114 protein-coding genes, 1 tRNA gene, 1 other RNA gene and 5 pseudogenes (2 of these 121 only partly in view) are annotated in these 111,941 nt (G+C 57.2%); 72 read left to right on the top strand and 49 right to left on the bottom strand.

Annotation, left to right across the window (positions count from 1 at the left end):
• Together A6070_RS13455 and corA are read right to left on the bottom strand one after the other, a co-directional pair.
• On the bottom strand, positions 1–1,803 hold the 5' portion of the coding sequence (locus A6070_RS13455) for an ATP-binding protein (protein WP_072286249.1). Its footprint begins 546 nt before the window's first position; 1,803 of the gene's 2,349 nt are visible here — the first part of the coding sequence; the start codon lies at positions 1,801–1,803; the stop codon falls past the left edge of the window.
• Positions 1,800–2,903: a magnesium/cobalt transporter CorA gene (gene corA / locus A6070_RS13450; protein WP_235605468.1), complete on the bottom strand. Its 1,104-nt coding sequence runs from the start codon at positions 2,901–2,903 to the stop codon at positions 1,800–1,802. Before corA ends, A6070_RS13455 begins: the two co-directional genes overlap by 4 nt.
• 180 nt (positions 2,904–3,083) lie before the next feature.
• Between corA and A6070_RS13445 the strand changes: the two genes are divergently transcribed.
• Positions 3,084–4,031, top strand: a complete 948-nt coding sequence (locus A6070_RS13445) for a YbgA family protein (protein WP_072286248.1) — start codon at positions 3,084–3,086, stop codon at positions 4,029–4,031.
• Positions 4,032–4,071: 40 nt separating this feature from the next.
• Here A6070_RS13445 and A6070_RS13440 read toward each other — a convergent pair whose 3' ends face one another.
• The 6 genes and pseudogenes from A6070_RS13440 to A6070_RS13415 form a co-directional block, all read right to left on the bottom strand.
• A complete protein-coding gene (locus A6070_RS13440) occupies positions 4,072–4,506 on the bottom strand; it encodes a NifB/NifX family molybdenum-iron cluster-binding protein (protein WP_072286247.1) in 435 nt (144 codons plus the stop codon).
• Between the two features lie 17 nt (positions 4,507–4,523).
• Positions 4,524–6,344 carry an ATP-binding protein gene (locus tag A6070_RS16190; RefSeq protein WP_072286246.1) on the bottom strand — a complete coding sequence of 607 codons (1,821 nt, stop codon included), beginning with the start codon at positions 6,342–6,344 and terminating at the stop codon, positions 4,524–4,526.
• A 73-nt stretch (positions 6,345–6,417) separates the two neighbouring features.
• Entirely contained in the window at positions 6,418–7,371 is a 954-nt protein-coding gene (locus A6070_RS15835; protein WP_072286245.1) for a radical SAM protein, read from the bottom strand.
• Complete coding sequence (locus A6070_RS13425) at positions 7,368–7,718, bottom strand: NifB/NifX family molybdenum-iron cluster-binding protein (protein ID WP_072286244.1); 351 nt, start codon at positions 7,716–7,718, stop codon at positions 7,368–7,370. Before A6070_RS13425 ends, A6070_RS15835 begins: the two co-directional genes overlap by 4 nt.
• Before the next feature lie 184 nt (positions 7,719–7,902).
• A pseudogene (locus tag A6070_RS13420) lies at positions 7,903–9,275 on the bottom strand (sigma-54 interaction domain-containing protein).
• Between the two features lie 53 nt (positions 9,276–9,328).
• Complete coding sequence (locus A6070_RS13415; protein WP_158513982.1) at positions 9,329–9,736, bottom strand: response regulator; 408 nt, start codon at positions 9,734–9,736, stop codon at positions 9,329–9,331.
• A gap of 355 nt (positions 9,737–10,091) precedes the next feature.
• Here A6070_RS13415 and A6070_RS13410 point away from each other — a divergent pair, with 355 nt between their 5' ends.
• The 5 genes from A6070_RS13410 to A6070_RS15645 all read left to right on the top strand — a co-directional run bounded on the left by A6070_RS13410 (position 10,092) and on the right by A6070_RS15645 (position 15,903).
• Positions 10,092–11,972 carry a PAS domain S-box protein gene (locus A6070_RS13410; RefSeq protein WP_072286243.1) on the top strand — a complete coding sequence of 627 codons (1,881 nt, stop codon included), beginning with the start codon at positions 10,092–10,094 and terminating at the stop codon, positions 11,970–11,972.
• 20 nt (positions 11,973–11,992) lie between these two features.
• A complete protein-coding gene (locus A6070_RS13405) occupies positions 11,993–13,294 on the top strand; it encodes a diguanylate cyclase domain-containing protein (protein ID WP_072286242.1) in 1,302 nt (433 codons plus the stop codon).
• A gap of 280 nt (positions 13,295–13,574) precedes the next feature.
• Positions 13,575–13,946 (top strand): hypothetical protein, encoded by a 372-nt coding sequence (locus A6070_RS13400; RefSeq protein WP_072286241.1) that lies wholly within the window; start codon positions 13,575–13,577, stop codon positions 13,944–13,946.
• Positions 13,947–14,026: 80 nt separating this feature from the next.
• Positions 14,027–15,610, top strand: a complete 1,584-nt coding sequence (gene modF / locus A6070_RS13395; RefSeq protein WP_083558499.1) for a molybdate ABC transporter ATP-binding protein ModF — start codon at positions 14,027–14,029, stop codon at positions 15,608–15,610.
• A 131-nt stretch (positions 15,611–15,741) separates the two neighbouring features.
• Positions 15,742–15,903: a hypothetical protein gene (locus A6070_RS15645; protein ID WP_158513981.1), complete on the top strand. Its 162-nt coding sequence runs from the start codon at positions 15,742–15,744 to the stop codon at positions 15,901–15,903.
• 107 nt (positions 15,904–16,010) lie between these two features.
• Here the strand turns inward: A6070_RS15645 and A6070_RS13390 are convergent, their stop codons facing one another.
• Both A6070_RS13390 and A6070_RS13385 read right to left on the bottom strand, forming a co-directional pair.
• Complete coding sequence (locus tag A6070_RS13390; protein WP_072286240.1) at positions 16,011–18,065, bottom strand: molybdopterin-containing oxidoreductase family protein; 2,055 nt, start codon at positions 18,063–18,065, stop codon at positions 16,011–16,013.
• Positions 18,066–18,097: 32 nt separating this feature from the next.
• Entirely contained in the window at positions 18,098–19,036 is a 939-nt protein-coding gene (locus A6070_RS13385) for a class I SAM-dependent methyltransferase (protein WP_072286239.1), read from the bottom strand.
• Positions 19,037–19,209: 173 nt separating this feature from the next.
• On the opposite strand from A6070_RS13385, the gene gluQRS reads away from it, so the two are divergent.
• Complete coding sequence (gene gluQRS / locus A6070_RS13380) at positions 19,210–20,127, top strand: tRNA glutamyl-Q(34) synthetase GluQRS (protein ID WP_072286238.1); 918 nt, start codon at positions 19,210–19,212, stop codon at positions 20,125–20,127.
• A gap of 49 nt (positions 20,128–20,176) precedes the next feature.
• On the opposite strand, the gene A6070_RS13375 is transcribed toward gluQRS, so the two are convergent.
• Positions 20,177–20,995, bottom strand: a complete 819-nt coding sequence (locus A6070_RS13375; protein WP_072286237.1) for a hypothetical protein — start codon at positions 20,993–20,995, stop codon at positions 20,177–20,179.
• Between the two features lie 324 nt (positions 20,996–21,319).
• Here A6070_RS13375 and A6070_RS13370 point away from each other — a divergent pair, with 324 nt between their 5' ends.
• From A6070_RS13370 to A6070_RS13235, 28 genes and pseudogenes are all read left to right on the top strand, one after another.
• Positions 21,320–22,126, top strand: a complete 807-nt coding sequence (locus tag A6070_RS13370; RefSeq protein WP_072286236.1) for a hypothetical protein — start codon at positions 21,320–21,322, stop codon at positions 22,124–22,126.
• A gap of 444 nt (positions 22,127–22,570) precedes the next feature.
• Positions 22,571–23,818: a transcription termination factor Rho gene (rho, locus tag A6070_RS13360; RefSeq protein WP_072286234.1), complete on the top strand. Its 1,248-nt coding sequence runs from the start codon at positions 22,571–22,573 to the stop codon at positions 23,816–23,818.
• Positions 23,819–23,943: 125 nt separating this feature from the next.
• Positions 23,944–24,153: a 50S ribosomal protein L31 gene (gene rpmE / locus A6070_RS13355; protein ID WP_072286233.1), complete on the top strand. Its 210-nt coding sequence runs from the start codon at positions 23,944–23,946 to the stop codon at positions 24,151–24,153.
• A gap of 146 nt (positions 24,154–24,299) precedes the next feature.
• A complete protein-coding gene (thyX, locus tag A6070_RS13350; RefSeq protein ID WP_072288014.1) occupies positions 24,300–24,986 on the top strand; it encodes an FAD-dependent thymidylate synthase in 687 nt (228 codons plus the stop codon).
• A gap of 41 nt (positions 24,987–25,027) precedes the next feature.
• Complete coding sequence (prfA, locus tag A6070_RS13345) at positions 25,028–26,095, top strand: peptide chain release factor 1 (RefSeq protein WP_072286232.1); 1,068 nt, start codon at positions 25,028–25,030, stop codon at positions 26,093–26,095.
• A 2-nt stretch (positions 26,096–26,097) separates the two neighbouring features.
• Entirely contained in the window at positions 26,098–26,952 is an 855-nt protein-coding gene (prmC, locus tag A6070_RS13340; RefSeq protein WP_083558497.1) for a peptide chain release factor N(5)-glutamine methyltransferase, read from the top strand.
• Between the two features lie 81 nt (positions 26,953–27,033).
• The gene (gene murA / locus A6070_RS13335) at positions 27,034–28,287 is read left to right on the top strand and encodes a UDP-N-acetylglucosamine 1-carboxyvinyltransferase (protein ID WP_072286230.1); all 1,254 of its coding nucleotides are present in this window, start codon (positions 27,034–27,036) and stop codon (positions 28,285–28,287) included.
• Positions 28,288–28,438: 151 nt separating this feature from the next.
• Positions 28,439–29,098 (top strand): ATP phosphoribosyltransferase, encoded by a 660-nt coding sequence (gene hisG / locus A6070_RS13330; RefSeq protein WP_072286229.1) that lies wholly within the window; start codon positions 28,439–28,441, stop codon positions 29,096–29,098.
• A gap of 13 nt (positions 29,099–29,111) precedes the next feature.
• A pseudogene (hisD, locus tag A6070_RS13325) lies at positions 29,112–30,403 on the top strand (histidinol dehydrogenase).
• A 65-nt stretch (positions 30,404–30,468) separates the two neighbouring features.
• Complete coding sequence (gene hisB / locus A6070_RS13320; RefSeq protein WP_072286228.1) at positions 30,469–31,056, top strand: imidazoleglycerol-phosphate dehydratase HisB; 588 nt, start codon at positions 30,469–30,471, stop codon at positions 31,054–31,056.
• A gap of 3 nt (positions 31,057–31,059) precedes the next feature.
• Positions 31,060–31,679, top strand: a pseudogene (hisH, locus tag A6070_RS16775) (imidazole glycerol phosphate synthase subunit HisH).
• Entirely contained in the window at positions 31,679–32,410 is a 732-nt protein-coding gene (gene hisA / locus A6070_RS13310) for a 1-(5-phosphoribosyl)-5-[(5-phosphoribosylamino)methylideneamino]imidazole-4-carboxamide isomerase (protein ID WP_072286226.1), read from the top strand. The pseudogene hisH and the gene hisA overlap by 1 nt, the downstream one beginning before the upstream one ends.
• Positions 32,411–32,650: 240 nt before the next feature.
• The gene (gene hisF, locus A6070_RS13305; protein WP_072286225.1) at positions 32,651–33,418 is read left to right on the top strand and encodes an imidazole glycerol phosphate synthase subunit HisF; all 768 of its coding nucleotides are present in this window, start codon (positions 32,651–32,653) and stop codon (positions 33,416–33,418) included.
• A gap of 28 nt (positions 33,419–33,446) precedes the next feature.
• Positions 33,447–34,088: a phosphoribosyl-ATP diphosphatase gene (locus A6070_RS16580; protein ID WP_072286224.1), complete on the top strand. Its 642-nt coding sequence runs from the start codon at positions 33,447–33,449 to the stop codon at positions 34,086–34,088.
• Between the two features lie 96 nt (positions 34,089–34,184).
• On the top strand, positions 34,185–34,634 hold the full coding sequence (locus A6070_RS13295; protein ID WP_072286223.1) for a GatB/YqeY domain-containing protein: 450 nt from the start codon (positions 34,185–34,187) through the stop codon (positions 34,632–34,634).
• A gap of 19 nt (positions 34,635–34,653) precedes the next feature.
• Positions 34,654–35,154 carry a CvpA family protein gene (locus tag A6070_RS13290; RefSeq protein WP_072286222.1) on the top strand — a complete coding sequence of 167 codons (501 nt, stop codon included), beginning with the start codon at positions 34,654–34,656 and terminating at the stop codon, positions 35,152–35,154.
• A gap of 25 nt (positions 35,155–35,179) precedes the next feature.
• Positions 35,180–37,546, top strand: a complete 2,367-nt coding sequence (locus tag A6070_RS13285) for an endonuclease MutS2 (RefSeq protein WP_072286221.1) — start codon at positions 35,180–35,182, stop codon at positions 37,544–37,546.
• Positions 37,543–38,109 carry a CHC2 zinc finger domain-containing protein gene (locus tag A6070_RS16170; protein ID WP_236718886.1) on the top strand — a complete coding sequence of 189 codons (567 nt, stop codon included), beginning with the start codon at positions 37,543–37,545 and terminating at the stop codon, positions 38,107–38,109. Before A6070_RS13285 ends, A6070_RS16170 begins: the two co-directional genes overlap by 4 nt.
• Positions 38,022–39,356: a DNA primase gene (locus A6070_RS13280; RefSeq protein ID WP_236718885.1), complete on the top strand. Its 1,335-nt coding sequence runs from the start codon at positions 38,022–38,024 to the stop codon at positions 39,354–39,356. The genes A6070_RS16170 and A6070_RS13280 overlap by 88 nt, the downstream gene beginning before the upstream one ends.
• Before the next feature lie 71 nt (positions 39,357–39,427).
• Positions 39,428–41,191 (top strand): RNA polymerase sigma factor RpoD, encoded by a 1,764-nt coding sequence (gene rpoD, locus A6070_RS13275; protein WP_072286219.1) that lies wholly within the window; start codon positions 39,428–39,430, stop codon positions 41,189–41,191.
• A gap of 38 nt (positions 41,192–41,229) precedes the next feature.
• Positions 41,230–41,305 (top strand) — tRNA-Ile (locus tag A6070_RS13270).
• Between the two features lie 107 nt (positions 41,306–41,412).
• On the top strand, positions 41,413–42,651 hold the full coding sequence (locus A6070_RS13265; RefSeq protein WP_145926368.1) for a Nif3-like dinuclear metal center hexameric protein: 1,239 nt from the start codon (positions 41,413–41,415) through the stop codon (positions 42,649–42,651).
• Positions 42,602–43,315 (top strand): zinc ribbon domain-containing protein, encoded by a 714-nt coding sequence (locus A6070_RS13260; protein WP_072286218.1) that lies wholly within the window; start codon positions 42,602–42,604, stop codon positions 43,313–43,315. The genes A6070_RS13265 and A6070_RS13260 overlap by 50 nt, the downstream gene beginning before the upstream one ends.
• Positions 43,316–43,334: 19 nt before the next feature.
• An RNA gene (gene rnpB / locus A6070_RS13255) (RNase P RNA component class A) lies at positions 43,335–43,728 on the top strand.
• Positions 43,729–43,812: 84 nt separating this feature from the next.
• A complete protein-coding gene (locus tag A6070_RS13250) occupies positions 43,813–44,097 on the top strand; it encodes a hypothetical protein (RefSeq protein ID WP_072502105.1) in 285 nt (94 codons plus the stop codon).
• 104 nt (positions 44,098–44,201) lie between these two features.
• A complete protein-coding gene (locus A6070_RS13245; protein ID WP_072502104.1) occupies positions 44,202–44,381 on the top strand; it encodes a hypothetical protein in 180 nt (59 codons plus the stop codon).
• Positions 44,382–44,408: 27 nt separating this feature from the next.
• Positions 44,409–45,437 carry an LOG family protein gene (locus tag A6070_RS13240; RefSeq protein ID WP_072286216.1) on the top strand — a complete coding sequence of 343 codons (1,029 nt, stop codon included), beginning with the start codon at positions 44,409–44,411 and terminating at the stop codon, positions 45,435–45,437.
• A 35-nt stretch (positions 45,438–45,472) separates the two neighbouring features.
• Positions 45,473–45,964, top strand: coding sequence for an NUDIX domain-containing protein (locus A6070_RS13235; RefSeq protein WP_072286215.1), 492 nt, complete (start codon positions 45,473–45,475; stop codon positions 45,962–45,964).
• A gap of 52 nt (positions 45,965–46,016) precedes the next feature.
• Here the strand turns inward: A6070_RS13235 and A6070_RS13230 are convergent, their stop codons facing one another.
• A complete protein-coding gene (locus tag A6070_RS13230) occupies positions 46,017–46,991 on the bottom strand; it encodes an arsenic resistance protein (protein WP_072286214.1) in 975 nt (324 codons plus the stop codon).
• Positions 46,992–47,241: 250 nt separating this feature from the next.
• Between A6070_RS13230 and rpsA the strand changes: the two genes are divergently transcribed.
• Positions 47,242–48,456, top strand: coding sequence for a 30S ribosomal protein S1 (gene rpsA / locus A6070_RS13225; RefSeq protein WP_072286213.1), 1,215 nt, complete (start codon positions 47,242–47,244; stop codon positions 48,454–48,456).
• Positions 48,457–48,537: 81 nt separating this feature from the next.
• Here rpsA and A6070_RS13220 read toward each other — a convergent pair whose 3' ends face one another.
• The 4 genes from A6070_RS13220 to purB all read right to left on the bottom strand — a co-directional run bounded on the left by A6070_RS13220 (position 48,538) and on the right by purB (position 51,766).
• Positions 48,538–49,002 carry an FKBP-type peptidyl-prolyl cis-trans isomerase gene (locus A6070_RS13220; protein WP_072286212.1) on the bottom strand — a complete coding sequence of 155 codons (465 nt, stop codon included), beginning with the start codon at positions 49,000–49,002 and terminating at the stop codon, positions 48,538–48,540.
• Positions 49,003–49,149: 147 nt separating this feature from the next.
• A complete protein-coding gene (locus A6070_RS13215; RefSeq protein ID WP_072286211.1) occupies positions 49,150–49,365 on the bottom strand; it encodes a DUF1653 domain-containing protein in 216 nt (71 codons plus the stop codon).
• A 68-nt stretch (positions 49,366–49,433) separates the two neighbouring features.
• Complete coding sequence (locus tag A6070_RS13210; RefSeq protein ID WP_072286210.1) at positions 49,434–50,255, bottom strand: CvfB family protein; 822 nt, start codon at positions 50,253–50,255, stop codon at positions 49,434–49,436.
• A 155-nt stretch (positions 50,256–50,410) separates the two neighbouring features.
• Entirely contained in the window at positions 50,411–51,766 is a 1,356-nt protein-coding gene (gene purB / locus A6070_RS13205; protein ID WP_072286209.1) for an adenylosuccinate lyase, read from the bottom strand.
• A 129-nt stretch (positions 51,767–51,895) separates the two neighbouring features.
• Between purB and A6070_RS13200 the strand changes: the two genes are divergently transcribed.
• The 4 genes from A6070_RS13200 to A6070_RS13185 all read left to right on the top strand — a co-directional run bounded on the left by A6070_RS13200 (position 51,896) and on the right by A6070_RS13185 (position 54,328).
• Positions 51,896–52,285 carry a phage integrase N-terminal SAM-like domain-containing protein gene (locus A6070_RS13200; RefSeq protein ID WP_072286208.1) on the top strand — a complete coding sequence of 130 codons (390 nt, stop codon included), beginning with the start codon at positions 51,896–51,898 and terminating at the stop codon, positions 52,283–52,285.
• Between the two features lie 476 nt (positions 52,286–52,761).
• Positions 52,762–53,223: a hypothetical protein gene (locus tag A6070_RS13195; RefSeq protein ID WP_145926367.1), complete on the top strand. Its 462-nt coding sequence runs from the start codon at positions 52,762–52,764 to the stop codon at positions 53,221–53,223.
• Between the two features lie 224 nt (positions 53,224–53,447).
• A complete protein-coding gene (locus tag A6070_RS13190) occupies positions 53,448–53,846 on the top strand; it encodes a hypothetical protein (protein ID WP_072286206.1) in 399 nt (132 codons plus the stop codon).
• 161 nt (positions 53,847–54,007) lie between these two features.
• The gene (locus A6070_RS13185; RefSeq protein WP_072286205.1) at positions 54,008–54,328 is read left to right on the top strand and encodes a hypothetical protein; all 321 of its coding nucleotides are present in this window, start codon (positions 54,008–54,010) and stop codon (positions 54,326–54,328) included.
• Positions 54,329–54,527: 199 nt separating this feature from the next.
• Here A6070_RS13185 and A6070_RS13180 read toward each other — a convergent pair whose 3' ends face one another.
• Both A6070_RS13180 and A6070_RS13175 read right to left on the bottom strand, forming a co-directional pair.
• Positions 54,528–54,803 carry a BrnA antitoxin family protein gene (locus A6070_RS13180; RefSeq protein WP_072286204.1) on the bottom strand — a complete coding sequence of 92 codons (276 nt, stop codon included), beginning with the start codon at positions 54,801–54,803 and terminating at the stop codon, positions 54,528–54,530.
• Complete coding sequence (locus A6070_RS13175) at positions 54,772–55,089, bottom strand: BrnT family toxin (protein WP_072286203.1); 318 nt, start codon at positions 55,087–55,089, stop codon at positions 54,772–54,774. Before A6070_RS13175 ends, A6070_RS13180 begins: the two co-directional genes overlap by 32 nt.
• A 260-nt stretch (positions 55,090–55,349) precedes the next feature.
• Here A6070_RS13175 and A6070_RS13170 point away from each other — a divergent pair, with 260 nt between their 5' ends.
• From A6070_RS13170 to A6070_RS13125, 10 genes and pseudogenes are all read left to right on the top strand, one after another.
• Positions 55,350–56,126, top strand: a complete 777-nt coding sequence (locus tag A6070_RS13170) for a transposase (RefSeq protein ID WP_072286202.1) — start codon at positions 55,350–55,352, stop codon at positions 56,124–56,126.
• A gap of 271 nt (positions 56,127–56,397) precedes the next feature.
• Positions 56,398–57,051, top strand: coding sequence for a formyl transferase (locus A6070_RS13165; RefSeq protein ID WP_145926366.1), 654 nt, complete (start codon positions 56,398–56,400; stop codon positions 57,049–57,051).
• A gap of 331 nt (positions 57,052–57,382) precedes the next feature.
• Positions 57,383–58,173, top strand: a pseudogene (locus tag A6070_RS13160) (transposase).
• Between the two features lie 109 nt (positions 58,174–58,282).
• Positions 58,283–59,374, top strand: a complete 1,092-nt coding sequence (locus A6070_RS13155) for a hypothetical protein (RefSeq protein WP_072286200.1) — start codon at positions 58,283–58,285, stop codon at positions 59,372–59,374.
• Positions 59,371–60,516, top strand: a complete 1,146-nt coding sequence (locus A6070_RS13150) for a UDP-galactopyranose/dTDP-fucopyranose mutase family protein (protein ID WP_072286199.1) — start codon at positions 59,371–59,373, stop codon at positions 60,514–60,516. The genes A6070_RS13155 and A6070_RS13150 overlap by 4 nt, the downstream gene beginning before the upstream one ends.
• Positions 60,517–60,808: 292 nt before the next feature.
• Positions 60,809–62,701 (top strand): asparagine synthase (glutamine-hydrolyzing), encoded by a 1,893-nt coding sequence (gene asnB / locus A6070_RS13145; RefSeq protein ID WP_072286198.1) that lies wholly within the window; start codon positions 60,809–60,811, stop codon positions 62,699–62,701.
• A 323-nt stretch (positions 62,702–63,024) separates the two neighbouring features.
• A complete protein-coding gene (locus A6070_RS13140; protein WP_083558496.1) occupies positions 63,025–64,122 on the top strand; it encodes an integron integrase in 1,098 nt (365 codons plus the stop codon).
• 180 nt (positions 64,123–64,302) lie between these two features.
• Positions 64,303–64,653 carry a n-acetylglutamate synthase gene (locus A6070_RS13135; RefSeq protein WP_072286196.1) on the top strand — a complete coding sequence of 117 codons (351 nt, stop codon included), beginning with the start codon at positions 64,303–64,305 and terminating at the stop codon, positions 64,651–64,653.
• 154 nt (positions 64,654–64,807) lie between these two features.
• Positions 64,808–65,098, top strand: coding sequence for a type II toxin-antitoxin system RelE/ParE family toxin (locus A6070_RS13130; RefSeq protein ID WP_072286195.1), 291 nt, complete (start codon positions 64,808–64,810; stop codon positions 65,096–65,098).
• Positions 65,099–65,106: 8 nt separating this feature from the next.
• Positions 65,107–65,457 carry an addiction module antidote protein gene (locus tag A6070_RS13125; protein WP_072286194.1) on the top strand — a complete coding sequence of 117 codons (351 nt, stop codon included), beginning with the start codon at positions 65,107–65,109 and terminating at the stop codon, positions 65,455–65,457.
• A gap of 27 nt (positions 65,458–65,484) precedes the next feature.
• On the opposite strand, the gene A6070_RS13120 is transcribed toward A6070_RS13125, so the two are convergent.
• From A6070_RS13120 to A6070_RS13105, 4 genes are all read right to left on the bottom strand, one after another.
• Positions 65,485–65,739: a Txe/YoeB family addiction module toxin gene (locus tag A6070_RS13120; protein ID WP_072286193.1), complete on the bottom strand. Its 255-nt coding sequence runs from the start codon at positions 65,737–65,739 to the stop codon at positions 65,485–65,487.
• The gene (locus A6070_RS13115) at positions 65,736–65,987 is read right to left on the bottom strand and encodes a type II toxin-antitoxin system Phd/YefM family antitoxin (RefSeq protein WP_072286192.1); all 252 of its coding nucleotides are present in this window, start codon (positions 65,985–65,987) and stop codon (positions 65,736–65,738) included. The genes A6070_RS13120 and A6070_RS13115 overlap by 4 nt, the downstream gene beginning before the upstream one ends.
• 170 nt (positions 65,988–66,157) lie before the next feature.
• Entirely contained in the window at positions 66,158–66,412 is a 255-nt protein-coding gene (locus A6070_RS13110) for a Txe/YoeB family addiction module toxin (RefSeq protein ID WP_072286193.1), read from the bottom strand.
• Positions 66,409–66,660, bottom strand: coding sequence for a type II toxin-antitoxin system Phd/YefM family antitoxin (locus A6070_RS13105; RefSeq protein ID WP_072286192.1), 252 nt, complete (start codon positions 66,658–66,660; stop codon positions 66,409–66,411). The genes A6070_RS13110 and A6070_RS13105 overlap by 4 nt, the downstream gene beginning before the upstream one ends.
• 179 nt (positions 66,661–66,839) lie before the next feature.
• On the opposite strand from A6070_RS13105, the gene A6070_RS13100 reads away from it, so the two are divergent.
• The 3 genes from A6070_RS13100 (at position 66,840) to A6070_RS13090 (ending at position 68,659) form a co-directional block, all read left to right on the top strand.
• Positions 66,840–67,400 (top strand): hypothetical protein, encoded by a 561-nt coding sequence (locus A6070_RS13100; RefSeq protein WP_072286191.1) that lies wholly within the window; start codon positions 66,840–66,842, stop codon positions 67,398–67,400.
• A gap of 140 nt (positions 67,401–67,540) precedes the next feature.
• Entirely contained in the window at positions 67,541–68,164 is a 624-nt protein-coding gene (locus tag A6070_RS13095; protein ID WP_072286190.1) for a DUF1294 domain-containing protein, read from the top strand.
• 126 nt (positions 68,165–68,290) lie between these two features.
• Positions 68,291–68,659 carry a hypothetical protein gene (locus A6070_RS13090; RefSeq protein ID WP_072286189.1) on the top strand — a complete coding sequence of 123 codons (369 nt, stop codon included), beginning with the start codon at positions 68,291–68,293 and terminating at the stop codon, positions 68,657–68,659.
• A gap of 90 nt (positions 68,660–68,749) precedes the next feature.
• Here A6070_RS13090 and A6070_RS13085 read toward each other — a convergent pair whose 3' ends face one another.
• The gene (locus A6070_RS13085; protein ID WP_072286188.1) at positions 68,750–70,114 is read right to left on the bottom strand and encodes an ISNCY family transposase; all 1,365 of its coding nucleotides are present in this window, start codon (positions 70,112–70,114) and stop codon (positions 68,750–68,752) included.
• 344 nt (positions 70,115–70,458) lie between these two features.
• Between A6070_RS13085 and A6070_RS13080 the strand changes: the two genes are divergently transcribed.
• Positions 70,459–70,941: a hypothetical protein gene (locus A6070_RS13080; protein WP_072286187.1), complete on the top strand. Its 483-nt coding sequence runs from the start codon at positions 70,459–70,461 to the stop codon at positions 70,939–70,941.
• 102 nt (positions 70,942–71,043) lie between these two features.
• Here the strand turns inward: A6070_RS13080 and A6070_RS16770 are convergent.
• Positions 71,044–71,226, bottom strand: a pseudogene (locus A6070_RS16770) (Txe/YoeB family addiction module toxin); the annotation flags it as partial.
• Positions 71,227–71,242: 16 nt separating this feature from the next.
• A complete protein-coding gene (locus A6070_RS13070) occupies positions 71,243–71,494 on the bottom strand; it encodes a type II toxin-antitoxin system Phd/YefM family antitoxin (RefSeq protein ID WP_072286186.1) in 252 nt (83 codons plus the stop codon).
• 166 nt (positions 71,495–71,660) lie between these two features.
• Here A6070_RS13070 and A6070_RS13065 point away from each other — a divergent pair, with 166 nt between their 5' ends.
• The 9 genes from A6070_RS13065 (at position 71,661) to A6070_RS13025 (ending at position 78,973) form a co-directional block, all read left to right on the top strand.
• Positions 71,661–72,254, top strand: coding sequence for an HD domain-containing protein (locus tag A6070_RS13065; RefSeq protein WP_072286185.1), 594 nt, complete (start codon positions 71,661–71,663; stop codon positions 72,252–72,254).
• A 74-nt stretch (positions 72,255–72,328) separates the two neighbouring features.
• Positions 72,329–73,093 (top strand): DNA alkylation repair protein, encoded by a 765-nt coding sequence (locus A6070_RS13060; RefSeq protein ID WP_072286184.1) that lies wholly within the window; start codon positions 72,329–72,331, stop codon positions 73,091–73,093.
• Between the two features lie 62 nt (positions 73,094–73,155).
• Positions 73,156–73,848 (top strand): outer membrane protein, encoded by a 693-nt coding sequence (locus tag A6070_RS13055; protein WP_072286183.1) that lies wholly within the window; start codon positions 73,156–73,158, stop codon positions 73,846–73,848.
• A 236-nt stretch (positions 73,849–74,084) separates the two neighbouring features.
• Positions 74,085–74,894 (top strand): HAD hydrolase-like protein, encoded by an 810-nt coding sequence (locus A6070_RS13050; protein WP_072286182.1) that lies wholly within the window; start codon positions 74,085–74,087, stop codon positions 74,892–74,894.
• A gap of 173 nt (positions 74,895–75,067) precedes the next feature.
• The gene (locus A6070_RS13045) at positions 75,068–75,793 is read left to right on the top strand and encodes an SIMPL domain-containing protein (RefSeq protein WP_072286181.1); all 726 of its coding nucleotides are present in this window, start codon (positions 75,068–75,070) and stop codon (positions 75,791–75,793) included.
• A gap of 96 nt (positions 75,794–75,889) precedes the next feature.
• Positions 75,890–76,504: a LysE family translocator gene (locus A6070_RS13040; protein ID WP_072286180.1), complete on the top strand. Its 615-nt coding sequence runs from the start codon at positions 75,890–75,892 to the stop codon at positions 76,502–76,504.
• A gap of 198 nt (positions 76,505–76,702) precedes the next feature.
• Positions 76,703–77,254: a hypothetical protein gene (locus A6070_RS13035; RefSeq protein WP_072286179.1), complete on the top strand. Its 552-nt coding sequence runs from the start codon at positions 76,703–76,705 to the stop codon at positions 77,252–77,254.
• A 41-nt stretch (positions 77,255–77,295) separates the two neighbouring features.
• Positions 77,296–78,153 carry an MBL fold metallo-hydrolase gene (locus A6070_RS13030; protein ID WP_072286178.1) on the top strand — a complete coding sequence of 286 codons (858 nt, stop codon included), beginning with the start codon at positions 77,296–77,298 and terminating at the stop codon, positions 78,151–78,153.
• A 328-nt stretch (positions 78,154–78,481) separates the two neighbouring features.
• Complete coding sequence (locus tag A6070_RS13025; RefSeq protein WP_072286177.1) at positions 78,482–78,973, top strand: C-GCAxxG-C-C family protein; 492 nt, start codon at positions 78,482–78,484, stop codon at positions 78,971–78,973.
• A 201-nt stretch (positions 78,974–79,174) separates the two neighbouring features.
• Here A6070_RS13025 and A6070_RS13020 read toward each other — a convergent pair whose 3' ends face one another.
• Both A6070_RS13020 and A6070_RS13015 read right to left on the bottom strand, forming a co-directional pair.
• A complete protein-coding gene (locus A6070_RS13020) occupies positions 79,175–79,627 on the bottom strand; it encodes a desulfoferrodoxin (protein WP_072286176.1) in 453 nt (150 codons plus the stop codon).
• A 296-nt stretch (positions 79,628–79,923) separates the two neighbouring features.
• Positions 79,924–80,505 (bottom strand): DUF937 domain-containing protein, encoded by a 582-nt coding sequence (locus A6070_RS13015; RefSeq protein WP_072286175.1) that lies wholly within the window; start codon positions 80,503–80,505, stop codon positions 79,924–79,926.
• Positions 80,506–80,812: 307 nt separating this feature from the next.
• Between A6070_RS13015 and A6070_RS13010 the strand changes: the two genes are divergently transcribed.
• Both A6070_RS13010 and A6070_RS13005 read left to right on the top strand, forming a co-directional pair.
• A complete protein-coding gene (locus tag A6070_RS13010; RefSeq protein WP_072286174.1) occupies positions 80,813–81,670 on the top strand; it encodes a hypothetical protein in 858 nt (285 codons plus the stop codon).
• Positions 81,671–81,678: 8 nt separating this feature from the next.
• Entirely contained in the window at positions 81,679–82,515 is an 837-nt protein-coding gene (locus A6070_RS13005; protein ID WP_145926365.1) for a class I SAM-dependent methyltransferase, read from the top strand.
• Positions 82,516–82,613: 98 nt separating this feature from the next.
• On the opposite strand, the gene nadE is transcribed toward A6070_RS13005, so the two are convergent.
• The 9 genes from nadE to A6070_RS12960 form a co-directional block, all read right to left on the bottom strand.
• Complete coding sequence (gene nadE, locus A6070_RS13000) at positions 82,614–83,618, bottom strand: NAD(+) synthase (RefSeq protein WP_072286172.1); 1,005 nt, start codon at positions 83,616–83,618, stop codon at positions 82,614–82,616.
• Positions 83,619–83,774: 156 nt separating this feature from the next.
• On the bottom strand, positions 83,775–84,245 hold the full coding sequence (locus A6070_RS12995; protein ID WP_072286171.1) for an HAD family hydrolase: 471 nt from the start codon (positions 84,243–84,245) through the stop codon (positions 83,775–83,777).
• Positions 84,246–84,337: 92 nt separating this feature from the next.
• Positions 84,338–85,036, bottom strand: coding sequence for a phosphate ABC transporter ATP-binding protein (locus A6070_RS12990; RefSeq protein WP_072288012.1), 699 nt, complete (start codon positions 85,034–85,036; stop codon positions 84,338–84,340).
• Positions 85,037–85,050: 14 nt separating this feature from the next.
• Positions 85,051–85,935: a phosphate ABC transporter permease PstA gene (gene pstA / locus A6070_RS12985; protein ID WP_072286170.1), complete on the bottom strand. Its 885-nt coding sequence runs from the start codon at positions 85,933–85,935 to the stop codon at positions 85,051–85,053.
• Positions 85,932–86,792, bottom strand: coding sequence for a phosphate ABC transporter permease subunit PstC (gene pstC, locus A6070_RS12980; RefSeq protein WP_072286169.1), 861 nt, complete (start codon positions 86,790–86,792; stop codon positions 85,932–85,934). Before pstC ends, pstA begins: the two co-directional genes overlap by 4 nt.
• Positions 86,789–87,622, bottom strand: a complete 834-nt coding sequence (locus tag A6070_RS12975) for a phosphate ABC transporter substrate-binding protein (RefSeq protein WP_072286168.1) — start codon at positions 87,620–87,622, stop codon at positions 86,789–86,791. Before A6070_RS12975 ends, pstC begins: the two co-directional genes overlap by 4 nt.
• Before the next feature lie 145 nt (positions 87,623–87,767).
• Positions 87,768–88,349: a nucleotidyl transferase family protein gene (locus A6070_RS12970; RefSeq protein ID WP_072286167.1), complete on the bottom strand. Its 582-nt coding sequence runs from the start codon at positions 88,347–88,349 to the stop codon at positions 87,768–87,770.
• Positions 88,350–88,442: 93 nt separating this feature from the next.
• On the bottom strand, positions 88,443–89,744 hold the full coding sequence (gene apgM, locus A6070_RS12965; RefSeq protein WP_072286166.1) for an alkaline phosphatase family protein: 1,302 nt from the start codon (positions 89,742–89,744) through the stop codon (positions 88,443–88,445).
• A 77-nt stretch (positions 89,745–89,821) separates the two neighbouring features.
• Positions 89,822–90,640, bottom strand: a complete 819-nt coding sequence (locus tag A6070_RS12960; RefSeq protein ID WP_072286165.1) for a sugar phosphate isomerase/epimerase family protein — start codon at positions 90,638–90,640, stop codon at positions 89,822–89,824.
• 160 nt (positions 90,641–90,800) lie between these two features.
• Between A6070_RS12960 and hisF (A6070_RS12955) the strand changes: the two genes are divergently transcribed.
• Positions 90,801–91,562: an imidazole glycerol phosphate synthase subunit HisF gene (gene hisF / locus A6070_RS12955; protein ID WP_072286164.1), complete on the top strand. Its 762-nt coding sequence runs from the start codon at positions 90,801–90,803 to the stop codon at positions 91,560–91,562.
• 5 nt (positions 91,563–91,567) lie between these two features.
• Here hisF (A6070_RS12955) and A6070_RS12950 read toward each other — a convergent pair whose 3' ends face one another.
• Entirely contained in the window at positions 91,568–92,446 is an 879-nt protein-coding gene (locus tag A6070_RS12950) for a 4Fe-4S ferredoxin (protein WP_235605463.1), read from the bottom strand.
• A gap of 262 nt (positions 92,447–92,708) precedes the next feature.
• On the opposite strand from A6070_RS12950, the gene A6070_RS12945 reads away from it, so the two are divergent.
• Positions 92,709–93,482 carry a class I SAM-dependent methyltransferase gene (locus A6070_RS12945; RefSeq protein WP_072286163.1) on the top strand — a complete coding sequence of 258 codons (774 nt, stop codon included), beginning with the start codon at positions 92,709–92,711 and terminating at the stop codon, positions 93,480–93,482.
• 67 nt (positions 93,483–93,549) lie between these two features.
• Positions 93,550–93,792 carry a DUF6868 family protein gene (locus tag A6070_RS12940; RefSeq protein ID WP_072286162.1) on the top strand — a complete coding sequence of 81 codons (243 nt, stop codon included), beginning with the start codon at positions 93,550–93,552 and terminating at the stop codon, positions 93,790–93,792.
• Positions 93,793–93,883: 91 nt separating this feature from the next.
• On the opposite strand, the gene A6070_RS12935 is transcribed toward A6070_RS12940, so the two are convergent.
• Entirely contained in the window at positions 93,884–95,518 is a 1,635-nt protein-coding gene (locus tag A6070_RS12935; protein WP_072286161.1) for an ABC-F family ATP-binding cassette domain-containing protein, read from the bottom strand.
• Positions 95,519–95,715: 197 nt separating this feature from the next.
• On the opposite strand from A6070_RS12935, the gene A6070_RS12930 reads away from it, so the two are divergent.
• Positions 95,716–96,171 carry a YaiI/YqxD family protein gene (locus tag A6070_RS12930; protein WP_072286160.1) on the top strand — a complete coding sequence of 152 codons (456 nt, stop codon included), beginning with the start codon at positions 95,716–95,718 and terminating at the stop codon, positions 96,169–96,171.
• A gap of 69 nt (positions 96,172–96,240) precedes the next feature.
• Complete coding sequence (locus tag A6070_RS15640; RefSeq protein ID WP_158513980.1) at positions 96,241–96,417, top strand: hypothetical protein; 177 nt, start codon at positions 96,241–96,243, stop codon at positions 96,415–96,417.
• Between the two features lie 34 nt (positions 96,418–96,451).
• Here A6070_RS15640 and A6070_RS12925 read toward each other — a convergent pair whose 3' ends face one another.
• The 8 genes from A6070_RS12925 to A6070_RS12890 all read right to left on the bottom strand — a co-directional run bounded on the left by A6070_RS12925 (position 96,452) and on the right by A6070_RS12890 (position 108,289).
• Positions 96,452–98,650 carry an APC family permease gene (locus A6070_RS12925; protein WP_158513979.1) on the bottom strand — a complete coding sequence of 733 codons (2,199 nt, stop codon included), beginning with the start codon at positions 98,648–98,650 and terminating at the stop codon, positions 96,452–96,454.
• Between the two features lie 220 nt (positions 98,651–98,870).
• The gene (locus A6070_RS12920) at positions 98,871–101,057 is read right to left on the bottom strand and encodes a heavy metal translocating P-type ATPase (protein ID WP_158513978.1); all 2,187 of its coding nucleotides are present in this window, start codon (positions 101,055–101,057) and stop codon (positions 98,871–98,873) included.
• Between the two features lie 136 nt (positions 101,058–101,193).
• Positions 101,194–103,272 (bottom strand): transglycosylase domain-containing protein, encoded by a 2,079-nt coding sequence (locus A6070_RS12915; protein WP_083558847.1) that lies wholly within the window; start codon positions 103,270–103,272, stop codon positions 101,194–101,196.
• Positions 103,273–103,514: 242 nt separating this feature from the next.
• Entirely contained in the window at positions 103,515–104,753 is a 1,239-nt protein-coding gene (locus A6070_RS12910; RefSeq protein ID WP_083558489.1) for a Mur ligase family protein, read from the bottom strand.
• 207 nt (positions 104,754–104,960) lie between these two features.
• On the bottom strand, positions 104,961–105,176 hold the full coding sequence (locus tag A6070_RS12905) for a hypothetical protein (RefSeq protein WP_072286157.1): 216 nt from the start codon (positions 105,174–105,176) through the stop codon (positions 104,961–104,963).
• Positions 105,177–105,204: 28 nt separating this feature from the next.
• Positions 105,205–106,368 (bottom strand): vWA domain-containing protein, encoded by a 1,164-nt coding sequence (locus tag A6070_RS12900; RefSeq protein WP_072286156.1) that lies wholly within the window; start codon positions 106,366–106,368, stop codon positions 105,205–105,207.
• 14 nt (positions 106,369–106,382) lie between these two features.
• Positions 106,383–107,381: an AAA family ATPase gene (locus A6070_RS12895; protein WP_072286155.1), complete on the bottom strand. Its 999-nt coding sequence runs from the start codon at positions 107,379–107,381 to the stop codon at positions 106,383–106,385.
• Positions 107,382–107,872: 491 nt separating this feature from the next.
• Entirely contained in the window at positions 107,873–108,289 is a 417-nt protein-coding gene (locus tag A6070_RS12890) for a PadR family transcriptional regulator (RefSeq protein ID WP_072286154.1), read from the bottom strand.
• 341 nt (positions 108,290–108,630) lie between these two features.
• Here A6070_RS12890 and asnS point away from each other — a divergent pair, with 341 nt between their 5' ends.
• Complete coding sequence (asnS, locus tag A6070_RS12885) at positions 108,631–110,037, top strand: asparagine--tRNA ligase (protein ID WP_327191996.1); 1,407 nt, start codon at positions 108,631–108,633, stop codon at positions 110,035–110,037.
• A 35-nt stretch (positions 110,038–110,072) separates the two neighbouring features.
• The gene (locus A6070_RS12880) at positions 110,073–110,255 is read left to right on the top strand and encodes a DUF4177 domain-containing protein (protein ID WP_072286153.1); all 183 of its coding nucleotides are present in this window, start codon (positions 110,073–110,075) and stop codon (positions 110,253–110,255) included.
• A 4-nt stretch (positions 110,256–110,259) separates the two neighbouring features.
• On the opposite strand, the gene A6070_RS15635 is transcribed toward A6070_RS12880, so the two are convergent.
• The 3 genes from A6070_RS15635 to A6070_RS12870 all read right to left on the bottom strand — a co-directional run.
• On the bottom strand, positions 110,260–110,436 hold the full coding sequence (locus tag A6070_RS15635) for a hypothetical protein (RefSeq protein ID WP_158513977.1): 177 nt from the start codon (positions 110,434–110,436) through the stop codon (positions 110,260–110,262).
• A gap of 112 nt (positions 110,437–110,548) precedes the next feature.
• Positions 110,549–111,514, bottom strand: coding sequence for a tryptophan--tRNA ligase (gene trpS / locus A6070_RS12875; RefSeq protein ID WP_072286152.1), 966 nt, complete (start codon positions 111,512–111,514; stop codon positions 110,549–110,551).
• A gap of 305 nt (positions 111,515–111,819) precedes the next feature.
• Positions 111,820–111,941, bottom strand: the 3' portion of a protein-coding gene (locus A6070_RS12870) for a hypothetical protein (protein WP_072286151.1). The gene runs 97 nt beyond the window's last position; only the last 122 of its 219 coding nucleotides appear in the window; its start codon lies beyond the right edge, outside the window — the gene reads right to left on this strand; the stop codon is at positions 111,820–111,822.

The raw sequence follows: 111,941 nt of genomic DNA, 5'->3' as shown, positions 1-111,941 counted from the left end.
CTGGTGGGTAAAATAACGGTCGATGTCAATCAGGTGCTTCATGCGCTGCCACGGATATTTGCGGCTGGTTGCCACCCACAGCAGGCGATGTCTGCTGGTCAGAACCAGCCGCAAAAAAGCGCGGCCCACCTCCAGGCCACCTACGGTTCTCAGTACCAGGTGGTGGAGCTCTTCCACAATGATGACGCTGCGCGGCATGGTTTGAAGATGCTTTTCAACATCGGCCAGCCCACTCGGCGCATGCGGCAGCGCAAACCGCTCCTGGCACCACTCCAGAAACGGGCCTTCATCGGTCAGTCGCTTCTCAAGATTGAGGCGCAGCACCGGAACCTGGTTGCCGAGCTCGCTTTGGAAGCAGTTGACCAACGAGGTTTTGCCGCTGCCATCGGGACCGGTGACGGCGATGCTGCACAAAAGGCCCTCCTGCCAGCGCTGAAAAAGCTCCCGCAGCGTATCGAGATCCTTGTTTTTGCCAACCATGAACTCACGGTTTTTCAACGCTCCGCATGTGAACAGACGCCGGCACACCGGCGGCAGTTTTTCCGCCTTTTTGAGGATGGCTTCGGGAGTTGGCATGTCGGCGATGCTGCGTGCCACGGCTTCCGTTTTGGCATTGCGCACATCGCCTCCCGGCCACAGTCGTCGCACACCCTGCCACAAAAACTCCATGGATAGGAAGGCCTGCTGCAGCGGTTCCCGCAGGCTTTCGCGCCACTGTGTGCATTGGCGTCGCAGATGGCGCAAAGCGCGCAGCCGTTTCAGCCTTAACCGTTCTTTCCAGCCGAGGATGCGTTGCAGATCCTTGGAGATCAGGGTGAGCATTTTGCCGCATTCCTGCCTCAGATCCTCCAGCGACTGGCGGGATAGTTCCTGGAGCGGTTCGGCGATAGTCGCCAGTTGCTGCTCGGTGCGGCTGATCGTTTCCGTGACCAGTTGGCTGGTATCGGCCAGTTTTTTGCGGAGCGCGGCGTGATCCGCATCATCCTTTCGGGCTTCGGTGGCCAGACGGCTGCATTCTTCCGCGGCTGTTTCCAGGTTGAAGCGCAAGCCGCGCCACATATCGGCGCAGTTGCGGCTTATCTGCTCATGTCGCTGCGCATAGGCGTCGCCCGCCGGTCGGTCTTCAGCGTGCAGGATGACCGGGCGGTGGCGATTGACCGCATCCTGCAGCGAGGGCTGCAGAATCTGGTAGCGGCGTTTCAGACGCATCCGCAACTGGCTGTATACTATCCTGACGATCGGCCGCAGTTTCCCGGAGCAGGCTTTTTCGACGATCCCCGGCCCTTCGATCTGCCAGATGCTGCAACCTTTCAGATGGCTGTGCTGGTGACGGTCCCGGATCAGAACCAGTTCCTCGGGTTGGTTGCGCATGATCTGGTTCAGGGCATCCGTGACGCTCTGAACCGCCTGTTTCCAGTAACGGTTCTGGGGGCGCACCTGATTCAGGCTGCGTTCCTGACGAACCCGCACGCGGTCATACAACCATAAGATGCGCGCCTCGATGGTCCGGGCCAGGCGCACCAGGGCTTCTCCGTCGGGAGGCTCGTTGGCCAGGGTTTCTTCAAAGGCCTTGCCGAGTAATTCGGCACTGCTGCGCAGGTGCCCGCTTACCTCGGCAAGATCCCTGGCGAGGATTTCATCGGCGGCGGCCAGCTCGGCAAGGTGTTGATCGATGGCCTTGTCAAACCCCGCGGTCAACTCCCCCAGCAGCGCCTCGAGTTGCGGCTGCTGGTCCACGACACTGAAAAAACGGTCGCGGCCGGCCAACTGATCCAGATATGCCCGACATGCGGATGGGTTCACAGCCAATGTTTCCTTCTGAAGAATTTGAACATGCCGCAGGCCAGAGTCAGCATCAGCAGCCATAGCAACGGATAGCTCCATCGCCAGTGCAGTTCCGGCATGTATTCGAAGTTCATGCCGTAGATGCCGGCGATGAAGGTCAGCGGTATAAAAATGGTGGCAATGATGGTCAGCACCTTCATGACTTCATTCATGCGGTTGCTGATGTTTGACATGTACAGATCGAGCAATCCCGACAGGACATCCCGCAAGGTTTCCACCGTGTCGATGATCTGCACAGAGTGATCGTAAACGTCACGCAGGAACACGCCGGTCGCGGGCGCGATGAGCGACGATTCTTCCCGTTGCAGGCCGGATATCAGCTCCCGCAGGGGCCATACCGCTTTGCGCAGCAGAATCATTTCGCGCTTGAAATGATGAATGCGTGACTGGATGTCGGGTGTGGGGCGGTCCATGATGATTTCTTCGAGATGTTCGATCTCTTCGCCGAGGCTTTCCATGATGAAGTAATAGCTGTCGACGATGGCGTCGATAAGCACATAAGCGAGATAGTCCGCGCCCATGGTGCGCAGGCGTCCCTTGTTGCCGCGCAGTCGCTGCCGCACTCCGTCGAATACGTCCCCCTGCTGCTCCTGGAAGGACAGCACATGGTTGCGGCTGAGAATCAGGCAGACCTGCTCGGTGTTTACACTGGCGGTAACCGGGTCGTAATGGGGCATTTTCAGCACCAAGAACAGATAGTCGTCGAAAGCCTCCATCTTGGGTCGGTGCGTGGTGTTGACGATGTCCTCCAGAACCAGCGGGTGCAGGCCGAAGTCGGCGCCGAGCTGTTCGAGGATGCCCAGCTGGTGAATGCCGTCGAGGTTGACCCAGGTTACGCCAGGGCCGTCGCGGTATGGCCGGCATTCGGCGACCGAGGCAAGGGATCGTTCTTCCAGATGCGCAGGGCCGTAGTTGAGCAGGCCGATCCGTACCGGTTCGGTGCGCTGGCGGCCGATATGCACCATGGTCCCCGGCGCCCGGCCGGCTTTGTGCGAGGTTTTATGCAACAGTTTTTTCAGCACCACCGGTGCTGGCTGACGTCGCTTCCGAAACCGCATGGATCCTCCTTTCGCAATGCTTGGCGCGGACCGCCTTTCTGATAGAATCTATCGTATTACACGGCGTTTCGCATCCATTAATTTCAGGCGGGATGCTCACAATGACGGTCAGGGGAGAACGGACCGGATCCTGAGTACCGGAACAATGCGGGGTCGGGATTATCAGGGAGAGGTGTGCGAATGGAAAAAATCCGTCTCGGTATCAGTGCCTGCCTGCTCGGGCAGAAGGTCCGCTATGACGGCGGGCATCAACTCGACCGTTTTCTGCGGGATACCCTGGGAAAATTCGTGGAGTACGTGCCGGTTTGCCCGGAGGTGGAAACGGGCCTGCCTATTCCCCGGGAAGCCCTGCGGCTGGTCGGAGAGGCCCAACATCCGCAGCTGGTGTTTTCCAAAAGCGGGGAGGATGTCACCGAGCGCATGACGGTCTGGGCCAGTCAGCGCCTGGCGGCCCTGGAAGCCGAGGATCTGTGCGGATTTGTTTTCAAGTCCCGGTCGCCGAGCAGCGGCATGGCGCGGGTCAAGGTCTACGACGCCAACGGCGTGCCGAGCCATAACGGCGTCGGCCTGTTCGCGCGCCTGTTCATGGAACATTTCCCGCTGCTGCCGGTGGAGGAGGATGGCAGGCTGCACGATCCGCGCCTGCGGGAAAATTTCATCGAAGCCATTTTCACCTTCCGGCGCTGGCGTGACTTTCTGGCTGGTGGGCCCGATGCGGCGGGGCTGGTGGATTTTCATGCCCGGCACAAATTGTTGCTCATGTCCCACAGCGTGGAATTGGCGCGGCAGATGGGCCGCTTGACGGCTCGCGCCGGTCAGCTTCCCGAGGCGGAACTGGTTGGCGACTATCAGCAGCTGCTGTTGCGTACGGTGCGTACGCCGGCCACCCCCGCCAAGCACTGCAATGTGCTGCAGCATGCCCTGGGATATTTCAAACGGCAGCTCTCCGGCGACGAAAAGCAGGAGATGCTGCAGCTTGTCGAGCAGTACCGGCACGGCAGCGTACCGCTGGCCGTGCCGCTTACCCTGCTCAACCATTATGTGCGTAAATATCAGCCGCCGTGGCTTGACGAGCAGGTGTACCTGCATCCCCACCCGGTGGAGCTGCACCTGCGCGGCGGGTTGTGACCCGGCGGCCGCCTGTTCAGAGCCTGCACGACAGCGAGGATCAGCGATTCCTTCCGCCGCCACCGCCGCGACCGCCACCCATGCCGCCGCCGCGACCGCCGCCACCACCGCCACCCATGCCGAAATGGCTGGCAACGTTGGGCGCATCGGCCCGCGACAGGCGCCCGGACTTATAGGCCTGTACCGCTTCACGGGCCGTTCCGCTCACGCCGGTGATAACCTGAATGCCGGCGGCTTCGAAGGTGCGGAAGGCGTTGGGACCGCAATTGCCGGTCAGCACCGCGACCACGCCGCGCTCCGCCATCAGCTGTGCGGACTGGATGCCGGCGCCGCCGCCCAGTTCGAGGTTGGGGTTGGGCATCGATTCGCAGGTAAGGCTGTCCGCGTCGATGATCAGAAAATACGGGGCGCGGCCGAACCGTGGGTCGACCGCATCGTCGAGGGTTTGCCCTTGCGAGGTTACCGCGATTTTCATAAAGCGTCTCCTTTGCTTTACAGCTCCTGTTTGAGGTGGTTCCAGATCTGTTGCATGGCTTCAAAGGCCGGACCCCGGCCATATTCGATAACGGTCTTGCCGGCCAGCAGGGCGTCGTTGACCTGTCGGTCGAAGGGGATGCGGGCAATGACTCTGGCGTTGCGTTGCTGCGCGATTTCCTCGATGCGCTGTGCCTGGCCGGCGTGCAGATCCGCCTTGTTGATAACGATCAGCGCGGCAATTTTGAAGTGTTCGGCCAGTTCCAGAACCCGCTCCATATCATGCACGCCGGAGACGGTCGGTTCCGTGACGATCAGGATGCGATCCGCGCCGCTGAGGGAAGCGATTACCGGGCAGCCGGTGCCGGGCGGTCCATCGCCCAGAATGTAATCGTGGCCACCGGCTCTGGCCAGTTCGGCGGCGGTGCGGCGCACCCGCGTGACAAGCCGGCCCGAGTTTTCCTCGGCAATGCCCAGGCGCGCGTGGGCCAGCGGGCCGAAGGGGGTCTCCGAAACATACCAGGTACCGACCACGTTGGGCGCCAGCTTTACCGCCGCGACCGGACAGACCATCTGGCACAGAGCGCAGCCCTCGCAGCCCAGCGTGTCGACCTGAAACACCAGCCCCTGTGCCGAATCGGTTTTTTCCACCGGATGAATGGCGGCGAAGTGGCAGGCTTCGGCGCATTTTCCGCAGCCGATGCAGAGTTGCGCATCGATGACTGCCTTGTCGCCGCCCTCGAATTCGTGGGCCTGGCGGACGGTTGGTTGCAGCAGCAGGTGCAGATCGGCGGCGTCCACGTCGTTGTCCGCCAGCACTTTGTTCTCGACCAGCATGGCCAGCGAGGATACCACCGTGGTCTTGCCCGATCCGCCCTTGCCGCTGATGACGGTGATTTCCTTGAAATTGCTCGTCGAGGGCATTTCAGCGGGGATTTCGCTTGAGGGGCTTACCTCCAGAGGTTCATCCGCGGGCGGCGGGGGTGGCGTGTTTCCGGCGAGGGAGGCGATGGCCGCGTAAATGGACAGCAGATTGCCACGCACTTCCGGGAAGGCATCCACCAGGCTGCCGCCGCCGGCATAGGTTTCGGCATAGGCCCGGTTGAAGGGGATGCGACCCAGCACCGGGACGCCGACCTGTTTTGCGTATTCGCCGATGAGGGCATCGGTGCCATCCGACCGGTTGATGACGATGCCGGTCGGGAGGCCCTTGCGCAGGGCCAGCTGCACGGCCAGTTTAAGATCGTTCAGGCCGAAGGGGGTCGGTTCCGTGACCAGCACCGCGACATCCGCGCCGCTGAGGGTCTCGACCACCGGGCAGGAGGTCCCCGGCGACGCGTCCAGAATGGTGATGGCCCCGGGGCGAACAAGGGTTTTCAGGCGGCGGATGACCGCCGGTGCCATCGCTTCGCCGATGTTGAGGATACCATGGGCAAAAGCATAAGGCTTATGGTCGGGGGCCGCTTCGATGCGGCCGATTTCGATCGGCTGCTCGGTAAATGCGCTGACCGGGCAGACCCACGCGCACACGCCGCAGGCGTGGCACAGTTCGTTGAACAGCAGCACCTTCTGGTTGATAAAGGCCAGGGCGTTGAAACGGCAGGCCTGGGCGCAGCGGCCGCAGCCGATACACAAAGACTCGTTCCATACCGGCTTGTTGGCCTGCACCGGGCTGCGCTGGCTGAAATCGGGGCGCACGAACAGGTGATCGTTGGGTTCCTCGACATCGCAGTCGAGCAATTGGACGTCGGCGCCTTTTTGCGCCAGGGCCTGGGCGAGATTGACGGAAAAGGTGGTCTTTCCGGTACCCCCTTTTCCGCTGGCTACGGCAATAATCATCGGTAAATCCTCCAAATAACTTTTTAAGGGGCGAGTTAATTTCGCGAAAAGTCCGTCCCGTCCATGGTGCTGGCTACGGCCGGGCGTGGCTGGATCCTGCTTCGCTTGCCCGGTAATACACTTCAGCCCCGCGCGTTTCGGGCTGGACTCTGGCGTCACGGACCAGCCGGCCAAGGTATTTGGCCACCTCGTTGTCGTGCAGGCCGAAGGTTTGGGCAATCTGCGCGGCGGTGCAGGGCCGGCGAAGAAGCATGGCGTGAATGCTTTCCAGATTGATTTCGAATTTCTTATCGGCGCTGCCATCGAATTCGGCGATCACTTCCGCCCGCGGCTCGAACAGAAGGGACAGGTCCTCCAGTTGTTTGCGGGACAGTGGCATGGCAAAATCCTCAGCCGGAGGCCGCACCGCGGTGTTGAGCTGGATACGGTCCGGCGCGATGGTGGCGGCCAGCGCGGCGATCTTGCGCAGGTCGGCGGGGATCGCGTTCATGCCGCCGACCAGAAAGACTTCGAGCCACAACTGCCCTTTGAATTCGCTGCGAAAACTTTGCAGGCCGCTCAGCAGATCCGCAAAGCGCAATGTGGGGTGGGGGCGGTTGATCCAGCCGAAGGACGCCTGATTCCAGGCGCTGAGAGAAGCCTTGACCACATCGGCTTGTGCCGCTGCCTGCCGGACCTCGGGCAGATGCAGCAAGGTGCCGTTGGTCAGCAAAGCCGACGGAATGTCACTATGCTCGCGAAGGTATTGCAGCACCGTGCCGAAGTCCCTGTGCAGGGTCGGTTCTCCGGATCCCGCCAGGCTGATGTAGTCGGCGCTCTGGCCGCTGGCCAGCCAGTCCTGCAATTCCGCCAGAACCTGATCTGTCGGTACATATTCGCGGCGATCCAGGGTGGTGCGGGGCGTGCGGCCCAACTGGCAGAAAACGCAGTTGAGCGAACACGTTTTAAGGGGCGTCAGGTCGACGCCAAGGGAGCGTCCGAAACGGCGCGAGGGAACGGGGCCGAACAGATAGCGGTAGTTTTTCATGTTGTCTTCCCTGCCTGGTGGTGGTCGTCGGTGTGCGTGTGAAGAGCCAGGCGATCATCCAGGAAAGCTGCCAGGGCCGCTTCCGCCCGACCGGTGATGTCGGATAAAACCCGGATACCGTAAGCCTGCAGCAGGATGGCCTGCGGCCGGGAGATGGCGCCGCAGATCAGCACCTCCACTCCCAGTTCGGCCAGCCTGGCGGCCCGGAAATGGGGCAACTCCGGTGGTATCGGACAAGTGTTCATACTTACGACGGTGTGTTGGGCGGTATCCGCTATCAACAGGCTGCGTGCCGCCTCGAACAGCGGTGAAACCCTTTTTTTCCAGATGGTCACGGCGATTTTCATCAGGATTGCCCTCCGTTATTCTTATATAGCAAATGTAATGCCAGGCACAAAACCAGCGAGCGGCGCCTAAAAACAACCGTGAAAACAGATTCTTATGAATGTAGGACGTAGTCGGCAAAAAAGGTAGGGTTGCAATGATGCAATGTTTATTGCCGGGAGGGTCGCTTATATGCGACTCTTGGCCTTAAATGCGGTGGCGACCGTCGGTGTTCGGCAAGGTGAGACCGAGGCGGCGGATTTTTCGGAACAGGGTGCTTTTGTGCATGCCCAGTTCCCGGGCGGCGGCCAGCCGGTTGAAATCGTGGCGCTTCAGGGCGGTGAGAATCATCTGCGCCTCCGTGGCGCGACAGGCGTCGTCGAGGCTGTTGTGAGACGGCGGCGGCGCAATTGTCCGGCGCACTGCTTCGGGCAAAAAACCGGGTTCGATCAGGCCGTCGCCGCACAGCACAAAGGCGTGCTCAATGAAGTTTTCCAGTTCGCGGATATTGCCGGGAAACGGGTAGTTCATGAGCAGGGCCAGGGCATCCTGGCGGATGCCGCCAACCTGTTTGTTGCGCAGCAGGTTGAGGCGCTCGATAAAGACCTCGACCAGCAGCGGAATATCTTCCCTGCGCTGGCGCAGGGGGGCAGGTCGAGGCGCATCACGTTGATGCGATAGAAAAGATCCCGACGGAAAGCGCCCTGTTCCGCCATCTCGGCCAGGTTGCGATTGGTGGCGGCCAGTACCCGCACGTTGACCGGTATCGGCCCGGTGCTACCGAGGGGCTGGATCTGTCGTTCCTGCAGCACCCGTAGCAGACGTACCTGAAATGCCGGGCTGATATCGCCGATCTCGTCGAGAAGCAGGGTGCCGCCTTCGGCGGTGGCGAACAGGCCCGGTTTGTTCCGGGTGGCATGGGTAAAGGCTCCGGCCTTGTAGCCGAACAGTTCCGATTCCAAAAGCGTGTCGGGAAGGGCGCCGCAGTTGACGGCGACGAAGGGCCGCTTTCGCCGCGGACTCAGATCGTGCAGTGCGCGGGCCAGCAGTTCCTTGCCGGTGCCGGTTTCGCCCTGGATCAGTACGGTGCAGTCGCTTTGTGCCACCTGCGGCAGCAGGGTGAAGATTTTGTGCATGAGGGGGCTGTGGCTGATGATGTCGCCGACACGCCGCCGATCATCGAGTTCCTGCCGCAACTGCTCCACCTGACTCATGTCTCGGAAGGTTTCCACTCCGCCCACCACGGTACCCTGTGCATCCTTGAGCAGGGAGGTTACCACCACCAGTGGAACGCGGCGTTGTTGACGGTTAACGATATAGGTCGAGGAGTCGACAAAGGACTTTCCCCGTTTCATGGTGCGGCGCAGAGCGCAGTCCGCCTCGCACATGTTGGAACGGAAAACCTCCCAGCAATATTTGCCGATGGCGTCCTGGCGGCAGATGCCGGTGATTTTTTCAGCGGCGCGGTTGAAGGAGGTTATGCGCCACTTGTGGTCCACGGTAAACACGCCATCTGAAATGCTCTCAAGGATGATGTCGGTAACATGGCCGTCGAGTTGCGGCGTGGCATTGCTTGACATGGTTTCGAAACCTGTAATAAAGGTGGGTTGCTACGCGCGATCGCCGGGGGCCTTTACGGTCGCGAGCATCCGTTGCAGGGCGGGGGTGGCAGGACGGCCCCATCGATGGCGGCTTTCAGATCCGCGGGCTTGACCGGTTTGGTGAAGATCGCCACCGGATCGAGTGCTCTGGCGCTGTCATACAGCAGGCCGCAGGAATAGCCGGTGATGAAGATGATGTCCCGATGTCCGGCCTGCATCATCTTGCGGGCCGTTTCGATGCCGTTCAGGCTGCCGGCAAGGCTGATGTCCATCAGTACCACATCGACGGGGTCGAGGGCCAGGCTCGCGAGGGCTTTTTCCCCGGTGGCAACCGGGGGGCTGATCTGATATCCCATGGCCTGCAGGGCACTGGCCAGGGCCAGTGCCGTAATGGCTTCGTCCTCCACAAGCAGTATTCTGATTTCCGCTGGCTGTTTCATGGTCTCGTCTGAACCCTGGCAGTTATCCTGAATCTCTGGATGGCTGCGACCCAAAGTCTGATGCTGCTCTCCCAGTATACACGTTTCCGGGGTCGGCATACAAATATGCCTGCCGAGATGAGCCGCATCGAACCTGGATTCAACATCGGTCCCTCGGCATGACAGGGGGTTTTCTAGAACGGTTTTCTATTGATTCCGTATACAGGAATAAAATAGACTGACTCTGTATCCTTTGAACATGAGGTATGACTCGAGAAAAAACGAATATTGATTAGTTGGAAATATTTCATCCCAGGTGAATCTGCCCGTCCCTGTCAATCCTAGAAGGCATGCCGCGCTGCCATACGGAGTTTGCATGAGGACCTTCCTGGTCATCGAAGGAGCCGGACACGATCCGGAAATCTTTCGGAAACTTCTTGAAGAACATGGTTACAAGGTAAGCGGAACGACAGAGAGCGCCTGGCAGGTTGAACAGGCCCTCTACGCTTCGGAAAAACGGTATCGCCATTTTTTTGAAAATGCGCCTCTTGGCATTTTCCGTGCCACCCACGAAATGCAGTTGCTGGCCGTTAACCCCGCTTTGGTCCAGATGTTCAAATATGATTCGCAGGATCAAATGATCGCGGATATCAACCGGCATGGTTTTCGGCAAACGCTGTGTGTCGGAGAAGATCCCGGAAAAGAGGTGCTTGCACAGGTGCGACAATCTTCCAGTTGGCAGCAGTTCGAAGGCCGCTACCGATGCCGCGACGGCAGTTTTATCGATTGTAGCGTACGCCTCTGCAAGGTCGATGACTGCCCGGATCAGATTGAGGGATTCATCGAAGATATCACCGAGCGCAGGCAGGCCGACGAAGCGCTGCGTTTTACCCAGTACGTCGTGGACCATACCACCGACCAGGCTTTCTGGATAACCGAGGACGCCAGGGTTTTCTATGCCAACGAGGCAGCCTGTCGCGCCCTTGGCTACAGCCGCGAAGAGCTTGTCGGCATGTCCATTTTCGATTTCGATCCGGCCTATCCCGCCGAGGAATTTTTTCGGCGCTGGAAGCAGGTGCGTACCCTGGGATCCTATACCATCGAATCCGTCCATCGCGCCAGGGACGGCAGGTCCTACCCTGTCGAGGTTCGCGTCAATCATGTCGAGTTTGGCGGCAGGGAGTACCATTGCGTATTCATCACGGACATCACCGAACGCAAGGCAGCCGAACAGAGTCTGCGCCAGAGCAGGGAACGTCTGCGGCAGGTGATGAAAATGCTGCCCATCGCGGCTTACACCACCGACGCGCAGGGACGCATCACTTTTTACAACCGTTGTGCCGCCGAACTGTGGGGGCGGCGGCCCGATCCCGACCGGGACCGCTGGAGTGGTGCCTATCGTCTGCGTTATCCCGATGGCAGCCCCATGGTTTGCGCCGAGAGCCCCATGGCCATGACGCTGGAAAAGGGGCGCCGGTTTCAAGGCCAGGAGATGCTTGTCGACCGGGAACAGGGTGGCACGTCGCACGTGATCGCCTACCCCGAACCTTTGTACGATAGTGCCGGCAATCTGATCGGAGCGGTCAACCTGCTGGTCGACATCACCGAACGCAAAACCGCCGAGCAACGCCTCAAGGCCTCACTGGAGGAAAAGGAGGTGCTCCTCAAGGAAATCCATCACCGGGTCAAAAACAACCTCCAGGTGGTCTCGAGTCTGCTGTATCTGCAGTCCCAGAAGATCGAGGATCCGGAGGTCAGGGCGTTGTTTGCCGAAAGCCAGAACCGCATCTGTTCCATGGCCCTGGCCCATGAACAGCTCTATCAGTCCAAAAGCCTGGCCGATATCAGCCTGCGGGAGTATGTGCACAGTCTGGTATCTCACATGCGTCAGGTGAATATGTTGCCCGAGTCACGCATCGAGTGTGAAGTTCTCGTAGCGGATGTGACCGTCGATATCGAAAAAGTCGTGCCCTGCGGTCTGCTGATTGCCGAACTGTTCTCCAATGCCATCAAACATGCGTTCCCCGATGGCCGCCGCGGCATGGTGAGGATCGAAATCAGTTCCCGGCAGCGGGATGTGAAGTTGTCCGTTGCGGATGACGGCGTGGGTCTGCCCGCGGGCTTCGACTACCGCCATACCCAGACTCTGGGATTGCAGCTGGTGTGCGCGCTGGTGGCGCAGCTCGATGGGGATATCTCCCTGGTTGACGGCGCCGGAACCCGTTTTGACATCATTTTCCCCGTCGGGAGTCCCTGATTCCGAAGGAGCCTGTCACGGTGCAAGCCAAACTGTTGATTGTTGAAGATGAAGCCTTGATCGCGCTGGAAATCAGGGCCCGCCTGCTGCGCATGGGATATGCGGTATGCGGCATTGTCGCCTGTGCCGGGGAAGCACTGCAGTCCGTAGCCAAATGCAAGCCCGATCTGGTGCTCATGGATATCTGCCTCAAGGGTGTGGTAAACGGCATCGAGGTAGCCGCTGACATCCGCGAAAAATACGGAATCCCGGTGATTTACCTCACTTCTCACGCCGATGAGGATACTCTGGCGCGCGCCAAAAACACCGCCCCTTACGGTTTTTTGCGCAAGCCTTTCCAGGAACAGGATCTTCGCATCAGCGTCGAGCTGGCTCTGCACAGGTATGCTTTGGACTGCCAGGCGCGGGAAAGCGAAGATAAATTTCGGCTGATTGCCGAGAATATCGACGACGTTTTCTGGCTCAGCACCCCTGATTTTGAAAAACTGGTGTATGTCAGCCCGGCGTATGAAAAGATCTGGGGTCGCAGGCGGGAGGATCTGCATCAGGATCCTTTGTCATTCATGGAGGGGGTCCACCAGGACGATCGCGACATGGTGCGGGCGTTGTTTGGCCAGCCGCCCGCCGAAAGCCTGCAACTGGAATATCGTGTCGTGCGTCCCGACGGTTCCTTGTCGTGGGTACGGGATCGCAGGTTCCCCGTGCTGGATTCCCGGGGGCAGTCTTATCGTCTGGCCGGCGTGGTGACCGATGTCAGTGCGCAGAAACAGGCGCAGACGCAATTGCTTGTGCTGAATCGGCAACTGCAGGAGCAGGCGACTCATGATCCTTTGACCGGCCTGCCCAACCGTCGCCTGCTGGTTGACCGGCTGGAGCAGGCTCTGGCCCTGGCCCGACGTACCGACGGCCATCTCGCCATGCTGTTCATCGATCTCGACGGCTTCAAGGAGATTAACGACCGCTTCGGCCATGTCACCGGTGACCGGGTCCTGGAAGCCATCGGCAAGCGTCTGCACGATCTGCTGCGTTCCACCGACACCGCCGCCCGAATCGGTGGCGACGAGTTCGGCATCCTGCTGGCGAATATCAACGACGACGGGGATGCCGCGCTGGTGGCCCGCAAGATCCTCGACGGGTTGTCGGCACCCCTGGTTCTGCGGGATCGGGAGATCCGGCTTGGCGCCTCCGTTGGCATCTGCCTCTATCCGCAACACGCACGGTCGGCGGACGAACTTATCAGCCGTGCCGATGCCGCCATGTATCAGGTCAAACATGCCGGCAAGGGCGCCTATGCTTTTTATCGCCAACAGACTTTTCCCTGAGAAGTGTTCTTTACGGATCCGGGCCAATATGGCCGGGAAGCTTTTTTTACTGAAAAATTGCGGCATACTTGATTCTGTCTCTGGGTGTGTTGTTTTTACCGTAAATGGGAAGGCCCAGCCGCCGCACCGGCGCCGTGATCGAAAAAAGGGTGCGTCGCGCGGCCCGCAACCCCGGATTCATCGATCTTGAAGCAATCGCTGATTTAATGCGTTGATCGTCCCGGAGGTCCCTATGTGTGCGGGATTTTCCTTGGCGTGACGCTGTGACAGGTGGCAGACAATGCGCGAGAAAAGACATCCAGGCGGGGCCGCGGCTCTGCGGCTGACTCCTCTCAATCGTCTGGCCAGCCTCAAGCTCAAGGCCGCCGGGGTCAGTGAACACCCTGTGGTGCTGCCGGTGTTTCAGCTCATGTCCTGGGGGCTGGCCGATTGTGCGTGTCTGGTTCACGAAGAAACCGCCGATGAACTGGTGCAGCTGGTTTGGCAGCCCGACCAGCGCGCCGCCCTCGATTACCTGCTGGCCAATGTGCCCGGCGGCGCCACGGCTTTTCAGCGCCGGTTGCTGCGCATGCCGCCGCGGGCTGCCGCCCGGGCTCTGCTCGGTGCCTTTGATCTGCGTTTGCGGTCCGATCCCCGCAATCCCTTCCCCTGAACCTCGTATGTTGGCACAAACATAGCCGGTTATAATTCTGGCTTGCGCGCCATCCGGCGGGATCCGGATTATCCGTGACCATGGCACCTTTTTTGGATACCATCACCGCCAGAGCAGTGGGGAGAGGCCTTGCGTTTTGCGGGCGGCACAATAACCTTTTTGGGGAGTGGCAGGTGGCGGAAATTTATCTTGACGGGGTTACGGCACGCATCGGCAAGCATGCCCGGCTGCAGGATATCCATCTTCGCATCGGCAACGGTCAGCATTGGGCCGTGGTGGGTGCCAACGGTTCAGGGAAGTCGGCGCTGGGCAGGCTGTTGTGCGGTGAAATGGAGGTTCTCCGTGGAACCTTGCACCTCGCCGGGAAATCGGTGTGTGTCGCGTTTGAAACGGTCGACGAAATTCTTGGAATCGAGCGATACAAAGACGACACCGATTTTCTGGACCGGATAGACCAGGGTACTCCGGTGCGGGATTTTATCCTGGAGGGTCGGCCCGAAGCCGCACGGAGACTCGAAGAGCTTGTCGGGCAGCTCGGCCTGGACGGGTTGCTTGACCGTGGCATCCGCTACCTGTCCACAGGCGAAATGCGCAAGGTGTTGATCTGCCGGGCACTGTTGCAGGAGCCGGAGCTGCTGGTGCTTGACGAGCCGTTCGACGGTCTGGATAGCGCTTCCCGTGAGGTTCTGCGCGGGCTGATCACCGCCCTGACGCAACGGGGGCTTTGCATTGTGCTGCTGTTGAACCGTTTCAGTGAAATTCTCCCCTGCCTGACCCATGTGGCCTATATCCGCGACTGCCGTCTTTTCGCTTGCGGCACCCGGGAGCAGATGCTTGCATCCGGAGCGCTGCGGCGGTTGCATGCTTTTCACTACAGCTTGCCGGATCAGCTGCCGCGAGGCGACAAAAAGCAGGACTCCGACTCCTGGCCCGGGCGGGGACCGCTGATCGAAATGAAACAGGTGATGGTCCGCTATGATGGCAGATATGTCCTGAACGGTCTTGACTGGACGGTGCTGCCCGGTCAGCACTGGCAGATTTCCGGGCCCAACGGCTCGGGAAAATCGACCCTTCTGAGCCTGATTTCCGGCGACAATCCCCAGGCTTATGCCAATGACATCCGCCTGTTCGGGCGCCAACGGGGCACGGGGGAGAGCATCTGGGACATCAAGCGGCAAATCGGTCTGGTGTCCACCGCTTTCCAGGAAAGTTACCGGGTCGGGGTTACGGTCGAACTGGCCGTTGTTTCCGGGTTTTTCGACAGTATCGGGGTATATGGGCGCTACTCGCGCACGCAGCGGGACATCGCGCTGCAGTGGCTGGAGATCCTGCAGATGGCGGACAAGCGCCACGTGCCGCTGCGCGCTCTGTCCTATGGCGAGCAGCGCCTGGTCCTGCTGGCCCGTGCCATGGTCAAGATGCCGGTCCTGCTGATTCTGGACGAGCCTTGCCAGGGGCTGGACGAAGTCAACCGGGAGATGGTGCTGAAGCTGGTCGATCACCTCGGCGCGGGCGGGCATACCCAGCTTCTTTATGTGACCCACCATCCGGAAGATCGTATTCCCTGCATCCGGCACCGCATGGAGATGGTGGCGGCCGTTGGCGGCGGCTTTACAGCGCGGTTGAGCGAAGCGCCGGCCGGTCCCGTGCCGGGAAAAGCATGATTCGGGCCGATGGCCGTTTTTTCCGGGCCGCCGCTTGCCGTTCGGCAAATCCCGGGCACACTTCTTTTAGGGATCGGGCCGGTTAGCTTGGCGCTTGTTGTGCTGCTGCTTAAAAAGGGGGGACAATGTTCATGGAATCCATACGCGCATTGTTGGGTGACAGCCTGTACGAGTGGTCGCTGCAGATGGGGCATTTGCTGCAGAACCTCTGGAATTCACTGCTGGCATGGCAGATTCTGTGTCTGGTGCTGTTTGTCTGCCTGATCACTACCCGGGGCCGTCGGCCCCGGTAATCGTTACGGAACCAGGGCTTGGCAAAGCGGCTGTGCGATTCACGCAAGGCCGCCGGCATGGCACCGCTCAGGTGAATATCCGGCGGCCTTGGTGCATGCCTCGGGATTTATCCCTGCGTTTTTTCCACCCTGCACAAAAAACCGCGGTTCGATGGCGTGGCGGTAACGGGGTTGCGGCAGGAATCGTCGGTCAGGTTGTTGATGCCGTGCCGTGGATCGACTTCACCCCATCCCCAGCCGATGCAAATGGACCCGACATGCACCCGGTCGCAGAGGCGGGCCTTCATGTAAAGGCTGCCCCTGGGGGTTGTTACCCGCAGCGGGTCGCCGTTGCCGATACCGAGCCGGCAGGCGTCGTCGGGATGCAGGTCGACCACGCCTTCGTTTTCCTGGCGGCGCAGGGAGGGGATATGGTGAAACTGGGAATGGGTGTAACGACTGCTGCGCTCGCCGCTGATAGCAATGAAAGGGTATTCCCGGTGCTGATCGGCAAAGGCCAGGGCCGGGCCGAACCCGTTTTCAAAAGGGGTTGCCGGTTGGCCATGGCGCGCCAGCCGCGGGGAGTGAAATTCGACCTTGCCGGTGGGCGTTGCGAATCCGTTGCGACGGTACTTTTCGAAAGCGACAGGCTCCGTGCGGATGCCCTGCGGATGGCGGCGCAATTGCGCGGTGGTGATGCCCGCCGGTTCCAGCTGGCAGTCGATGGCCTGGTCGACGCTGTGCCAGGGGAATAATCTGTCCAGGTTAAGCCTGCGGCCGAGCTCGAACACGATTTTCCAGTCGGGCCAGCTGTCGCCGACAGGGTCGATCACCTGGTCCTGCAGGCATATCAGATTATGACGCAGGGCGGCCCGGTTGAGCTGGGTTTTTTCAAAGCATCCGCAGGCGGGCAAAACGACATCGGCCAGACGCGTGGTCTGCGTAGGGAACAGATCAATGACCACCAGACAGTCGAGTTTTTGCAACGCCTGGCGCACCCGGCGGGTGTCCGTCATGGTGACGGCCGGGTTGCCGGACTGCACGATGAGCATGCGGATCGGATAGGGCCGTTCTTCGAGGATGGCATCGATCAGGGCGGATTGCGCATGCAGCCCCCAATTGGGGTGGAAACTGCTGAACAGGGGATAGCCGCAGGTGATCGCCGGTAGCTGCGCGGGCAGCTGATCCTGGAGTTGGAGGTTGCGTGCCGGCACCGGCTGAGGCAGCAGGTCCCCGCCGGGGCGGTCGAGGTTGCCGGTCAGGGCGCGCAGCATGCAGACGGCGCGGGTGGCGTCAAAAACCTGCAGCTGCATATCCAGGCCGTTGCCATCGACGATGCAGGCGGGCGCGGTGGTGGCGTACAAGCGCGCGGCAGCGCGGATGGCGGCCGGCTCCAGCCAGGTATCCGCGGCGACAGTTTCGGCGGTGAAAGGCCGTGCGGCACGGCGCAGTTCCTCGAACCCGGTGCACCATTGCGTCACGAAGGCGCGATCATACAGCCCCTCTTCGATGATGGTGCTGATCATGGACATGGCCAGCAGACCGTCGTGGCCGGGCTTGATCTGCAGCCAGATATCGGCCATCTCCGCCAGTGGGGTGCGCAGCGGATCGACAACGATCAGGCGTGCACCCTGCCGTCTTGCCTGCTGAATGGCTTCGAAGGCCGGCGGGCAGGTGTTGCGGTCGTTTTTCCCCCAGATCAGAACGCAGCGCGCATCCTTTGTCTGGGGGATGGTCATGGCGCCGTAGGTGAAATGGTGGGCCATTTCCCTGGCGACATGGCAGACGGACCCGTTGCCGATGATATTGGGTGAACCGAAGGCCTGCATCAGGCGACTGGCATAATCCCAGGGCGCTCCCCAGTCGGCGGCCATGCCGCGCAGCCAGGCCACGGATTGGGGGCCATGACGCTGCCGGATTTTTTCCATCTGCGAGGTGACGGCGCCAAGGGCCTGGTCCCAGTCCGCTTCGCACTGCTGTCCCTTACGGTTCCGGATCAAGGGGACGGTGAGCCGCTCGGGGGCATAGGTGATTTCCACTGCCGCCAGCAGTTTGGGGCAGGAAAGTTGCTGATCGGGGGGCGCGAGTGATTTGCGCTTGACGGCGATGAGCCGGCCGTTTTCCACCTCGGCTTCCACCGGACAACAGGCCGAGCACAGGCGGCAGATGGTATCCTTTTTCATGGCGCGCTCCTTTTCGCAGGCAGGCGTTTCGGTCAGCGCCGGGCCTTGATATAGCAGCTGCGGATCAGCTCGAAATGATTGGCATGGGTACGGATTTTCCACCAGACATGTCCCCGGTTTTCCATGGACCAGCTTTTCCGCAGACCCGGCAGTTCGCCGCGCAGCAATGCTTCGATATTGTCCAGGCCCCGACCGGCAAAGGGCTGGCTGGTTTTGCCCCCCAGCCAGTGACGTTCCTCGGCGGTTTCCAGGGACCAGGAAAAGGGATCCGAAACCAGCACCTGTGCCCCCGTCGAGAGGGCTACGCGGTCCATCTCGGCCAGATGCCGCAGCGGACAGGGCAGCTTGTCGACCAGATTCAGGGAAGCCAGGCAGGAAAAAGTACTCGACCGGAACGGCAGGGCCTGGGCGTCAGCCACCAGAAATTCGACATTGTGGCCATGCCAGGCCGCAGGCAGCCGCAGGGTGGTTTCCCGGACCAGCTGCCCTTCCTCAGGCAGCAGTACCGTCCGTCCTCGTCGAATCAGCAGTTCCCGGGCGGTGCGGATAAAAGATTCGGATTTGTCGATGCCGATGACGAAATCGAACCGGTCGTGGATTTCGAAGGCAAACCTGCCGACGGCCGAACCAATGTCCAGGGCCAGGCCCTGGCCCGGCGCCATCAGTCCGGCCCAGCGGTGGTAGGCGTCGGAGGCTTCGCTGTCGCCGAGCAGGTCGCCGTAATGGCTCCAGAGGTAAGAGGCCAGTGCCCGGGGCGATTCATAACCGGTGCCGGCCTGTTTTGGCGAGGTTGCCGGTGGTTCGAGGTATGCCAGTCCGTCACGGATCGGATAGGCGTGACCGCAGGCTGGGCAGATCAGGTCGCCCTGCAGGATATCTCCCCCGCATTCCTGACGAATCTCCGGGGTGAGGGCGACTTCGGCCGGCCGGCAGGCAGGACAGATCAGAACCTTCAGCAATGGCTTTTTCATGGTTGATGCCTTCGCGAAAAAGATGGAGCAGCATAGCGGCAGACACCACAAAGCACCTGCACCAAATTCCCCTGTGTATAAAAAATACCACAAATTTCCATCATGCCTGTCGCCGGTTGCCATGCCGGCCCTCTTGACAGCTGCACGGGCCTGCCGGCATTATTTTCAACATTATGAACGAGCTGCATATATCCCATCGCACAGCCGCAACCACCGGGGTCGTCGGGCGTTTTGCACCCAGCCCCACGGGCGCGCTGCATTTTGGTTCACTGGTGACGGCGGTAGGCAGCTACTGCTTCGCCAGGCAGGCCGGAGGCCGCTGGCTGGTGCGCATGGAGGACCTGGACGGACCGCGACTGGTACCGGGGGCCGCGGACGAAATACTGCGGACCCTGGAGAGACTGGGGTTGGAGTGGGACGGTGAAATCCTGTTTCAGAGCCGTCGCGTCGAGCGCTACGAGGCTGTTTTGGACCAGTTGCGTCGAAGCGGCCATCTGTTTGCCTGTGCCTGCTCCCGCAAAGAGGTGCTGGCCAGCGCGCCCCATCGCGGCGAGGAGGGGCCGGTCTACGCCGGTACCTGTCGGGATGGCCTGCCGCCAGGGCGTCCGGCGAGAGCCTGGCGCCTGCGCGTGCCGCATTGCACGGTCGGCTTTCACGACTGCCTGAACGGCGAGTACCGGCAGTGCCTGGCGGAGGATGTCGGTGATTTTGTGTTGCGCCGGGCCGATGGCCTGTTTGCCTATCAGCTGGCGGTGGTGGTGGACGATGCCGAAAGCGGCGTTACCCAGGTGGTGCGCGGAGCCGACCTGCTCAGCAGTACGCCCCGGCAGATCTATCTGCACCATTGTCTCGGATTTGCCGTGCCCTGCTATGCGCATCTGCCGCTGGCGCTGGCGCCGGATGGCGAAAAGCTCAGCAAACGCCACGGTGCCGTGAGCCTCGACCGCGACGGCGGCGGAAATTTGATCTGCCAGGCGCTGAGGTTCCTGGGGCAAAATGTGCCGGAGGGTTTGCAAGGCGCTCAGCCTGCGGAGGTGCTGAGCTGGGCGGTGCGGCATTTCGATCGTGCGAAGGTGCCGAGGAGCAGGTAATGAATGCTGCAGAGGCCGGAGCCTGCAGTGGCTCCGGCCTCTGCAGGGATTACCAGTTGGCCGGCAGGTCGAAATAAGTGGTCAGGCCGGTGCGCAGGCTCCAGTTCTCGCTTTTGCTGATGTAGCCGACGGAGCCGCCCAGGTCCCAGGTAAAGCGTCCCAGGCGGGCCTGAATGCCGGCGCGCAGGGCACCGCGGCTGTTGAGCGAATAGGAGCCTTCCATGCCCTCGACGGACACCAGGGCGTCGAGTCGGTCTTCCAGTACCGGGATTCTTACGCCGACGCCATATTTGATCATGTCGTGCTGGCTGCTGCTGCCCGAATGCGGATTGCCGAGAATCGCCAGTCCGGTGTTGACGAACAGGCTGAACAAGGGATAATTGCGCGTGAACAGCGCTTCGATAAAGACATCCGCGTCATCGGTGCCGAAGTCGTTTTTGTCGTCGGCATTGGGCAACTTGGTGGCCAGGCGCAGGGCGATGGCCGGCAGGCGCAGCGATTCCTGCCAGATGCGGACTTTAAGACCCATCGTCAGGTCGCCGCTGCCCCATTTGTCGCCCTGGCCGTCTTCACGCAGATGCAGGTAGCTGTACAGCAGTTGGGCTTCGACGCGTTCAGCGAGACCCAGGGTAAGAGTCAGGGACGGGACCTCGAAAACCCTGCGGTCGCGGTCTTCGCTCTGGAACAGATTGTGCGTGCCGTCGGCGTAGGAGAGGCCGACGCGAAGCTCGGCCCGGTTTTTGGGGAGCAACTGGCCGTCCTGCAGGCCGGTGGGTTCAAGACTGGCGGCCAGGCAGGGGCCGGAAACCATCAGCAGGCAGATACAGGCAAACAAATGTTTGCGGACAAGGGCCAAAAAGGCTTTCATGGGAGAATCCCTCCTTTGAAATTAAAAAAACCTAAATAGATGAGCAATGTAAAGGAATTTAACCCCTTCGCGAGGGTCTGTCAACAATCCCTTGACTGGAGCGCTTTTCTCTGCTCCGATGCCGCCGTGAACAAGGCAAGGCATGGTTCTTGCGGTGGCATCATGTGTTGACCTGGTCGGTGCGATCGCCTGTTTTTCCCTGGTTGGTCTGGACGGCGCTGCGCGCCGTCCGGCAGGTGCGCCGGTGGGTGGGGGAAGAGTCGTTTTTAGATGAAAAACCTATGACGAAAGGCAGGAAAGCTGCTTTTCAGGGAGGAAGGATTTATGGGGCGCACGGGATGGATGATGATACTGTTTCTGCTGACGACGATGGTATCGGTCGGCTGCTCCAGCGGCGTTTACAATGTTCCCAAGGACCAGTACCGATCTCTGGTCAAGACGCTCGGGGTTTTGCCGCTGATTGTGGATGACGGATCGTCGATCCGCCATCCCGAGGCAGCGCAGGTTATCGAGGCGCTGCGGCGGGCCAACGCCGGCAAAGAGGTGGCGCTGGTTGAACTGTTGCGCGAGAAAAAGGCCTACTTCGATGTGCGTGCGGTGCCGGGGCAGCCGGATGAACTGTTGCGCAGCATCGCCGTGTCACGCAAGGCCATGGCCGACAAGGATGGCGGTTATGTTTATCGTTTCCGCCCCGATGCGGTTGCTGAGTTGGCCCGGAGCGCGGCGGTCGATGCCCTGCTGGTGGTCGTTTTCAACGGTGCCCCGAGGCAGGAACGGCGTTGGGATCGCACCCGAATCAATTACCTGGATGCCGTCTATGATAGTATTCTGGTATCCGCGGCGGTGGTGCTGCCCACCGGGGAGATCGTCTGGGAATCCCGCAGTCCGGTCGGAGAACCCTTTTTGAACCTGCAATATCCGGATTTCGACGAGGCCTATTATAACCAGACCGATCAGGTGGCGAAAAAATATATCACGGTGCCGGGCCTGGAGCGGGCCCTGACCACACCGGACAAGAGTTGGCTCGGAAAGAGCCAGTTGCCGGTTCCCTATCACGCATTGTTCAAAAACCTGGCTTCCGGCCTCAAGCCGGGACTGCTGAATCCTTTCGGCAAGCCGGCTGACGAATGATCGTCTGGCTCTGCGGGGCGTCCTTTTTCCGAAAGGGCGCCCCGCAAAACCGAAAGGACAGTGCCTTGAAAAAGCAATTAAGCCATTGACAGTTTGTTTCAAACAAGGTAGATAGAAGCATAATCAGTTCGCTTCTTCAGGACAGAAATCCCATACCAAGATACCTTTCGGAACATCATCCCGTTAAAAAAACAGTTTGCCCGGCAACATAAAAGGAACCAGATTCCCAATATTCGGTGCAACGGCGTGTATGTCGTGTGCCGCATCCATATATAGATAAGGAAAATCGTCCCACCCTTTCTGCAGCTTTTCCAGGATCTGTAACAATCCGCGCGGTTCGGGCGATCGCGGTGACGGGCTCAGGCGGTAAATCCGCCCCATCGGAGCCGGCATGCATGACGGCCGAAGGACAGTTGTGGCCGGCGTGCATTCACAGGAGAAAAAATGAATTTAAAGGAACTTAAGGAAAAGAAGATTACCGATTTGGCGGCTATTGCCAAGGAACTCAAGCTGGACGGCGCCGCCGGTATGCGCAAGCAGGATCTGATCTTCACGATTCTCAACGCGACCGCGGAGAAAAACGGCGCCATTTTTGGTGAAGGGGTGCTGGAAATCCTGCCGGACGGCTTCGGTTTCTTGCGGGCTCCCGATGCCAACTATCTGCCTGGACCCGACGATATCTATGTGTCGCCATCGCAGATCCGGCGCTTCAACCTGCGCACTGGCGATACGGTCGCCGGACAGATACGTCCGCCCAAGGAGGGTGAGCGCTACTTCGCCCTGCTCAAGGTCGCCGAGGTCAACTTCGAAAATCCTGCCATCGCCCGGGACAAGACCCTGTTCGACAACCTGACTCCGCTCTATCCCCAGGAGCGCATCGTTCTGGAGACCACCCCGGACAATCTTTCCATGCGCGTCATGGATCTCGTGACGCCCATCGGCAAGGGCCAGCGCGGCCTCATCGTGGCGCCGCCCCGCACCGGCAAAACCATCCTGCTGCAGAACATCGCCAATTCCATAGCGGTCAATCATCCCGAAGTTTACCTCATTGTCCTGCTTATCGACGAGCGCCCCGAAGAGGTGACGGACATGCAGCGTTCCGTCAAGGGCGAGGTCATTTCCTCCACCTTCGACGAACCGGCCACGCGTCACGTGCAGGTCGCTGAAATGGTCATCGAAAAAGCCCGCCGCCTGGTGGAACACAAGCGCGACGTGGTGATTCTGCTCGACTCCATCACCCGCCTTGCCCGCGCTTATAATACGGTGGTGCCGCCGAGTGGCAAGATTCTGTCCGGCGGGGTCGATTCCAATGCCCTGCACAAACCCAAGCGCTTTTTCGGCGCGGCCCGCAATATCGAGGAGGGCGGCAGCCTGACCATTATCGCCACGGCGCTGGTCGACACCGGCAGCAAGATGGACGAGGTCATTTTCGAGGAGTTCAAGGGGACGGGCAACATGGAGGCGGTGCTTGACCGGCGTCTGGTCGACAAGCGCACCTTTCCGGCCATCGACGCCAACAAGTCCGGTACCCGCCGCGAGGAGCTGCTCGTCGGGCAGACCCAATTGCAGCGTCTGTGGTTGCTGCGCAAGGTGTTGTCCTCCATGAATGTGGTCGACAGTATGGAGTTCCTGCTGGAAAAACTGTCTGCCACCAAGACCAATGAAGAGTTTTTCGATTCCATGAATCAGTAGGGTTTTTGTTCAGAAAAGGCTTGCGATCAGCGGTCTTAAATGGTAAAAAATACGCTTTGCCTTGCAGCGCAATACGCTTTACGTTATCGCCCTGTACCAAGCCAGGGCATCAAGGAGAAAATGCCATGAAAGAAGGAATCCATCCCAAATACGAAGCGGTGGAGATCAAGTGCCACTGCGGCAATGTCATCGAAACCCGGTCGACCAAGTGTGCCGATATCCAGGTCGAGGTCTGCTCCGCCTGCCATCCGTTCTTCACCGGCAAGCAGAAACTTCTCGATACAGCCGGTCGGATTGATCGTTTCCGCAAAAAATACGCCAAAAACGATAAGTAATCGCCGGAGACGGCCCTCCGGGGCCGTTTGTTCATTGCATGCAGGCAGAAGCGGCAGGGGTCGTTTCTGCCCTGTTGCATTTGGGCCTGATGGTTGCCGGCTCGCAGTATGTGCCGCGGTTTCCATGGGCCCGGGTCGGGAAAAATATGCGCGTAAAACTGTTGACACATACTCCCGAACCCGAGCGGCTGGTGGCTGCCGCCGCCCGGCTGTGCTATTCGGCCTCTTCCGTCGAAGACCTGCTGCAGCAGGACGGTGACCGCCGGGAGGCCCTTCTCGCCAAGATTCTTGCCGTCGGTCATCTGTCTACCCTGGAGCATGTTTCCTTCACCTTTGGTGTCGAGGGGATCAGTCGCGCCTGCTCTCATCAGCTGGTGCGTCATCGCCTGGCATCCTATTCCCAGCAGAGCCAGCGCTACGTATCGCACCGGGAGCGGTTCGAGACTGTGACCCCTCCGTCCATCGCCCGGGATCCCGCCCTTGTGGAGATTTTCGAGGCCGCGATGCAGGAAATGCACCGGGTTTATGGCAGATTGATGGAGGCCGGGGTGCCTGCCGAGGATGCTCGCTTCGTGTTGCCAAACTCGGCGGCCACCAAGCTGGTTCTGACCATGAATGCCCGTGAGTTGCTGCATTTTTTCGCCTTGCGCTGCTGCCGGCGGGCCCAGTGGGAAATACGTGACCTGGCGGTGGAGATGCTGCGCCTGGCACGTGGCGCGGCGCCGCGACTGTTCGCCGGGGCCGGTCCCGGCTGCCTGCACGGCGCCTGTCCGGAAGGGGCCATGGGTTGCGGCCAGGCGGATCAGGTGCGCAGGGAATTCGCCGACCTGTAACATTCCGCCATGATCGGACCAAGGCGACAGAAAGCAAAGGTATGTTCAACAAGCTTGAAGAAGTGGAAGACCGGTTCCGTGAGGTCGAAGGGCTGCTGGCCGACCCGGCCGTGGTGTCGCAGCAGAAACGCTTTCTGGATCTGACCCGGGAGCACGCCGAGCTTCTGGAAGTGGTCGAGGCCTATCGCGACTACAAGCGCGTGGGTGAGGAGATCGAAGGCAATCGTGAATTGCTGCAGGACAGCGATCCGGAAATGCGCGATATGGCCCGGGGCGAACTGCCGCAACTGGAGGCGCGGCGGGAGGAACTGGCGAGCCAGCTCAAGGTTCTGCTGTTGCCAAAGGATCCCAATGACGACAAAAACGTCATTCTCGAGATCCGTGCCGGTACCGGCGGCGACGAAGCGGCCCTGTTTGCCGGCGATCTGTTCCGCATGTACGGCCGATTTGCCGAGACACAGGGCTGGAAGGTCGAGACCCTCAGCGTTTCCGAGTCGGAAGCGGGCGGCTTCAAGGAAGTCATCGCCATGATCAGTGGCGCCCGGGTTTATTCCCGGCTCAAGTACGAAAGCGGGACCCACCGCGTGCAGCGGGTGCCGGAAACCGAAGCGCAGGGACGAATCCATACTTCCGCCTGTACCGTGGCGGTGCTGCCCGAGGCCGAGGATGTGGATATCGATATCGATCCGGGCGATCTGCGTATCGACGTTTACCGGGCTTCCGGCGCCGGAGGGCAGCACGTCAACAAGACCGAGTCGGCGGTGCGCATTACCCATTTGCCGACGGGAGTGGTCGTTTCCTGCCAGGATGAAAAATCCCAGCACAAAAACAAGGCCAAGGCCATGAAGGTGCTCAGGTCGCGCATTCTCGACCGGATGGTTGCCGACCAGCAGGCGCAGATGGCCGCCGATCGAAAAAGCCAGGTCGGCAGCGGCGACCGCAGTCAGCGCATCCGCACCTACAATTTCCCCCAGGGGCGCTGTACCGATCATCGCATCGGTCTGACTCTTTACCGGCTGGACAGCATTATGCAGGGCAGCCTGACCGAACTCATCGAGCCCCTGACCTTGCATTATCAGAGTGAGGCGATGGCGGCCCAGGAGGCTTGAGCTTGGCGCAAACCTGGACGGTTCTCAAAATTTTGCAATGGACCGCCGATTTTTTTCGTGACAAGGGGATCGAAGGCGGCCGGCGGGATGCCGAACTGCTGCTCGGTGCCTGTCTCGGTCTGGACCGCGTTGGCCTGTACCTGCATTTTGATCGCCCCCTGGAAGCGTCCGAGCTGGCGGCATTTCGTGCTCTGCTGGTGCGCCGGGCCCGCCGGGAGCCGTTGCAGTATATCCTCGGGGAAACGGAATTCTGGTCCCTGCCACTGGCTGTTTCGCCGGCGGTATTGATCCCCCGGCAGGATACCGAGGTTCTGATCGAAGAGGCCTTGCGGGTTGCCACGGGCGGCCGTGTGCTGGATGTCGGCACCGGCAGCGGCGCGATCGCGATTGCCCTGGCCAGTGAGTGGCGCGATGCCCGGGTTGTGGCTCTCGATATCTGCCCGCGGGCTCTGCAGGTGGCTGCGGGCAACGCGCGACGCAACGGTGTCGAGGCGCATATCCGGTTTGTCGAAGCCGACCTGGCGCTGCTGCCGGAGGGGCCGTTTGATCTGATCGTGTCGAACCCGCCGTATATTCCGCGTGCCGATCTGGACGGGCTGATGCCCGAAGTCCGCGACTTCGAACCCCGCCGCGCCCTCGATGGCGGCGACGACGGGCTCGATCCTTACCGGATCCTGGCGGCTCAGGCGGCCGGCCGCCTGGCGCCCGGGGGCTGGCTGCTGGTCGAGGTCGGCATCGGCCAGGCGTGCCATGTTCAGAAACTGTTTGAAGCCGCCGGTCTGCAGGAGAGTTTCTGCCGGGCCGATTATGGCGGTGTGCCGCGGGTGGTGGGGTCGCGACGCGCCACTGGCGGGTGATTTCCGGAACCTGACGGCCCCATTGGCCGATCCTGCAAAATGAAACAAGCGCCCTCTATTTGAACAAAGGTGGTGGCGGATTTGGAAAAAATAATCGTTCATGGTGGAAACCGGCTCAAGGGTGAGGTCCGGGTCAGCGGCGCTAAAAATGCCGCGCTGCCTTTGCTGTTCGCAACCTTGCTCGGTTCCGGACGGCATCAGCTCGAAAATGTCCCGGATCTGCGGGATATCGGCACCGCCGAAAAACTGCTGACCATCCTCGGAGCCGAAGTGACTCGGGACGAAGGTGTGTTCGCGGTCGATGCGACGCGGATTCAGAGCGTCGAGGCACCTTACGATCTGGTCCGCACCATGCGCGCATCGGTGCTGGTGCTCGGGCCGTTGCTGGCACGGCTGGGTCATGCCCGCGTCAGTCTGCCCGGGGGCTGCGCCATCGGTGCCCGCCCCATCAATCTCCATCTCAAGGGTTTCGAGGCCATGGGCGCTCGCATCGATCTCGACCATGGTTACGTGGAGGCCCGCGCCAAGCGTTTGCAGGGCGCCAACATCTATTTCGATTTTCCCACTGTCGGCGGTACCGAAAATCTGCTGATGGCGGCTTGCCTGGCGCGCGGAACGACGGTTCTCGAAAATGCCGCCTGCGAGCCTGAAATCGTTGACCTGGCCGCCGCGCTGACGGCCATGGGGGCCCGTATCGAAGGGGCCGGCACCGATCGCATCATCATTGAAGGGGTCGATGATCTGCAGCCGCTGCGCCATACCGTCATGCCCGACCGCATCGAGGCGGGCACCTTTATGGTTGCCGCTGCCATGACCCGGGGTGACGTGCGTTTGCTGGGGGCGAGGCAAGCCGATCTCGAGGCGCTTGTCAGCAAACTGCAGGAGGCTGGCGCCGAAATCAGCATCGAAGATCATGTCTTGCGTGTGCAGGGCCCGCGACGCATTGCTCCCGTCGATATCAAAACCGGTCCGCACCCCGGCTTCCCGACGGATATGCAGGCGCAGTTCATGGCGTTGATGAGCATCGCCGACGGCACCAGCGTGATAACCGAAAACGTGTTTGAGAACCGCTTCATGCATGTATGCGAATTGCAGCGGCTCGGCGCCGATATCGCCATCGATGGCAAAATGGCAAAGATCAACGGTGTCAAGGGATTGCTTGGCGCCCCGGTCATGGCTACCGATCTGCGGGCCAGCGCCTGTCTGGTGCTGGCCGGCCTGTCCGCGGAAAATACCACGACCGTGTCGCGCATTTACCATCTCGACCGTGGATACGAACGCATCGAGGACAAGTTCCGCGCTCTCGGTGCGCGGATTGAACGGGTAAAGGCGTAACTGCTGTCCGTTGTCCCTGGTCCGTGGTTCGTCGCAAAAGACCATGCCGCTGCTCGATGATGAAACATCGTCCGCGGTAAATTGTCTGCCGGCACCTCGATCGCGACAGTGGACGACGAACCATGGACAACTGACAAAGGACGAATGAATTATGAGCGATTACATAACGTTTGCCCTGCCCAAGGGGCGCATCATGCAGGACTCCATGGAGTTGTTCGCCAAAATCGGCATCACCTGCCCTGAAATGCAGGGCGATAGCCGCAAACTGGTGTTCGAGAATCCCGAGACCAAATTCCGCTTCATGGCGGTGCGGGCCACCGATGTGCCGACCTATGTCGAATACGGTTGTGCCGATCTCGGGGTGGTGGGCAAGGATACCCTGCTGGAGCAGGGCAAGGACCTCTACGAGCCTCTCGATCTGAAGTTCGGCTATTGCCGTCTGGTGGTGGCCGAGCCCGGAGAGCTGTTGCGCGATGAGGATCCTGCCAGTTGGTCCAATATCCGCGTGGCGACCAAGTATCCCAATGTCACCGAGCGGTTTTTCGCCGGGCGCGGCGTGCAGGTCGAACTCATCAAGCTTTACGGCTCTATCGAACTGGCGCCCCTCGTCGGTTTGGCGGAGCGTATCGTCGATCTGGTTTCGACGGGAGCGACCATGCGTGAAAACGGTCTGGTGGAAGTGGAGACCATTGCCGAAATCACCAGTCGCCTGATCGTGAACCGCGCCAGCCTCAAGACCAAGCATCAGCGTATTACCCGCATTATCCAGGATCTGGAAAAGGTTCTGGCAGCGGAATCCGCCAACGGTTGAGGAGCGAGCCATGATGCGATTGCTGTCATTTGACGATGCCGGATTCGAATCCGCCCTCGGTGCGATTGTCGCGCGGGGGAAAAGCCCCCCGAGGGGGTCGAGGAGACCGTGCGGGAAATTCTGGAGGCGGTACGGTTGCGCAAAGATGCAGCGCTGCTCGAATATACCGCCCGTTTCGACGGCATGAATCTTACCCCCGCCGGGCTGGAAGTTTCACCCGCCGAGATCGACGCGGCGCTGGCCGCTGTCGACACGGTATCGCTGCAGGCGCTGCAACTGGCCGCCGATCGTATCGCTGCCTTCCATCGTCGCCAGAAAACCGAAACATGGTTGACCACCGACGAGCAGGACGTCGTGCTGGGCCAGATGGTGCAGCCCCTGGAACGGGTCGGGATCTATGTGCCTGGCGGTAAGGCCAGTTACCCCTCCTCGGTACTGATGAACGCCATTCCCGCCAAGGTTGCCGGCGTGGAAGAGGTTGTCATGGTGGTGCCGATGCCGCGCGGGGAAGTCAATCCCCATGTGCTGGCGGCGGCGCATCTGGCCGGCGTCGACCGTATTTTTAAAATCGGTGGCGCCCAGGCGGTTGCCGCGCTGGCCTACGGCACCGAGACCGTACCGCGGGTCGACAAGATCACCGGCCCGGGTAACATCTATGTCGCCACTGCTAAAAAAATGGTATTCGGCCAGGTCGACATCGACATGATCGCCGGGCCGAGCGAAATACTGGTGATCAATGACGGCAGCGGCAGCCCGGAGCATATTGCCGTCGACCTGCTGTCCCAGGCCGAGCACGACGAATTGGCGGCCGCTATTCTGGTGACCACCGATGCCGGTTTCGGCCGCCGTGTGCAGCAGGCCGTGGAGGAGCATCTGTCCACCCTGCAGCGGGCCGCCATCGCGCGCCGTTCCATCGAAGATTTCGGCGCCATCCTGATCGCCAGGGATCTGGACGAAGCGGTGGCGCTGAGCAACCGCATCGCTCCGGAGCATCTGGAGTTGGCGGTAAGCGATGCCTTTTCCCTGCTGCCGAAAATCCGCCATGCGGGCGCCATTTTTATGGGGCACCACTGCCCCGAAGCGGCAGGCGATTATCTGGCCGGCCCCAACCATACCCTGCCGACCGGCGGCACGGCGCGTTTCTTCTCGCCACTGGGCGTGGACGACTTCGTCAAGAAATCGAGCATTATCTCTTTTTCCCGGGCGGGGCTGCGGCGGCTGGGTCCAGCCATCGTGCATCTGGCCGGGTTGGAGGGGCTCGAAGCCCATGGGCGTTCGGTCAGCATTCGCCTCAGCGATCTCTAGTTCCCGTCCTTGTGGGCGGGCCTTTCACAGCCTGTGTCAACCATCTGCTGGCAAGGGGGTTAGCCATGTCTCGCAGCGCCACCATCGATCGACAGACCGGGGAGACCAACATCCATTTGAGCCTGACCCTCGACGGCCGGGGGGAAAGCCGTATCGACACGCCGGTTCCCTTTATGAACCACATGCTGACGTTGCTGTCCCGTCACGGTTTTTTCGACCTGACGGTTGCGGCCGAAGGCGATATCGAGGTCGACGACCACCACTCGGTGGAAGACCTGGGGATCTGTCTCGGGCAGGCGTTCGCCGCGGCCCTCGGCGATAAACGGGGCATCCGCCGTTACGGTGCCGCGACTGTCCCCATGGACGAGACCCTGGCCTCGGTGTGCCTCGATTTTTCGGGACGGGCCTGCCTGGTCTACAACATGGATCTTCCCAAAGCCAAGCTCGGTACCTTCGACGTGGAACTGGTCGAGGAGTTTTTTACCGCATTCTGTAACCACGCCGGGGCCAACGTGCACGTCAATCTGGTCTACGGCCGTAATCTGCACCACATGATCGAAGGCGTTTTCAAGGCCTTCGCGCGGGCATTGGACGAGGCTACCGGTGTCGATCCCCGCATCGAAGGGGTGCTGTCCACCAAAGGAAAGCTGTAACGGATGATTGTGATTGTCGATTACGGGATGGGCAATCTGCGCAGCGTGCAGAAAGGCTTCGAAAAGGTCGGCTTCGAGGCCCGGGTGACGGACGATCCGGCGGTCGTGGCCAGGGCCGACAGGCTGGTGCTGCCCGGCGTAGGCGCGTTTCGCGATTGCATGGACCAATTAACCAGCGGCGGCTTCGTCGAGCCGATTCTGCGGCATGTGGAATCCGGTCGGCCGTTCCTCGGCATCTGTCTGGGGCTGCAGTTGCTGTTTACCGAAAGCGAGGAGTTCGGCCATCACAAGGGGTTGAACATCGTCCCCGGACGGGTGGTGCGCTTCCCGGGGACATGCGCTGCCGAAGCGAGGTGCTCAAGGTGCCGCACATGGGCTGGAACCAGATCGATATCCGCCGTCCGGCCCCTATTTTCAACGGGATCGAAAACGGCGAGTCGGTCTATTTCGTGCATTCCTATTATGTCGTGCCCGAGGATGACTCGGTGGTTGCCGCAACCACCGACTACGGTCGCACCTTTTGTACCGCCATCTGGCGGGACAACCTCATGGCGACCCAGTTTCACCCCGAAAAGAGCCAGCGGGTCGGCTTGAAAATCCTCAAAAACTTCGGAGAGTTATAATGATTGTCATCCCGGCTATCGATTTGAAGGAAGGGCGCTGCGTACGTCTCGAGCAGGGCCTTATGGAGAAGGATACGGTCTACAGCGACGATCCCGGCGCCCAGGCCCGCAGCTGGCAGGAGCAGGGCGGCGAATTGCTGCACATCGTCGATCTCGACGGCGCTTTTGCCGGCGTGCCGCGCAATCGTGACGCTATTCGCGCCATTGTCGACGCGGTTTCCATCCCCACCGAACTGGGAGGAGGGATCCGCGACCTGGCGACCATCGAGGCCTACCTGAAGCTCGGTATCGATCGGGTGATCCTCGGCACGGTCGCCAAGGAAAACCCGGATCTGGTGCGCGAGGCCTGCCGCCTGTTTTCCGGGCACATTGTGGTCGGCATCGATGCCCGCGACGGCTTGGTGGCGGTGCGCGGCTGGGCCGACGTGACCGAAAAACTGGCCAGCGAACTGGCCAGGGAGATGGAGGGCTTCGGCGTCGAGGCGATCATTTATACCGATATCTCCCGCGACGGCATGATGGGCGGTCCCAATCTGGAGGCGACCCGCGCCCTGGCCGAATCGATTGAGATCCCCGTTATCGCATCCGGGGGCGTGTCCTGTCTCGACGATATCGCGCGCCTGATGACCATTGAAAAGTACGGCGTGAGCGGCGTGATTACCGGCAAGGCTCTCTACACCGGCAGCCTCGATCTGCGCGAAGCCGTGGCGCTGACCAAGGGTAAAGCCTGATTCCGCGCCGATTTTGAGGATTCCGACAAAGCCTGCAATTTTGATCTTTGCCTATAAATTGAATCTTTACCGTGGAGAGCGCTGAGTCCACGGAGACGGGTCTTTGGTTTGAATGCTTCCTTTGCGACCTCAGTGGTCTCCGCGGTGCAAAATCCGGTTTTTCCCGGTTTTTGATCCAATTAATTAACTCGCAGCCCTTGTAATCGGGCCGCGGCGTTCTTATCTTGTGAAGGGCGAGTCATGCTGACGAAACGTATTATCCCCTGTCTCGATGTCAAGGACGGGCGGGTGGTCAAGGGAGTGCAGTTCCTCGAACTGCGCGATGCCGGCGACCCGGTTGAGGCCGCCGAAGCCTACGATGCCCAGGGCGCCGACGAACTGACCTTTCTCGACATCACCGCCTCCAGCGACAAGCGCAATATCATTCTCGATGTGGTGGCGCGCACCGCGGAGCGGGTGTTCATGCCCCTGACCGTCGGTGGCGGCATCCGTACCATCGACGATATCCGCAACCTGCTCAACGCCGGGGCCGACAAGGTATCCATCAATACGGAAGCGGTCAACAACCCCGCCTTCGTCAAGGAGGCGGCAGAGCGTTTCGGATCCCAATGCATCGTGGTGGCCATCGATGCCCGACGCGTTGCCGGCAGCGATCCGCAGCGCTGGGAAGTCTATATTCATGGTGGCCGCACGCCGACCGGCATCGATGCCATGGAGTGGGCGATGCGCATGGAGGCTTACGGCGCCGGCGAAATCCTGCTGACGTCCATGGACAAGGACGGCACCAAGGACGGCTACGATATTCCTCTGACCCGTGGCATCAGCGATCTGGTGAGTATCCCGGTCATCGCCTCCGGGGGCGTCGGCAATCTGGAGCATATCCATCAGGGACTGACCGAAGGCGGTGCCAGTGCTGCCCTCGCCGCCAGTATTTTTCACTTCCGCGAGTACACGATCCGCGAATGCAAGGAATATCTGCAGCAGCGCGGCGTGGCGGCGCGGCTGTAAGTGGGCGCTACGGCCGGGAGACAGAACCATGACCGATCAGAACAACATCACCTACGATGCCGCAGGACTCATCCCCGCGGTGGTGCGCTGCGCCGCCAGCGGCGAAGTGCTGATGCTTTCGCAGCTCAATGACCAGGCCCTGCGGCTGAGCCTGGAAACCGGCCTGCTGCATCGCTACTCGCGTTCCAGAAAGGCGCTGGTGGGTCCCGATGCCGGCAACGCCCAGCGGGTGAAGGAGATCCGCCTGAGCTGCTCCGGTGACAGCCTGCTGGTGTCGGTGGAGCAGGATGGCGAATCGCGCCATTGTTTCAAGACCGTGATTTTCGGACAGCAAGGCTCTCTGGCCGCGCCCCGGGGCGATATCCTGGAGCAGGTTTACCGGGTGGTGCTGGAGCGACGCGACAACCCGTCGCAGAAGTCCTATGTGGCTTCCCTGTTTGCCAAGGGCCTTGACAAGATTCTCGGCAAAATCGGCGAGGAAGCCACCGAGACCGCGGTGGCCGGCAAGGGTGGCAGCGCCGACGAAGTGGTTTACGAAGTCGCCGATCTGTTTTTTCACGTACTGGTACTGCTCGGTTATTACGATTTGCCGCCGGAGCGCGTCTATGCCGAATTGCGGCGGCGGTTCGGCCTGTCCGGCATCGAGGAAAAGGCCAGCCGCAAGGGGTGAAACACATCTTGCGCGCGGGCCGTGGCGGCAGGTGTGTGAGTCGAGGTCCCGAAATTGCCGGTTTCCGTTGACGTTTTTCATAAAAGGTGGGTCAGCATGAGTCTCAAACAACAGCTTAGCGATGCCATGAAATCAGCCATGAAGGCCAAGGACAGTCTGCGTCTCACAACCGTGCGCATGGTACTGGCGGCGGTCAAAAACCGCGAGATCGAGCAGCGCGGCGAGCTGGCCGACGAAGAGGTGGTCGGTGTCCTGTCTTCCCTGGTCAAACAGCGCAAGGAGTCGGTGCAGCTTTACAGGGAAGGCGGCCGCGCCGAATTGGCCGAAAAGGAAGAAGCCGAGTTGGCCATTCTGCAGGAATTCCTGCCGGCACCCCTCGCTGTTGAGGAAATCGCCTCCCTGATCGAACGGGCAGTGGCCGAGACCGGAGCCGCAGGCCCCCGCGACATGGGCAAGGTGATGAAGATCGTTTCCGCCGAAACCCGCGGCCGCGCCGACGGCAAGCTGGTCAGCGACATGGTCAGGGAGCGCCTCGCCCACGGATAATGCCTATGGAGGGTGTCGCATGAATGTTGTCGATATGGCCATACTCGCCGTTCTGGGCCTGTTCCTCGTCAAGGGGCTGGTGCGGGGCCTGCTCAAGGAACTCTGTTCCCTGCTCGGCCTGTTCGGCGGGTTGGCGGTCGCCATGCGGTTTCATCCCTACCTGGCTGAAGGCTTGCTCAAAACCTTTTCCATGCCGCGTCAGCTGGGCGTGATTATCGCGTTTGTCGCCCTGTTTTTACTGACGGCCTTGATTTTTGCGATAATCGGGTTTATTCTGTCACGTTTCGTCAAGTTGCTTTTTCTCGGAGGCTTCAACAGGGTTGCCGGTGGCCTGTTCGGACTGCTGCAGGGTGGAGCGATATTGATTCTGGTTCTGTACGGGCTGAGTCGCAGCCCGCTTCCCGAATCCGTGCAAAAACCCATGCTTCAGTCACGTCTGGCGCCGCCCCTTGTTGAAATGGGCGCCTCCCTGTTCCGCTACGGCGGGCCGGCCGATTCCGCGTCGGGAAGCGAGTCCTGAAACATTATGCAGGTCCATGGAGTTGATGAGCGAAGAAACCCTGCGGGTTCTCGAATACGATAAAGTTGTCCGACTGCTGGCCGGCCATGCCGTCACCGAGCCGGGACAGGAGCGGATTCTGGCTCTGCATCCGCTCGATAATCCGGCCCAGGTGATCGAAGCGCTGGCGGAGGTTGCCGAAATGGCGGCGCTTGTCGAGCAGCAGGGACGTCCACCCCTGGGTGGTTGTCGTGATCTGCGCCGCAGTTTGCGACGGCTGCATGCGGACGGCAGCTGGCTGCCGGCCGAAGATCTGCTGGCCGTACTGTCTTCAGTGGAAGCCGCGGCTGCTTGCCGTGGCTATTTTGCCGGGCAGTCCCGTGCTCCGAAACTGGGGCTGCTGGCTGCGGGGCTGGCGGCCTGCAACGCTCTGCAGCGGGAAATCCGCGCCAGTATCGGTAGTCACGGTGAAATTCTGGATAGCGCTTCCTTCGAACTCGGCGATCTGCGCCAGTCATCTCGGCAGTTGCGTGCCCGCATTCGCCGCAAACTCGAAGACATGCTGCATGCCGAAGCATTCAACGGCGTTTTTCAGGATACCATCGTCACCGAGCGCAACGGCCGTTATGTAGTACCGGTGCGTGCCGATCACCGTGGCCGCATCAAGGGGCTGATTCACGACGAGTCGGCCAGCGGACAGACCCTGTTTGTCGAACCGAACAGCGTGCTGGAGTGGAACAACGAACTGCAGGCGCTGCAGCGCGCCGAACAGCGGGAAGAAGAGCGCATTCTGCGGCGCCTGTCCGCCCTGGTGCGGGATCAGCGTGGGCCGCTGGAACACAACCAGAACTTGCTGGCGCTCTTCGATCTGCGGGGGGCGGCCGCCAGGTTCGGGCAGATGTGCGGCGCGGTCGTACCGCAAATCGTCGACCAGCCGCTGCTCGACCTGCGTGCCGCGCGGCATCCGTTACTGATGATCGGGCCGCATGGGGAGATCGATGCGGCCAGGGCTGTTCCGGTTGATCTGAAGCTCGGCCGGGATCGTCAGGTTCTGGTGATCAGCGGACCCAACACCGGTGGCAAGAGTGTTGCCCTGAAAACCATCGGTCTTCTGGTGCTCATGGTGCGCTCCGGCCTGCCGGTTCCCTGCGATGCGGACAGCCGGCTGTTTCTGTTTTCGTCGGTGCATGCCGATATTGGCGACGAGCAGAGTATCGAGCAGCAGCTTTCCACTTTTTCCGGGCATCTTGCCCGCCTGCGCCGGATTCTCGAGGCGGCGGGTCCCGGTACCCTGGTGTTGCTGGACGAGCTCGGTACAGGCACCGATCCCGCCGAGGGCGGTGCTCTGGCCATGGCCATCCTGGACCATCTGCGGAATGCGGGGGTGCGTGCGGTGGCCACGACCCATCTGAACCTGATCAAAGGCTATGCCGCCACCCGGGACGGCGTGGAAAATGCAGCGGTTGAATTCGATCCTGTCACGCTGCGGCCGACCTATCGATTGCATTACGGCATCCCCGGTGCCAGCCAGGCCTTTACCATCGCCCGTCGTCTCGGTTTGCCTGACGAAATCATGCGGTGCGCCGAGGATTACCTCGGAGACGGCGAAAAGGCCGGGCTGGAGCTGATGGAAAGGATCAATGCCCGGCAGCACGCCCTCGAACAGGAACTGGCCGAAGCCCGAAAATTGCGGGCGCGAGCCGAGCAGGAGCGGGCGCGGCGCAAAAAACTGCTGGATGATTTCGAGGCACAACGGCAGGCGCTGCTGGAAAAAGCCCGGCGTCGCGGCGATCAGCTGGTGCGCGATGCCGAACGCAAGATCAGGGATTTGCTGCAGCAGGCCCGGGAAACCGGACAGCAGGTGCCAGAGCAGGCCCGGCTGACCACCGAGATGCGCGCCGTGCGCGATGATCTGCATCGGGCGCAACCCGTGCCGCCGCACCGGGACCGTGCCCCGAAGTCGGTGACCGTCGGAGAGCTGGTACGCATCCCCACACTGCGCGCCGAAGGCGAAGTGGTGCGGGTACAGGGCGACGCCATCGAGATGACCGTGCAGGGCAAAAAGCTGCGCCTGCCGCTGGCGTCGCTGGAGGCCTTTCGTCCACGGCGGTTCGCGGTTCGTCAGAGTGGCGGCGCGGTGCGCGGCAGGGTGCAGCGTGACGCCTTCAGCCCGCGTCTGATGCTGGTCGGCAAGCGGGTCGACGAGGCTTTGCCGCTGCTGGAGCGGTTTGTGGATGATGCTCTGCTGCATGGCATGCCGGAACTGGAAATCGTGCACGGCTCCGGTGAAGGGGTGCTGCGCAAGGTGGTGCGGGAATTTCTCGCCGAACATCGCGAAGTGGCGGGATTCCATGCGGCGGACGTCGGGCAGGGCGGCGACAACGTGACGCTGGTGCAGTTGAGAAAGACATGACGGGCAGAATCGCGGAGGACAAGGTTGAGCAAATCCGCACGCGGGCCGATATCGTCGAGGTGATCTCGGATTACGTTTCGCTGAAACGTTCCGGCCGCAATCACGTCGGCCTGTGTCCGTTTCATGCGGAAAAGACGCCGTCTTTCAACGTCAATGCCGACCGGCAGATTTATCATTGTTTCGGTTGCGGTGTCGGCGGCGACGTGTTTGCCTTCCTGATGAATATCGAGGGTCTGAATTTCCCTGACGCCGTGCGGCGTCTCGGCGAACGTTACGGGATCGAGGTCGAGGAAGAGCAGGTTACTCCGGAGGAGGAGCGGCGGCGCGAAGAACGTGAACGGATGTTGCGGGTCGTTGAAGTGGCCTGTGATTTTTACCATCGGCTGCTGGTGGAAGATCCCCAGGGCAAGCCGGCCCGTGACTATTTGCGCCAGCGCGGATTCGATGGCGAGTTGGCCCGGCAGTTCCGCCTCGGATGGGCGCCCGGGGGTGGGAAGCGCTGGCGAAGCACCTGCGAGCGAAGGGTTTTGATCCGGTCTGGGCACGGGACCGGATCGGTCTGATCCGTGCCAGTCATGAACAGGGACGAGGCGATTACGATCTGTTCCGGGCCCGGCTGCTGTTTCCGATTTTCGACGAGCGAGGTCGGGCCGTGGCCTTCGGCGGACGTCTTCTGCAGGGCAGCGGGCCCAAATATATCAATTCCCCCGAATCGCCTATTTACCATAAAAGCCGGGTCCTGTACGGACTCTGCCAGGCGCGGGACGCCATGCGCCAAAGCGGTGACGCTATCGTGGTGGAGGGCTATTTCGATCAGATGGCCCTGTATCGGGCGGGGTTCTGCAATGCCGTGGCCACCTGCGGTACGGCTCTGACCGCGGAGCATGTACGGTTGCTCAAGCGTTTCGCCGACCGTGTGCTGCTATTGTTTGATCAGGATGATGCCGGTCGCAAGGCGACCGTTCGCGCCATGGACGTGCTGGTGCCCGAAGGGCTTCAGACCATGGTGGTGACCCTGGATGCCGGTGAGGATCCTGATTCCTTTCTGTGCAAGCACGATGCGGATGACATGCGCGAACGGCTGGCGGCGGCACGTCCGGCGCTGGAAATGTTCATGGCCCAGACCCTGGAGGAGCACGGGGCCGGGATCGAAAACCGGGCCAGGGCGGTGGAAAAGATTCTCGCCAGACTGCGACTGTTGCCGGGCGACATCGAAAGGGACCTTTATCTGAAGGAGCTGGCCTCCCGAACCGGGCTGGATGAAGCGCTGCTGCGTCGCAAGGTGCGACCCGTGGCGCAGCCCAGCGTGCCGCCGCGCGTCTCAGTGGTCACCGCGCGGCCACCGGCGGCGGTAGATTCCCGGGCGGTTGCGGCGGCGCCGAGCGTGGCGCTCAAGGCGCAGCGGATTCTGCTGCGGCTGCTGCTCAGTTACGAGGTGGCCCGGGACGAAGCCCGGCGCATCGGGATCGATGAGTTGTTCGATGCGGGGGATATGCACCTGCTTGCCGAACGGGCCGTCGCCCTTCCGGCGGAAAACGCTCCGCTCGAGGAAAAAATGCGAATTGATGACCTGGACGCGACCCAGCAGGGGCTGCTTTCGGGTATCCTGATAGAAGACGAAGGACTGTATGCGGAAAATTCCGACGAGCTTTTCCAGCAGTGCCGCGAAACGGTGAAGAAAGAGCGCATGAAGCAGCGGTTACAGCAACTGCAGGGGCTGATGCGCGAGGCCGAAAGAGGTCAGGATTTCAGTGGACTGGCAAACTGGCAGCGTGAATTTCAGGAATTGACGCGCAGACTCAAAGGGTAATTTTCCAAATCGGTACTTAACAAACCGATGACTTCCAATATTTGCAGGAAGTCCAGAGGAGAACATCGAGAATGGCCAAGAAGCATGGCATGGAAGAAGTGCAGCAGCTTATCGATATGGGCAAGGAAAAAGGTTACCTTACCTATGATGAGGTGAACGATTATCTTCCGGAAAGCGTTGTTTCTTCCGACCAGCTGGACGATGTCATGAGCCTGTTCGGGGAAATGGACATCGAGGTGGTCGATTCGGAGCAAAAGGTGTCTCTGCCCCAGACCCAGGGGGAAGGTGATGAAGAAGGCGGCGAATCCGGAGAGGAAGAGGAAACCGAATACGAAGCCGGGACCCTGGGACGGACCAGCGATCCGGTGCGCATGTATCTGCGCGAGATGGGACAGGTTTCCCTGTTGACCCGTGAGGGCGAAGTCGAGATTGCCAAGCGCATCGAGGAAGGTGAGGCGCTGGTTGCCAGGGTGATCATGAAGACGCCCATCGCCTTTCGCGAAGTGATCCGCCTGGGTGAAAAACTCGCCAGGGAACAGATTGGCGTGGCCGAGATCACCAAGGAGTACGAAGAGGAAGAGGGCGCCGATGCCGAAGGGGTGCAGCGGGAGCGCATTCTGGGGCTGGTGGAAAAGATCCGTCAGCATAACGAGCAGCTCATGGAGCTGCGCCAGCGGCTGGCTGACTGTGGGGACCGTCAGCAACGCAACGCACTGCGTACCCAGATCGGAGATATCAAGCTCGTCATCAGCGAGTTGATGCGTGAAATCCGCCTGAAGGACTTTCAGGTTGACAAGATTGTCGACCGACTCAAGGAGATGGCGCAGCAGGTCAAGAAAGGACTTTCCGAGGTGCAGGCCTGCGAGGATGAGCTTAAGCAGCCTCACAAGGAAATCAAGCGGTTGCTGCGGCGCATGCGCAAAAGCGACGAGGAAGCGCACCGCATCTCGCAGGAGCTGAATGTCCCCGTCGATACCCTGCTTTCGGTGGAAAAGCGTCTCAAGGGCGCGCAGCGCAAGTTCAACCGTGTCGAGGAGGAATCAGGTTTCGCACCGGAGGAGCTGCTGGAGTCCCTCAAGGAAGTGCAGAAGGGCGAGTGGCGCGCCAAGGCGGCCAAGAGCGAACTGGTCGAGGCCAACTTGCGGCTGGTGGTTTCCATCGCCAAGAAATACACCAATCGCGGCTTGCAGTTTCTGGATCTGATTCAGGAAGGCAACATCGGCCTGATGAAAGCCGTCGACAAGTTCGAATATCAGCGCGGTTACAAATTTTCCACCTATGCGACCTGGTGGATCAGGCAGGCCATTACCCGCGCCATTGCCGATCAGGCGCGCACCATCCGCATCCCGGTGCATATGATTGAAACCATCAACAAACTGATCCGTACCAGCCGTCAACTGGTGCAGGAGATGGGGCGTGAACCGGTGCCCGAGGAAATTGCCGAGCGCATGGAATTGCCGCTGGAAAAGGTGCGGCGGGTTCTCAAGATCGCCAAGGAGCCGATCAGCCTCGAAACGCCCATCGGTGAGGAAGAGGATTCTTCCCTGGGGGATTTTATCGAGGACAAGGGCGTGGTGTCGCCGCTGGAGGCGGTCATCAAGAGCAACCTGTCGGATCAGACGGCGCGGGTGCTGGCATCGCTGACACCGCGGGAAGAGAAGGTTCTGCGCATGCGCTTCGGTATCGGCGAAAAATCCGATCATACCCTGGAAGAGGTCGGGCAGGACTTCGCCGTTACCCGTGAACGCATTCGCCAGATCGAGGCCAAGGCGCTGCGCAAACTGCGTCACCCCAGCCGCGCCAAGCGGCTGAAGAGTTTCGTGGAAACCACTTGACACGATGAATCCGAAATTTTAAACTGATGGACTGTTCCGGGCCTATAGCTCAGTTGGTAGAGCCACCGGCTCATAACCGGTTGGTCCCAGGTTCGAATCCTGGTGGGCCCACCACTCGGATGGGTGATGAGGCGAGAACTCACGAATACATACAGTACCACCCCTGCTACCGAAGAGTGCAACGATAGAGTTGCACTCTTCTTTTTTCAAACTGGCTGCTTATGAAGGAATGCACCGTTCGCGTACAAGATCTGCTTGGCTTGCTGAACCGCCTGTATCCGCCGGCTTTGGCCGAAAGCTGGGACAATGTCGGCCTGCAGGCCGGGGATCCCGCAGCCCCGGTGCGTCGCGTCCTGGTCTGTCTGGATGTCTGTGAAGCGGCTCTGGATCGGGCGTTGCAGGCCGGAGTCCAGGTCATTGTCAGCCACCACCCGGCGATCTTCCAGCCCTTGAAACGCATCAGCGCCGCCGATGAAACCGGGCGCCTGCTGATGCGGGCGATTCGTGAAGGGGTTGCCATTATCAGCGCCCACACCAATCTCGATTGCGCGACAAACGGTCTCAACGATTGGCTCGCTGCGATTCTCGGCATCGAAAAAACCACGCCGCTGAAAGCCTGCGGCGGCACCCTGTTCAAGCTCGCGGTTTACGTTCCCAGAGGCTACGAGGAACGGGTGGCCTCGGCGCTTTTCGAGGCCGGCGCCGGAACCGTCGGCGATTACGACCGCTGTTCCTTCCGCGTTGATGGCACCGGCACTTTTCGCTCCGGACAGGACTGCCGGCCATTTATCGGCCAACCGGGCAGCATGGAGCAGGTCGCCGAGGTTCGCATCGAAACCGTTCTGACGCCCGAGGTGCAGGCCCGTGCCATTCAGCGCATGCTCAAGGCCCATCCCTACGAGGAGGTGGCCTACGATCTGGTGCCGCTGGCCAACCAGCGCCCGGATGTCGGACTCGGTCGCATCGGTTATCTGGCGGGTTCCGCCACCCTCGGCAGCTTTGCCCGGAATGTCAAGCTCGGCCTGGGGGTTCCGCATCTTCGTGTTGTCGGAGATTTGGAGCAACAGGTGGCCAAGGTTGCCGTGTGCGGAGGCAGCGGCGCTTCTCTGCTGGGTGAAGCCGTCCGGCAGGGCGCCGATGTGCTGGTCACCGGTGACGTGAAATACCACGAGGCGCTCGTGGCCCGTTCCGGCAGGGTGGCACTGATCGATGCCGGCCATTTCGGTACGGAACATATCATGGTCAAGCACCTGGCCGCAGCGTTGCGCGAGGCCGCTGCGGAACGGCGCATGACCGTGGAATTCGAAGAACTCGGGGGGAGCAGGATCCGTTTGTTACGGTCTGATCCCCCCTTTTTATTGGTAGACGGCAGTAAAAAAGGTATTACCGGAGAACCAGGGAGGCAACAACGTGCACGAACAAATAGAACTTCTCAGGGCTTTGCAGGAACTCGACCGTGAATTGAATGGCATCCGTCAGGAACGCCGCAACCTGGAGAAGGAACAAGCGGATCTGGAAAGTGAAAAGCTGCGCATACAGGCCATGGTGGATAGCCTGGATGAGGAGATAAGCGGCTTTCAGAGCCAGATAGAAGAACTTCATCAGGGGTTGGCTCAGGAAGATGTCCACGTCAGGCGCTCAGAAGACCGGTTGCCGGAGATCAAAACCCAGAAGGAATATCTGGCGGTGCTCAAGGAGATCGATGCCACCAAAAAGATGACCAAGGATCTGACCGCGCAATGCGATGAAAAATTGGCTCGCATCGCCGATCTCCAGGCTGAAAAAGAGGAAAAGCTCGGTCAGCTGGAAGAACTCAAGGCCCGCTCCGAGGCGCGCGGTAATGAGATTACCGAAGCTCTCGGCGCCTGTGATAAAATGCTTGAGGAAAAGGCCGGTCAGCGCAGCACGCATTTCGATCCGCTCCCCAAGCAACTTCAGAAGCGCTATGCCCTGCTTATGGAGCGGCGTGGCGGAGTGGCTGTTGTGGAAGCGCGTGACGGCAACTGCACCGGCTGTCACATGCACCTGCCGCCGCAGCTGTTCAACAGCCTGTTCCTGGAGCCGCAGATTCAGAGTTGCCCCCATTGCAACCGGCTGCTGTTCGTGACCGGGCGAGAAGACTGACAATTACCATGGGATGGTCAAAGAAAGCCAGGTGATCGCCGGCCTGCCCCGCTGAGGCGGAGGTGGGCGGGAGGAAAGTCCGGGCTCCGCAGGGCAGGATGGTTCCTAACGGGAACCGGGGGCGACCCCAGGGAAAGTGCCACAGAAAGTAAACCGCCCGCAACGCCTCGGCAAGGCGGGTAAGGGTGAAACGGTGAGGTAAGAGCTCACCAGTTCCGGCGGTGACGCCGGAAGCTCGGTAAACCCCATCCGGAGCAAGGCCAAATAGGGAAGTGTTTGAGGGCGGCCCGCCCGAGACTTCCGGGTTGGCTGCTTGAGGCCGCCGGCGACGGCGGTCCTAGAGGAATGATCATCGCCCTGCATGCGGGTAACCGGTGCGGGGAACAGGACCCGGCTTACGGCTCTCTTTGGCCATCCTTTTTTATCCCGACCATGTTTCAGAAAACCGGGACAGCGGCACGGGCCAACGGCACCGTGCCGCTTGACGTTGGAGCCTGATGATTCAGCAACGACACCAACTGTGGCAACGCACCCTGCGCTCCGTCGCAGCGGACTTTCAAGCCCTTGGAGATGAACAGCGGTCATGGATCGGCGAGGCGGTGCGCCGCATCGGCCGCGGCCAGCAGCAGCTGCACGCGCTGTTTCTGGCCGCCGACGGGCCTTCCCTGTGCAGCCGCTGTCAAGGCGCCTGCTGTGCCTGCGGTACCCATCATTTCACCCTGGTCAATCTTCTCGCCTGGCTGGCCGAAGGCTTGTCCCCCCCGACCCCGACTTTGCCCTGACCTGCCCTTTTCTCGCAGCCGATGGCTGCCGCCTGGCCGTTGACAAACGCCCGTTCAATTGCGTCATTTTTCTGTGTGAACAGGTGTGGGAGCGCCTGACGCCGGTGCAGCAGCAACAGGCCCGGCAGCTGGAAGACATGCTGCGGCGGCAATACCTGGCCTTCAGCCAGCGCTTCGCGGGCGCCAGCCCGCACGGCCTGTTGATCCGTGCGGAGCGTCTGAACGGGCAGGGCTTGCTTGCGGCACCGGGTTCGCAGGCATCCGCGTCGGATTGCGGCGCCTGATTCTGTCTTTACGGAGGATTGTATTTCATGGATATCCACTTCAAGCAGCCCAACGGCCGGCTCGATGAACTGGTGCAGGAACTGGTGGATCTTGCCGGTGTGCATCATCCCGGGATTGTCAGGGAGATGCTGTTGGCCACCCTCTCCGCCGGTCAGGAAATCGATTATCTGGCCGATCTGAAGCTGATGCGCACCACCCTGAAGGAAATGAGCTTTACCAACCGCCTGTTCGGCGCCCACCGGGAGCGCAAGAAGGTTACCATATTCGGCTCCGCCCGCACCGGCAGGGAAGCGCCGATTTACCAGAAATGCGTGAGCTTTGCGCGGCTCCTGGCGGACAAGGGCTACATGGTGATAACCGGCGGCGGCGGCGGCATCATGCAGGCCGGCAACGAAGGCGCCGGCGCCGAAAATTCCTTTGCCGTCAACATCCGCCTGCCCCATGAACAGGAAACCAACCCGGTGATGAGCCAGAGCCCCAATGTCATCACCTATAAATACTTCTTTAACCGTAAAGTGGCTTTCCTCAAAGAGGCTGCCGCCGTGGCCCTGTTTCCCGGCGGATTTGGCACCCTCGACGAAGCCATGGAAACCCTTACCCTGATGCAGACCGGCAAAAATCCGCCGATTCCACTGGTGCTCATCGATAGTGACGAGGGCGATTACTGGGAGCGGGTGTTGAGTTTCATGAAAGACCCGCTGCTCAAGGCGGGTCTGATTTCCGGCGAGGATTTCAGCCTTTTCTCCATCACCCGCGATCCGGCCGAGGCGGTGGCCATCATCGATGCTTTTTACCGGGTCTACCATTCCATGCGGTTTGTCGGCAAGACCCTGGTCATCCGCCTCAATAAACCGCTGTCGCGGGAACAGATCGAGACGCTGGAGGACGAATTCCCCGAAATCAAGGAGCCCGACTGCCATTTGCAACAAACCGGGCCGCTGCCTGCCGAGAAGGATCAGCCCGATCTGCTGCCGCTGCCGCGTCTATCCTTCGAGTTCAACCGGCGCAGTTACGGCCTGCTGCTGGCATTTATCCGGCGACTGAATACCTTTTGAGCCGGCCGATCCCGCGCGAAGGAAAGGAAAAGCCCATGACCAGACATTCCCACTGTTCGTTCTGCGGCCATCCGTTTATCGACAATCAGCCCTGGCCCCGGACCTGCAGCAACTGCGGCCAGATCAGCTTTCTCAACCCGCTGCCGGTGGTGGTGATGCTGCTGCCCGTCGATGACGGCCTGCTGCAGATCCGTCGCGGCATCGAGCCGGGCCTCGGCAAGTGGGCCTTTCCCGGGGGCTACGTCAATCTCGGTGAAACCTGGCAGGAAGCCGGTGCCCGGGAGGTGCTGGAGGAGACCCATGTAACGCTGGACCCCGGGGAAATCCGCGAGTTCCGGGTGCGCAGCGCCCCGGACGGGACGCTGCTTATTTTCGGTCTTTCGGCGCCGCGCCGCGCGGCGGATCTGCCCGATTTCGTTCCGACCGACGAAACCACCGAGCGCGCTGTGCGGACCGCCCTGACCGGCATGGCCTTCCAGCTGCATGCCGAGGCCGGCATGGCCTATTTTTCCCGCCGGGAATACTGAAACCGATCCGTTAGCGGGCGGCACCGTCCGGTGCCGCACCGCCGCGCCTTTCTCAGGCTGTTTCAGGGGCCTTGCCGAAGAGCCGGTCGGTAAGTCTGACGTACCATGCCGCCGCCTGGACCTGTACGATATAGGCCATGGCGATAATAATGGCGATTTCCGCCCCCTTATCCCGAAAAACCGTCATGGCGATGGCCAGCGCGATGCTCAGGTTGCGCATCACCGTGCCATAGACCAGGGCAATGGCTTCACCCCGTGGAAAGTACAGTTTCCCCACCACCGTGCTCAGCAGGAAGTTGATCAGATACAAAAGGACCAGCGGTGCCAGATAACCCAGCAGCATGCCGGGGTTGCCGAGGATGCTGCCGGATTTGAGCGCCATGGCGACAAATACAATGCCGAGCACGCCTGCGGTGGACAGCATGGGAAATTTCTTCTTCAGGTCACGCTGGTAAGCCTCCTGCCCGTAGCGGCGGATCAGCCATTTCTGCGTAAGGTAACCCAGCACCATGGGCACAAAAACGATAAGGATGATCTGCTTGAAGACATCGAGCAGCGGGATTTCGATCACGGTCCCCATCAGCCATTTGGCATAAAACGGCGTGGCAATGGATCCCGCCACCAGCCCGATGACCGTCATTTTGATGGCGGCATTGATGTCCCCGCCGGCAAACCCGGTCCAGGTGATGGTCATGCCGCTGGTCGGCAGCAGTGCCGCAAGCAGCAGGCCGAGCACCACCATCGGCTGGCCGGGGAAAAACCAGCGGCCCAGAAAGAAAGCCACGAAGGGAATAATGGCGAAATTAATGATCTGCGTCACCAGTTGACAGCGCTGACCTTCCCTGGAAAAAACCTTGTCGATCTGCAGGTTGACCATCATGGGATAAACCATCAGAAAGGTCAGGGGGATGATGCTCCCCTTGAGGGGAGATGCGTCCAGAAACCGGCCATACAAAAGCCCGGCAATCATCATGGCGGGAATGGTCCAGATCAGGTTTTTTTGCAGGTAAGACAGAATCTTCCACATAAATCCTCCTTGAAACGACCGCTGGGAAACCACGTGCCTAAAAGATATGAATATATCTATAATACAATCATGGAACCTGACAAGCGATTTTTTGTTCTGCTGTCGTGTATTGGATCCCAGCGCGGGCGGATCGTCCCGATCCGTGCCAAGATCCTTGCCCCCGGTCGGCTAACGGGCCTATAATCTGCGCATCTATTTTAACAGGCGTCCATCCGGAATTCAGGGATGAAAACACACTGACGAGGCGTGCATGGAAGACACACGGAACGATTCGGAAGAAATCAATGACCAAACGGCAAACGATGACATGGAGGATTTCGCCGCGCTGCTGGAGCAGAGCCTGCTCGGCGCCCGGGAACTGAAGCCCGGCCAGAAAATCGAGGCAACGGTGTTGCAGGTTGGCTCCCAGTGGGTGTTTCTCGATGTCGGCCAAAAAGGCGAAGGGGTGCTGGATATCCGCGAACTCCAGGATGCAGAAGGCAAGGCGGCGGTTGCGGTTGGCGACAGATTGCCGGTTTATTTTCTGTCCGGAGCCGGCGGTGAATTGCGCTTTACCACCCGGCTCGGCCAGGGTGCCGCCGGCGCGGCCCAGATCGAGGAGGCCTGGCGCAGCGGCATTCCGGTGGAAGGCCGCCTGGAAAAGGAGGTCAAAGGTGGGTTCGAGGTGCGCCTGGCCGGCGGCATGCGGGCTTTCTGTCCCTTTTCCCAACTGGGGATGCGCCGGGATGCGGATGCCGAGATACCGGTTGGCCAGAGCCTTTCCTTCAAGGTGATGCAGTTCGGTGAACAGGGGCGCAATGTCGTCGTATCCCACCGGGCCCTGATGGAAGAGGAGCGGGCGCGCCAGCGCGAGAGTCTGCGGGAAACCCTCAAGGAGGGGATGGTGGTCCAGGGTACGGTCACGGCCCTGCGGGAGTTCGGCGCTTTTGTCGATATCGGCGGGCTGGAAGGCTTGCTGCCGATTTCCGAAATCAGTTACGGGCGGGTCGAGAATATCGGTGAAGCGCTGCATGTCGGGCAGCAGTTGCAGCTGGCGATAAAAAAGCTCGACTGGGAGGCGGGGCGCTTTTCCTTCAGTCTCCGCGATACCCAGGCCGATCCCTGGAGCAAGGTCGGCACGCTTTACGCCGAGGGCTCTGTACATACCGGCACCGTGGTGCGGCTTGTTCCTTTTGGCGCGTTCGTGGCTCTTGAGGAAGGCATCGACGGCTTGATCCACATCTCCAGACTCGGGGCGGGGCGCCGCATCAGCCATCCCCGCGAAGTGCTGGAGGTCGGACAGCAGCTGCTGGTGACCGTCGAGCAGATAGACCGCGAACAGCGTCGCATCGCCCTGGCGCCCGCCGCGGCCGGCGCCGAAAGCGCCGCGCCGAAGAGCTACGTCGAAAAGCCCGGCGGCGGTTCCATGGGCACCTTCGGGGAGTTGCTCAAGGGTAAATTCGAGAAGAAGGGAAAGAAGCGATAGGTACGCGGACCGCCGGACGGGAAAAACAGGCACAAAAGGTGAGCGGCCCCCGGAAGGATTCTTCCGGGGGCCGCTCGATTTTCAGACAATTTCCACCAGCTCGATATCGAAGGTCAGCTCTTCGCCCGCCAGGGGATGGTTGGCGTCGAAAGTGACGGTCGTGTCGGTAAGGTCGACGACGGTGACCGCCACGCTTTCGTCGTCCTCGTCGGTCAGCTCCAGTTCCATGCCGACTTCGGGCTGCATGTCGTCGGGCAGCTGGCTGCGCTCGATGGTAAAGACGCACTCGTCATCGTAGTCGCCGAAAGCATCCTCCGGGCTGACCACGATCTTTTTCTTCTCGCCCGGCGCCATACCGACCAGAGCCTCCTCCACGGGAACGAAAAACTCTTCGTTGCCGATCACCAGTTCGTAAGGGGCATTTTCGTCGCCGCAGTCTCCGCACTGGCACGAGCTGTCGCCGGTCGTGGTGTCGAAGACGCTGCCGTCGTCGAGCCGGCCGGTAAAGTGAATTTTAACGCGATCGCCTTGTTTTGCCTGGGCCATGATTTTATCCTTCCCGTTAAGGGGTAGCAGTTTAAAGAAACGGTACCTGGACCGGCGGCCGATGGGCCATGGGGCTGTGAGCCGGCGGCGAAGGCCGTCGGAAAAAGGGGTGATACAACTATTGACGGTATCCCGTCAAGAAAAAAGTTATGGTTTTTCGCCGATGTAGGCAAAGCGCGGCAGGCTTTGCCCGTCTGTTTCGACCGTTTCGCAAAAGTTCGCCAGGGGGCGTATCCAGACGCCCATGTCGCCGTAAAGGGCCCGGTAGACCACGAACCATTCTTCGGTTTCGCTGTGCCGCGCAGTGTCCAGCACTTCGTAGAGGTTGCCCTTGAAGTGGCGGTAGATGCCTTTCGGGAGCATTTTTATCCCCAGGTGACTGTTGGTTTGTAACGAGACAGGGCGGATTTGCGAGGTTCTGCGCCCCAAGCCTATTCCTTCAGACGGATGCCGTTGTCGAGCAGCTCGATGCGCCCGGTCTTGTAGAGGCCGCCGACGGCTTTTTTGAAGGCTTTTTTGCTCATGCCGAGCTGCTTCCGGATAAGCTCCGGGGGGCTGTTGTCATGCAGGGGCAAAAAGCCGCTTTTGCCCAGGGCCTCCAGCAGGATCCCCACCGCGCGGTCGGTGCCGGCCTTGCCGGCGCGGTGCAGGGTGACGTCGACCTTGCCGTCGGTGCGGAGGCTTTTGACAAAGCCTTTGAGCCGGTCGCCGGGCTTCATTTCCGGCTGCACTTCGCTGCGGTAGAGCAGTGCGCTGTAGCGGTGCTCGACAATGACCTTGGCGCCGAGGTCGGTAAACTGCCAGATCAGCATGCTGACCGGCTGGCCTTCCTCCAGTTCGATGTTGTCCCGTTCCAGCCAGCGGTCGATGCGGCCGCTGGCGAAGCAGCGGCCCTGGTCGTCAAGGCAGACCCGCACCATGTAATACTGGCCCTGTTTCATGCGTTTGGGCTGCTCGCTGAAAGGCACCAGCAGCTCCTTCTCCATGCCCCACTCCAGAAAAGTGCCGCTCTGGTCGGCGGTGTTGACCCGTAGCAGGGCGAATTCGCCGACCTGGGCCAGTGGCTGGCGCAGGGTCGCCATCGGTGCGCCGGCGTGCAGGTAGACGAATACCTCCACGGGGGTGCCGGGGCGCGCGTTTTCAGGCACCTGGCGCGACGGCAGCAGGATCGGCTCCTCGCCGGTCCGCAGCCAGGCGCCGCGCTGGTCGATGTAGTCGATGGTCAGGGTCTGGACCCGGCCGATTTCCAACATAGCTGATCTCCTGTGATATTTTCCTGCTCCGGAAAACATCTAAAACCGAATATTTTTCAAGCATGCGCAAAATTGCGTCTGAAAGCAAGCCCGGGCAAAACAGCAAGGGGCCGCAGTCGCGGCCCCCTGGCATCTGGCAGCAGTGACATGCCGGATCAGTCCAGCAGCTCGGCAATCTTCGCGGCCATGCCGGTGTAGCTTGCCGGGGTCATGTCCAGCAGGCGCTGCTTGTCGTCGGCCGCCAGCTCCAGACCTTCGACAAAGGCGCGGATGGTATCGCGGTCGATGGCGTGGCCGCGGGTCAGCTCCTTGAGCTTTTCGTAGGGTTTCTCGATGCCGGCCTTGCGCATCACCGTCTGGATCGGTTCGGCCAGCACCTCCCAGGCGTGGTCCAGGTCCGCAGCCAGCTTGTGCTCGTTGAGCTTGAGTTTGCCCAGACCCTTGAGGGTCGAGCGGTAGGCGATCATGCTGTAGCCGAAGCCCACGCCCATGTTGCGCAGTACCGTCGAGTCGGTCAAATCGCGCTGCAGGCGTGACACCGGCAGTTTGGCCGACAGGTGGCTGAAGATGGCGTTGGCCAGCCCGCAGTTGCCTTCCGAGTTTTCGAAATCGATGGGGTTGACCTTGTGCGGCATGGTCGAGGAACCGACTTCGCCGGCTATGGTTTTCTGGCCGAAATAGGCCATGGAGATGTAGGTCCAGATGTCGCGGTTCAGATCGATGAGGATGGTGTTCCAGCGCGCCAGGGCGTCGAACAGTTCGGCCATGTAGTCGTGCGGCTCGATCTGGGTGGTGAACATGTTCTGGGTCAGGCCCAGCTCGCCTTCGATGACCCGCTGCGCCAGCGCCGGCCAGTCGACCTGCGGATAGGCCGACAGGTGCGCGTTGAAGTTGCCTACCGCGCCGTTGAGCTTGCCGAGAATCTCCACCTGCGCAATGTTGCCGCTCTGCTTGCGCAGCCGCGCGGCGAATACCGCCAGCTCCTTGCCAATGGTGGTGGGCGAAGCGGTCTGCCCGTGGGTGCGGGCCAGCATCGGCAACGCCTTGTACTGATCGGCCAGCTTCTTGAGGAACGCGATGATCTCACCCTGCAAAGGGGTGAGCGCGGCCAGGCCGTCCTTGAGCATCAGCGCATGGGAGAGGTTGTTGATGTCCTCCGAGGTGCAGGCGAAGTGCAGAAACTCAGATATCTCCTCCAGCGAAGTGCCGGCGATCTTTTCCTTCAGGTAGTACTCCACCGCCTTCACGTCGTGGTTGGTCACCGCCTCGATCTTCTTGATCCGTTGCGCTTCCTCCGGCGTGAAATCCTTCACGATGGCGCGCAGGGTTTGTTCCTCTTCGGGCGTTACCGTGCGGCACTCGGGGATCCCCGGTTCGGCGCACAGCGCCAGCAGCCACAGCACCTCCACCTTCACCCGGTTGCGCAGCAGCGCGTATTCGGAAAAACAGTCCGTCAGCACGGAAACCTTCGATGCATAACGCCCGTCCAGCGGGCTGATAGCCGTAATCATGGCAATCTCCTTGATTTTGAATAATCCTGCACTATAAACGCAGCGGCCCGATACTGCAAGGTTCTTTGGGCGTTTCAGGGACTTTGTCGTGAATCTCCAGCAATCTTGGATTTTACGGATTAAATAATATTGACAGAAAGAGTTGGTAGCGCTACAAAAAAGTGCCGTTTAATTTTTTCAATCAACATCTTCTTCCATGAAGTTCGCCATCCGGCCGAAATGGGCGAACCGGAGATCAATGCGTTTCTTGCGCATCTGGCAGTAAAGCACAACGTAGGCGCTTCCACCCAGAACCAGGCATTGTCGGCCTTGCTGTTTTTATATCGTTACGTCATCGATCGCGAAGTCGGCGGTCTCGGAGCGGTTATCCGGGCGCGAAAACCCAGGAGACTTCCCGTGGTCTTGACCCGTGACGAAGTCAGGACGATTCTCGGTGGCCTGGGAGGCTGTCGGACTATCCATGCGCCGGCTGCAAATTCGGCTGTTTGGCTCATATTTCAGCTCCTTTTCGGCCCATAGCTACGGCTATGAACCTTTAAACGAGCTCAGTGTCCATCCGGAAACTCCGGATGGCTACAGCGTAGTTTTCATATGGGAAACGAGCAATTTTTCGTTGTGGCAAGGAAATCAAGGGGTTGTGCGGAGGCGTACATCGGTACGCCGCACAAGCAAGCCTGCGGATTGACGCCGCCACGGCGGAAAAGGGCCGTTTCCGGATGAAAACGAGCTAAAATCTGATCTCAAACATCCAAATTTTTGCTTCGACCGGGATAATCCGACAGGCTGCTTGGCAGCCAGTTGTTTTATCCGGGTCCGTATAAAACACCAAAACAAATCATGCAAGATTCGTAAGTATTATAAAAATAAGGGACAAATAAGGAAAATTTGAACGGTCGGCCGGTTTTTTATAAGGGCAAATATTTTTATTTTTTCGTTTTATAAGGATCCTTCCATTTATTGTTGGGGATCATAGGAATAAAATTGAAAGGTTGAGGATGATGTGGGAACTACCAACCGGTGCATTTCTCGGAACAATCATAGGGGCCTCTCTCAGGTGGGTTGACAAATGGTTCAGTGCCCACACCACTGAACGAAGTAAGATTTATTCAGAAAAATTTGAAGTCTACAAAGCCCTCAATGCCTTAGCAGTTGACACATTGCTAACGGTCCTTGCCTCCGAAGATGAGAACTTAATGGTTGATCAGTATGGGAAAGCAAGGTCTGAGTGCTTTGACTATTTCCAAAAGAATCTGTTTTTTATTTCTAGCGACACAATAAATTCAATTTATGAGCTTCTTGATATTTCCATTGAAGATGCCTTCGCTGATAAAGAAAAATACCAATTTAAGTTCTTTGACATGATAAAGTCTTTCCGAGAAGACTTGGCTGTTTCCGAGCTTCACGATACTTCAAAACTTATTGCAAAAACGCCTTACCTTCTCAAGAAGTCTATATAGTTTAAAGAAAACGATGTCCACTTTTTTGCACCGACGGACAATATTTCGCTTAAAGAAACGGTGACATTCTTTAATAACTTCGTCGCTATACATTGCAGTCCCCAACAAGCCACTACACCGGATGGGTGAAACAGTGGTGGTTCTCGTTAAAGTTTTTAGTTCGCCAGTGGCACAGCGCCACCGGTGAGCTTTACGTTAGCACGTTCTTGATGGGGAGCCTAAGTATGCGAATCTTGTGTGTAATGATCACTGTCTTTACCGTGCTGCTGTCAGGAAATGTGACAGCTGGTGAACTTTCATACACCTGCAAAGTTGCCCACCTGTACGCCCTTTCGGCCAATGGGGCGTTAGAATCCTCCGGGTTTGAAAAACAAATGAAGGGAGGCTCTTTCTCCGTGTCCCGAGTCACAGGTGAGATTATTGGTGAGGTTGTCCCAACCGCTCTTGCCCAGTCCACCCGTGTGGTAAATGAGGGTTCCTCAGAGAACTCCTTTAAAGCAGTTGCTGATTTTGGTGGGCAATACCAGGTTCTGGAGGTTCAAGAGTATCAGTCCGGAGCAATCAAGCCATTTATTGCCTTGTCGATGGGCGGCGCAGGGATTGTCACCGGCACATGCCAGTAGGCAGTCTTTGCTAACCATGGCATTGAGCAGGACGCGCAAAAAGCCGCGCGCCTCTCATGTCAAACGTCATCTTAAGGAATGGCATCTTGGAAATTCCGAGTTGTCCTGATTGCTGCCGGGTGGCAGGGGCTCGCAATTATTTAAATTTAAGGAGGTTCGCAATGAAAAGGTTGGCAGTGTTTTTTTTATTCGTCATTTTAGTAATCTCTGGATGCTCGAAACCGGGAGAAGACTTTGTTGGCGAATGGGTTGACACAAAATATAAAAATATCGTTATGACCATTGAGGTGAATGGAGATAATTTTATTATTCGTAGAGCAGCCCCTAGTTTTAGAGATGGAAAAATTGAAACGAAAAATATTCCAGCAACTTTCGAGAATGGAACATTGAAGGTGAATAGTGGTTTCAGGAATGTTGATTTAACAATAGATGAAAAAACAGGTCTGTTGACGGATGGTGAAAGAGAGTACAAAAAAAGATAAAAAAATTATTAAATGATCGCAGTCTTCAGACTTCCCTCTTATGATTTTCATTGTGGTGGCGATTTTTATAGTTTTTATCCAGAGGGAGGATGCAAAACCATAAGATAACCTGTCAGTCTGTATGAGTTGATTGAAGTAAGCTCATTTTCTTTTCAACGTCTGTCTCGCGGGTCGCACAGCTGATGTTTTCGTTAGCGCTTTATCGCACATGGCGGCTGTCTTCCACATCTTCTGCGAGCCAAGCCTTGATAAGCGACTGATAAGGCATATCACGTTTGTTCGCTTCGATTTTGATGCGATCAAGCAGAGCTTCCGGTAAGCGGAGCGATATAGTTTTGGTTGAGGGCTTCAGGTTTGGAAAAGAAGCGGGGCGGGCCTGGCTCCAATCCACGTATTCGGTGGAATCATGGCTTTCCCAGAATTCTCTTTCCTCTGCTTCAGTTTTAAACACGGGCATCTTTTTTAATTTGCTCATAAATTGCTCTCTCCTTACGGTGCATATCGCGAGCGGAAATCACTCGGACGAGGGTACCGCTACCTCGCAAAGTGAAGGTGATATGCAACATACGTGCATCGTCGGTTTTGCCAAGGGCATGATAACGAGGCTCTCTCTGGCTGTGCTTGCTGTCTTCCAGAATCAGCAGCGGTTCATTGAAGAAAATTTGCTCAGCTTCGGACTGGTAAACATCATGTTTTTCCGCGTTTTTACGCGGATTGCCTTCGTCCCAGTCAAAGCCTGTTATCTGCGCCCAGTTGATCATCTTTGTATATTATCAGAATATACATTGTTGTCAACTAGCACTAACCACGGCATTGAGCAGGACGCGCAAAAACCGCGCGCTCTCATGCCAAACGTTATGGATGGCACTCTCGGGGGTCGGACCAAGTGAACCCACTGAAATGTAAGAATTTTTTGCGAAAATAACCCCTCAAAAATTGCCTGTAGTCCGACTTTTGGGGGCAAAATCAGGGTTATCGTTTTTCGGCTGAATTTCCCCTTGCCTGGCACAGGGAGGCACCCATGGCAAGAGCCAATCGGCATCGCATTCCTGGCTGCATCTGGCACATTACCCACCGCTTCCACAAAAAAGAATTTTTACTGAAATTCGCTCATGACCGGCATCGTTTTGTTGGCTGGTTGCGCGAAGCTCGCCCCCGGTTTTCCATGCAAATCTTGAACTATACGGTTACCTCCAATCATGTCCATCTGCTTGTGAAAGACAATGACGAGGCCAAATCCATAGCTCCAGCCATTCAATTGGTAGCGGGTCGCGTCGGTCAGGAATATAACCAGCGAAAGCACCGCAAAGGGGCTTTCTGGGAAGATCGCTACCATGCGACTGCCATAGAATCCGGCGAACAACTGCGCCGCTGCCTTGTCTATATCGATTTGAACATGGTACGGGCAGGGGCTGTGCATCATCCGGCAGAATGGGCCTTTGGCGGGTATCACGAGATCCAGGGGAACCGTCGCCGCAACACCCTGCTTGCTCTGGACGCTCTTGCGGAGGCTACCGAGACCGATGGACCGGATGGGTTGGCAAAAGCTCACCGGGATTGGGTGGAGGAGATATTGGCCTCGGACAAAGGCAGCCGTGAAGAGATTTGGACAAAGAGTGTCGCGGTCGGCAGCGAGCCGTTCGTTCGAAAGATCCAGGAAAAACTTGGAGCGCGGGGGATAGGCAGAAGTGTGGTGGCAAGTGAAGATGCCTATATGCACCGGGAAGCGACGGAGACCTATGGGGCCGATTTGGACCCCAAAAATCGAGTTATAGCACCAAATAATTGCTGCTTTTGAAGTGAGTTCTATTAAATATTAAACAGTTAGTTCGGTCCGACCCCCGGGGCAAGCCCGTAAGTATGGTGTTCCCTGAACCCCGTCAGTATGGTGTCCTCTGAATCCCGTCTAATTTTTTATGATGGTTCGGAAACCCTGCCACTTGGAGACCCTTAGGTCTTGAGTATTTCTCCCCCATGTGTTAACGAGAGACTGGAATGGGGGCTCACAGAGCATGTTCCCTTCGCAAGTTCTGGAGCTGGACAAACCTTTATTATGAGGCTTTAGCGAGATGGAAAATGACATGAATTCATGCCTTTTTATCGGGGATCCAAATCTCGGCGACGTTGGCTCCCATGTTGTGCGATCCTGTTTTCCGGGGGCGGAGATCGCCATATGGGCTTACGGCGACCCTGCTGGAAAGGAGCGTCTTCGGCGCATGATAAGGTCACGACACTGGCCGTTGACGTTTTCTTTTTACAGTGATTTCGTTCTTCAAAAAGAGGATCTGGCCTGTATGGATCTTCCGTTAAATATTCACCCGGCACTGCCGGAAATTCCCGGTCTTGGCTATGATATCGTTCCCATCAGCCAGGGACATTCCCACTATGGAGCCACTCTCCATTGGATGGACACCAAATTAGATAGTGGAGAAATTTTTGATATCGCGGAATACCCGTTGCCGGCCCAATGCGACCGCATGACGTTACGAAAAATGAATCAGGCCGCGGCAATTGCTATGTTAAGGCTCTGGATTCCCCGTCTGGCCGCATGCCCGGATATGGAAAGTCGGGTCACAATGTTACGAAAAGCGGGTCGCGTGGACCGTGAATGGAGCAATGCATGCATCACTCGGAAACAACTTCAAGCGATGTTGCTGCCAGGGTATCCGGCTGTGCACGATATGGAACCTTCGGTGCAGGGCGCCGCTGCTGAAAAAATGTGAGGGACTGAAATTACCATGCAAATTATAGTCAGTATAAATAGAAGAAAACCCTTCAGAAACAGGGAATCGTCCAGTCGGATGGAAGCGGTTGGTTTATCGCGTGGATCTTGGCGACCGGGCTTTTGACACATTTTTTGCCGGACCTGAGCTGGATACGGGCACTCTCGGGGGTCGGGCACTCTCGGGGGTCGGACCAAGTGAACCCACTGAAATGTAAAAATTTTTTGCGAAAATAACCCCTTAAAATTGCCTATAGCCCGATTTTTGGGGGCAAAATCAGGGTTATCGTTTTTCGGCTGAATTTCCCCTTGCCTGGCACAGGGAGGCACCCATGGCAAGAGCCAATCGGCATCGCATTCCAGGCTGCATCTGGCACATTACCCACCGCTGCCACAAAAAAGAATTTTTACTGAAATTCGCTCATGACCGGCATCGTTTTGTTGGCTGGTTGCGCGAAGCTCGCACCCGGTTTTCCATGCAAATCTTGAACTATACGGTTACCTCCAATCATGTCCATCTGCTTGTCAAAGACAATGACGAGGCCAAATCCATAGCTCCAGCCATTCAATTGGTAGCGGGTCGCGTCGGTCAGGAATATAACCAGCGAAAGCACCGCAAAGGGGCTTTCTGGGAAGATCGCTACCATGCGACTGCCATAGAATCCGGCGAACATCTGCGCCGCTGCCTTGTCTATATCGATTTGAACATGGTACGGGCAGGAGCTGTGTATCATCCGGCAGAATGGGCCTTTGGCGGGTATCACGAGATCCAGGGGAACCGTCGCCGCAACACCCTGCTTGCTTTGGACGCTCTTGCGGAGGCTACCGAGACCGATGGACCGGATGCGTTGGCAAAAGCTCACCGGGATTGGGTGGAGGAGATATTGCCTCGGACAAAGGCAGCCGTGAAGAGATTTGGACAAAGAGTGTCGCGGTCGGCAGCGAGCCGTTCGTTCGAAAGATCCAGGAAAAACTTGGAGCGCGGGGGATAGGCAGAAGTTTGGTGGCAAGTGAAGATGCCTATATGCTCCGGGAAGCGACGGAGACCTATGGGGCCGATTTGGACCCCAAAAATCGAGTTATAGCACCAAATAATTGCTACTTTTGGAGTGATTTCTATTAAATATTAAACAGTTAGTTCGGTCCGACCCCCGGGGCAAGCCCTCCGGGGCAACCCCCCCGGGGCAACCACGCTCTGCTCGCCGCAGTTTAGACAAGGATTGTTAACCGATATGAAAATCGCCGTGGTTATGATGACGCACCGCTTCGATCAGTCTGTCTTGAGAGAATTCGGGCGTCTGCGTTCCGGAATCGGTGATGACGACGAGGCCTTTTTGCTGAGCGACGGTTCATCATTAGCTCCGGAATCGGTCCGACCCTGGATCTGCGAATTCAAGTTCTCTGAAATCGCTTCAAGAGCTCGGTGGATCATCGGAAACGACGTGCTGCGCAATGGCCATCTTGCCTGGCTTGATTTTTATGACCGATATCCTGGCTTCGATTATTATTGGCTAGTCGAATACGATGTGGTTTTTTCGGGCGCATGGAAAGATTTTTTTGATGCCTTTCGAAATCGTGACGAAGATTTGTTGTGCAGCCATCTGAGAACCTATTCGGACGAACCGGATTGGTATTGGTGGTACGCGATCGAACCTTCTGTGGGCATGACGCTTGGTAACAGCGATCTGGTTCGCGGTTTTTTACCGGTCACACGGCTTTCCAGGCCGGGCTTCGAATGTCTGAAAAATGCGGTAAGCTCCGGCTGGTGCGGATTTCACGAAAATCTGATTCCAACCCTTTTTTCGGTTTCAGGGTTGAGTCTTCTTGATATTGGCGGCGACGGTCCTTATACCAGTCCCGAATTGACCGAGCGTTTTTATGGTGGCAGTTCGGACCATAATGGGTCCATGCGCTGGGACCCACCGATTCTTTTACCGGGATTTCGCAAAAATTTTCTCTATCATCCCGTCAAGCCGTTGCCCGAAGTATTCATGCCGGATTTCGACAGTCAGGGGTATCTTGCTGTTTTGTTTACCCATTTGCTGCGAAGCATTCGTCCTGTTTTATCTCACGTCACGAAGTATCATCACTGTAAGATTCTTTCGGTATCGCTGGCACTGGAAATCGCCTCTGGCCATCATCTGTATGAGGTGAAGGCCATCGGGCGGGACGCCTATCGTTCGGGGCAGATAGCATGGAGATGTAGATTTTACCTGATGGTAGCCCATTACGCGTATGCCGTTGGGATTTTCAGTGCGCGCTTCATTTCTTGCACCCGGAAAGCCGTCAGACGGCTGGTTAAATCATTCGGAGGTTTCAATTGAATCCTTTGCTCATCGTGGGCGCTGGACTAGCAGGCGCGGTTCTGGCGCGCCAATTGGCCGAAGCCGGTCTGCCGGTACAGGTGATAGACGCCGAGCCCAGAATCGGCGGTAACTGTTGTACCGAAAGGGATCCGCAAACCGGCATCATGCTGCACCTTCGCGGTCCCCATGTCTTCCATACGTCACATGAGGAAGTCTGGCGCTTTATAAATCGATTTGGGGAATGGGTACCTTATGTCAGCAGGATCAAGGCCATCACCGAACGAGGCGTGTATGGCCTCCCAATCAATCTGCACACGATCAATCAGTTTTTCGGCACGGCTCTGACTCCCGGAGAAGCGCGGGAGTTTCTCAAGGAAAAGACTGTCCGGGGAAAGAACGAGCCGTCCAATTTCGAAGAGCATGCCAAAGCCTCTATCGGTCCGGAACTATATAAAACGTTTTTTAGAGGATACACCGTCAAACAGTGGGGTTGTGATCCCCGGGAGTTGCCAGCCTCGATTCTGAAGAGGTTGCCGGTCCGGTTCGATTATAATGACAACTATTTCGACAGTACCTACCAGGCCATTCCCCGTGACGGCTATTCAGCGGTTATCGAGGCCATATTGACCCACCCGCTCATTTCAGTCAGCCTTGAAACGCCCTGGGAAAGGGCAATGCGGCCGTTCTTCGAGCATGTTTTTTTCTCGGGGGCCATTGACCGTTTTTATGAGTATGCGGAAGGGCGTCTTGGCTACCGCACGGTTTCCTGGTCTTTCGCTACGTTGGTTGGAGATGCGCAGGGAACGGCTGTCATCAATTTTCCAGGCTTGGAAGTGCCCTGGACCAGAATGGTAGAGCACAAACATTTTACGCCCTGGGAAAGGTTCGATAATACTGTCATCTCGAAGGAATTCAGCCGTGAATCGGCAGACGAGGATCTTCCCTGCTATCCAAAACGTCTCGAGGCTGATCTTGCGGTTATGCGGCGTTACGTTTCACGGGCAACGTCTGACGTTGGAGTTTCCTTCATCGGCCGCCTTGGAACCTATCGCTATCTGGATATGGATATCGTGATTGCGGAATCGCTCGACTTTGCCGCAAGATGGCTTGCCGCCCACGCTGAAAGTCGTCGGTTGCCGGTTTTTTCCGCCGAACTGTAATTCAGGCGGGAACTGCCAATACCCCATCGCCGGCCAGATCCGCCCGCAACGGCGTTCCTGTTCAATGTGCGTACCGGCATTTCGAGACTATCCCTGGCGTCGGCAAAATTCTGGGGTTGGGCCGGAATTCCGGTCCCCGGGACTCCGGAAGGCTTTGAAGCCGCGCGAGTCTGGAAGGCCGAAAAAGAAGAAAGAGCAGTGCCCTAATTCTACTCGTTTCGTTTTTGTTTTTAAAGAGCGGGCTTATAAAAGGATGACTTGTCATCCTATCACCTCGCGGTAAGGAGAAGCGATGTGCGGACTGGCAGGATTCTGGAATCGGAATGGAGCAGCGGCGGATTCATCAATTATTGAAAAAATGTTGCGCGCCCTGATCCATAGGGGGCCGGACGATGGAGGGAGCTGGACGGATGGGGAGATTTGCCTGGGGGTGCGTCGTCTGAGTATTCTTGATCCGAGCGATCGAGGACACCAGCCGTTTGTCGGGTCGCCCGGGGTCCTGGTTTATAATGGGGAGATTTATAACTTTATCGAATTGCGCCGGGAGCTCGAGGCGCTGGGATATACGTTTCGCGGTACCTCGGATACGGAGGTTGTCTTTCAGGCGTTGTGCGAATGGGGGGTTGAACGCGCGGTGCCTCGATTTAACGGGATGTTTGCACTGGCCTATTATGATCTCCGCGCGAAGGCCTTGTGGCTGGCCCGGGACCGTGCGGGCATTAAGCCGCTGTATTGGGCCGTATCCGGTTCGGTATTAACCTTTGCCTCTGAGGTGAAAGCTCTATTGGCTCACCCCGCGATTCCCTGCCGCCCGGATATGCATGCCCTGACGACGCAGGGCATGTTCGGGCGTTTGGCGGGGAGTTGGACCCCTTTTGAATCCGTTTCGCTGGTAACTCCCGGCAGCCTGATGAAATTTTCGGCGGCGGGCGAGGAGGTTCTGCCGTATTTCGATTTGCTGAGTGCGGTGGACCCCGGAAGGATTACCGGACAGTCCCGTCGCAATCTGGAGTCGATCGCAGATGAATTTGAGTCTCTTTTGCTGGAGAGTGTTCGCTCTCAGTTGGTCAGTGATGCACCGCTGGCGATCATGTGCAGCGGCGGACTGGACTCCTCTTTGGTCACCGCAATGGCCGCGCGGGAGTACCCTGAACGGGTTGCGTATGTGGCAGACATGGAGGGCGACCCCGCCGGAGAGGCCGACCGAGCGGAGATCGTTTGCCGGCATACTGGGGTTGAATTGCGACGGGTGCCGTATTCCCGGGGAGACCTTTTCCGGGACTGGCCATTTTGTGTTCAGTATAATGAACATCCCAACTTTTTCAGTTGTAACCTTCCGGCCCGGGCGATTGCGCACGCAGCACATCGTGACGGGTTTAAAGTGTTGCTCGGAGGAGATGGGGCGGATGAGCTGTTTGGCGGCTACAAATGGCAAGCAAAAATGTATCGCCGCGGTCAGCAGATGGCCCGAAATCAAGCGATAATGCGCTGGGTGCCCGGTTTGAGCCGTTTGAGCCACAATCTGGCGCGGTTTTCCCGCGCCGAGGATCTGGATCGCCTGATCGCCAGGGCGTCCGGAAGCCGGTTCTTCTTGATGCAGGGTGATTTTTCCGGTGCGGGCGCGTGGGCGCTTGATGGGATGCAACGTGCAGTTCGTTGCCGGGAGTTTTTTGATAAACTAAGCCCGCTGAACCGGTTGCAGGATCGTGCATTTCTGGCTCAAAGCTTTGAGGATTTTCATTCGCACCTGGGAACCAGTTTGCTCAGTAGCGATAAAATGATGATGTCGCATTCGATCGAGCTGAGGGTTCCGTTTTTGGATAACCGACTGATCGATTTTGGGCTGAATGCACCGATGCACGCCAAATTCAGCCGAGGGATCAATAAGCGGCTGGCTCGGTATGCGGCCCGGAATTGGCTACCCCCGGAGATTGCGGGCGGCACGAAGGTCGGCTTCGGAGTGCCGGTTAATTTATGGAAGGGGTCGGAACAACTACTCCGTGGCGGAGCCGTGGCGGATTTATTCAAGTGGCCCCAAGGATCGGAAGAGAAGGTCCGTGAGATGATTTCTTCCAACCCTGCGACCGTGTTTCAAATGGTTTCGCTCGAGCTGTGGATTCGGATTTTTTGCCGGAATGAATCGCCGGAACAGTGTGCGAACGAATTAATGAAATGCAAGGGATAAGATCTCTGTTGCCGTCCCTCTTTCAGGCCGGGCCACATTAGGCACTCTCGGGGGTCGGACCAAGTGAACCCACTGAAATGTAAGAATTTTTTACGAAAATAACCCCCCCCAAAAAATCGAGTATAGCACCAAATAATTGCCACTTTTGGAGTGATTTCTATTAAATATTAAACACTTAGTTCGGTCCGACCCCCAGGGCAACCCCTGGGCAACCGACCCCGGGGCAATCTTCCGGGGCAATCCCACTAAAAATACAGATTGACGCTTAGAGATTAAAAAGTTAAAAAGAATGCTCATGAAATGATTTCAACAGGGGGGGGAGCATGGTCGCTGCATTATCGGAGTGCCTTGCCGGTTTCGTTTCAAGTGGTGAGTCCGGCATCCTATGCAAGGAATCTTCGGATGCGGACTTGTATCGCTCTTTGAGCGACTCCCGGCCAAAGGCCCCCGCCCGCGATCAAAGCTCCCCGAAACTGCTGGACCGGCTAAAAGAAGCCCTCCGCGCCCGCCATTACAGCCCTCGAACGGAAAGCACCTACCATCAGTGGGTAAAACGGTACATTTTTTTTCACAACGTCCGCCACCCGGCGGAAATGGCCGAGCCGGAGATCAATGCCTTTCTCACCCACCTGGCTGTCAAGCACAAGGTTAGTGCGTCAACCCAGAACCAGGCACTATCCGCACTTCTTTTCCTCTATCGGCATGTCATCGGCCGCGAGATCGGCGATTTGGGTGATGTAATCCGTGCCCGAAAACCCAAGAGGGTTCCCGTTGTCATGACTCGAGAGGAAGTCAAGTTGGTGCTGGACAATTTGTCCGATGATAAGTGGCTCGCCGCCTCACTCATGTACGGCACCGGCCTGCGCCTGATGGAATGTATGCGACTTCGGGTGCAGGACATTGATTTTTCGAAAAATCAAATTCTGGTTCGCCACGGCAAGGGGGCAAAGGACAGGGTTACCATGTTACCTGATTCCCTCAAGATTCCTCTTCAATCGCATCTTGAGAGAGTGAAGGCGATTCATGATCGTGATCTAAGTGACAGCTGGGGCGGGGTCGAAATGCCTGTCGCCCTGGGCAGGAAGTATCCCAATGCCTCCAAGGAATGGCGGTGGCAGTGGGTCTTCCCGCAGGCCAACCGGTGGCAAAATCCCAAAACAGGTGAACAGGGACGGCATCACATGGATGAATCACTTGTACAGAAAGCTGTCCGCGAGGCGGTTATAAAAGCATCCCTGGTCAAACGTGCGACATGCCATACCTTTCGTCATTCCTTCGCCACTCATTTGCTGGAAAGCGGATATGACATTCGCACTGTCCAGGAGTTATTAGGTCATGAGGATGTCAAAACCACCATGATCTATACCCATGTCCTTAATCGCGGCCCGGCAGGAGTTCAGAGCCCTTTTGATGATCTTTGATTTAGCAGTCAGTTGTTTTATCCGGGTCCGTATAAACCACCAAAATAAATCATGCAAGATTCGTAAGTATTATAAAAATAAGGAAAATTGTAACGGTCGGCCGGTTTTTTATAAGGGCAAATATTTTTATTTTGTCGTTTTATAAGGATCCTTCCATTTATTGTTGAGCAAGAGCGAGTCATGCGAGATATCAACTATAATGATCGCCTTTTCCGATCCGTAGAAAATTCGGACACCGGTGAGGTGGACCAAAGTACGATTTTCCACTATCACCAAAAAGAAGATGTGGTCTGGGCGTCTTATGAAGGTGGGTCGATTCGATTCGGAACATTGATTGCCAAAGTACAGCCTGACGGTTGCCTCGACATGAGATACAGCCATATAAACCAACATGGCCAGATCATGACGGGCAATTGTTGGTCCCAACCTGAGGTATTGGCCGACGGTCGATTACGATTGGTTGAAAATTGGCAATGGACTTGTGGTGATTACACCAAGGGCCATTCCACGATTGAGGAGGTGCTGCGATAACCGTGCTCAACCATCAAGTCGACCGGACTGGTGAAGCAGGGGAGGTTCTCGTAGAGGTCTCTACGAAATTGAACCCGCACGACGCAGCCGGTCACCAAGCCGTTGGGCTAAGGGTTTGGTTGACAAAGTGTAGCCAGGGGGATACAGTGGGGAAATGATGGAGATTCGCAAAACGGACGTTTATGCCAAATGGCTCGACGGGCTGCGCGATATTCGGGCGCGTGCATGTGTTCTGGCGAGAGTTGAACGGTTGGCTGCTGGGAATGCGGGGGACGTAGAGCCCGTAGGTGAAGGTGTCTCTGAGTTGCGAATCAATTATGGCCCCGGTTATCGAGTGTATTACAAACAGCAAGGACGTGAGTTGGTGATCCTGTTGGCTGGCGGTGACAAAGGCCGCCAGTCAAAAGACATCAAAACCGCTCTGCGCCTTGCCCGTAACCTGTAGGATATCCCATGAAAAAGACAGGTACCTCCCGCTACGATGTTGCTGAGCATCTCCGTACCCCTGAAGAAATGGCTGCATATTTGGAAGCCTGCTTAGAGGAAGCAAACGGTGACGCCGCGTTCATAGCCAAAGCTCTTGGTGACATTGCCCGTGCAAAAGGTATGTCGCAAGTAGCACGCGATGCAGGCGTGTCTCGTGAGAGTCTTTACAAGGCGCTTTCCGGAGAGCGAACTCCCGGGTTCGACACAATCCTAAAAGTTATGGCAGCGCTGGGTTTGAAGTTGCATGCGGAAGCTGTGCATATCCCAAATCAGGCCCAACAAGACGCTCCAACCGACGCTCGTACCTCGCGCGGTTGAACTCTGGCGTTAAGGGTGGCGCGATGATCAGTAGTGGTATCTTGCCTGGGCGATGAAAATTGCATCGTCATCGACTTTATAGACAATGCGGTGCTCGTCGGTAATGCGACGTGACCAATAGCCAGATAAACCGTGTTTGAGAGGTTCGGGTTTACCGATCCCTTCGTATGGAGAGCGTTGAATATCCCGAATTAGCGAGTTGAGGCGTTTGAGGAGTTTTTTGTCGGTTCGCAGCCAATATTGGTAATCGTCCCAGGCATTTTCGGAAAATACCAGCTTCATTCGCTCAACTCCCGCTCTACTCCTCCGCCGGATTCAAGTTCAGCAATTGATTCCAGGAGTCGCCGGGCGTTTTTAGGACTTCGCAGCAGATAAGCCGTTTCTTCAAGGGCCTGGTAGTCTTCAAGGGATATCATCACAACCGAGTTTTCATTGCGACGGGTGATAATGATAGGGGAGTGGTCCTCACAGACTTTTTCCATGGCCTTGGCCAAGTTGCTGCGAGCTTTGGTATAAGAAATTGCTTCCATGCTGTCACCTCCATTTCTGTACATGTGCGTTTTACTGTACCACAAGAGGTAGCCCTTAACAAGTCGCTTCACTCGGACGGGTGAGACAGTGGCGGTTTCCGTTTAGGTTTCTACCAGGCCGGACCGTCCCGTCGCCGCCGGTGACCTTTACGTTAAGGGTGGCGCGATGATCAGTAGTGGTATCTTGCCTGGGCGATGAAAATTGCATCGTCATCGACTTTATAGACAATGCGGTGCTCGTCGGTAATGCGACGTGACCAATAGCCAGATAAACCGTGTTTGAGAGGTTCGGGTTTACCGATCCCTTCGTATGGAGAGCGTTGAATATCCCGAATTAGCGAGTTGAGGCGTTTGAGGAGTTTTTTGTCGGTTCGCAGCCAATATTGGTAATCGTCCCAGGCATTTTCGGAAAATACCAGCTTCATTCGCTCAACTCCCGCTCTACTCCTCCGCCGGATTCAAGTTCAGCAATTGATTCCAGGAGTCGCCGGGCGTTTTTAGGACTTCGCAGCAGATAAGCCGTTTCTTCAAGGGCCTGGTAGTCTTCAAGGGATATCATCACAACCGAGTTTTCATTGCGACGGGTGATAATGATAGGGGAGTGGTCCTCACAGACTTTTTCCATGGCCTTGGCCAAGTTGCTGCGAGCTTTGGTATAAGAAATTGCTTCCATGCTGTCACCTCCATTTCTGTACATGTGCGTTTTACTGTACCACAAGAGGTAGCCCTTAACAAGTCGCTTCACTCGGACGGGTGAGACAGTGGCGGTTTCCGTTTAGGTTTCTACCAGGCCGGACCGTCCCGTCGCCGCCGGTGACCTTTACGTTAGCCTGTCCGAGAAGGAGAGCTGAATTGCCATCCGCCATTGATATCCCTGCACAGATCGAACAACAGATGGAGTACCTGTTTAGAACCCGTGCGGTCTTCCCTTATATGAATGAATCCGCAGTTGACCACGGCTCATTCTCAACAGCCCCTTATTATCAGCAAGAAGGAATTAATATAGAATTCCGATTTGCTAAGCTGGTCACACTCGACCAGGTGCATGCCATCAACGCGATCGGTCACTGGATAAACCAAAACTTCGTTATTCGGCTGTGTGCACTACTTGAGTATCATGGGGTCATACCCACTCAGGACCAAGGGAGGCTTAACGAGAATCTGCCCGGATTCCAGGACGTCAACATTGTTCGAAGGCTGAGGAATGTACTCGCGCATACGTCGGGTCGCTACAATAGCACCGACGATGTGGAGCGGAGGCTACACGAGACCATGGTGACGCACTACGGGGTCGAAGGTGTCAATTCTGCTGCAGCGACTGAGTTCCCACTTTCCATAGACACTGTCTTGGTCCCTATGGCGCGTGGTTGTAAGGAGTACGCTCAAGCGTGGGAGAGTGGGCAGTCCGGCTAACAATGCGTTTGCACACGGAGAGGCTATATCCTGCGGTTAATAAATGCTGTACCTGCTCACTTGCTGTTCCATTAAACAAAAATCCTACTGATTAACCGCCGTCCGGTGAAACGCGGCGTTAGCCCTTAAAAGAAATTGATATGAGAAAAAGAGGGACAATTACATCGTGGAACAAAGATAAAGAATTCGGCTTTATTTCACCTGCCTCTGGTGAAAAGCAAATTTTTGTCCACATTAAAGACTTCAGCAATCGACATCGCCAACCCGAGATTGGTCAAAAAGTCAATTACAGTGAATCCTCAGACAAACGAGGTCGTCCATGTGCCATAAACGCAACTCGCGCAGAGGATAAGCCTGTTAAACACGAAAACAAAAGTACGGCAAAATTTCCTATTGTATTAGCAATACTGTTTTTAGGTTCTGTAGCAGCTACGGTGCTGAGTGGGAAGTTTCCAATACATATCCTTATTATTTACACATCGTTAAGCATCCTTACGTATATTGCATACGCATTAGACAAATCCGCCGCCCAAAAAGGTAAATGGAGAACTCAGGAAAGCACTTTGCACCTGTTTTCAATTGCTGGCGGTTGGCCTGGCGCATTAGTGGCTCAACAAAATTTACGTCATAAGACAAAAAAAGAATCATTCAGGTCTGTATTTTGGGTAACCGTGGTTTTGAATTTATTTGGCTTCATCTGGCTATTCAGCTCTAACGGTTCAAGGTTACTGAATTCTCTATTGCAAAACATTCCATTGGGCTAACAAACTAATCAACCGGACGGAAAATACGTCTGTGTTAAATTGAAAAGCAAAATCTAAAATTGCGGTGGTTGGCAAGCAGTTCGTCGCCGCCGGTTATCATGAACCGTTAAGCATGGAGGGAAGTGTATGAACTCAGAGCCTGTTCAAGAACAAGGGCCGGTGATGGTGCCAAAGGGTAATTCGAAAAAAATATGGCTTATCATTGTCGGCGTCTTATTGATCTTGGCATATGCGGGGTTATTTATTCCTGCCTTCGCAGGCCAACCAATCAATCCAAGTGCCGGTCCGGGCATTCTGGTATGGAATGCCTGGTTTTTCTTTCTGCTTTGGAAGCATTTTGGGCGTCGGGGCTGGGTTGGTTCATTGCTTGGAGCCCTGATAGGCGTTTTTGCTTTCTTTTTAGCTGGTGTCCATCCGGAAACCCCGGTTTTTGTCAGGCGTGGCCACTCTGGCGGCAAGACAAATGCCAGATCCGCAGGGTTTCGAAATTGTTGAGTCTCATAGCACCCCCGATTTATCCCAAAAGTGCGGCATAAGGACGCACGATTCCTGTCGGGGGCGAGTTTTACAGCCTTTTTTGTCGCGTTAGCCCTGGGCCAGTTCGATGCGTGCCAGAACCAGCAGGTTGTACGAGACGACATTGCTCCAGACATAGCGCCTGAATCCGCGCCATCCGCTCCAGGTACAGCGGGTCAGGCCAAAGCGCCGTTTCAGGGCGGAAATATTGGCCTCGATCCCGGCGCGAAAGTGCTTCAGGCGCTTGTAGACCCAATTGCTCTTGGCCATGTCGAGCACCCCAAGGCCGCGCCGCTTGGAGAAGACGGCATCCTTGACCTGATGCTCTTTGGCAAACGACAGATTGTCCTTGGAGGCAAAGCCCCCATCGGCGCTGGCCTGGCGCGGCATGGTGCCGAAACGTTGCTGATGGCGCTCCAGCATGTCGATGTATTGATCGCTGTCGGCGGGATTGCCGCGGGCGATCACGCAGTCCAGAATCAGATTGGAGGCGCCACCGGTAAAAAAGACCTTGTGACCGTACTCGGTGTCGCGGCGCGACTTGACGATGATGTCGCTGTGGCTCTCGAAAAAGGAGATGATTTTCTCCGAGGCCGGAACCTTTTCGTCGCGAAAAACACGCCGCTTGGTCTGGTCGATGACCTTTTCGAGAATGCGCAGGGCGCGCTCCAGCTGCTGTGCCAGAAGGTGCGCGGTGCAGCCGTCTTGGAAGCTGTCGCCCTGGTAGGCGCCCAGAACGGGGATCGCCTCCCGGGCATAGCCGCAGACCTTGCGGGCTACCTCCACCAGGTCGCGGTAAGCGGCCACGCGGGTTTCCTGCTTGCGGGCATTGAGGATGGTTAGGGCGCGCTTTTTGGCTACCCGGCGATGATCGGAAAATGGGTAATCCGGACGAGGCCTGAGCTGATGGCCCTCGACCATCCAACGGGTCATGATCCGAATACCGTCCCACAGCAGCGAGGAGTCGGTGGGATGATGGATGTTGGTCTCAATGGCGGTGGAGTCGATGCGCACCTTCTTGCCCGTCTCGATTCTCGTCCCGGCGGCGTAGCCGAGGATCAGGTGGTGCAAGGCCTCCCAGGTTGACTCCGTCAAGCTCTTGATACTGTCCTGGAGGATCGACTTGCGGGGATAAACGCCCATCTCAAGGCGAGCAAAAGAGCGGAAGGCGACGGAATCTTCCAGGTAGAAGGCCAGTTCCTCATAGGTCAGCTCGCGATACTGTTTGAGAACGGCGCAGCGCAGCACCTGGTCAGCCGTCAGCCCGCAGCGCCCGGTATCCTCGCGCCGACCCTGAAGCAGATCGCGGTGAACAGCATCGAGGATATCCGGCGTGTGATCCAGAATCTGCGAAATGCAGCGCAGCTCTTTGGCGATGGCGCTGGTATGCATGAGCTCGAAGATGGACATTTGTCGATTGATTTTTCGCCTCACAAGCCCTCCTGACCGTATTGAAGTTGAATAAATTCAACAGGTAGAGGGTTATATTGTCATGCCACGCTCAAGAATTCAAGTACAAAAACGTGTATTTTGTTCGTAATTACAACAGCTTATGACTTTCCGGATAGACACTAGCTGGGGTTGTCAGCGCATTTTACCAGCATCTCTAAAAAGCGCTTCTGCCCAAGAAAAAGCTTCTAGAGTGTAATTGGCTTTAGGGTTAAAAACGTCAATAATACAATATGTTAGCATTGTTTTTCAATTTTGACTTGAAATACTAAAAAACTTAAGTATACTTTCGCATAACCAAGAAATACGAGACCCTGAGGGAGGACAATATGCGAAAGATAACTATCGAAATCGATGAAGAAATTTTCAACTTTCTTCAAAAGCAGGCAACCCCTTTCGTTGATTCCCCGAATGATGTTTTACGAAGAATACTTCTAAGCAATGGCAAGAACACGAATAATGACGTGTCTGCGGCTTTCACCAGAAAATCAGGGGTTTCTCTTCCCGTTTTGCCAGGCGGGGTGCCAAAGGCATTAGAACATACGTTACAAGTTGCCTACCTTGTAAGGTTTGCAAAAATGTCCCGATCAAATGCTACTAATTATTTAGCCAATCTCCACAGAGTCGCTCCCCAGACAATAATAGATAAATACTGCCGTCAATTAGATTTAACCGCGTATGAATTTGATCAACTTCTTCAAAGTGAAGACTTAAAGTCATTGAAAGAGTTGCTTCATAAAAAGCACCCTAGATTTTACAAAACAATAAATGAATATTTGACCTATAATGGTGGAAGCTTAACCACAAAATGAAGGCGGACGATTGTAACATTGGCGCTTCTCGAAAATGGCTCTACTAGGCCGTATCATCACGTCGTCGCCGCTTATTTTAACGTTAAGGGGGGGGCACGAGGATCAGTAGTGGTATTTTGCCAGAGCGATGAAAATAGCATCGTTACCGACTTTATAGACAATGCGGTGCTCATCGGTAATGCGGCGTGACCAATAGCCAGATAGGCCGTGTTTGAGAGGTTCGGGTTTGCATGGCTCTTCGTATGGGGAACGTTGAATATCCCGAATTAGAGAGTTGAGGCGTTTTCGGAAAATGCCAGCTTCATTCGCTCAATTCCCGCGCTACCCCTCCGCCGGATTCAGGTTCGGCAATCGATTCCAGGAGGCGCCGGGCGTTTTTAGGGCTCCGCAGCAGATAAGCTGTTTCTTCAAGGGCCTGATAGTCTTCAAGGGATATCATCACAACCGAGTTTTCATTGCGGCGGGTGATAATGATAGGGGAGTGGTCCTCACAGACTTTTTCCATGGTCTTCGCCAAGTTGCTGCGAACTTTGGTATAGGAAATAGCGTCCATAATGTCACCTCCGTTTCTGTACAGGTACGCGCTACTGTACATGAGGGGCGTCCTTAACAAATCGCCGTACTCGGACGGGTGAGACAGGGGTGGTTCCTGTCTTGATTTCTACCAGGCCGTACCGTCTCGTCGCCGCCGGGTATGCAAATAAATAAAGAGATATGTAATGGAAATAGAAGCCACAATCAATTTTCTAAAGGAAATCGAGAAATTTAAGACCTGTGAAAGAGTATGCCAGACAACCAGTGACGGTAGGGCTGAAAGTGATGCAGAACATTCCTGGCACTTGGCCATTTTCCTGATTCTTCTTGAAAACGAACTTGGTAATATCGATATCGCCAAACTTTTAAAGATGGCATTAATTCACGATTTGCCAGAAATTTATGCAGGTGACACCAACCCGTATCGGGGTGATAAAAATAACAAGGAAGAGAAAGAAAAAAAAGCAGCTGAAAAATTATTCTCAATGTTGCCTGAAGCAGCAGCAAAAGACCTCTCATCTTTATTTGATGAGTACATAAGCCAAGACTCGATTGAGTCCAAAATTGTCAAGTCAGCTGATAAATTAATGCCTCTCATTCAGAATCTATGCACCAACGAGCGTCATTCTTCATACCGGAAGTTGAATGTTGAATACCGTGAAGTGTTGGCGTACATGAACAAGTATTTCTCCGGTGGGATGCTGGAAAAGTTCTATCAAAAACTGCTATCGGAAGCTCATGATAATGGTGTTTTTTTCGAGCCTGCTCCAAAGGCCTAAAAATGCTTATTTTGTAGGGGATCGCAAAAAGCCGCGAGCGCTGAAAAGCAGCGGCGGAGAAAAAAGGTTACACCATGGCAAGAATAGGTGCTAAGAGTCGAGATACCATTGAACCATCGGTACTTGATCGTCTGAATCTTGGAACAGAGGAATCAGCATCGCTTTCAGAGGCGCTCGCGGTCGATTTTGGAATCTTGCTTGGCCATGTTGTCCCGAGTGTTACACCTGAAGAACAACAGCGTGTGACCAATGCTGCCGGATTGGGCTTCAAAAAACGGATGAATCTGGCCGCAACGGTACTCGTTGAGCATTTAGGTAATAACGCAGCCGAACTTCTGCAACAGCACCCCTCGGATACAGCCAGAGGTTGGGCCGCCTTTGTTATCGGGAATAGTGATTACCTGTCTCTGGGAGAAAAGTTATCAGCTGTACGATCGCTTGCCGATGACCGACATTTTGGCGTAAGGGAATGGGCTTGGTTGGCCCTTCGTCCCGCAATAGCCGCGGACCTAACGCAGGCGTTAGTTTGGTTGTTGCCATGGGCCATGTCAGAGTCCGAGAATATTCGTAGATTTGCGATAGAGGCCACAAGGCCGAGAGGCGTTTGGTCAAAGCACATCCAAAAGTTAAAGGAATCACCTGCCATGGGGCAGGTTTTGTTGAATGAGGTTATGGAGGATTCATCAAGGTATGTTCAAGATTCTTGTGGCAACTGGCTTAATGACGCAGCCAAATCAAATCCCCAATGGGTAGTTGATTTCTGCGCCCAGTGGCAAGAAAAGAGTTCTTCTGTTGCAACGAGCTATATCATTAAACGGGGGCTGAGGAATGTCGCCTGATGCTTGTCGGGCCCGCGGCCGTCAAGAGTAATAATCATCATTGCATTTCAAAAGGAGGGATTATGAAACAGGTTTTTTTCGGATTTGTTGTGCTTGGATTAATGGTTGTGGCAGTACCCTCGTTGGCCGCGGATATCCCGGCGTATAACTGGTCAGGTTTTTATGTCGGCATCAATGGAGGTTACGGTTGGGGAAAGACCAATTGGGATTACATCGGAGGTACAACAAAAGCTGACCACCATGTGAGCGGGGGGATGGCCGGTGGTACCGCCGGGGCAAACCTGCAGTTATTGTCCTATCAGGGCAAAATGCCTGCTGTAGTGGGTGGCATTGAAATCGACTTCGATTGGGCGGATTTTGATGGCAGCGGTCCCTGTCCCAACCCGCGTTTTCGTGCGGAATCGAGCATTGATGCGCTGGCAACCTTACGCGGCCGGCTGGGTCTTGCATTCGGCCGTCTCCTTATTTATGGAACCGGTGGTCTTGCTGTGGGCAAAGTAGATGTTGATACTGTCGATACAGAGGGTGCTGCCATTCCCCCGAGCGGCACCCCGAAAAACGGCGAAGACAAATGGAGAGCCGGATATGTCGTTGGCGCAGGCGCTGAATATGCTTTATGGAAAAACTTCTCCCTGAAAGTTGAGTACCAATATTATGATCTGGGGAAGAGCAGACATAAGGTTGACAACGATCTTCCGGTCTATGCTGGTGCGCGTGGAGAGTTCATCCGCGGCGGCATCAACTACAAGTTTTAATCCAGCTGGGATGCAGGACGCAACAAACGTGCATCATCAATTTCATAAAGGGCATGAAAATACGCTTATATTTGGCAGTGCATGCTGTTTTCTAGAAACAGGCGGGGGGGGGCTTGAAAGATATTTGCTCTGCTTCGGACTGGTAAATACCGTGTTTTTCCGAGTTTTTACGAGGATTGCCACCACGCTTCGCACTCCGGCAACCGGTAAATTAACGTTGTTGAAGGAATCCTTCCATGATTCATAACGTGCTTTTTGATCTGGATGGTACTTTGACTGACCCTAAAGAAGGGATAACCCGGTGTATTCAATTCTCACTCACGCGGCTTGGCAGAAAAGCGCCAGCTGCAGATGCTCTATTGTGGTGCATTGGTCCGCCTCTGAGAAATTCCTTCGCCCGCTTGCTCGAAAGCGATGATGCTGAATTGTTGGATTTGGCTTTAAACCATTACCGGGAGAGATACACTGAAATTGGAATTTACGAAAACCATGTTTATCCAGGAATTGTCCCGGCGCTTCGCAAAATCCGGGAATCGGGGCGCCGGTTGCTTTTGGCTACTTCCAAACCGACGATTTTTGCCACTCGAGTTCTCGACCATTTCGACCTGACGCAGTTTTTTGATGGGATCCACGGCAGCGAGATTGATGGCCGCTTATGCGAAAAGACCGATCTTGTGGCACATATTATCAGGACATGGAATCTTGCTCCCAGCTTGACACTCATTGTGGGCGACCGGGTACATGATGTGATTGGAGGAAAAAGCAACGGCATAATGACGGCACTCGTTACCTATGGTTATGGAACCCGGCGTGAGATCGAAGCGGCAAATTCTGACTACATTTTTGAATCTCCATCTGAGTTAGTTTTCATCCGGAAACGGCCCTTTTCCGCCATGGCGGCGTCAATCCGCAGGCTTGCTTGTGCGGCGTACCGATGTACGCCTCCGCGCAGCCCCTTGATTTCCTTGCCACAACGAAAAATTGCTCGTTTCCCATATGAAAACCACGATGTATCCATCCGGAGATTCCGGATGGATAAGAGTTAGTGAAAATCTTTCAAACAAAACGCGCGACGAACCATCCGCTCGACCAGACGGCTGACTCTGGGTGGGTGCCGGAGTAAATGTATAAATCCTTGTAATTACGAATAAAGGACATGTTTTTGCAGTTGTGTTTCTGAACTCACTCCCCCTCTAACGCTAATTGTTGGGAGAAAACCATGATTAAAGAAAATCAGGTTGGCTTGTTTTTTCTGGGGCTGTTTGTAGCTATTGGCTTAGCTGTCTCCGGCTACTTTATAGGACAAACTTTGTACAATTCCAAAGTTGCCCTCAACACAGCAGAGGTTAAAGGTTTAGCTGAAAGGAGGGTTACAGCAGATCGGGTTAATTGGACAATCGCTTATAAAGTGTCCGGCAATAATAAAGAACAGATACCGAGATTATACGAACAAGCCGAAAAGCACAAGGAGACCATTAAAGATTTACTTAAAGAGAATGGTTTTACCGAAGATGAAATTCAGCTAGGAGTTCTGAGTTACGAGTTTTTTGAATATCGAGATGAAAACCAGAAATTGGTTGATGAAGCACATAGATTAACAGGGACCATTAGTGTTGAATCAAATAAAGTCGAACTCGTCAGTAAAGTTCGAAGTAACGTAAATAAACTGATTGCTAAAGGTCTTGATATTGAAAACAGACCACCTTTATATCATTTCACCAAGTTGAATGAAATAAAACCGAATATGCTTAGCGAAGCTACCAAAAACGCACGCATCGCTGCCAACGAGTTTGCTAAGAATGCCAATGTGACTGTTGGTGGAATCCGAAGTGCACGACAAGGAAATTTCATTGTAGTTGATGCCGGAGAACAATATGGCGATTCCGCAAAAATTGAAAAAGATGTTCGTGTTGTTACAACAATAACCTTTTATTTGAATGATTGATAAAGCCAGCTTGATTCATTCTTAATTTCAACAGGTTGGCCTGGTTTGCCCCCAGCTACCGTGCCCCCTATTGACCGTAGGCAGGAGGCTCTTTGAATGTTGAACCTTGAATTTCTCATCACTTCATTTGTCGTGGTCCTCATACCCGGTACGGGAGTCGTTTTCACCATATCTACCGGTCTCAGCCATGGCCGAAGGGCCAGCGTGTTTGCGGCACTGGGTTGCACTTTGGGCATTTTGCCCCATCTCCTGGCGACAGTGCTGGGACTGGCGGCTCTCATGCACACCAGCGCCCTCGCTTTTCAAACCCTGAAGTACGCTGGTGTTGCATACCTGTGCTACATTGCCCTTGCCACCTGGCGGGACCAGTCGGCTCTTGCCGTTGAAGCAGGCTCTTCTGCAGGCAAGGCCACGGATCTTGTTTTGAAGGCGTTCCTGATAAATATTCTCAACCCGAAGCTAACCATCTTCTTCCTGGCTTTTCTTCCGCAGTTTGTTCAACCAGGGGCTGCTGCGCCAGTCTTCCAGCTTATCCTGCTTAGCGCCGTTTTTATGGCCATGACGTTTGTCGTATTTGTTGTCTATGGCTTTCTTGCGCATGCGTTCCGGAAAGCGGTCATCGATTCGCCACGAGTCCAGATCTGGCTTCGCCGCAGTTTCGCAGCAACCTTTGCTGGCATGGCGGCCGAACTCTCATTCGCCGATAAATGACGGCCAGACACCAGGTCAACCGGACTGGTGACACAGGGGCGTTTTCCGTTCAGGTTTCCACGAGGCGGGCCCGTTTCATTGTGCCGGTGAGAAAATCGTTATGTGATGAACATTTGACGGTCCAGGTTTTTTTGAAAAGAATCTGCCGGGGAATTTATCTGATAAAAATTACGCCATTTCGCAAAGGGAATGTTGATTATGGGAAAAATCATCATGTTGTTTATGCTTGTAGCTTTGTTGCCAGGTTGTGCAAAACCCCTTTACTCGGTTGACCCGAACGGAAGCGTGGCTTCTGTCACCTATATCAGGCATGATGTCAATCATTATATTTCAGAAGAAACCGGGACAATTGTTCCCCGGGGAGAAAAGGATAAGTTCACCGGGAAGTTGATCTCAACCGAATGCCGCCGCACATTTCCAACGGTAATTTATCTTTACAAGTCCGTGGAATGTTCAGGCAATCCGGTTGTCATGGGCCGTCTTGACCTGAAAAAAAGCGACGATGCTACGGCCACCTTTAAGGTCAAGGCGGGTGTGCCTTTGATTAACAGTTACCGGACAAAGTTTCAAACATGCGAGAGGGACTGCTACAAGCATTTTTATACATCGTCCGTATTTGTTCCGGAGGAGAACGCAAAATATGAAGTCGTTTTAGAGCCAATTGACGGTGTCGCTGTTTACAAACTGAAAAATGGTAGAAAAATCAAACAGAAAGTTGATTCAAATTTATCAGAGTCTTGCCAATATTAAGCTAAAATGCTCTGGTTTTTGAAATAGCGAGGTATATAAAAATGCAGATTACAGAACGTATACATGCGCTAAAAATACCTTTTAAGGTGCCTGTTTCTCAGAAAGTTTCGCTCGATAGGTTCGCGTATGTTTATCTTGTTTTTGGCGACAAAATACATTTAATCGATAGCGGTGTGGCTGGTGCCGCAAAGGCAATTCTGGCGTACATAAAAGAGCACGGAAAAGAACCGGAGGACATTGCTTCTTTAATTCTTACCCATTCCCACCCCGATCACATTGGTGCAGCCAAAAGTATAAAAAAGCTGACTGGTTGTACGGTTTTTGCCCATAAAATCGAACAGGATTGGATTGAAGATACCGAACAACAATTTAAAGACAGGCCGGTCCCCGGATTTCAAAGTCTTGTGGAAGGTTCTGTAGAAATTGACAGATTTATTTCTGATGGCGAAATATTAGAATTGGGAAATAGCCTGTTTTGCACCATAGCTCACACCCCCGGCCATTCAAGAGGTTCTGTTTCACTGCTGATTGAAGAGGAAAAGTCTTTATTCTCAGGCGATGCCTTGATTTTCCCTGGTGACTTGCCAATCTACGAGAACATTGCAAATTCCATTGCCTCCATCAGAGCATTGCAAAAAATAGACAATCTGGAATATTTGTTCTCATCCTGGGAGTCTCCAATGCAAGGTCAAGAAAACATACGCAAGAGAATGGATGAGAGTATTTTATATCTCAAACGCATCCACGCTGCCGTTCTCAACAACAGCAATGATTCACCACAGCAAAATATCATGGAGTTATGCCAGAAAGTAGTCAGTGAGCTTGGACTGCCATCTTTGGCCGTTATGCCGCTTGTTGCCAAAGCATTCGCATCGAGTCTTGCTGTTGAAACAATTTAGTCTCCATCCGGAAACTTTGGATGAACACAGCGTCGTTTTCATGTGGGGAACGATCTATTTTTCGTTGTGGCCAAGCAATCAGGGATTGCGCGTAGGCGCACATCGGTTCGCCGCGTCACGCGCAGGATAGGGAAGCGGACAGCCTCCGGTTGCCCGAAAGGCGAGGCCGGGGGCGGGGCGGCCCGGGTCACACACAAGTCTGCGGATTGACGCGGCCGGTTATCGAACCAATATTTGAAAATCTCCATTTTTCCTTGAATTTACCTATCATGGATGTTCCCGGAATTCTTGCCTGATACAGGCATTTTTGTGAAAGGAAGGATGTGCCATGAATGAAGAAAAATGCTGCGAACTTGCGGAGCAGGCCTATGAGATCGCATATGAGCTGGATTCAAAATATGGCTGTTGCCCCCAATGTGTTTTGAGTGCCGTAAAAACGGTGATCGGGGACGAGGTGACAGATATGCTGATCAAGGCCAGTCATGGCTTGTCAGGTGGCGGCGCTCTTGTCGGTACCGGTTTATGCGGCGCTCTGACAGGCGGAATCCTTGCCCTGGGCGCGAGGTATGGACGGGATCCCGATGCATTCAGCTCCGGCCCGGGTCTGGAAAATTTCCATGCGGGACGTGAACTTGTCTATCGCTTCGAGTCCGAGTTTGGCGGCATCTCGTGCGAGTATCTGCAACAGCGATTCAGCGGACGCACCTGGAACTTCTGGAACGCCAGCGAGTACCTGATGTTCGCCAATGAGCGCGGGAACCGGTGCGCCCGGGTCAGCGGCCTGGTGGCAAAGTGGGTTGTCGAGATGCTGCTTTCCTGATGCGGTAGCCGCTAGTGAAAACTTCGCCAGGCGAAATGCGGGAGATTCCCCGGGGCAAGGACAGAGCCGGGACGTTCGTCTAAAAAACCGGGCTGCCCATTTTGCAGGGAACAGCCCGGTATCCATTTGGCTTTTACCCTTGAAAAACCTGTTTGGATGCGATCCATGGGCCTTGGGTTTCACCCTGGCCTCGCAAATCGATCAGAAGGTTGCCGTCCAGAGGCCATGAATATTGCAGTAGGCACGGGCAACAACCTCACTGTCCGGTGTACAGAACTCCGCGTCGGGATTTTCACCGGCTTCGCAAACAAGGGCTTTTGCCTTGCCCGGGGTGCCGCTGATGCGGAACTTGACTACCGGCTCTTCACCGGGTTGCAGGCGCTGGCGACAAACCTTGCCGTCGACAACCAGTTCGACCCACTCGATGTAGTGTTTTTCCTCCATCGGATGCGCCATGCTGCCGACTTTGACCTTGAACCCTGACATGGTTTTTTCGATGACAGGTACATGTTTTTCCTTGGCCGCATCGACAGTATTCTCAACCATCAGCTTCATGGCCGCACCGCAACAGATCAATTCGCCAGCTCCTTCATGCACGACTTCAACAATATTCCCACAGGCATCGCATTTGTAGATTTCCAGCAGCTTCGGCATTGGCTCCTCCTTGTATGGCTGGTTTGTTTGCATTCAAAACCGCGTCTTCTTCCAACTCCGGAAAATCGACAACCCTGCAAGGGACCTATGGTCCCTTGCTTATACAGCAGCGACCGGCCCCCGCACCGTGGCTATCTTCCGATGATGTGAAAAAAATTGTTCTTTTACTATAACACGCCAATTCTCATCAGCAACTTTGCAGGTCACTGCAAAGCCCTGGAGGGGAATCCCGGAATCCCCGCCCATGGACCCGTTCTCCTGGGGCGGGGAGTGACTACGGAGCCTTGTGCCCGGGACTACGGCTGGCGCATTGTCTTTCCGGCCATCCGGATGATGTCGTCCAGCGGATTGCCGTCGCCGTTCAGGTCGAGCATTGCGGCAAAGTTTGACGTTGTGGCGCCGCGACCGCCAAGCAGGCCCTTCAGCAGGCTGGCGAGCCCTTTCGGGGAGCGCTGTGATGCTGTGGTGGCGGTACTACCCTGCTTCGCCATGTAGCCCGTAACCAGCATCGCCAGCATCGGCAGCATCTTTTTCAGCAGTGTCTGGTCGAGGCCCGATTGTGATGCTGCGTTCTGTGCGACAGCACGGCTGACGTCTTTGGACCCGAAGATTGTTCCAAGGATGTTGTTGCCGCGGCTTACGTCCGTCGGCTGCGCTGCCAGCACCTGGTCGAAAAGGCCGCCACCGCCTAGTTGGCCGAGCAGGCCGCCGAGGCCTTCAAGACCCGTGGGCTGCGATTGTGCCTGCTTCTTGAACCCGCCGAGGATAGCCGGGATGAGAGCTTCGGCACCGCTTGCAGCCTGGGTTTCGTCGATGTCCAGTTCTCGCGCGATAGATTGGAGTCCGCCCATTTTGGCGAGGATGTCGGTGATCTGCATGTGTCCGATCCTTTGCTTTGATGGTTGCCCTTCTGGCTCAGTCCAAAAGGTCCGGGGGTATATTGCCGCCGTTGGAGACTTTGCTATTCTCTTTTCTGGTTTGTAAGGTTATGTGACCCGGCCAGGTCGCAAGGGTACATAGCCTTCTGCTCCCTGATAGTATACAATTTCCGAGAGAGTTTTGAGGTCCCCGTAGCCGGGGTTGGAAAAAAACATACCGGGAGTCACGGAACACTTTCCCTGTCAGGGAGTGCCCCGTTTCGGTATGGCGCAGTAAATAATGGTTTGGGATATCGGGTGACTGAAAATGCATAAAAAGACCATTGCCATTGTTACGGACAAGCCGAAATCGGTCTTCAACTCCTCCTATCTGATCAGCTATTTGATACCCTTGTGGCAGGACCGGGGCCACCGGGTGGTGATAAGCACGAAGTGGCCCTTTCCTGATGCCGATGTCGCTCTTCTGCATGTTGATCTCACCAGAGTGCCGCTTGTTTATCGCTTGATATCCAAAAAATACCCGGTGGTTCTAAACGGAAACTTCCCTGATAATTCCAAAGCGATAGTAAGCCAGCACCTGTTGAAGATTGAGGATCATTATGCTGGACCCGTTATCGTCAAGACCAATGGCAATTTTGGCGGCATGCCTGATATCGCTAAAAGTTCCAAAGGGGATAGCCGCAGGGTGCTGAATGAAACATCCAATTTGGAAACGTTGAATTGGCACGCTATCCGGGCGATAAGTCCGGAAAGTTATCCTGTTTTTCGCGACAAATCAGACGTTCCGGCAGGGGTGTGGCGCAACAGGCATCTGGTGGTGGAAAAGTTCCTGCCCGAGTACGACGGTAATGGTCTGTATCGCATGCGGGCCTGTTTCCTTTTTGGCGATCAGGAAGTAAACATGGTGGTTACCTCGGAAAAACCGGTTATCAAGGGGAGTAATATCTGCAGCAGGGAGTTGTTGGATGAACCGGCTCCCGAGGCGCTCAGGGTTTTGCGAAAAAAGCTGAAAATCGATTTTGGCCGGTTGGATTATGCCGTCTCGGAGGGCAGGGTCGTTCTTTACGATGCCAATAAAACCGCGACACTGAGCCGGCAGTCTGGTCTTGAATGGGCCGACAGGGTTATCCGCCCCTTGTCGCACGGCATTGAAAAATATCTGTGAGGTCACGTATGGCAAATATTGAATGGAATTCCGATGTCGTCTATTCCAGAATCATGAGCCAGACAGACAAAAAACGCTACGCCGCAGGTTCTCCCGACCCCTGCGAGGTCGGCGTGTATGCCGGCTGTCTGCCCGAAAACAGCTCGATCGGCGTGGTTCTGGGGATGACGCCCGAGTTGCGGAATATGGCGGCACAACACTGCAGTCAATTGATATCCATCGATCATAGCGAGGCGGCCATTGCCACCTACAAGGATTGGCTGGCGCCGGCGCTGCGGCACAAGGAGCAGGTGGTGCACGGCGATTGGAGCGCCCTGGAGAGCATTTTACCGGAAGCTCCGGATTTCATTCTCGGGGATGGTGTTTTTGGCAATATCGTTCCAGTTGACAAGTATTCAAATCTGCTTTGCGCGATAAGAGCGGCTTTGTCCCGCAAAGGCTGTTTTGTTACGCGACATTGTCTGATGCCCGAAGCGGTTTTGGACAAACCGGAGCACCGTCGGGATCTCCTCGAAAAGTTCCGCCGGCACCTGATAGACGAAGCCGGGTTTGGTTTGAGCATGCGCCTGCAGGGATATGTTGATATTGCCTACGACAGAGCCGGCTTTGTCCTGGATAACGCGAAAGTGTTTTCGGCGGTCGACAGGGATCATGAATCCGGCATGCTTTCATTATCCGAATATCAGATAATCCGGCGCTATCTGTTTGGCGGGTTGAACACCATCCCTACGAGAAATGCCTGGGAAGCATTGTTGAATAAGGCCGGTTTCACCTTTGAGCGACGGCATTGCCGGGGAAAATACTGGTACGATTATTACCCGATATATGTCTGCCGCCCTTTGTGAACCCCCAAGCGGGAGATGAAAACGGAAGCGGTCCCGGTCCCAGACCAAATTTTGCCCCCGAAACGAGTCGCGTATCTCTGGCCGATGTTTTTCCGGTTTTATTCCGTGCGGAGGCAGGACTTCTGTCGGGATGTCACCCGCAATGCGCTGGCGGGGCCGCCGTCGACCGGGGGCGTGGCCGGGGTGGTGGCGCGCTTCCAGGCGGAGAGGCGGCGCAGCGTGCGAACCAGGGCCAGATCCCGGGGTGAGACGCCGCTGGCCTGAATGGTCGGGTCGGGCAGATCCCGGGCCAGCAGGTCCAGGATAATATCGAGAGTCCGATAGCTGATGCCCATGCCGAATTCGTCGGTTATCCCGTTGCGCATGTCCGGGCTGGGCGCGCATTCTCGAATTCTTTCAGGCACGCCCAGCGCCGCCGCCAACTGACGCACCTGGGTTTTATAAAGGCCTGAAAGGGGTTGCAGGGGCAGGTCGTCGATGCCGCCTTTGACGAACCAGCCGACAAGGATTTCAGAGCGGTTGGCGCCACCGAGCAGCAGCCAGGCGTTTTCTACGGCCACTTGTTCCAGTCGGGTCCGGCGGTAGATGTGGCGTATGTCAAAGCCGTTGACGATGGGCCGGATGGCGAGGTCGTAGATGCGCCTCTTGCAGGCGGAAAACGATGTCTCCTGACTGCCGAGTCGCAAGGAGGACATGAAAGGGGTTTCTCCGAACAGGCGCTGGTAGAGGTTTTGAACCAGCCGGTTGAACCATTGGGGCTGCCCTTTGCCGCTCATGATCGGGGAGGCGTAAACTCCCCGCTTCGCCATTTCGCGGCTGATATCTTCGATTTCCAGCTTCAGGCCCAGCCAGTTGGCCACCAGTTCAGCCTTGGCGCGACTGTCTTTTTCGCTGTGCCGATCAAACAGGTAGGCAACGTGAACCTTGTCCGGTCCCAGGGCGCGCACCGCCAGACAGGCCAGAACGGCGGAGTCGATGCCTCCGCTGAGCCCTGTCAGGAGTCCCTGGGCATCGTGCTCTCCGGCTGTCTGGCGAATATACGCCTCCAATTGCCGAATGGCCGCATCGGCATCGATTTCCAGGTTGCAATTCGCCCAGGGCATGTTTTCCCCCTTTGCACGTTCCATGGAAACCGGTTCAATCCACCGCTGTCGTTAAAACTATATTTGTTATTGCGAAGGTATCAAACTGCCCGCTGCATATTCCTGGTTGCCGCAGGCCGTTCCCAGTTCGCCACAGAGATTCTCCCAACAGGCCGGTCAGTTCCTCATCGTTGCAGTTAACCGATGTGGCTGTAGCAGCAGGTCCAGAGCATCGTTGATATCGTTACAGACAATATCCGCAGCTTGCATCGCAGCGATAGCGGCTCCTTCTTTCTGAACAACACAGACTCCCAAGGCCGCATGTTGCAGCAACATGCCATCATTCCTCCCATTTCCAATCGCCAGTACACTTTTCAGACCCAGATTCTCGGCATATTCCAGTTTGGCCTGATCCTGCCGGTTTTTACCGATAATTTTCAACGTACAGGAAATCTTCGCCAGTTCCGAGCGGGCACTCGCGTTGGTATCGGCGGTAATGACATGCAGGGAAACCAATGGACTCAACTCTTCGAGTCGTGAGGCGACCCCGGGAATCAGCTTGCCATCGACAGCAAGCGTGCCGTTGAAATCGAGAATGACATGTTCAATTGTGAGGCTTTCTTTGTCGGGAATATGGAGGGACAGCATGAAACACCCCTTTGCTTGAAAGATATGACAAAGCCAGGCCCGGCTGGACTTGTATCCGGTATTTCGGGCAATTGCGGAAAAGTTCTGCTTATTCAGGAAACAACGGTACTGTCATCAAACGTGACGATATGATCGGAAATACGGCTTACTTGCTCCAGATAATGGGAAACCAGCAGAATGGTCAGGCGATCCTTCAGCCCCACAAGAAGCTCTTCAATCGCTGCCATCGACGCCTGATCCAGGGATGAGGTAGGCTCGTCCAGGAGTAACACTTCCGGTTCCAGGGTCAGCGCACGCGCAATGCACAGTCGCTGCTGTTGTCCCCCTGAAAGGCTGCGAGCATCATCATTCAGCCGATCCTTGACCTCGTCCCACAAATTCGCCATCCGCAATGCGTGTTCCACCTTGTGCTCGATCAGCTTCCGGTTTCTTTCGCCGGCCAGTTTCAGAGGAAAGGCGATATTTTTGTGAATGCTCATGGGCAGAGGATTGGGGGCCTGGAAAACCATGGCCACCATTTTCCTCAACTCCGTCACCGGCATGGCGGGAGCATAGACGTCACGAAATCTGCCTTGCAGCTTAATCTCCACCGCCCCGCTCATATCCGCATCCGACACGTTTTCCCACAGACGATTGAGAGTCATGAGAAATGTGGATTTGCCGACACCGGAAGGCCCGGTAAGAGCCGTAATCGCATTCTCGGCAAAATTCACGTTGACATCTTTCAGTATCAGCCGGTTCCGGTAGGAAAAAAATAGATTTTCGACGCGGATTTTGATCGCTTCAGTCATGGTTTGGCTCTGGCTCATGGCCGGTAAAATACGAAGTGCGACAATCCCTTCCTGATACCATAGGCTACTGCGAAAAGGAGGGCACACAAAAGCAGGAGGATAATGGATGCCCCATACCCCCGCATCAGTTCCTCGGGATCGGAATACTGGGATGAAATGTAATAGATATAAAAGGGCAGCGCTTCGAATTGGGCAAAAACAGAACGCGGCACCCCGGCAGAGGCAACAGCCCCGGTCAGCATAATAACCGCCGTATCTTCGGCACAACGGCCAATGGCAAGAATGATTCCGCTCATGATGCCGGAGAGGGACCGGGGGATCAGTACCAGAAAAACATTCTGCAACCGCGTGGCCCCCAAGGCGAGGGCCGTCATGCGAATATTCGAAGGAATACCCTCGAGAGCCGCCTGGGTCGTACGGATAATATAGGGCAAAACGAGCAACGACAGTGCAATGCTCGATATGAGCAGGCACGGACCGATCCGGTTGGAATACTGTTTGTGCAGAAATACGGCAAAGGAAAAACCGAAAAGTCCGATGACGATGGAAGGGATACCGGACAGAACATCAAAAAAAGCATCCAGTGCTCTTTTTATCCGTGAACCGGCATACTCCGCAAGGTAGATGCCCGTGGAGATACCTATCGGGATGGCCAGTACAATGGACAGAATGACAAGAACAAGTGTGCCGGCAATGGCCGGAAAGAGCCCGTCAAAAACCCGGGCCCTGAATAACAGCGCCCGCAACGGAGGGGTATCGCCGAAAATCAAAGACAGATTGAGGCAGGTGTATCCTTTGATAAACAAGTATCCGAGTAGCACCAAAACGGCAGACACCAGGATCAGGCCGGCTATCCACGCAAAAACAATGGAAAAAATTTCGAGAGTCCGGGGTTTCAAGCTTTTTTGTTCTCCGCAAAACTGAGATATCGAGCCAGAAACGTTACCACCAAGGTGAACAGATAGAGAACAACCCCGCAGGAAAAAATCGACCGGAACTCGGGGCTCTCGTAATCCGCGGCGATCACCAGAGCGATATGTGCCGTAAGGGTTCGGGCCGGTTCCAGAACCGATTCGGGAACCTGGACCGAGTTGCCAGCCAGCATCAGTGCCACGAGCGTGTCGCCCACAGCCCGGCCCAAAGCCAGAATAACGCCATTAAGCAGCCCCTTTCTCGCTGAGGGAAGAATAACATAAAGCAGTTTTTGCACAGGACTCGCGCCCAGCGCATCGGCGGCATCCAGATAGGATCGGGGAATTCTGGCGAAACTGTCACAAAAGAAAAGAGTCATGGTGGGTGTGATCATGATGCCGAGCACCAGGGCCGCGGTAAGCACGCACATCCCTGATCCGTCCTGAAAAAGTTCCCGGACAAATGGAACAAGCAGAAAGATACCCACGAAACCATAGATAACCGTTGGGATCCCCGTCATCAACTCGATGAGTCGACGAAAAACCCGGCTGACAGGTTTCGGAGCAATGGTTGTAATCAGAAAGGAGCAACCGAGGCTGAGGGGAAAAGCGACGGCCAAGCCCAGCAGTGAAATGCACGCCGTACCCACGATCATCGGATAGATACCGAAGGCTCCCTGATACGGTGCCCACGGTTTCACCAGGAGTTGGTAAAACCCGCCCTCTCTCATCAGAGGCAAGCCCATGAATACCATGAACACCAGAATGGCAACGGTGATCAAAGAGCTTGCCAGTGCGGAGAGGAAAAATGCCCTCTCCGCAACCCGTTCTCCAATCTTTTTCATCGGACCGGAATGAATCCTTTTTCTTCAATAATCTTCTTGCCCTCCGGCGTAAAAAGAAAATCGAGGAATTTTTTTGTCAGTCCCGATGGCTCCCCCCTGGTGTTGCTGTAAAGACCGCGGGCGATGGTATAAGTCCCTTCCTGAACCGTTTCGATGGTCGGCACAACCCCGTCCAGAGCAACGGGAGCCACGGTCGCATCGATGTGACCGACAGATACGTAACCAATACCGTAGGGGTCCTGAGCAATCGCCGATTTCATCGCGCCGTTGGATACCACGACATGGGCTCCGGGAATGATCTCTCCCTCGTCCAGGCCCTTTTTCCAGAAGACCTCCCGGGTCCCGCTGGCTTCATCGCGGGTGTAAATATTTATTTTTCTGTCTTCCCCGCCCAGCATTTTCCAGTTTTCGATCTTGCCGGCAAAAATATCCTTCATCTGGCTTTTGCTCAGCGCCTTCACCGGATTTTTGGGATTGACTACCGGTCCGACACCGTCAATGGCCCATTTGTGCAAAACGAGCTTATAGCGGCTAATTTCTTCGTCAGTCGGTTTGCGTCCGCTGTTACCGATAGCCACCAGGCCTTCCCCCACCTGCTTGATGCCAACACCCGAGCCCCCACCGGCAATGCTGATCTGGATCTCAGGATTCATGACCATGATTTTTTTGGCAGCATCTTTCATGACAGGAATATGCGCGGTCCCTCCGGATATTTTCAGCACGCCCTTCTCGCCTTGAAACGGATCAAGGCTTCCGGAAAAAGCCGGTGCACAGACCAGCAGCAGAATGGAAATAATCAATAACGGTTGAATCCAGGAAATTTTCTTCATATGCTCCTCCGAAAAAAGTGGAAAAAACTCGATTCGAAGCTAGCAAATGCCTGGCTGGTTGTCTAATTGTAAATTTAAATACAAAGTTGCGGAATTATTGATTTTATCAATGGGGTGACATGGATACATATTGCGGCCGAAATTTTCAGGAGGGTTTTTCCATCTCCCGCAGGCGGCCGGGGATATCCCACTTTTTCATGAGTCTGACCACGGCACCCGGCACCCCGGCTTCCCAGTGCTCGTTTCGCGCCATCCGGCAGCGAATATCGGTGGCGCTCAAACCTTTCTCAGCAGCCGGCACTTCCCGAAGAATGTGGGTCGCCAGGCCAAGCGATTTGAAATACGCCAGTTTCCGCTTCCCCCAATCGTCATAGATGGAAACAAAAAACAGCGCATCGAGGGGAACATAATATCTGTACAGCTCGGGCAGATTGACGGGAAACGGCACCACTGAAAAACGCGATGAGGCGATACCCGCCTCTTCCAAAACAGCCCGAATCATGACGTAGCGTTCAAAATAGGTCAGGGGATTGGAAATCGAGCGGCTTCGCTTTGGATCGACCGTCTCATCCCTGGTTAGAAAAGGATCCGGGTTGGTAATCCCCACGACCAGGTGACGGCAAAGCGCCATTCCCGCCTGGAGATAGGAGAGATGATCGTTATGGAGCACCTGAAAACGGCCATGGATGACTCCGGTTTCGACATCCGGGATCGGCTCACGGGCCATATTTGACAACTCCTTATCGTCCGCCATCGCTCTCTTCTTCACGACACCTCGTTGCAGCGCGCAGGCTCGACTGGCGAACAACGACCTCGGGGTTCAGTCGACAGGGAGGGGGGTCGCGTTGCCCGGCGTGAAAGGCTGGTCATCGGGAGCATCCATGAGTCCCCAGAGCTTGCCCCGGTCAAGAAAATTCAGGACCAGATACATGAGCTCCTTACCCCTGACAAGATTCAGCCCACCGGAAGCACAACTTACCTCGTCGAAACTCACGACCTTGTCGCGCCGCACATATCTCCCGGCCATGACTATCGGCACCGTCTCGCCGGTGTGAATCATGGTGCCGGAGGAAGCCGTGGCATGATCGGCGGTAACGATAAACAGAACATCGTCGTCGGCAAGGATTTTCTCGATGGCAAAAGCGAGCGCCGCATCGATGGATTCTATTATCCGTTTTTTAAGAAGAGGATCTCTGGCATGACCTGCCTCATCGGCAACCTTGGTATGGACGTGCACAAAATCGAATTCCTTGGCCTGCCAGGCCATGGCGAGCCGTTCCTGCAAATCCTTGCCGGGATCGCCCGTATCCCTGACCTTGCAGGTTTCCATGCCGACCACCTGACCGAGCCCCTGATAAACGGCACCGGACGCGATCATCAGCCCCTTGAGCCCCCATTTGTCGGTAAATGAAGGCAGGTGCTTCATCATCCCGGCTCGCTGCGTACCGACCGCATTAATGGCCGGAAGTCCCTCCCGGGTTCGTTGTCGATTAAGTGGATGCGTGGCAAGTGTCCGATAACTCCAGCGCAGATAGTCGTTGAGAAACCGGGCGGTATTCTGGGTGAGCGGATCCTCCGCCATGGCGCGCAAAGGGAGAACCTCCATCAGGGGGCGCCCTTCGATGATTGGATTCGAGTCGGTAACGGCTTTCGACACCTTCCCTCGCAAACGGAGAATGCCGCCGATCCCTTTTGTAGGTAGGAATTCGGCCTCAATGGCATCGCGGCTGAAAGCGCGGATCGCCCCGTGAAGAGACTGACAATCCTGACGGTCGAGAGGCGGATTTTCATGGCGAAGCACAAGGCGCTGTTGCTCTTTGGTCACAGAGAAGATGCGTGCCAGCAGGGCCACATCATCCAGTCGGATGTCGATTCCTTCCCCCAAGGCTTCTACAACGCCCCGCCCCGGGAAATCCTCTATTTGATAACCAAACATGAGAAAATGGGCAAGCTCGCTGGGCAAGGCCGTTCCCTGGAGGTGGGAGTGGAAAAGTCCGTTCATGCCGAGAGAGGCGATTTTGTCGAGATTGGGTGTGGAGGCGGCCTGAAGAGGGGTCCTGTGGTCAAGCTGGGGGTGGCTCCGGTCACCAAGGCCATCGAGAAGCAGAAGAATACAGCGCATGCCCGGTCCTTTGAAAAAAGCGACAAATTCGCAGGGTATACCTTGTTTTTATCCGGAGTCCCCGGATGGGCACCAGCTTAGACACTCCCCAGGAAAAACGGAATTTGTTGCCGCATTGCATCGGCCTGCAGGGATGATGTTTGGAGGTAGCTTTGCAGCAGGTCGCGCGTATGCAACAATTCCGATGGGTTCATGAGTTCAATGGCCCACCAGTCGCAAGAGTCAGACAAACCGAGAAGATCAAGGCGTTCGCTGATGTCGGAAAGGGCATCGGGCGGAACGTGACCGTAACCCTCCAGTTCCGTATGGTAGACATGTGCATTGAGAAGCCTGTCGCGATGGGGCAGGATGTATTCGGCGAAGAGGTCCTTCCCCGGATGCAGATGCCGCACCGCGTGAGCATGGCCGATATCGATGGTGACGTAAGCATCGCTTTCCGTCACGATACGATGGAACAGCAGCGGATCGTTGGTGAGCGGAGTGGTGAGATTTTCCAGGGCCACGGCGACGCCATTGCCACGGCCATACGCTACGAGAACAGCCAGGTTCCTGATGGCTCGATTCATATCGATGCCCTTGCCGGAGGGATTGCCGAGCCCGGAATGCACCGTCATGTAGCGCCCGCCTGCAGCAGCTATCTGGTCGACGGTACGCAACAGCAACGCCAGGGATTCATCGCCCCGCTGATCGTTGTAGGCTACATCCACACCGTGAAAACGACAGTGGTAGCGCACCTGGAATCCCGCAAGGTCCTTCATGAGGGAGAGGAATTCTGGTTCCGGAAGGGTGGGATCCAAAGACCAGTCGATGGCGGAAAAACCATGTTCGGTTGCAAACGCCACCAGTTTTTCGGTATTTTGGTCGAATATGTTGCACATGGCGATTGTCGGTTGCATGGAGCGACCATATACTTTCGTTAGCGATAAATCAAATCGATAATATCAACAATACGATCAGGCCTGATCGGTTTATCCGATCGGGCGGGTCTTATCCGCAAATGTTCGAAGAAAATGAATGTTCCTTGGTTTTTTCTCAACCGAACAGGAGGCTGCAAACATGAATCCTAAAGTTCGTATTATGCCGTGTCTGGACATGCAGAACGGACGCGTGGTCAAGGGCGTGCACTTTGTGGATATCCGGGATGCCGGCGATCCGGTGGCCTGCGCACGCGCCTATTGCGAGAGTGGCGCCGACCAACTGGCCCTTCTGGATATCACCGCCACCGTCGAGGGCCGGGCGACCATGCTGGAGGTGGTCGGGCGCGTGGCCGAGGTGACCACGGTTCCCTTCACCGTGGGTGGCGGGATTGCCGATGTGGCGTCGGCGGAGGCGGTGCTCAAGGCCGGCGCCGACAAGGTTTCCGTCAGCAGCGCCGCGTTTCGCAAGCCGGATCTGATACCGGAACTGATCAGGTCCCTTGGCGCCCTGCGCGTGACGGTGGCCATCGACGTCGACCGCAACCCGGCCCTGCCGTCTGGCTACGAGGTTTATGTCGACGGTGGCCGTACCGCAACGGGGTTCGATGCCGTCGAATGGGCCAAGCGGGTGGATGGTTATGGAGTGCCCGTCATCCTGCCAACCAGCAAGGCCGGCGACGGTGCCCGGACCGGCTATGACCTGCCGGTAATCAAAGCCATCAAGTCGGCGGTTGCGGCGGAGGTGGTGGCGTCCGGCGGCGCCGGAAAACTGGAGCATTTTTATGAAGCGGTGCAAGCCGGGGCCACCATTCTGCTGGCGGCCTCCATGTTTCATTTCGGCATGGTTCGCATCGATGAGCTCAAGCAATTCCTGCGGGAGCGGGGAGTGGCGCTGGCCTGAGGGTTTTATGGTGGACCTTGTGGCAATCCTTCAGGCACCCGGGTTTCGCAGGGAACGCCAACCTGGCACAAACCGCAGGGTGTGGCGCCGGTTCCATAGGTTGTGGCGGCATAGGGCGCGGTTGTGTCGCGAATATACCTGAAACATGCCTGTTTGTTGTGTCCGTCCCGGGTGGTGATGGCTCCGGCCGGGCAGCGCCTGGCGCAAAGACCGCAGGTGCCCTTGGCGTACCACAGGCACCAGGCGTGATAGTCTTCTCCGTAAACCCTCTTCGTGACAGGCAGCTCGATGCGGGACACGACCGAGCCCAGGCGTGCGGCCTGCCCCCATCGGGTAATCAGTGCATCCGAAAGTCCGAAGGTGCCGTGCCCGGCAACGAAGGCGGCGTGGCGCTCCGACCAGTTGGAGGCCAATCCGAAGCGTTGCGAAATGCGACAGCCGAAGGCGGGCAAACGCTCCGGCGCCACCGAGGGATATCCGGCCCGGGTGAGGGCCTCTGCGAGGTAAAGGCGCAGCGCCCCGTTGAACTCTTCACCGTGGAATCGCGATCGCGCCCAGCGTTCGGCCGGCATGGTCTTTTCGGCACGCTGGTCCGCACGGGTTTGGGGAGTCTGCGGCAACACATAGCTGATGACCCGCAATTGTGCGCCGCCCGGCGCCGGCAAATGGGGAAAGGCAAGGGCATAAGCCTCTGCCGGAGTCCACAGAAAGGTGCCGATCATTTCCTTGTGACGAAGAAACAGGGGGTCGTCGCCTCGCGCTACGGCTACCTGCGGCTCAGCCCATGCTTTCTCGCCGGTATGGAGCCCCAGATTGTTACCGGGGGCGGATGCCCAGAAATCGCGGATGATTTTATCAATGCAAGGGACAGATTCGATGGCCAAGGTTCTCTCCCGGCGTGCGCAGTTCGATCCTGAAGATTTCATGTTCGTAGCATTTTTTTGGCCTGGCGTCACCACTACGTTTGAGAATGCCTTTCTTCGAAAGGTTGTCAAGGGGCGGGGGGGCGGATTTGTGACGATCAGGCATTGTCGGCATTTGCCCCGGCACGCAAGGACGGCCCACTTGTCATTTTTATTCAAGGACTTGCGGGTGTGAAAAGCCTGTCCGGCAAAAACCCAATCACATCATGGATAAGGAACAACGATGAGCGACGCAAACAAATCCATCCACGAATTCGATTTCAAATTGATCTGCGAATATTTTTCAAATCTGGAGCGGCAAGGGCCGGGAAGCCCCGAAGCAACGCTCAAGGCGCTGTCTTTTATCGATAACCTTGCCAATGACTCGAAAATCGCTGATCTGGGGTGTGGAACCGGCGGACAGACCATGGTCCTGGCCCGACATGCGCCGGGGCATATAACGGGCATCGATCTGTTTGCCGATTTTATCGATATATTTAACGCCAACAGCTGTAAATGGAATCTTCAGGACAGGGTTTCCGGCATTGTCGGTTCAATGGACAATCTTCCCTTTCAACGTGAAGAGCTGGACCTGATCTGGTCGGAGGGCGCAATCTACAATATGGGGTTTGAAAGAGGCCTGAAACAATGGCATGGATTTTTGAAGAGGGGAGGTTTTATTGCCGTTTCCGAGGCCTCCTGGTTTACCCGGGAACGACCCGCCGAAATCGATGCATTCTGGAAGGACGCTTACCCTGAAATCGATGTTATTTCCCGCAAGGTCGAACAGATGGAAAAGGCCGGCTATATTCCCGTGGCGACATTTGTTTTGCCTGAAAACTGCTGGCTCGCCAACTTTTACACTCCGCAGATATCTGCCCAAAAGAAGTTCCTGAAAAAACATGCAGGCAACACAGCAGCCGAGGAACTCGTGAAAAATCAGCGGCATGAAGCGCATCTGTATGATAAATACAAAGATTTTTACGGGTATGTTTTTTATATCGGGAAAAAGATCTGAGTCGGGCAGAAGCACGCCTTGTTCGTCAGGATACAATTTCCACAACCATCAAAAAAGGAGTGGTTCGATGGATATGACCATGCTGAGCGGATTTTTCATGTGGTGCAGCATCCTGAATCTGGGGTTGCTGACGCTGGCGTTTCTGGTGAAGGTGTTGTGCGGCGATTTTGTTTACAGGCTCCACAGTCAGTGGTTTCCCATGCCGCGGGAAAACTTCAATGTGGTGTTTTATGCGCTTCTCGGCGGGTACAAGCTGCTGGTTTTCGTGTTCAATGTCGTTCCATGGGCGGCTCTCGCCATGCTCGGATGAAAAGCTCGCGCCCGGCATCCTCGATGCGACAATGCAATGGTCATGGCAGGCATTAGCAAACCCGCCATGACCATTGCAAAAAGTAACCCGGCTACAGGGCCAGGGCGGCTTCTTGTCCGAAGTGTTCCGTTCTCATTCTGGCAACTTCGGCGCTTTCGAGGTATTCGTCAAAAGTCATTGCCCGGTCGATGAAGCCCGCGGGGGTGACTTCGACGATGCGGTTGGCAACCGTCGACAGAAACTTGTGGTCGTGGCTGGCAAACAGGATCACCTCCGGAAAGGCGATCAGTCCGTTGTTGAGAGATGTGATGGATTCGAGGTCGAGGTGGTTGGTCGGTTCGTCGAACACCAGCACGTTGGCGCCGGTCAGCATCATCCGGGCGAGCATGCAGCGCACTTTTTCCCCGCCGGAGAGGACATTGGATTTTTTGGTCGCTTCTTCGCCGGAAAACAGCATGCGGCCCAGAAAGCCACGGGCAAAGCTCTCTCCTTCGGTCGGCGCGAACTGCAGCAGCCAATCGATCAGGGTCAGGTCATTTTCGAAAAAGCGGCGGTTCTCCTTGGGGAAAAAGGCCGGCGTGATGGTGACTCCGAAACGGAAAGAACCGCTGTCCGGTTCGAGTTCGCCGGCCAGGATCTGAAAGAGGGCGGTTTTTGTCTGGGCGTCGCCACCGACGAAGGCGATCTTGTCCCCCTTGTTGACGATCAGGCTGAAGTTGTCCAGCACCTTGACGCCGTCGACGGTTTTGCACAGATCCTTGATCTCCAGGATGATATCGCCGCAGGCGCGCTCCGGTTTGAAGACCACAAAGGGATACTTCCGTGAGGAGACGGGCAGGTCTTCGACGGTGAGTTTTTCGAGGAGTTTTTTGCGCGAGGTCGCCTGCCTGGCCTTGGAGGCGTTGGAACTGAAGCGCTGGATGAACTCCTTGAGGTCGTTGGCTTTTTCGGTTATCTTGCGGTTCTCTTCCTGTTTCTGCTTCAGTACCAGCTGGCTGGCTTCGTACCAGAAATCGTAGTTGCCGACGTAAACGGTGATCTTGCCGAAGTCGATGTCGGCGACGTGGGTGCAGACCTGGTTGAGGAAGTGCCGGTCATGGGACACGACGATGACCGTGTTCTGGAACCGGGACAGGAACTCCTCCAGCCAGGCGATCGACTTCAGGTCGAGGTGGTTGGTCGGTTCGTCGAGCAGCAGAATGTCGGGATTGCCGAACAGGGCCTGGGCCAGCAGCACGCGGACCTTTTCCCCGCCTTCGAGTTCCTTCATCTTTTTGTGGCGCAGATCTTCGGGGATGCCGAGGCCGTTGAGGAGCACCGCCGCCTCCGACTCGGCCTCGTAACCGTTCATTTCGGCGAACAGGGCTTCCAGTTCGCCGGAGCGAATACCGTCCTGTTCGGTGAATTCCCCCTTGGAATAGATCGCCTCGCGCTCGGACATCACCTCGTAGAGGCGCATGTGACCCATCATCACGGTATTGAAAACCGTCTCTTCGTCAAAGGCAAAGTGGTCCTGGCGCAGCATGGCGATGCGCTCGCCCGCGCCAATCGAAATGTCGCCCTTGTCCGCTTCGATTTCACCGGCGAGGATTTTCAGAAAAGTTGATTTGCCGGCGCCGTTGGCGCCGATGAGGCCGTAGCAGTTGCCGGGGATGAATTTGATGTTGACGTCTTTGAAAATGACCCTTTTCCCGTAGGCGAGGGCCACATTGCTGGCGCTGATCATGGTTGCGATACTTCCTTGTCTGAAAAAACAAAAGAACCACGGGAAGAGATCCCCGCGGTTCACGAGAGCGCCCCTTATACCATTTAACGGCAGTCAGCGGCAACCGGTTTTCATTTTTCCTGTTTCCCTTTTCGTTTTGCCCTGGGGTGCGGAACCGGGACATACCACCAACGACTCCGCGACAGGAGGCTATTGTCATGAACATATGGGTGGACGCGGATGCCTGCCCCGCAGTGATAAAAGAAATTTTGTTTCGGGCGGCGAGACGCATCGGGGTGATGCTGACCCTGGTCGCCAACCACCCCCTGCGCTTCCCGCCCTCCGTGCACATCTGCCTTGTGCAGGTCCCCCAGGGGGCGGATGCGGCCGACCGTGAGATCGTCAGGCAGCTCCGGACCGGAGATCTGGTGATCACGGCGGATATTCCGCTGGCGGCGCAGGTGATCGCAAAGGGCGGCTACGCCCTTGACCCGCGTGGTGAATTTTACGATGCCGACAACATCGGCGAGCGTTTGAGGATGAGGGATTTTATGGACAGGCTGCGTGGTTGCGGCATCGATACCGGCGGTCCTTCATCGCTGACCCAGCGTGACCGGCAGGATTTCGCGAACCGGCTGGATCAGTTTTTAACGAGATACGGGAAACAGGGGTGACAGGTTCATGCTCAATCCATTCAGAAGACGCCATGTGCATTTTCTGCACATTGGCAAGACGGGTGGCGTTTGCCAGCGTCGCTGCAACTTCCGGATGACGATATCGCCGCGCACCGGAATCCGGATGGCCTGGACCGGTCCATCGATGCCAGGGGGCTTGCCGCGCTGAGGGCATGGTTCGCGGAGGATTATCAATTCATGTCATTGTGCCGAAAACTCATGTCCGAAGAGGGCAGAGGGGAATAACGCCGATGCTTTCGGGAGCGGGCATGGCGAAAGGTCACTGGGAGATCAGTTCGCCAATGAACAGGCTGCCGTTGTGGACAAAAAAGAAAGAGCGCAGGCCCGCCGCCAGCTCCGTAAGGCGCTCGGCGTAACCCTCTTCCTGCCCTTCGGCGGGCATGCCGAGACCGAGGATGACCAGGTCGGCGGATGCGCTGCGGGCATGAATCAGTTCCACCACGCTCGTATCTTCAGGTTTGGCCATCACCTCCACCTCGGCCTCGATGCGGATTTCCGGGATCAGTTTGGCAAGCATGGTTTCGGTCTGCTGTTTGATCATCTGGTTGGATGCGATGGTCATGATCTGAATGCGGGCATTTCGCCACTCGGGGTTGCGCGACAGCAGATAGGCCAGCAACAGCATCAAATCACCATTGCGCTGCAGGCCCCCCCACCATACGTGGATGCTACGGCGCTGACCTTCACGCAGGGGTGGCGGCGTTTCGACCTGCCCCAGCAGCATCGACCGGTTGATGTGCCTCAGCGGGCGGATAACCCGCAAAAAGTGGACCAGTCGCTCCATGTCGTCCGGCCACCCGAGGAGGATGGTGTTGGCGGCGATGCCGGCGATGCCGTTGGCCTGGGTCACAGTCATGATGCCCTGTTCGATGTTTTCCACCACATCGACCTCGCCGAATGCGACGATGCCGGCCTGGTCCAGCACGCGGTCGATGTGTTTCGCCCGTTCCAGAATATTCAGGTTCAGTTCCAGCAGGTTGCCCACCACCAATTCGCAGACCGTAACGACACCCCGTTCCTGGCTGAACCAGGCGCCGTAGCGGACCAGAGGCAGGCGTCTGTCGATGTTGCTCACGAACACCAGAATGTGCGGTCGCCAGTTGCGCGCCGTCATCGGCCGCCGGGAAAGGCATACAAGCGCCCAGCGAATGACCGCTTCGTACAGATCCCGCCGCACATCGCCCCAGGCATGCGATCGTTCGCGCCGTCGCAGCAGCAGCCACAGGCCCAGAACCACCATGACGGCCGTCAGGCTGGCCCGGATATTGATCAGCAGCATGATGGCCAGGCATCCCGTGGCGCCCCCGAGGCTCAGCCACCATGGGACCTTGATTTCAGGGCGCCAGGAAGGATTGCCGGAAAGGTATTCCAGGGCGACAATCGCATTGATCGTGCCATAGACGCTGAGAAAAAACATGGTCACGACTTCAGCAACGGTGTTGAGGTCGCCGAGAAAAACCGCAAGCAGCGCAATGGCCAGGGTGGCAAGAAGGCCGGACAGGGGTTCCGCCGTGTGCTCGGCGGCGGCCAGCCAGCGGGGTGCCAGGCGGTCCGTGGCGAGGGCCTGCAAAGTGCGTGGCGCACCCAGCACGGATCCGACCGCCGAAGAAAAGATGGCTCCCCACAGGCCCGGCAGGACCAGCCAGGGCCCGAACAGGGCGATGCGGGTCCAGATCAGGGAGTTATCGCGCAGTGCTTCACTATCGGCGCCCAGGCAGAGCAGGACCGGCACCAGCATGTAGATCGCGAAGCCGGTCAGGGTTGCCATTACCGTGCCCCGAGGAATGGCGCGGCGCGGATTGGCCAGATCTCCGGACAGGCTCAGCCCGGCCATGATGCCGGTTACCGCCGGGAAAAAAACCGCGAACACGAACCAGAAGCTATACTGTCCGGACGCTTCGGTTGCCAGGGCTCGCGGCGCGCCGCCGCCGGCCACAACACCCCCGGCCAAAGCCAGCAGGGAGAGGGCGATCAGCAGGAGGATCGGTACCTGCATTTTCAGGGCGCCGCCGGCACCGCGAAACGCCAGGGCGCCGACCAGCACAATGACGAGAAAAGCCGTTGCCTGCAGGGGGGCGCCCGGCCACGCGAAACGCAGGGATTCCGCCAGGCCGTAGGCATACAGAGTGACCGACAGTGCCTGGCAGAAAAACAGGGGAATGCCGATGGCCCCGCCAATTTCCGGCCCCAGGCTTCGCGATATCATGAAGTAGGCGCCGCCCGTGCCGACCCTGGTGTTGGTCGCGATGGCGGAGAAACCCAGGGCGGTCACCATGGTAATGCTGTTGGCGAGCAATACGATCAACAACGCTTTCCACAGCCCGATGTGGCCCACCACCCAGCCGAAGCGCAGGTACATGATGACGCCAAGAATTGTCAGGATGGTAGGGGTGAAAACCCCGATAAATGTGCCGAGTTTGCCTGCGGCCTTTTCTTCTGGGGCCAGGGTTTTTGCCATCCGTGCCCGAATGCGCTGAAAAAGGGAAAGCATGGTTGCGTAAGACCTTTCTCCGGCATGCCCCGCGGGGTTGCTGTGCCGCTTTTCGGCCCCGGTCTCTTACGGGGATGGCCGGCAATTGCAGAGCAACAGTTGCAGCATCCGGCCCCAAGCCGGGCAGGCTGGATCCAAGGCTGCTAGCAATGCCAGGGCATGATTGCCCGCGGCAGGAACCATCTTTTCACGTCGATCGTCCATCGGACGCGGACAGGTTCAGCAGCCGCAGGCTGTTGAAAATGACCAGAAGGGTAACGCCGGTGTCGGCGGCGATGGCCATCCAGAGCGTTGCCAGGCCGAGCATGGTCAGGATGATGAAGACCAGCTTGATGCCCAGGGCAAAGCCGATGTTCTGCTGAATGTTGCGCAGGGTGCGGCGGGAATGGCGGATCAGCCACGGCAGCTTGGCCAGGTCGTCCGCCATGAGCGCCACGTCGGCGGTTTCCAGCGCGGCGTCGGTGCCCATGGCGCCCATGGCGATGCCCAGGGTTGCCGCCGCCATGGCCGGCGCATCGTTGACACCGTCACCGACCATGGCCACGGTCCGATGTTTCCGTACCAGCCGGCCGATGGCCTCGACCTTGTCTTCGGGCAGGAGTTCGCAGCGATGGTCATCGACACCCGCCTCCGCGGCGATGGCGCGCGCCGTGCCCTGGTTGTCGCCGGTCAGCATGATGATCTGCTCGACGCCGGCTTGCCGGATTGCATCGAGGATGCGCGGCACGTTTTTGCGCAGGCGGTCGGCGACGCTGATCAGGCCGCAGACATGGCGGTCGTTGCCGAGGGCGATCACCGTATGCCCGGCATCCTCCAGTGCTTCCACCCGTTTCCGGATATCCGCCAGGTCCTGGTTTTTCTCATGCATCAGCCGGTGACTGCCGATCCAGAAAGCGCGGCCGTCGATCATCCCTTCGCCGCCTTTGCCGGGCAGGGCCTGATAGTGCTCGGCCGGCACCACGGTGATGCCGGAGGCGCGCGCCTTGCGCAGAATGGCTCGCGCCAGCGGATGTTCGCTGGTGGCTTCAAGGGCGGCGGCGCGTGTCAGCAACTCCTCCTCGGTGTGGCCGTCGAGGGGGACAAGGACCTGGACTTCCGGCTGCCCTTCGGTGAGGGTTCCGGTTTTGTCCATGGCCAGAATCTTGAGGCTCCCGGCCGCTTCCAGGTAAAGCCCGCCCTTGATCAGCACGCCGTTTCGCGCCGAAGCGGTCAGGGCTGAAACGATGCTGACCGGCGTTGAAATGACCAGCGCGCAGGGGCAGGCGATCACCAGGATGACCAGTCCGCGGTAGACGCTCTCCGGCCAGGAAGCTGTTGTCAGCAGCGGCAGGGTTACGGCAGTGGCGATAGCCAGCAGCATCATGGACGGCGTGTAGTAAACGGAAAAACGGTCCACCCACTGCTGGCTGCGGGCGCGCCGCGCCTGGGCGTTTTCCACCATGTGGATGATGCGTGCCAGGGTGGTGTCGCTGGCGGCGCGGGTGGTACGCAGTTCCAGTACCCCTTCCTGATTGATGGTCCCGGCGTAGACCTCGTCGCCGGGTTGTTTGGACACCGGCATGGATTCGCCGGTGATGGGAGCCTGATTGACGGACGACATGCCCTTGATCACCATGCCGTCGAGAGGGATTTTCTCGCCGGGCCAAACCTGCACGGTGGCGCCGGGCGGTACCTCCGAGACGGGTTTTTCATGGTAGCCGCAATGATTTCCGCAAAAGTAACGGGCGGTGGGCGGGGTCAAATGGAGCAGTGCGCCGATGGCATTGCGCGCCCGTTCGACGCTCCAGTGTTCCAGCAGCAGCGACAAGGCGAACAGAAAGGCGACGGTGGCTGCCTCGAACAGTTCGCCGATGAGAATGGCGCCGATGACCGCCGCGATCATCAGCACGTTCATGTCCGGTCGCAGCCGGCGTATGGCCTGCAGGGCTTTTGGCAGCACATACCATGCGCCGCAAGTCACGGCGCCGAGATACAGCAGGGCTATGAATGTTGGCGGATTTTGCTCTGTGCCATGCAGGCCCGCAAAGACATCCAGCAGGCTGCCATGATGCATCCAGTGGGCAAAAAAAGCCGAGGCCAGCAGCAAACCGCTGGCGACGGTCGTGATGAGCCGCCCGTGGCGGGTCCAGAAGGGCTGTTTCGCAGCGGCATGCCGCAGCTCCCAGGGAGAGGCTTTCATGCCGGTGGCGTTCACCGCCGTGACGATTTCGGGGGCGGAGATGGCGTCCGGGTCAAATTCAACGGTCATGCGGGCGTTGACCACATCGAACGCCAGATCGATGATCCCGGGTCTGCCTCCGACCTCCCGTCGCAGTATCGCCACCTCTTCGGAACAATCCAGGCCCTGTATCTTATAATCGATGCGTCGCGACATAAGGCGTCTCCCGCCGGGAAGGAACACGGATGTCCGTTATCGCAAGGAACCGCTTGCGGGGAGAAAGATGCTCCTCTCCTCGAACTATACCGCAACCCGTCACCGTGGAAAAGAGCCGTTCCCGGATGGAAACCCGCTAAGGGGATGGAGCGGGATTGTCCGTGGGCGGTTGCGGATCGGTGTCTTCATCCGGCACCTCGTCTCCGACCGTTTCGGGTGGCTCTCCGACGCTGTTCTGTGCATCGCCTTGTATCAACAGCGATTCGATATCCGGCAGCTCCAGGGATGGTGGCAGCTCCTGAAGCGGATCTCCGGCGTGTGCGGTGCAGTACTCCCGCGGCTCGCTGCCAATGCTGAAAAACTCGTTTCGGGTCACCGGGCAGGCGGTTGTGGCCGGCATTCCGGTGGTTGGATCAATGGCAAGGGAAATGACCGATTCCGGTTGCTTGAAGGAAGCCGCCGGGTGCCTGGCCAGCGCCGAGCGCATGAACCTTTCCCAGATGGGGGCGCTGACCGCGCCGCCGGTAAAACCCCTGCCGCCGGGACGGGGCTTGTCATAACCTACCCAGACGCCGGTAACCAGTTTCGGCGTGTAGCCGATAAACCAGGCATCCCGGTAGTCGCTGGTGGTGCCGGTTTTGCCGGCGGCAGGATAGTGTTCGGCAAACTTTTTAAGATTTTTAGCGGTGCCGTGGGTCAGAACATCCCTCAGCATCTGGGTTGTGATGAATGCCGTAGCCCCGGACATCACCGGAGTCCGCGGAGCCGGGGTGCGGGTCCAGGTTTTGGAGCGCCGGTCGTAGATCTTGATGATGGTGCGTGGCTGCACCTTGAGGCCGCCGTTGGCCAGCGGGGCGTAGGCCGCGACCAGTTCGTTGAGGGTTACTTCCCCGGTGCCGAGCGCCATTGACAAATCGTTGCGTGATCGCAGCGAAATTCCGAGATTGCCTGCAAAATCGGCAAAGTAGGGCGCGCTGATGGCTTCCAGCAACTTGACGGCAATGATGTTGTTGGAGTGTGCCAGGGCTTCGCGCAGGCTGACCTGTCCCTGGCGTTCATGTCCGTAATTCTGGGGTTGCCAGATTTTGTCGTCGCTGCGCCGATAGGAGACCGGATCGTCGTTCCAGAGTTCGGCGGCGGTATGGCTTTTTTCCAGGGCCGCGGCGTAGATCAGCGGTTTGATGGCCGATCCCGGCTGCCGTTTTGCGAACAGCGCACGGTTATAAGCGCTTTGTTTGAAATCCACCCCGCCGGCGGCGGCCAGGATGTCACCAGTGCCCGGATCAAGGCACAACAGGGCGCCCTGCAGGTCCGGCGAGATGGTTCGTACCTGTTCGCTCAGGGTCTGTTCGGCGCTTTTCTGCAGCAACAGGTCCATGGCCGCGATCACCTGCAATCCGCCGCGCTCGAAAACTTTTTCTCCGTATTGCTGAACCAGCTTGTTGCGCAGGTGGGCCAGGTAATAGGAAGACTGCCCGGATTTTACGCTGGTGACGGGGCGTGCCGCCAGCGCCTGTTTGCGTTTCTGCGTGATCATTCCGAGCTCGGCCATGCGACTGAGCACCAGATTGCGGCGGGCCTTGACCTTGGTGGTATTGCCGCGCGGATTGTAGCGGTTGGGGGCCTTGGACACCCCGGCAAGCAGGGCGCATTCGTCATCGGTCAGCTGGTCGGGCCTTTTGTCGTAGTACAGCAGGGCGGCCTGGGCAATGCCCCAGGCACCGTTTCCGTAGTAGATTTCGTTGAAATACATCTCAAGAATCTGCTTCTTGGTGTATTTGCGCTCATACTCCATGGCCAGGCGGGCTTCCCTGAGCTTGCGATCGATGGTTTTTTCCCCGGACAGGTGCTTGTTCTTGATCAGCTGCTGGGTGATGGTGGAGCCGCCCTCGGCCATTTCTCCCTGCATCACATCCTTGACCAGCGCCCGGGTGATGCCCTTGAGGTCGATGCCGCCGTGTTCGAAAAAACGTGCGTCTTCAATGGCGACCGCCGCGTTCTGTAAAAATTGGGGGATGCGGTTGATAGGCACCCAGTACCTGCGTTCAGCGGGGATGCGGGCTACGAACCGGCCCTCCCGGTCAAAAATCCTGATCGAAGAGTAATCCGCCGGAAGGATGGGGCGGGTGGCGATGGTTTCACGGGCCAAAACCGGCAGCACCGTGCCCAGAACCAGACAAGTTGTCAGACAGAAACGAAGAACAGGCTTTTTCATCAGAGTGCCAATAAAAGGGGCCACGGTCTTGATACTCCGGAATCGAAAGAATGGATAAACGCCAGGTTGGACCTGCCCCACCGATAAGGGAGGGAAAAGAGGCGGGAGGCATGGATCGCCACAGACGGCGAAACGGTCAACTTATACACCTTCTGTCGATTCTTGTCATGCCTCCTTTTTTGAGGGTGGCAGAGGCTCTTGTTCGGACGCTGACAGGCTTGAAAAGATCAAGGCAGGAGACTCTATGTGCCGAACCTGTCCGGGCATTCGGCGCAGTCGATTTTTTTGTCACAGGAACTTTTCCAGCAGTTGAACCCCTCCAGTTGTCCGTAAAGCATGCGTTCCAGGTGGTATCGGCTGCTGGATTTGAGCAGGACAAGCTCGTTTTGAACGGTGGCGTTCTCCAGAAAGCGGCAAGCGGCCTGAATGTCGTCGAAGAGATAGAGCCGGTTTGTCAACTCCTCGGTCTGGATCTTTCTTACATAGGTGGCTTTGCCGCCGACAAAGATCACGCGGTCCGCAATTTCCAGCGCCAGGCGGGCCATGGTGCGGTATTTCTGGGAATCGGAACCGGCGGTATCGCTGAAGCAGCCTATCACCACGGTCTTGCGCGACGCTGAGGCGTTTTTCATCAGAGCGATGGTTTTTCCGACGTTCCAGAAAGGCGCCTTGACGGTATCCTTGATCAACCAGGCACCTTGCGGGCTGCGGTGGATGGACAGCCGGGCGGGGAAGGATTCGACCCCCTTCAGGGAGGCGGCGCATTGCGACAGCGGCACGCCGACGGCAAGGGCTCCCGCAATGGCGGCCAGCAGGGAAGTGACCAGCAGGTCGCCGAACAGGCCGGTTTCGACGCGGACGCTTTCATGGCCATAGGTTACCGTCAGAGACAGGCGTTGCGGCCAGGCAGAACAAATGTCGCTGCCGCGGACATCCGCGTGTTCGCTGCACCCGTAGGTCAAAATGCCGGCGCGGGTATGTGGCGCCATTGACATCACGTGGGGATCATCGGCATTGAGCACGGCGGTGCCGGATTCGGGCAGCGCCGCGATCAGGTTGCCTTTTTCGGCGGCGGTGGCCTCCGGGGTGCGGAAGCTGGTGTAGTGATCCTGGCCGATGGTGGTGACGATGCCGATATGCGGAGGCAGGGCGCGGATGTTTTGCTCCATGTCGCCGGGGAAGCCCACCCCCATTTCCTGCACCAGAAAGCGGCAGGAGGTGCGCATTTTGCGCAGGTTTTTGTAGATGGCCCGGCTGGTGTTGCGGTTCACACCGGTATAGCAGGGAGCATGATCGCCCAGTATTTTGCCCAGAAAACAGGTGGCGGTGGTTTTGCCGCAGCTGCCGGTTACGGCCAGGACGGTGGTTTTGCGCAGATGCCTGAAGCGGCGCCAGCGTGCGCGGGTTTCCTTCCACCAGCATCGGGCAAGATTGTATTTAAGTTTTGAGGGCAGACCGGTTTCAGGTTTGTGCTGTTTCATGGGAATCTCCAAGCGGTGCTGAGGGCGAGGGTAACGCCCGGTAAGCCCTGGCGGCAGGTGTGCCGGCCCTTGAGTGCCTTTTTGAGCGGGAAGCGTAATGTTTTCGCTGTGGAGTTTCGCATGTTTTGAGGTGGCCGTGCAACCGAAGACAGGTTTTCCAGATGACAAGTGCGCGGTAGCCGCGGGAAGAACCCGGGGTTTCGGGATCTAGCTCCCCGGTGCCGCGTCGTCCTGGCCGTCGATGACGCACAGGCCCATCAGGCGCAAGGCCAGCGCGGTTTGAGGGGTTGTGGTGTAGCGCCAGGTATATTGCATGCGGCTTATTTTGCCGGTATCCAGGTATTTGCACTGGCGCCAGAGGTCGGGATGCAGGCTTCGAACCGTATCCCGCTGGATAAAGGTGAGCTGAATGACTTTTTCCATGGCGGCCTCCTTGTACCTTGCGTCCGGCTCATTTCAGCCAGGCGATGTGCCCGAACCCGGGACGCTGCGTTTCGGGCAGATCCCGTTCATCGGTGGTGCTGATCCACAGAGTGGGAATGCCGGGATCTATTTCAGGGCTGTCACCCTTCAGATCGGTCAGATAGATGAGACATCCGGCTTCCGGCACGTTCTGTCGCGCCCAGTCAAAGGGCGGGCGCAGATCGGTGCCGCCGCAGCCGACAGCTTTGAGCCGCACCGGGTATTGTTCCGGAGTGATGATTTCGGTGGCTGAAATTTCACTGTCGCAGTAAACCACGTTGACCGTCGACGGGTAGCTCAACAGAATATCGTTGAGTTCCGCCTGGAACTGATTCAGCTCGCTTTGACGGATGGAGCCGGAGGTGTCGATGGCCAGCACCAGCGGCTGCAGCCCCTCGGAACGGAAGCTCGGCAGATAGATGCCGTCGGCAATATGGCGCCGGTTGGGATGTCTCCACGAATAGTCGTCGCGAGCCGCATGATCGACGAAACTCCTCAGTATTTCACGCCAGTCGAGAATCGGGTGGACCAGTTCGTCCACCAGGCGCGCCAGAGAGCCTGGCAGCTTGCCCTGTGCCCTGGCCGCTTGCGCGGCCTGCTGAATCGCCACGGTCAATTCGGCCTCCTGCCGTTGCCTGTCCGCTCTGGACAGAGGCTTGCCGTGTTCATCCTTTGCATCTTCGAAACCGCCGCAGCCGCCCGGATCCTGGTCCGAATCGATATCGTTGTCGCCATCTCTGCCGTCGCCGTCGCCTGCGCCTTTGGGCAGCCGCTCGTAAATCTGTTCAGCGGCGAGATTATCAAAGGATTTGTGGTACGGCGCGCCAGGCAGCAGGCTGAGGCCGGCTTCCTTGAGGATGCCGTTGATGGCGAAATCGCCAGCCTTGTTGAAGCGGCCGGGGTGGCGGGCGTTGCGCCGCAGGGGATGGAAATGGGCCACGTGCATGACCAGATGGGCGAGAACGAACACCGTCTGGTTGACGCTCAGCCTGTCGATGAAGGCCGGATTGTAGCGGATCTGCCTGCCGTCGGTGGCAGCGGTTTTGACTTCCCGGTCCTCGCGCAGCGGCATGCGCAGCAGCAGGGTGGCAAAAAACGGATGGTCGAGCACCGTTCTTGCGACCGCTTTCGCCAGTTTGGTGGAGGTTTCCATGCTCTTGCCTCCTGTTAAAGCAACAGATCGCCGTTGTCTTCGGCCCATCTGCCGAATTCCCTGGACGTGGCCAGCCCGGGCTCGGCCTGCAGCGTATCCCGCAGCCAGACCACCTGGAATTCGGTGGGCAGCCGCCGCATGTAGCGAAATGCCGCCGTGGCGTTGTCCAGCGTGACTTTACGGCTCATGGCTCCGCACAGTGCGTAGAGCACCGACGGTTCCTGCGGCACAACCGCCTGGTCCGGATCGCGCATGATGGCATCGACTTCCGGCAGATCCCGATAGATTTTCAGGAAGGATGTGAATTCCGCGGCGGCCCCGAAGCCCAGTGCTCCAGCAAAGAACGGCAGTTCCGCTTCGACGGGCAGTTTGCCGAGAAACTGGCCGATGTTGGCCCAGACCCTCGGGCAGGGGAAGGAGTTGCCCTGGGCCTTGGGATCGAAATGATGCAGCAGGTCCGGCCGCAGGCGCAGAAAGGCGAGGATTTCCGAGGGTACCTGATTGGCGATTGCCCAGACGCACCATTCATCGAGATCGACAGCCAGTTCCAAATGGGTCGCGAAGCGGGAGCCCAGCGCCTTGCTGATCTTGCGGCTGAAAGTGCCGTCCGTTACCCGGTTGCCCGCCGCCAGAATCCGCCAGTTATCGGGCAGGCAGTATTCGCCGAGGCGGCGGTCCAGCACAAGCTGCAACAGCGAACTCTGTACCGAATCGGGTGCCTGGGACAGCTCGTCCAGAAACAGCACCCCTTCGCCGTGCCTGGGAAGAAAATCCGGAGGATTCCAGCGGGTGGTACCGTTTTCGACCGACGGTACGCCGCGCAGGTCCACGGGATCCAGCAGCACGGCACGAATATCGATCAGAGGCAGGTTCAGCGAGGCCGCTACCTGGGCCACGATCTGCGACTTGCCGATTCCCGGCGGCCCCCAGAGAAACATGGGAACGTTGACGCCAAGTCCGCTTTTCAGGATCGTGATGGCGAGCGAGGGTTTGACCGTTACCGGGGATTCCATAAAGCCTCTCCTTTGGGGCATCCTTAATCGTGGAAAAATCCGGGTTTGCTTTTTGATTGTGGCTGAATCCCGGACGGTTCAAGGATAACGAGGCGCAAATCTTCCTGCCTTGATTTATATCAATTTGTGCTGCAATTGGCAGGGCGTCACTTCACTCAACGGGCGGTTTTTCCCTTTTCCGCGACCGTGATGTCCCTGGAGTCAAGGGCGGGTTCAGTGTGTTGTGGAAATATAGCCACAACCTCGAAATGGTCTTGATTTCCAGGGGGGCGTGGGAGAGGTGCCGTACGTGTTTTACATCCAGCGAAGGCTGACGGGGGGGCAACAGGCGCCAACTGCAAGGCGCGTCATTGTTGAGTTTTTGCGACGCCATCATTGTTTTATACTGCGGATGTTCTTCTGGATGGAGGCTACAGGCTTGCCGGCCTTGTTCCTTGTGGCTCTTATGTCTGGCAAGGCGTTTTGCTCGAAGGGGGATGTCTGTCCGGCTGTCATCCTGAGTTTTTGTCGCTTTCAGATTTTTTGTCCAGTTCTCCAACCTTGGCCACAAATCCATGCATGGCTTCGGCCATGCGTTCGATGAGTTCCGCCCAGTGGCGCAGGTAGTTTTCCCCGGCCGGGGTCAGACGGTACAATCTACGGGCCGGGCCGGCACCGGAAACATCCCAGTCGCTGGTGACGTAGGCGTCGGCTTCGAGCTGTCGCAGGGTGCGGTACAGTGCTCCCCGGTCGATGAGGGTCTCGCCGATGGCGTGTTCCGGCAACTCGCCCGCCAGCTGGTAACCGTGGGCATGCCCGAGCTTTTTAAGAAGGTAGAGCACCACCGGCTCGATGAACCGGGGCAGGTTGCCGAATCCGCCCTGAGGCGGTCCCCAACCGTGGCGACAGGGGCCTTGTCCGCGCGGCATGCATGCTCCTTTCCGCTGTCCTGATAGCGTTGAACGGACTCAAAGATTACCCAAATACTCGGGTAATTGCAAGGTTCTCTGTAAAGTTCCAGACTGGGCTATGTGTTTGCGCTCTTGTTTTTCTTATGTCTGGACCGGGGTGAGAGGTTCCGCAGGGCTTGCTATCGGCCTTCACTTCGACGGGAGACAACAACGGTAGAAAAAGCTGGTCTGGCCAGGCATGAATTTGCTATCTTCGCCCTTTCAGGAGTCTTGGCCCATTCCGGTTTGATTGGCGGTCGGCCCGGTTCCGATGGAAGGCAGCGACGGTTTCTTTCAGCACCCGATGGGAGTTGTTTACGATGAGCGTCACAAGTGAAACGCGTTCGCGCAGGATGCGTGTTGCCGGCGTATTGCAGGCCTGCCGGCCGATGCCGGCGCTGTGGGTCTGCGGGTGGGTCCGCACCGTGCGGCGCGGCAAGGATATAACCTTTGTCGCACTGAACGATGGCTCCTGCCTGGAAAATCTGCAGGTGGTGCTTGATTCCCGGATGGAAGGATACGCCGCGGCAGCGCATTGCGGAACCGGTGCGGCTTTGCATGTGGAGGGCGAACTGGTTGCGTCGCCCGCCGCCGGGCAGTCATGGGAACTGCATGCCCGCCGCGTAAGGATCCTTGGAGATGCCGACGGCGATTATCCCCTGCAGAAGAAACGCCACAGCTTTGAATATCTGCGCTCCATCGCTCACCTGCGGCCGCGGGCCAATACCTTTGGCGCCGTGTTTCGCATGCGCAGTGCCCTGTCGTTCGCGGTTCACAGCTTTTTCCGGGAGCGGGGCTTTCTGTATGTCCACACCCCGATCATTACCGCCAACGACTGCGAGGGGGCCGGCGAGATGTTCCGCGTCAGCACCCTGCCGGCGGAGCAGCCGCCGATGGTGGACGAGAGTATCGACTGGCGGCAGGACTTTTTCGGCGAAAAGACCGGTCTGACGGTCAGCGGGCAGCTGCAGGGGGAGCTGTTTGCCACGGCTTTCTCCGATATTTATACCTTCGGCCCCACCTTCCGGGCGGAAAATTCCAACACCAGCCGGCATGCGGCGGAGTTCTGGATGATCGAGCCGGAAATGGCGTTTGCCGACCTGGCCGACGACTGTGTGCTGGCGGAGGATTTTTTGCGTTACCTGGTGCGGTTTGCGCTGGATTCGTGCAGCGGGGATCTGGAATTTTTCGATCAGCGCATCGAGCCGGGCCTGATCGACAAGCTGGAAAAACTGGCCACGGCGGATTTTTCCGTCATGACCTACGACGAGGCGGTCCGGCGTCTCGAACGGGCCCCGGTTGGTTTTGAATACCCCGTCGCCTGGGGTGCCGATCTGCAATCGGAGCATGAACGTTACCTGACCGAACAGGTGGTTGGCGGACCGCTGTTCGTAACCGACTATCCGGCCGATATCAAGGCGTTTTACATGCGTCTGAACGACGACGGCCGCACCGTGGCGGCCATGGATCTGCTGGTGCCGCGGGTCGGGGAGATCATCGGCGGCAGTCAGCGCGAAGAGCGCCTCGTCGTCCTGCAGGAGAAGATGCGCAAGGCTGGCATCGACCCGGCGCGTCTCGACTGGTATCTCGATATCCGCCGCTGGGGAAGCTGTCCCCACGCCGGCTTCGGTCTCGGTTTCGAGCGGCTGCTGATGTACGTGACCGGCATGGAGAACATCCGCGACGTGATACCGTTTCCGCGCACACCGGGCAACGCCAGGTTTTAAGTCGCAGAGGATTCTGCCTGCCAGAGGGAAGTTCGATGGTCGAATACAAAGTGGTGGAAACCAGTCTGGTGACGGATGATGCGCTGGAAGAGATTCTCAACACCTGGACCGCCAGAGGCTGGCATTATGACGGCATGCAGTTCGCCATGCGCGAGGCGAGCAAGCGCCCCGCCATGGCTTTTGTTCTTTTTACCCGGAAACCTTCCCAGAACGCATGAGGAATCAGTCGTCCCAGCTCTCCTCGTCGCGGTAGACGATGGTTTTTTTTGGATCCGAGGACGGCGTTGCTCCGCAAAATTCACAGGCGGGTTCGGCCGGCTCATCGTCGAGAATTTCCTCCCTGGTCAGCTCAACCGGTTTGCCGGTGCAGGTGCAGTACCATTTGCGGTAGAGGGTCATGGTGCCTCCTTGTCGCCTGGCGATTCGGTTCCCGATCACACCTTCATGGTAGCCTAAACTATAGCAGAAAGGCAAAGGGAGTGCGGACCACCCGTTACTCGGCACCTTGGTTTCAATACGCCAGGCCGGTTTTCTTGCGCACCTTGCGCATGATCTTCGATGCGGCCCCGCGGGCTTTTTGTGCCCCTTCGGCCAGAATGGCCCGGAGCTGATCCTTGTCGCCCAGCAGTTCCTCCCGGCGTTGCGCAAAAGGCGCGAAAAAATCCCGCACCGTTTCGAACAGTTCCTGCTTGACCTCGCCGTAGCCAAGCCCGCCAGCCAGGTAGCGCTGGCGCAGGGCCTGCTCCTGCTGCTTGTCCAGAAACAGGCGATAGATCTGAAAGACATTGCACTTGTCGGGATCCTTGGGATCCTCCACCGGGGTCGGATCGGTGACAATGCGCATCACCTGCTTGCGCAGGGCCTTTTCCTCCAGAAAAAGGTCGATGGTGTTTTTGTAGCTTTTGCTCATTTTCTGGCCGTCGAGTCCGGGGATGGTGGCGATTTCGTCGTCGATATCCGGTTCTGGGACCACCAGCACTTCGCCGTGTTCGTTATTGAATTTGATGGCGATGTCCCGCGCGACTTCGAGGTGCTGCTTCTGGTCCTTGCCCACCGGCACCAGCTCTCCCCCAAACAGCAGAATGTCCGCCGCCATCAGCACCGGATAGGCGAACAGTCCGTGGTTCGGGGCGATGCCCTTGGCCACCTTGTCCTTGTAACTGTGGCAGCGTTCCAGCAGACCCATGGGGGTGAAGTTGGACAGCACCCAGGTCAGCTCCTGCACCTCAGGCACGTCGGACTGCACCCAGAATACGCTTTTATCGGGATCCAGGCCCAGGGCCAGGAAGTTGGCGGCGGCTTCCAGGGTGCCGGTGGCGAGGGCTTTGCCGTCGGGCACGCTGGTCATGGCGTGGTAGTTGGCGATGAAGCAGAACAGCTCGTGGTGCTGCTGGTAGTCGATCATTTTCTTCATCATGCCGAAATAGTTGCCAAGATGCAGGGAACCGGAAGGCTGAATGCCGGAAAGAACGCGCATGGAGTGTACCTCGTCGATTGGTGGCAATGACAGGGGAACGGCGGAAGAGCCGAGTCGGCTTTCGGCCTGTATTTCTCTGCACTGCGTGGCATAAAAAAAGCCGCGGTCTTGCGCCCGCGGCTTTTGCTCGTGTGGTTTTCCGCGGACCGGGGGTCCGCGACGCTTGTTACCGATGGCAGGCGCGCGAACCGGAGAGAGAATCGGTCGGGCGCCACCAAAGGCGGTCGGTCAGGATGTTCTGGACAGTCATGGTTTGCATAGTGCCGTAAACTAACAGCTTGCGGCAAAGGCGTCAATGGTGAAAATCACCGGTTGCCCTGCATGGCGCCGGCCAGTTGCAGCAGCTGGGACAGCTCGATGCCGCTGTCCTTGAGGATGCCCATGAATACCGGGAACAGCTGCAGCAGAAAGGTGCCGTCCTGCATGG

The organism is Syntrophotalea acetylenica (genome assembly GCF_001888165.1).
GTDB lineage: Bacteria > Desulfobacterota > Desulfuromonadia > Desulfuromonadales > Syntrophotaleaceae > Syntrophotalea > Syntrophotalea acetylenica.
Note: the sequence above shows the minus strand (reverse complement) of the source record. Positions and strands in the feature narration are given on the sequence as shown.

Bases quoted from the DNA above. Each gene is read 5' to 3' on its own strand.
- corA (WP_235605468.1), bottom strand. From the start codon at position 2,903: ATGCGGTTTCGGAAGCGACGTCAGCCAGCACCGGTGGTGCTGAAAAAA.
- A6070_RS13445 (WP_072286248.1), top strand. From the start codon at position 3,084: ATGGAAAAAATCCGTCTCGGTATCAGTGCCTGCCTGCTCGGGCAGAAG.
- A6070_RS13440 (WP_072286247.1), bottom strand. From the start codon at position 4,506: ATGAAAATCGCGGTAACCTCGCAAGGGCAAACCCTCGACGATGCGGTC.
- A6070_RS16190 (WP_072286246.1), bottom strand. From the start codon at position 6,344: ATGATTATTGCCGTAGCCAGCGGAAAAGGGGGTACCGGAAAGACCACC.
- A6070_RS15835 (WP_072286245.1), bottom strand. From the start codon at position 7,371: ATGAAAAACTACCGCTATCTGTTCGGCCCCGTTCCCTCGCGCCGTTTC.
- A6070_RS13425 (WP_072286244.1), bottom strand. From the start codon at position 7,718: ATGAAAATCGCCGTGACCATCTGGAAAAAAAGGGTTTCACCGCTGTTC.
- A6070_RS13415 (WP_158513982.1), bottom strand. From the start codon at position 9,736: ATGAAACAGCCAGCGGAAATCAGAATACTGCTTGTGGAGGACGAAGCC.
- A6070_RS13410 (WP_072286243.1), top strand. From the start codon at position 10,092: ATGAGGACCTTCCTGGTCATCGAAGGAGCCGGACACGATCCGGAAATC.
- A6070_RS13400 (WP_072286241.1), top strand. From the start codon at position 13,575: ATGCGCGAGAAAAGACATCCAGGCGGGGCCGCGGCTCTGCGGCTGACT.
- modF (WP_083558499.1), top strand. From the start codon at position 14,027: ATGGCACCTTTTTTGGATACCATCACCGCCAGAGCAGTGGGGAGAGGC.
- A6070_RS15645 (WP_158513981.1), top strand. From the start codon at position 15,742: ATGGAATCCATACGCGCATTGTTGGGTGACAGCCTGTACGAGTGGTCG.
- A6070_RS13390 (WP_072286240.1), bottom strand. From the start codon at position 18,065: ATGAAAAAGGATACCATCTGCCGCCTGTGCTCGGCCTGTTGTCCGGTG.
- A6070_RS13385 (WP_072286239.1), bottom strand. From the start codon at position 19,036: ATGAAAAAGCCATTGCTGAAGGTTCTGATCTGTCCTGCCTGCCGGCCG.
- gluQRS (WP_072286238.1), top strand. From the start codon at position 19,210: ATGAACGAGCTGCATATATCCCATCGCACAGCCGCAACCACCGGGGTC.
- A6070_RS13375 (WP_072286237.1), bottom strand. From the start codon at position 20,995: ATGAAAGCCTTTTTGGCCCTTGTCCGCAAACATTTGTTTGCCTGTATC.
- A6070_RS13370 (WP_072286236.1), top strand. From the start codon at position 21,320: ATGGGGCGCACGGGATGGATGATGATACTGTTTCTGCTGACGACGATG.
- rho (WP_072286234.1), top strand. From the start codon at position 22,571: ATGAATTTAAAGGAACTTAAGGAAAAGAAGATTACCGATTTGGCGGCT.
- rpmE (WP_072286233.1), top strand. From the start codon at position 23,944: ATGAAAGAAGGAATCCATCCCAAATACGAAGCGGTGGAGATCAAGTGC.
- thyX (WP_072288014.1), top strand. From the start codon at position 24,300: ATGCGCGTAAAACTGTTGACACATACTCCCGAACCCGAGCGGCTGGTG.
- prfA (WP_072286232.1), top strand. From the start codon at position 25,028: ATGTTCAACAAGCTTGAAGAAGTGGAAGACCGGTTCCGTGAGGTCGAA.
- hisG (WP_072286229.1), top strand. From the start codon at position 28,439: ATGAGCGATTACATAACGTTTGCCCTGCCCAAGGGGCGCATCATGCAG.
- hisB (WP_072286228.1), top strand. From the start codon at position 30,469: ATGTCTCGCAGCGCCACCATCGATCGACAGACCGGGGAGACCAACATC.
- hisA (WP_072286226.1), top strand. From the start codon at position 31,679: ATGATTGTCATCCCGGCTATCGATTTGAAGGAAGGGCGCTGCGTACGT.
- hisF (WP_072286225.1), top strand. From the start codon at position 32,651: ATGCTGACGAAACGTATTATCCCCTGTCTCGATGTCAAGGACGGGCGG.
- A6070_RS16580 (WP_072286224.1), top strand. From the start codon at position 33,447: ATGACCGATCAGAACAACATCACCTACGATGCCGCAGGACTCATCCCC.
- A6070_RS13295 (WP_072286223.1), top strand. From the start codon at position 34,185: ATGAGTCTCAAACAACAGCTTAGCGATGCCATGAAATCAGCCATGAAG.
- A6070_RS13290 (WP_072286222.1), top strand. From the start codon at position 34,654: ATGAATGTTGTCGATATGGCCATACTCGCCGTTCTGGGCCTGTTCCTC.
- A6070_RS13285 (WP_072286221.1), top strand. From the start codon at position 35,180: ATGAGCGAAGAAACCCTGCGGGTTCTCGAATACGATAAAGTTGTCCGA.
- A6070_RS16170 (WP_236718886.1), top strand. From the start codon at position 37,543: ATGACGGGCAGAATCGCGGAGGACAAGGTTGAGCAAATCCGCACGCGG.
- A6070_RS13280 (WP_236718885.1), top strand. From the start codon at position 38,022: ATGGGCGCCCGGGGGTGGGAAGCGCTGGCGAAGCACCTGCGAGCGAAG.
- rpoD (WP_072286219.1), top strand. From the start codon at position 39,428: ATGGCCAAGAAGCATGGCATGGAAGAAGTGCAGCAGCTTATCGATATG.
- A6070_RS13265 (WP_145926368.1), top strand. From the start codon at position 41,413: ATGAAGGAATGCACCGTTCGCGTACAAGATCTGCTTGGCTTGCTGAAC.
- A6070_RS13250 (WP_072502105.1), top strand. From the start codon at position 43,813: ATGATTCAGCAACGACACCAACTGTGGCAACGCACCCTGCGCTCCGTC.
- A6070_RS13240 (WP_072286216.1), top strand. From the start codon at position 44,409: ATGGATATCCACTTCAAGCAGCCCAACGGCCGGCTCGATGAACTGGTG.
- A6070_RS13235 (WP_072286215.1), top strand. From the start codon at position 45,473: ATGACCAGACATTCCCACTGTTCGTTCTGCGGCCATCCGTTTATCGAC.
- A6070_RS13230 (WP_072286214.1), bottom strand. From the start codon at position 46,991: ATGTGGAAGATTCTGTCTTACCTGCAAAAAAACCTGATCTGGACCATT.
- rpsA (WP_072286213.1), top strand. From the start codon at position 47,242: ATGGAAGACACACGGAACGATTCGGAAGAAATCAATGACCAAACGGCA.
- A6070_RS13220 (WP_072286212.1), bottom strand. From the start codon at position 49,002: ATGGCCCAGGCAAAACAAGGCGATCGCGTTAAAATTCACTTTACCGGC.
- A6070_RS13215 (WP_072286211.1), bottom strand. From the start codon at position 49,365: ATGCTCCCGAAAGGCATCTACCGCCACTTCAAGGGCAACCTCTACGAA.
- A6070_RS13210 (WP_072286210.1), bottom strand. From the start codon at position 50,255: ATGTTGGAAATCGGCCGGGTCCAGACCCTGACCATCGACTACATCGAC.
- purB (WP_072286209.1), bottom strand. From the start codon at position 51,766: ATGATTACGGCTATCAGCCCGCTGGACGGGCGTTATGCATCGAAGGTT.
- A6070_RS13195 (WP_145926367.1), top strand. From the start codon at position 52,762: ATGATGTGGGAACTACCAACCGGTGCATTTCTCGGAACAATCATAGGG.
- A6070_RS13190 (WP_072286206.1), top strand. From the start codon at position 53,448: ATGCGAATCTTGTGTGTAATGATCACTGTCTTTACCGTGCTGCTGTCA.
- A6070_RS13185 (WP_072286205.1), top strand. From the start codon at position 54,008: ATGAAAAGGTTGGCAGTGTTTTTTTTATTCGTCATTTTAGTAATCTCT.
- A6070_RS13180 (WP_072286204.1), bottom strand. From the start codon at position 54,803: ATGAGCAAATTAAAAAAGATGCCCGTGTTTAAAACTGAAGCAGAGGAA.
- A6070_RS13175 (WP_072286203.1), bottom strand. From the start codon at position 55,089: ATGATCAACTGGGCGCAGATAACAGGCTTTGACTGGGACGAAGGCAAT.
- A6070_RS13170 (WP_072286202.1), top strand. From the start codon at position 55,350: ATGGCAAGAGCCAATCGGCATCGCATTCCTGGCTGCATCTGGCACATT.
- A6070_RS13165 (WP_145926366.1), top strand. From the start codon at position 56,398: ATGGAAAATGACATGAATTCATGCCTTTTTATCGGGGATCCAAATCTC.
- A6070_RS13155 (WP_072286200.1), top strand. From the start codon at position 58,283: ATGAAAATCGCCGTGGTTATGATGACGCACCGCTTCGATCAGTCTGTC.
- asnB (WP_072286198.1), top strand. From the start codon at position 60,809: ATGTGCGGACTGGCAGGATTCTGGAATCGGAATGGAGCAGCGGCGGAT.
- A6070_RS13140 (WP_083558496.1), top strand. From the start codon at position 63,025: ATGGTCGCTGCATTATCGGAGTGCCTTGCCGGTTTCGTTTCAAGTGGT.
- A6070_RS13135 (WP_072286196.1), top strand. From the start codon at position 64,303: ATGCGAGATATCAACTATAATGATCGCCTTTTCCGATCCGTAGAAAAT.
- A6070_RS13130 (WP_072286195.1), top strand. From the start codon at position 64,808: ATGATGGAGATTCGCAAAACGGACGTTTATGCCAAATGGCTCGACGGG.
- A6070_RS13125 (WP_072286194.1), top strand. From the start codon at position 65,107: ATGAAAAAGACAGGTACCTCCCGCTACGATGTTGCTGAGCATCTCCGT.
- A6070_RS13120 (WP_072286193.1), bottom strand. From the start codon at position 65,739: ATGAAGCTGGTATTTTCCGAAAATGCCTGGGACGATTACCAATATTGG.
- A6070_RS13115 (WP_072286192.1), bottom strand. From the start codon at position 65,987: ATGGAAGCAATTTCTTATACCAAAGCTCGCAGCAACTTGGCCAAGGCC.
- A6070_RS13110 (WP_072286193.1), bottom strand. From the start codon at position 66,412: ATGAAGCTGGTATTTTCCGAAAATGCCTGGGACGATTACCAATATTGG.
- A6070_RS13105 (WP_072286192.1), bottom strand. From the start codon at position 66,660: ATGGAAGCAATTTCTTATACCAAAGCTCGCAGCAACTTGGCCAAGGCC.
- A6070_RS13095 (WP_072286190.1), top strand. From the start codon at position 67,541: ATGAGAAAAAGAGGGACAATTACATCGTGGAACAAAGATAAAGAATTC.
- A6070_RS13090 (WP_072286189.1), top strand. From the start codon at position 68,291: ATGAACTCAGAGCCTGTTCAAGAACAAGGGCCGGTGATGGTGCCAAAG.
- A6070_RS13080 (WP_072286187.1), top strand. From the start codon at position 70,459: ATGCGAAAGATAACTATCGAAATCGATGAAGAAATTTTCAACTTTCTT.
- A6070_RS13070 (WP_072286186.1), bottom strand. From the start codon at position 71,494: ATGGACGCTATTTCCTATACCAAAGTTCGCAGCAACTTGGCGAAGACC.
- A6070_RS13065 (WP_072286185.1), top strand. From the start codon at position 71,661: ATGGAAATAGAAGCCACAATCAATTTTCTAAAGGAAATCGAGAAATTT.
- A6070_RS13060 (WP_072286184.1), top strand. From the start codon at position 72,329: ATGGCAAGAATAGGTGCTAAGAGTCGAGATACCATTGAACCATCGGTA.
- A6070_RS13055 (WP_072286183.1), top strand. From the start codon at position 73,156: ATGAAACAGGTTTTTTTCGGATTTGTTGTGCTTGGATTAATGGTTGTG.
- A6070_RS13050 (WP_072286182.1), top strand. From the start codon at position 74,085: ATGATTCATAACGTGCTTTTTGATCTGGATGGTACTTTGACTGACCCT.
- A6070_RS13045 (WP_072286181.1), top strand. From the start codon at position 75,068: ATGATTAAAGAAAATCAGGTTGGCTTGTTTTTTCTGGGGCTGTTTGTA.
- A6070_RS13040 (WP_072286180.1), top strand. From the start codon at position 75,890: ATGTTGAACCTTGAATTTCTCATCACTTCATTTGTCGTGGTCCTCATA.
- A6070_RS13035 (WP_072286179.1), top strand. From the start codon at position 76,703: ATGGGAAAAATCATCATGTTGTTTATGCTTGTAGCTTTGTTGCCAGGT.
- A6070_RS13030 (WP_072286178.1), top strand. From the start codon at position 77,296: ATGCAGATTACAGAACGTATACATGCGCTAAAAATACCTTTTAAGGTG.
- A6070_RS13025 (WP_072286177.1), top strand. From the start codon at position 78,482: ATGAATGAAGAAAAATGCTGCGAACTTGCGGAGCAGGCCTATGAGATC.
- A6070_RS13020 (WP_072286176.1), bottom strand. From the start codon at position 79,627: ATGCCGAAGCTGCTGGAAATCTACAAATGCGATGCCTGTGGGAATATT.
- A6070_RS13015 (WP_072286175.1), bottom strand. From the start codon at position 80,505: ATGCAGATCACCGACATCCTCGCCAAAATGGGCGGACTCCAATCTATC.
- A6070_RS13010 (WP_072286174.1), top strand. From the start codon at position 80,813: ATGCATAAAAAGACCATTGCCATTGTTACGGACAAGCCGAAATCGGTC.
- A6070_RS13005 (WP_145926365.1), top strand. From the start codon at position 81,679: ATGGCAAATATTGAATGGAATTCCGATGTCGTCTATTCCAGAATCATG.
- nadE (WP_072286172.1), bottom strand. From the start codon at position 83,618: ATGCCCTGGGCGAATTGCAACCTGGAAATCGATGCCGATGCGGCCATT.
- A6070_RS12995 (WP_072286171.1), bottom strand. From the start codon at position 84,245: ATGCTGTCCCTCCATATTCCCGACAAAGAAAGCCTCACAATTGAACAT.
- A6070_RS12990 (WP_072288012.1), bottom strand. From the start codon at position 85,036: ATGACTGAAGCGATCAAAATCCGCGTCGAAAATCTATTTTTTTCCTAC.
- pstC (WP_072286169.1), bottom strand. From the start codon at position 86,792: ATGAAAAAGATTGGAGAACGGGTTGCGGAGAGGGCATTTTTCCTCTCC.
- A6070_RS12975 (WP_072286168.1), bottom strand. From the start codon at position 87,622: ATGAAGAAAATTTCCTGGATTCAACCGTTATTGATTATTTCCATTCTG.
- A6070_RS12970 (WP_072286167.1), bottom strand. From the start codon at position 88,349: ATGGCCCGTGAGCCGATCCCGGATGTCGAAACCGGAGTCATCCATGGC.
- apgM (WP_072286166.1), bottom strand. From the start codon at position 89,744: ATGCGCTGTATTCTTCTGCTTCTCGATGGCCTTGGTGACCGGAGCCAC.
- A6070_RS12960 (WP_072286165.1), bottom strand. From the start codon at position 90,640: ATGCAACCGACAATCGCCATGTGCAACATATTCGACCAAAATACCGAA.
- hisF (WP_072286164.1), top strand. From the start codon at position 90,801: ATGAATCCTAAAGTTCGTATTATGCCGTGTCTGGACATGCAGAACGGA.
- A6070_RS12945 (WP_072286163.1), top strand. From the start codon at position 92,709: ATGAGCGACGCAAACAAATCCATCCACGAATTCGATTTCAAATTGATC.
- A6070_RS12940 (WP_072286162.1), top strand. From the start codon at position 93,550: ATGGATATGACCATGCTGAGCGGATTTTTCATGTGGTGCAGCATCCTG.
- A6070_RS12935 (WP_072286161.1), bottom strand. From the start codon at position 95,518: ATGATCAGCGCCAGCAATGTGGCCCTCGCCTACGGGAAAAGGGTCATT.
- A6070_RS12930 (WP_072286160.1), top strand. From the start codon at position 95,716: ATGAACATATGGGTGGACGCGGATGCCTGCCCCGCAGTGATAAAAGAA.
- A6070_RS12925 (WP_158513979.1), bottom strand. From the start codon at position 98,650: ATGGCAAAAACCCTGGCCCCAGAAGAAAAGGCCGCAGGCAAACTCGGC.
- A6070_RS12920 (WP_158513978.1), bottom strand. From the start codon at position 101,057: ATGTCGCGACGCATCGATTATAAGATACAGGGCCTGGATTGTTCCGAA.
- A6070_RS12915 (WP_083558847.1), bottom strand. From the start codon at position 103,272: ATGAAAAAGCCTGTTCTTCGTTTCTGTCTGACAACTTGTCTGGTTCTG.
- A6070_RS12910 (WP_083558489.1), bottom strand. From the start codon at position 104,753: ATGAAACAGCACAAACCTGAAACCGGTCTGCCCTCAAAACTTAAATAC.
- A6070_RS12905 (WP_072286157.1), bottom strand. From the start codon at position 105,176: ATGGAAAAAGTCATTCAGCTCACCTTTATCCAGCGGGATACGGTTCGA.
- A6070_RS12900 (WP_072286156.1), bottom strand. From the start codon at position 106,368: ATGGAAACCTCCACCAAACTGGCGAAAGCGGTCGCAAGAACGGTGCTC.
- A6070_RS12895 (WP_072286155.1), bottom strand. From the start codon at position 107,381: ATGGAATCCCCGGTAACGGTCAAACCCTCGCTCGCCATCACGATCCTG.
- A6070_RS12890 (WP_072286154.1), bottom strand. From the start codon at position 108,289: ATGCCGCGCGGACAAGGCCCCTGTCGCCACGGTTGGGGACCGCCTCAG.
- asnS (WP_327191996.1), top strand. From the start codon at position 108,631: ATGAGCGTCACAAGTGAAACGCGTTCGCGCAGGATGCGTGTTGCCGGC.
- A6070_RS12880 (WP_072286153.1), top strand. From the start codon at position 110,073: ATGGTCGAATACAAAGTGGTGGAAACCAGTCTGGTGACGGATGATGCG.
- A6070_RS15635 (WP_158513977.1), bottom strand. From the start codon at position 110,436: ATGACCCTCTACCGCAAATGGTACTGCACCTGCACCGGCAAACCGGTT.
- trpS (WP_072286152.1), bottom strand. From the start codon at position 111,514: ATGCGCGTTCTTTCCGGCATTCAGCCTTCCGGTTCCCTGCATCTTGGC.